Source organism: Streptomyces sp. NPDC046881 (assembly GCF_040645015.1).
Taxonomy (GTDB): domain Bacteria; phylum Actinomycetota; class Actinomycetes; order Streptomycetales; family Streptomycetaceae; genus Streptomyces.
Genome location: NZ_JBEYXJ010000002.1, coordinates 170,477 through 254,511 on the forward strand (window position 1 = coordinate 170,477; position 84,035 = coordinate 254,511).

An 84,035-nucleotide genomic window follows, 5' to 3' on the forward strand; every position below is an offset into this window, starting at 1 on the left:
AGATCCCGCTCGCGCCCGACGTGGACCTGACCCAGGTGGCCCGTGTGACCCCCGGTATGACCGGCGCGGATCTGGCCAATCTCGCCAACGAGGCCGCCCTGCTCGCGGTCAAACGCAAACAGGAGCAGGTGACCGGCGCCCACCTGTCCGAGGCGCTGGAGAAGGTGCAGCTGGGCGCCGAACGCACCCTGATCATGGCGGAGGACGACCGCCGCCGTACCGCGTACCACGAGAGCGGCCACGCCCTGCTCGGCATGCTGCAGCCCGGCGCCGACCCCGTCCGCAAGATCACCATCGTGCCGCGCGGCCGGGCGCTCGGCGTGACCATGTCCACGCCCGAGGTGGAGCGGTACGCGCACTCCGAGGAGTACCTGCGCGGGCGCATCATCGGCGCGCTGGGCGGCATGGCGGCGGAGGAGGTCGTCTACGGGGTCGTTACGACGGGTGCGGAGAACGACCTCGAACAGGTCACCAACATCGCGCGCGGGATGGTGGGCCGCTGGGGCATGAGCGAGCGCGTCGGCCGGCTGTCCGCCCTGCCCAGCGACGCCCAGCAGGCCTACGGGCTGTCCGCCGCCCCACAGACCCTGGACGTCATCGACTCCGAGATGCGGCGCATCGTGGACGAGTGCTACGAGGAGGCGTGCCGCAAGCTCCGCGACCACCGGGGCCGGCTGGACGCGCTGGCGCAGGCGCTCCTGGAGACGGAGACGCTGGAGGAGGCCGACGCCTACCGGATCGCCGGGATCACGCGCCTGACCAAGGACGGCGAGGAGTGAACCCTGTCTAGGGCAGGCGGGCGATCAGGTAGCGGAAGACGTTCGGCATCCACACGGTGCCGTCCGGGCGCCGGTACGGGTGCAGGGCCTCCGTCAGCTCCTTGTCGACCTGCTTGGCGTCGGCCGCGGCGATCGCGGCGTCGAACAGGCCGGTGGACAGCAGCCCGCGGACCGCGCTGTCGAGGTCGGCGTACCCGAACGGGCAGGCGACCCGCCCCGAGCCGTCCGGCTTCAGCCCGGCCTGTCCGGCGACCTCCTCCAGGTCGTCGCGCCGGGTGGCCCGCCGGCTGCGCGTGCCGCCCACCGGATCGGCCAGTTTCGTGGCTACGCGTAACACCGAGGAGGTGGCGCAGCGCTCCGGCGGCCCCCAGCCGGCCAGCACGACGGCGGCCCCGCGGCCGGCCAGCGGCAGTGCGCCGGCGAGCAGGCCGGCGAGCCCCTCGGAGTCGCCCGCGAGACCGCCGATCGGCTCGAAGGCGGTCACGAGCGTGTATCCGGCCGGGTCCGCGCCGGCCGCGTCCGCGGGCGGGCCGTCGACGAGTGCCGCCGCCGTACGCGCGCGCGTGCCGGCGTTGCCGCCGGGTGGCGGGTCCGGCAGCAGGCGCTCGCGTGCCAGGGCGAGCCGTTCGGGGGAGGCCGCGTCGACACCGGTGACCGCGGCGCCCCTGGAGGCCGCCATCAGCAGGGCGAGCCCGGAGCCGCAGCGCAGGCCCAGCAGCCGGGTGGCGGGGCCCACGTCGAGTCGGTCGTACACGGCTTCGTAGAGCGGTACGAGCATCCGCTCCTGGATCTCCGACCAGTCACGCGCGCGTGCGCTCCGGTCCACGCGGGGTGCGGAGTCCGCGTGAGACTGGTGCTGCCGCACGAGCGTAGGTGTCATAGGTATGCGCCCCAATCCGCCGACAGTTCGCCGCTGCGCCCGGTTGCGTGGCCCCCGTGCCGTGCGCGCGCACTTCCCACGTATGCCAGGTAACTCCCGGCTCGCGGTGCCGTCCAGGGGTCGTGGGCCCCGGCTTGGGCTGCGGACGCGGGTGTGGCGAGATTTCACATCCCGGCAACCTGGACGGCCCCGCGGTGTCCGGTTCGCGGGAGGGCCGGGGAGAGGCCGGGGACAGGCCGGTGACCGGGGGTGCGGGGACAGCGAGTAACGTCACGGGCGCCCGGGACGCTGTCCGGAGTGGGGGCCGGTACGGGAAGCGGCCGAAACACCTCTTGCGCTGCGGCCGGCCGTCGTCGCACCGGGGCTCCCGGGCGGTGCGTAGCGCGGACTACGCACCAGCTTGGTACGAGCTGTGACGCTTCTCCGCAGATCAGCGCACCCGCCCTCGTCACGACGCATCAGCGGCAACTGACGGGTACGTGCAAATTATTTGGGATGCCCCGGAATAGGAACACAGCGGCACCCCCGCTCGTTGTCATTACGTGAGCACGACACAGACACCACCTGTTCTCGCCGCAGAGCTGGCGCAGGCGTGGGCCGACATTCAGCGGTACCACCCCGAGCTGCCGGACCTTGCCGCGCCAGAATCCCTGATCGGGGAGTCGTCGTCCGCGTGCGGTCACGAACTCTCCTTCGAGCGGCTCCTCCACGAGGCAGTCCACGGCATCGCCGCCGCCCGCGGTATCCGTGACACCTCCCGGGCGGGCCGCTACCACAACCGTCGTTTCCTCGCGATCGCCGAGGAGCTGGGCCTGGACCACCCCGAGGAGCCGCACCCGAGCAGCGGTTTCTCGCTGGTCACGCTCAACGCCGAGGCGAAGCGGCGCTACCGCCCGACCATCGAGCGGCTGCAGCGCGCGCTGAAGGCCCACACCGCGGCCACCTCGGCCGACACCACCCGCACCTTCCGCGGCCCGGCCGCCCGGCACGGCTCCTCCGGCGGCGGCGTCCGGGTCAAGGCGGTGTGCGACTGCGGGCGCAACGTCCGGGTGGTGCCCTCGGTCCTGGCCCAGGCCCCCATCGTCTGCGGCGGCTGCGGCAAGCCGTTCCGGATCCCGGAGGTCGTGGGAGCGGCATAGGCGCACGGCTGCTCGTGGCAGCCGTGAGCCGCGGCCGGTCCCCGCACCGGGCGGCGCACCCGACGTGACCTCACCTCCGCGCCGGGTGCCGCTCCGGCGTGCCCGGGTTCGGCTCAGCCACCCTCGGCCCGGAGCGGCCCGCGGGGTGTGGCAGAATGGCTAGCTGTACTCGACAGCCGCACAGGACCCCTCTCTCCTCCGGCTGACGCGTCCATCGGGCACTCGGGTACCGCAACCCCACGCGGCGTCTCGCCGTGCCCAACCACGTCAAATCCAGGAGAATCCACTCCCGTGGCAGTCAAGATCAAGCTGAAGCGTCTGGGCAAGATCCGTTCGCCTCACTACCGCATCGTCGTCGCCGACTCCCGTACCCGCCGTGACGGCCGGGCCATCGAGGAGATCGGCAAGTACCACCCGACCTACAACCCGTCGGTCATCGAGGTGGACGCCGAGCGTGTGGCGTACTGGCTCGGCGTCGGCGCCCAGCCGACCGAGCCCGTGCTCGCCATCCTGAAGAAGACCGGCGACTGGCAGAAGTTCAAGGGCGAGCCGGCTCCCGCGCCGCTGCTCGTCGCCGAGCCCAAGCCGGCCCGTCCGTCGTTCGAGGCCTTCACCGGTGAGGACGAGGGCAAGGGTGAGGCCATCACCCAGAAGAAGAAGGCTGAGAAGAAGGACGAGGCGGCTGCCGAGTCCCAGTCGACCGAGGCCTGAGCAGCATGCTCGAAGAGGCGCTTGAGCACCTCGTGAAGGGCATCGTCGACAACCCTGACGATGTGCAGGTCGCCTCGCGCAACCTGCGCCGCGGGCGCGTGCTCGAGGTCCGGGTGCATCCGGACGACCTCGGCAAGGTGATCGGCCGCAACGGCCGCACCGCGCGCGCCCTGCGCACCGTCGTGGGCGCCATCGGCGGTCGCGGTGTCCGCGTCGACCTGGTCGACGTGGACCACGTCCGCTGACGCTTCATCGCAACCGGCTCGGGCCGGGGAGGGCCACTGGCCGTCCCCGGCCCGCAGTCGTATGAGCAGGACGCGAGCAGCAGATGACAGGAGAATTGGACACGTGCAGCTGGTAGTCGCACGGATCGGCCGTGCCCATGGCATCAAGGGCGAGGTCACCGTCGAGGTACGCACCGACGAGCCGGAGCTCCGGCTCGCGCCCGGCGCCGTACTCGCCACGGACCCCGCCTCCGCGGGACCGCTGACCATCGAGACGGGACGCGTCCACAGCGGTCGCCTCCTGCTGCGCTTCGAGGGCGTCACCGACCGCAACGCCGCCGAGGCGCTGCGCAACACCCTGCTGATCGCCGAGGTGGACCCGGAGGAGCTGCCGGAGGGCGAGGACGAGTTCTACGACCACCAGCTGATCGACCTCGACGTGGTCACCGAGGACGGCACGGAGGTCGGCCGGATCACCGAGATCTCGCACCTGCCCACGCAGGACCTGTTCATCGTGGAGCGCCCGGACGGCAGCGAGGTGATGATCCCCTTCGTGGAGGAGATCGTCACCGACATCGACCTCGAGGAGCAGAAGGCGGTCATCGCCCCGCCGCCGGGCCTGATCGACGACCGCGCGGAGATCGCCTCGCCGAGGGACGACAGCGCATGAGGCTCGACGTCGTCACGATCTTCCCCGAGTACCTGGAGCCCCTGAACGTCTCCCTCGTCGGCAAAGCACGCGCGCGCGGGCAACTGAACGTCCATGTGCACGACCTGCGGGACTGGACGTACGACCGGCACAACACGGTCGACGACACGCCCTACGGCGGTGGCCCCGGCATGGTCATGAAGACCGACCCCTGGGGCGACGCCCTGGACACGGTCCTCGCCGACGGCTACGAGACCGGCGCCCAGGCCCCCGCGCTCATCGTCCCGACCCCGAGCGGCCGCCCCTTCACCCAGGAACTGGCCGTCGAACTGTCCGAGCGGCCCTGGCTGATCTTCACCCCGGCCCGCTACGAGGGCATCGACCGGCGCGTGACGGACGAGTACGCGACCCGGATGCCGGTCTACGAGGTCTCCATCGGCGACTACGTCCTCGCCGGCGGCGAGGCGGCCGTGCTCGTCGTCACCGAGGCCGTCGCCCGGCTGCTGCCGGGGGTCCTCGGCAACGCGGAGTCCCACCGCGACGACTCCTTCGCGCCCGGCGCCATGGCCAACCTCCTCGAAGGCCCCGTCTACACCAAGCCGCCCGTCTGGCGCGGCCGGGACATCCCCGAGGTGCTGCTGAGCGGCCACCACGGCAGGATCGCCCGCTGGCGCCGCGACGAGGCCCTGAAGCGTACGACCCGCAACCGCCCCGACCTGATCGAGCGCTGCGACCCCAAGGCCTTCGACAAGAAGGACCGCGAGATGCTCTCCATCCTGGGCTGGGAACCGGACCCGGACGGGGAGCCGTACGGGCGATTTTGGCGGCGGGCCGAGGGCGTGGAAGAATAGACCGCTGTTGTGCGCCCGTCCGGCGTGCGCCCCTGCCACAGGGGGACACGACGCCCGCCCCGACCCGCACGGCAGACCTCTTGGAACCCCTAGTTTCCGTTGATGACCTGTGGCATCAGCGAGGAAAGCAGACGAAATGTCTCACCTGCTCGACTCCGTCGACTCCGCGTCGCTGCGCAGCGACATCCCGGCCTTCCGTCCGGGTGACACCGTCAACGTCCACGTCCGCGTCATCGAGGGCAACCGCTCCCGTGTGCAGCAGTTCAAGGGCGTTGTGATCCGCCGCCAGGGCTCCGGTGTCCGCGAGACCTTCACGGTCCGCAAGGTCTCGTTCTCCGTCGGCGTCGAGCGCACCTTCCCGGTGCACACCCCGATCGTCGAGAAGATCGAGCTGGTCACCCGTGGTGACGTGCGCCGCGCCAAGCTGTACTACCTCCGTGACCTGCGCGGCAAGGCCGCGAAGATCAAGGAGAAGCGCGAGAGCTGAGCGCTTTCCCGGGGTCACAGCGGGGCCGGATAGCATCTGGCTCCGATGGACACCGAAGCACAGCAGACGGAACGCGACCGCTCCTCCCCTCCCGGTACTCCGGGGGCGGAGGGCCGGTCGCGTTTCGCGTTGGTGTCGCGGGCCGCCGACTGGCTCCCGGGCGGCCGGATCACCCTCACCGTCCTCGTCGGCCTGGCGTTCCTGCTGCTCCTCAACGCCTTCGTGGCGCAGCCGTTCGAGATTCCGAGCGGATCCATGGAGCGGGGTTTGAGGATCGGGGACCGCGTACTCGTAAACAAGGTCGCGTACCGTTTCGGTGCCCAGCCGCGTCGCGGGGACGTGATTGTGTTCGACGGCACCGGGTATTTCGGGGACGCCGACTACATCAAGCGCGTGGTCGGTGTGGGGGGAGACCATGTGGTGTGCTGCGACAAGAACGGGAGGATCGAGGTGAACGGCCGGCCGGTCGACGAGACGGCGTTCCTCTATCCCGGGGACAGCGCCTCCGGCGTGCCCTTCGACGTCGTCGTGCCCTCGGGCCGCCTGTTCGTGCTCGGCGACCACCGCAGCGATTCCAGCGACTCCCGCGACCACCTCGGCTCGCCCGGCGGCGGCATGATCCCCGTCGGTGACGTCATCGGCCGCGCCGACTGGATCGTGTGGCCGTACGCCCACTGGACGCGCCTGACCCGGCCGTCCGCCTACGCGCGCGTGCCCGCCGCCCCCGCGGGGGACGCCCATGGGTAACCGCGGCAAACCACGCGGCGTGCCCGTCACGCCCGCCGACAACCTGCTGCCCACCGGGTCGCGCCGCATCTCCGCGCCCGGCGGTGGCCGCACGCGCGCGGAGCGCCGCAAACTGCAGCGCAAGGTCAAGCGCAAGCGCAGACGGTCGGCGGTCCGGGAGATCCCCCTGCTGGTCGGGGTCGCCGTCCTCATCGCGCTCGTCCTGAAGACGTTCCTCGTCCAGGCGTTCGTGATCCCGTCCGGGTCCATGGAACAGACCATCCGGATCGGCGACCGGGTGCTGGTCGACAAGTTCACCCCGTGGTTCGGCTCCAAGCCGCAGCGCGGGGACGTCGTCGTCTTCCACGACCCGGGCGGCTGGCTGCAGGACGAGCAGACCACCAAGAAGAAGGACCCCGTCGTCGTCAAGCAGCTCAAAGAGGGCCTCACCTTCATCGGGCTGCTGCCGTCCGACAACGAGAAGGACCTGATCAAACGGGTCATCGGAGTCGGCGGCGACCACGTCAAATGCTGTGACGCGCAAGGCCGCGTCACCGTCAACGGCGTACCGCTCACCGAGGGCGCCTACCTGTACCCGGGGGACGTGCCGTCCACCACGTCCTTCGACATCACCGTTCCCAAGGGCCGGCTGTGGGTGATGGGCGACCACCGGGGCAACTCCGCGGACTCCCGCTCCCACCAGGACACGCCCTACGGCGGCACGGTCTCCGAGGACTCGGTGGTCGGCCGGGCCATGGTCATCGGCTGGCCCGTCGGGCACTGGACGCGCCTGGAGGAACCTAAAACCTTTGCAAGCGTCACCGACTCGGTGTCGGGAACGACCGCTGCTCCCCGGCCGTCGCATAGGGTTGCCTACGAGAATCCGAACGGAATGACCCAGCTCCCGACCCCTGCGGAACTCCCGCTCGTTATGGGAGTGGTGGGCCTGCACCGCGTGCGGGGCAGGCGGCGGCACAGAGTGAGGAGTTGGCGTGGGGGATGTGGCGGTTGGCGCACGGTCGGGACACGACGGCGAGGAGCACCGCGGGCACCCCGTGGAGCCGGACGTTCCCGTACCGGGCAGCGCCATGACCTCCGGGAATGAGCCGTCCGCGGGCGACGACGGCACGCCGGACGACGAGCGGCCCCGCACCGCGGACGCGGACGACGCGGCACGCCGGCCCAGGAAGCCGCGCTCCTTCTGGAAGGAGCTGCCGATCCTGATCGGCATCGCGCTGGTCCTGGCGCTGCTGATCAAGACGTTCCTGGTGCAGGCGTTCTCGATCCCGTCCGACTCGATGCAGAACACCCTCCAGCAGGGTGACCGGGTCCTGGTCGACAAGCTCACCCCGTGGTTCGGCTCCAAGCCCGAGCGCGGCGAGGTCGTCGTCTTCCACGACCCGGACAACTGGCTGGCGGGCGAGCCGACGCCGACCCCGAACGCGGTGCAGAAGGTCCTCAGCTGGATCGGCCTGATGCCGTCGGCGGAGGAGAAGGACCTGATCAAGCGGGTGATCGGAGTCGGCGGCGACACGATCGAGTGCAAGGGCAGCGGCCCGCTGAAGGTCAACGGCAAGGCGCTCAACGAGCCGTTCGTCTACCCGGGCAACACGCCGTGCAGCGTGGACGACCAGGGCGGCCAGTTCAAGGTGAAGGTCCCCAAGGGCTACATCTGGGTGATGGGCGACCACCGCCAGAACTCCCGTGACTCCCGGTACAACCAGTCCGACAGGAACCACGGCATGGTCCCCGTCGACAAGGTCGTCGGCCGCGCCATCGTCAAGGCCTGGCCGATCAACCGCTGGGGCACCCTGCCGGTCCCGGACACCTTCGACCAGCCCGGCCTCGACCCGCAGTCCTCCGCGGCCGCGTCCCTGACGGCGGCCCCGCAGGGCGTCGCCGTCGCGGCGGTCCTCCCGGTGGCGCTGTGGCGGCGCCGGCGCACGGACCGGCCGGAGGCCGCGAACCGCTGACCTCCTTCGGGCCGCGGAAAGAGGGGCTGCCCCTGGTCGGTACCGCCGGGTAGGGTGCGGGTCCATGGGTGGCGAGAGCATGACGCGTACGGCCCCGCAAGGCGGCGGCACCGGCACGGCACCGGCGGGCGGCCGGCTCGGACAGCGGCTGTCCGGACTGGCGGTGGCGCTGGGTCTGGTGCTGTTCCTCGGCGGTTTCGCGTGGGGAGCGCTGGTCTACCGGCCGTACACCGTGCCCACCAGCTCCATGACCCCCACCATCGACGCCGGTGACCGGGTGCTCGCCCAGCGCGTCGACGGCGACGAGGTGCGACGCGGTGACGTGGTCGTCTTCGAGGACAAGACCTGGGTCACCGACGCCAAGGTGGTCAAGCGGGTGGTCGCCGTCGGCGGTGACACCGTCTCCTGCTGCACCGACGGCAAGCTGACCGTCAACGGCAAGCAGATCGACGAGCCGTACCTGCCCGAGGGCAGCCTGGCCGAGATCAAGAACTTCGGCACGGTGACCGTGCCCGAGGGCCGGCTGTTCCTGCTCGGTGACGAACGCCAGGGCTCCCTGGACTCCACCGCCCACCTCACCGACGCGGCCAAGGGCACCGTCGCCCGCACCGCCGTGTCCGCCCGCGTGGACGCCGTCGTCTGGCCCTGGAAGGGCACGCTCAAGCGCCCCAGCGGCTTCGAGACGCTCGGCGCCCTCTCCCAGCCCGGTCCGCTGCGCACGATCGAGCTGCTGGTCGCGGCCGGCGCGGTCCTGGTCCTCGGCGGCGGCGCGTACGGCCCGATCGCCGGGCGCCTGCACCGCTCCCGCGCCCGCACCGCCCGCCCGGAGGCGGCCGGTGCCCGCTGACGCCACGCGGCCGGCGGAGGAGGCGTACGACGCCGGGGGCGGGCTGCGCAAGGTGGCCCGGGTGGTGCTCCTCGACCCCGAGGACCGCATCCTGCTCCTGCACGGCCACGAGCCGGGCGATCCGGCCGACGACTGGTGGTTCACGCCCGGCGGCGGCCTGGAGGGCGCCGAGACGCGCGAGGAGGCCGCGCTGCGGGAACTCGCCGAGGAGACCGGCATCACCGACGTCGCGCTGGGCCCCGTGCTCTGGCGGCGGCGGTGCTCGTTCCCGTTCGCGGGCCGCCGCTGGGACCAGGACGAGTGGTACTACCTGGCCCGTACGACCCAGACGGCGACCGCGGCGACGGGGCTGACGGAGCTGGAGCGGCGCAGCGTCGCCGGAGCGCGCTGGTGGACGTGTCAGGAACTGACCCGGGCACATGAGACGGTGTATCCGACCAGACTCGCCGAGCTGCTGCGCACGCTGCTCGTCGAAGGTCCCCCGGCCACGCCCGTGACCCTCGACACGGAAATCGTCTGAGGGTCACCGGGACTGGCGCACAATGGGGGGATCGCACGGCTGAAGGGGAACATGCCATGAGCGCCGAGGACCTCGAAAAGTACGAGACCGAGATGGAGCTGAAGCTCTACCGGGAGTACCGAGATGTCGTCGGTCTGTTCAAATACGTGATCGAGACCGAGCGACGGTTCTACCTCACCAACGACTACGAGATGCAGGTGCACTCGGTTCAGGGAGAGGTGTTCTTCGAGGTCACCATGGCCGATGCCTGGGTCTGGGACATGTACCGGCCGGCTCGCTTCGTCAAGCAGGTACGGGTGCTCACATTCAAGGACGTGAACATCGAGGAGCTGAACAAGAGCGACCTGGAGCTGCCGGGCGGGTGATGTCCGCCCTTCCGGGTGAGGGAGTTTTCCACAACCGCCGAATAGTCCACCAAGATCAACATCTGGGGACGGGATGCGTGACGGTTGGCGCCTGAGGAGGTGCCGACATGAACGCACGAGAGGCAATCGGCAGGTACGGCGAGGACCTGGCCGCCCGGCGGCTCGCCGAGGCCGGCATGACGATCCTGGAGCGCAACTGGCGCTGCGGACGGTCCGGCGAGATCGACATCGTGGCGCGGGACGGGGACGCGCTCGTCGTCTGCGAGGTGAAGACCCGCACGGCCGGGTATTACGAACACCCGATGGCCGCGGTGACCCCCGAGAAGGCGGCCCGGCTCCGCGAACTGGCCGCGCACTGGATCCAGGCCCACGGAGGAGCCCCGCCGGGCGGCGTCCGCATCGACCTCGTCGGCGTCCTCCTGCCCCGCCGCGGCGCCCCGTCCGTCGAGCACGCGCGGGGGGTGGCCTGAATGGCCTTCGCCCGTACGTGCTCCGTGGCCCTGGTCGGCGTCGAGGGAGTGGTCGTCGAGGTCCAGGCCGACCTCGAACCCGGCGTCGCCGCCTTCACCCTGGTGGGCCTCCCGGACAAGAGCCTGACCGAGAGCCGCGACCGGGTGCGGGCGGCGGTGGTGAACTCGGGCGGCGAGTGGCCGCAGAAGAAGCTCACCGTCGGACTCAGCCCGGCCTCGGTCCCCAAGGCCGGCTCGGGGTTCGACCTCGCCGTCGCCTGCGCGGTGCTCGGTGCCGCCGAGCGGATCGACCCCCGGGTCCTCGCCGACATCGTCATGATCGGAGAGCTGGGCCTGGACGGCCGGGTGCGCCCGGTCCGGGGCATCCTGCCGGCCGTCCTCGCGGCGGCCGACGCGGGATACGAGCAGGTGGTCGTGCCCGAGTGCGCCGCCGCCGAGGCCGCGCTGGTCCCCGGCGTGTCCGTGCTGGGTGTGCGCAGCCTCCGGCAGCTCATCGCGGTGCTGACCGAGGAGCCCGTCCCCGACGAGGCACCGGACGAGCAGGGACGTCCCGACCCGCTCCTGGCCGGGCTGCGGGTACCGGGCGCGGGCGCCGCCACCGGCATGCACAGCCTCGGCGCCGCACAGCACGACCACGATCACGACCTGGCGGACGTCGTGGGGCAGACGTCCGCCCGTACGGCCCTAGAGGTGGCCGCGGCCGGCGGACACCACCTGTTCCTGGAGGGACCGCCCGGCGCGGGCAAGACCATGCTCGCCGAACGCCTGCCCGCCGTCCTTCCCCGGCTCACCCGGGAAGACTCGCTGGAAGTCACGGCAGTGCACTCGGTCGCCGGACTGCTGCCCCCGGGCAAACCGCTCATCGACGTCGCGCCCTACTGCGCCCCGCACCACTCGGCCACGATGCAGTCACTCGTCGGCGGCGGCCCGGGCATCGCCCGGCCCGGGGCGGTGTCCCTCGCCCACCGCGGTGTGCTGTTCCTGGACGAGGCGCCCGAGTTCCACAGCCAGACCCTGGACGCGCTGCGCCAGCCACTGGAGTCGGGGCACGTCGTCATCGCGCGCAGCGCCGGCGTGGTCCGGTTCCCGGCCCGGTTCCTGATGGTCCTGGCCGCCAACCCCTGCCCCTGCGGCCGGTTCTCCCTGCGCGACTCCCTGTGCGAGTGTCCGCCGTCGGCGATCCGCCGGTACCAGTCCCGGCTGTCCGGACCGCTGCTGGACCGGGTGGACCTGCGCGTCGAGGTCGACCCGGTCACCCGGGCCCAGCTGACCGAGCCCGGCGCCCGCGGAGAGTCCACGGCGACCGTGGCCGACCGGATCCGGCAGGCACGGGAGCGGGCGGCGGCCCGTCTCGCCGGCACCCCGTGGCGCACCAACAGCGAGGTGCCGGGCCGGGAACTGCGCAGCCGCTACCACGCCGTCACCGGGGCGATGGACGAGGCCGAACGCAGCCTGGAACGGGGCGTGCTCACCGCCCGCGGCATCGACCGCGTCCTGCGCGTCGCCTGGACGGTCGCCGACCTCGTCGGACACGACCGCCCGGACGCGACCGACGTCGCCCTGGCCCTGCAACTGCGCACCGGTGTCCCCCGAGGGGTGCCGATGGCCATCGGAGCCCTGACGTGACGGGTGAGAAGGACGCCGGTGCCGAGCGGCTCGGGCGGGTGTTTCTCGGGCGGGTGGTCGAGCCGGGGGACGAGGTCGGCGGGCGGTGGGTGCGGGAGTTCGGGGTGGGGGAGGTGGTGCGGCGGCTGCGCTGCGGTGGCGACGCGTTGCCGGGGGTGGGCGGGACCCGGTGGGCCGGGCTCGTCGCGCGGGCCCGGCGGGCCGAGCCGGAGCGGGATCTGGAGGTGGCCCGGGCCGCCGGGGCGCGGTTCGTGTGCCCGGGGGACCCGGAGTGGCCCGCGCAGCTCGACGACCTGGGGGACGGGCGGCCCCTCGGACTGTGGGTACGCGGCCGGCCGCACCTGCGGATGTGGGCGCTGCGCTCCGTGGCCGTCGTGGGCGCCCGCGCCTGCACCGAGTACGGCGCCCACGCGGCGGCCGCCCTCGCCTCCGGCCTCGCCGAACGCGGCTGGGTCGTGGTGTCGGGCGGCGCCTACGGGATCGACGGAGCCGCCCACCGGGGCGCCCTCGCCGCCCGCGGCGCCACCGTCGCCGTCCTGGCCTGCGGCGTCGACCAGCCCTACCCCCGCGGCCACGCCGCCCTGATCGGCCGGATCGCGGACCAGGGGCTGGTGGTGGGCGAGCTGCCGCCGGGCGACCACCCGACCCCCAGCCGGTTCATCCTCCGCAACCGGGTCATCGCCGCGCTGACCAGGGGCACCGTCGTCGTGGAGGCGGCCTGCCGCAGCGGCTCGCTGTCCACCGCGCGGGCCGCCCAGCGCCTGGGCCGGTACACCATGGGCGTCCCCGGCCCGGTCACCAGCGCCCTCTCCGGCGGCGTGCACGAACTGCTGCGCGGTGAGGCCACCCTGGTCACCGACGCCACGGAGGTCGTCGAACTCGTGGGCGAAATGGGTGATCTGGCGCCGCCCCGGCGCGGCCCCGTTCTCCCGCGCGACCTGCTGGAACCGGCCGCGCGGACCGTCCTCGCCGCCCTGCCCGGCAACCGCGCCGCACCCGCCGACGAGATCGCGCTGGACGCGCGCACCACACGTGACGAGGCGATCGCGAGACTGTACGAACTCCGAGCACTTGGTTACGTCGAACGACACGGCGACGGCTGGAAGTTGACACGCCAGGCGATGACCTCGGTCCGGGGTGGCCGGCCGCCGTGCTGACCCACCGTGTTCGGCCGTCCGGGGGAACCCCCGACGCCCTTGGCTTTTCCCGGAGTTGGTGCCCGCGGCCGGTCACGCAGAGCGAACCGTGGCCCGCGGTCACCCTCCCGACGCGCGCGCCCCGCGCACGGGTGGTGCCGCACTGTTCGCGCACCGCGACTCCCCAGTCACGCTACGCTCACGAAGGCGACGGCGCAGATCGCGCCAACCCGGCATCAGACAGTCACCTCACCCAAGCAGCCCACCCTCACCCACCCCGCAGCACTTCACGGCACTTCACGGCAGAACGGCACAAGGCGACGAATGCCCCAGCACACCTCCGGGTCCGACCGGGCGGCGATCCCCCCAGCCGCCCGCGACGGTGGCAGCGTGCGACCGCCCGCACCCTCGACGCTCGACGAGCTGTGGCGGTCGTACAAGGCGACGGGGGACGACCGGCTGCGGGAGCAGCTGATCCTGCACTACTCGCCGCTGGTCAAGTACGTGGCGGGCCGGGTGAGCGTCGGGCTGCCGCCCAACGTGGAGCAGGCCGACTTCGTCTCCTCCGGAGTGTTCGGGCTGATCGACGCGATCGAGAAGTTCGACATCGACCGGGAGATCAAGTTCGAGACGTACGCGATCACCCGGATCCGCGGCGCGATGATCGACGAGCTGCGGGCGCTGGACTGGATCCCGCGCTCGGTCCGGCAGAAGGCGCGGAACGTCGAGCGGGCCTACGCCACCCTGGAGGCGCGGCTGCGGCGGACGCCGACCGAGGGCGAGGTCGCCGGCGAGCTGGGCATGGAGGTCGACGAACTGCACGCCGTGTTCAGCCAGTTGTCGCTGGCCAACGTGGTCGCCCTGGAGGAGCTGCTGCACGTCGGCGGCGAGGGCGGGGACCGGCTGAGCCTGATGGACACGCTGGAGGACACCGCCGCCGACAACCCGGTGGAGGTGGCCGAGGACCGGGAGCTGCGGCGGTTCCTGGCGCGGGCGATCAACACGCTGCCCGAGCGGGAGAAGACCGTGGTCACCCTGTACTACTACGAGGGGCTGACCCTCGCCGAGATCGGCAACGTGCTCGGCGTCACCGAGAGCCGGGTCAGCCAGATCCACACCAAGTCGGTGCTGCAGCTGCGGGCCAAGCTCGCGAGCTTCGGGCGCTGAGTCCTCCCCTCCGGCAGGGCGCGTCCGTAAAGTGGACGCCGTGCCAAGGATTCGAGCGGCCTCCGTGGCCGAACACCGGTCGATGCAGCGAGCCGCCCTGCTGGACGCGGCTCGGTCCCTGCTGTCCGAGGGCGGGACGGACGCACTGACCTTTCCCGCGCTGGCCGAGCGGACGGGGCTGGCCCGGTCGTCCGTGTACGAGTACTTCCGCTCCCGGGCCGCCGTGGTGGAGGAGCTGTGCGAGGCCGACTTCCCGGTGTGGGCGGCGGAGGTCGCGGCGGCGATGGAGCGCGCCGAGTCGGCCGAGGGCAAGGTCGAGGCGTACGTGCGCCAGCAGCTGGCGCTGGTGGGGGACCGGCGGCACCGGGCGGTCGTGGCCATCTCGGCGAGTGAGCTGGACGCCGGGGCCCGGGAGAAGATCCGCGCGGCCCACGGCGGTCTGGTCGCGATGATCGTCGAGGCGCTGGAGGAGCTGGGCCACGGGCAGCCCCGGCTGGCGGCGATGCTGCTGCAGGGAGTGGTGGACGCGGCGGTACGCAGGATCGAACTGGGCGCGGCGGAGGAACCCGAGGCGGTGACGGACGCGGCCGTGTCCATGGCGCTGCGGGGGGTGAAGGGCTGAATCCCGCCGGGGGCGGACGTTCCGCCCCACCCCGCCTCATGGCGTGACCGGCAGCAGTCGCGACGGTCCCCTCGCCAGCAGCCACGGTGGGAGCAGGGACAGGGGGTTCAGGTAGCCCTCGCCGCGCAGCAGGCCCCAGTGGACGCACGGTGCCGGCCCGCAGTGGGAGCCGGTGGCCTCCACCGACCCCACCACGTCGCCCGCCGCCACCTCGTCCCCCTTCGCCACCGACGGGCGCACCGGCTCGTACGTGGTGCGCAGGTCCGTGCCGGTCAGGGCCACCGAGACCACGCCCCGCCCGGCCACCCGGCCCGCGAACAGCACCCGGCCGGCCGCCACCGCCCGCACCGGCGCCCCGGGCGGGGCGGCGAGGTCGACACCCCGGTGCCCGGGGCCGTACACCGTCGCCGGCGGCTCCCAGCCGCGCCGCACCGGTGGCCGTACGCCCACCGGCCAGGCGCGGCCGAGGGCCGGGACCGGCGCCTCCCCGGACGGCGGCGGGGGGTCCGCCCGGGCCGGCGGGGTGAGCAGGGACGCCGCCGACGCCAGCAGCAGAGCCGTCCACACCATCGCGTATCGCATGCCCCACACGGTCGCGCACCCCCGCCGATCAGCGCCGGACCCTGTGGACCACTCGCCGGTTGTGGACAGTGGCGTCACCCGGTACCTCGACGGTCCCGTACACTTCTTCTGGCGATCCGGGTCACCGGGTCGACTTCGCACGCCCCGGTACGGCAGCCGGCAACGGTTCGTACCAAGCGCCCCTCGGTCCCTCGTGGCACGGCGCATCGCGGGCGTCAGGCGCGGCCGCCGTCCGGCGGGCGCGGCACAACCGAGAACACCAAGGAGAAACGGCCATGGCCGTCGTCACGATGCGGGAGCTGCTGGAGAGCGGCGTCCACTTCGGTCACCAGACCCGTCGCTGGAACCCGAAGATGAAGCGCTTCATCTTCACCGAGCGCAACGGCATCTACATCATCGACCTGCTCCAGTCGCTGTCGTACATCGACCGCGCCTACGAGTTCGTCAAGGAGACCGTCGCCCACGGCGGCACGGTCATGTTCGTCGGCACGAAGAAGCAGGCGCAGGAGGCCATCGCCGAGCAGGCCACCCGCGTCGGCATGCCCTACGTCAACCAGCGCTGGCTGGGCGGCATGCTCACCAACTTCTCGACCGTCTACAAGCGTCTGCAGCGCCTCAAGGAGCTCGAGCAGATCGACTTCGAGGACGTCGCCGCGTCCGGTCTGACCAAGAAGGAGCTTCTCGTGCTCTCGCGCGAGAAGGCCAAGCTGGAGAAGACCCTCGGTGGTATCCGCGAGATGCAGAAGGTGCCCAGCGCCGTCTGGATCGTGGACACCAAGAAGGAGCACATCGCCGTTGGTGAGGCCCGGAAGCTGAACATTCCGGTCGTCGCGATCCTCGACACCAACTGCGACCCCGACGAGGTCGACTACAAGATCCCGGGCAACGACGACGCGATCCGCTCCGTCACCCTGCTCACCCGCGTGATCGCCGACGCCGTCGCCGAGGGCCTCATCGCCCGCTCCGGCGTCGCCACCGGCGACAAGGGCGAGAAGGCCGCGGGCGAGCCGCTCGCCGAGTGGGAGCGCGACCTGCTCGAGGGTGAGAAGAAGGACGAGGCTCCGGCCGCCGAGGCCGAGAAGCCGGCCGAGGCCGAGGCCGCTGCCGAGGCTCCGGCTGCCGAGGCTCCGGCCGCCGAGGCCGAGCAGGCCTGACGCCGAACCGTCAGCGTTCGACGGCGGGGGCGGGACATGGCTCCGCCCCCGCTGTTCACCCGTAGGTCGGCACGACGTACGCGTTCCCCGTCACCGTGGGGAACGCAGACGTGCGGATCCAGAAGATCTCCCAGACTTCGAGAAAGACTCACAGACTCATGGCGAACTACACCGCCGCCGACGTCAAGAAGCTCCGTGAGCTGACCGGCGCCGGCATGATGGACTGCAAGAAGGCGCTGGACGAGGCCGAGGGCAACGTCGAGAAGGCCGTCGAGGCGCTGCGCATCAAGGGCCAGAAGGGCGTCGCCAAGCGCGAGGGCCGCTCCGCCGAGAACGGCGCCGTGGTCTCCATCATCGCCGACGACAACTCCTCCGGCGTCCTCGTCGAGCTGAAGTGCGAGACGGACTTCGTCGCCAAGGGCGAGAAGTTCCAGGCCGTGGCCAACGCCATCGCCGAGCACGTCGCCAAGACGAACCCGGCCGACCTCGAGGCCCTGCTCGCCTCCGAGATCGAGTCCGGCAAGACCGTCCAGGCGTTCGTGGACGAGGCCAACGCCAACCTCGGCGAGAAGATCGTCCTGGACCGCTTCGCGCAGTTCGCCGACGGCTACGTCACCGCCTACATGCACCGCACCATGCCCGACCTGCCCCCGCAGATCGGTGTCCTGGTCGAGCTGGACAAGCCGAACGCCGAGGTCGCCAAGGGCGTCGCCCAGCACATCGCCGCCTTCGCGCCGAAGTACCTCTCCAAGGAGGACATCCCGGCCGAGGTCGTCGAGTCCGAGCGCCGCATCGCCGAGGAGACCACCCGCGCCGAGGGCAAGCCCGAGGCCGCGATCGCCAAGATCGTCGAGGGTCGCCTGAACGGCTTCTTCAAGGACGCCACGCTGCTCGGCCAGCCGTACGCCCTGGACAACAAGAAGTCGGTCCAGAAGGTCCTGGACGAGGCCGGTGTCACCCTGAAGCGCTTCTCGCGCATCAAGGTCGGCATCTGAGTCCGTACCGCGATCGACCGCGACCCGGCGAGAGATTCTCGATAGGGTCGAGAGCAGTCGTCCGCGCACACCGCCACACCCCGGCGTGAGGCGGACGGCAGCAGATCTGACGAGGAGGCCATTGCCGCGTATGGGAGCGAAAAGCAACCCCACCGGCAATGGCCTTCTTCGTATGTGCAACACGTGAAAGAGGCGGGATCCCCCATGACGACCAAGGCCCAGAAGAGCGACGACGGCAAAGTACGCGGCCGGTTTCTGCTGAAGCTGTCCGGAGAGGCCTTCTCCGGTGGCGGGGGCCTGGGCGTCGACCCGGACGTGGTGCACAAGATCGCCCGTGAGATCGCGGCCGTCGTGCGCGACGGCGCCCAGATCGCGGTCGTCATCGGCGGCGGCAACTTCTTCCGCGGCGCCGAACTCCAGCAGCGCGGCATGGACCGCGCCCGCTCCGACTACATGGGCATGCTCGGCACCGTGATGAACTGCCTCGCCCTCCAGGACTTCCTGGAGAAGGAGGGCATCCAGTCCCGCGTGCAGACCGCCATCACCATGGGCCAGGTCGCCGAGCCGTACATCCCGCTGCGCGCCGTGCGCCACCTGGAGAAGGGGCGCGTGGTCATCTTCGGCGCCGGTATGGGCATGCCCTACTTCTCCACCGACACCACCGCCGCCCAGCGCGCCCTGGAGATCGACGCCGAGGCGCTGCTCATGGGCAAGAACGGCGTGGACGGGGTCTACGACTCCGACCCCAAGACCAACCCCGACGCCGTCAAGTTCGACGCCCTCGGCTACGGCGAGGTCATCACCCGTGACCTCAAGGTCGCCGACGCCACCGCCATCACGCTGTGCCGCGACAACAAGCTCCCGATCCTGGTCTTCGAGCTTCTCGCGGAGGGCAATATCGCCCGCGCCGTCAAGGGTGAGAAGATCGGCACTCTGGTGGGTGACGAGGGCAGCCGGGACTGACCCGGGATCAACCCGGCCGGCCGGTGCGGCCCTGTGAGGGGGCCGGACCCCGGCCGGGGGATGGACAATGTCCTGCCGGTCGGGAACCGTGCAGGAAGAAGACGCGACGCAGCCGGCCGCCGACCGACTTCAGGAACCGCAGCCGGGCCTTACTCAAGACACGCAGGAGCAAGTGGTGATCGAAGAGACCCTCCTCGAGGCCGAGGAGAAGATGGAGAAGGCCGTCGTGGTCGCCAAGGAGGACTTCGCCGCGATCCGCACCGGGCGTGCGCACCCGGCGATGTTCAACAAGATCGTGGCCGACTACTACGGTGCCCTGACGCCGATCAACCAGCTGGCCTCGTTCTCCGTGCCGGAGCCGCGCATGGCGGTCGTGACCCCGTTCGACAAGAGCGCGCTGCGCAACATCGAGCAGGCGATCCGCGACTCCGACCTGGGCGTCAACCCCAGCAACGACGGCAACATCATCCGGGTGGTGTTCCCCGAGCTGACCGAGGAGCGCCGCCGCGAGTACATCAAGGTCGCCAAGGGCAAGGGCGAGGACGCCAAGGTGTCCATCCGCTCCGTGCGCCGCAAGGCCAAGGACGCCATCGACAAGCTGATCAAGGACGGTGAGGTCGGCGAGGACGAGGGCCGTCGTGCGGAGAAGGAGCTCGACGACACCACGGCGAAGTACGTCGCCCAGGTGGACGAGCTCCTCAAGCACAAGGAAGCGGAGCTGCTCGAAGTCTGATGAGCGACTCTTCCTGGGGAGCGCCGCCAGCGGCGGGCCAGGCCGGGTACTGGGGGACCGCCGGGGGCGGCCCCGCCCAGCCTGTCCCGGGGGCCGTCCCGGCGGGTCCCGCGTACGATGCGCCTGAGGCGCAGCAGACTCGCCCCATGCCCATCGTGCCCGACGTACCCGCGTACGGCGGAGACCAGGACGACGACCGGGGGGCCGCTCGGCTGAGCGGCCCCTTGTTCCGAGACGAGACGTTGCAGGCCCGGGAACTCCCGGCCGAGAACCAGAACCCGGAGCCCATGTCCGACGCCCCGCAGCCGGCGCCAGCGCCGCAGAAGAAGAGCGCGGGCCGTGACCTGAGCGCGGCCATAGGCGTCGGGGTCGGGCTCGGTGTGGTGATCATCGCCTCCCTGTTCATCGTCAAGGCCGTGTTCGTCGGCGTGGTCGCGGTCGCCGTGGTCGTCGGCCTGTGGGAGCTGACCAGCAGGCTCCAGGAGCGCAGGGGCATCAAGGCGCCGCTGGTGCCGCTCGCGCTCGGCGGTGCGGCGATGGTCGTCGCCGGCTACGTGCGCGGTGCCGAGGGCGCGTGGGTCGCCATGGCGCTGACGGCCCTGGCCACGCTGGTCTGGCGCATGACGGAACCACCCGAGGGCTACCTCAAGGACGTCACGGCCGGTGTCTTCGCCGCGTTCTACGTGCCCTTCCTGGCCACGTTCGTCGCGCTGATGCTCACCGCCGCCGACGGCCCGTGGCGGGTGCTCACCTTCCTGCTGCTGACGGTCGTCAGCGACACCGGTGCCTACGCGGTCGGCTGGCGGTTCGGCAGGCACAAGCTCGCGCCGCGCATCAGCCCCGGCAAGACCCGCGAGGGTCTGCTGGGCGCGGTGCTGTTCGCGATGGTCGCGGGCGCGCTGTGCATGCAGTTCCTGATCGACGGCGGCAGCTGGTGGCAGGGTCTGCTGCTGGGCCTCGCGGTGGCGGCCAGCGCCACGCTGGGCGACCTCGGCGAGTCCATGATCAAGCGGGACCTGGGCATCAAGGACATGGGCACCCTGCTCCCCGGGCACGGCGGCATCATGGACCGGCTCGACTCGCTGCTGCCGACGGCTCCGGTGGTGTGGCTGCTCATGGTGGTCTTCGTCGGCTCGGCGTGAGCGGTACGGCGCCACGCGGTACGGCCTTCCGGCCCCCGTCCTGAACGCAGGGCGGGGGCCGTCGTCGTACCCGGGGACAACCCGTACCCGGTCCTGGATCGGCACCCGTACCCGCCCCGGATCCGCACCCGTACCCGCCCCGGATCCGCCCCGGATCCGCCCCGGATCCGCACCCGGATGCCGCAGCACGAATCGGCGGCCGGGACCCGCGCGCGGCAGACTCCCTCACAGGGCGGCGGTACCGCCGCCCTGGCGACGCAGCAGGGAGTGTGCCCCATGCCCCTCGACCCCGCCCCGCCCGACCGCGCCCCCGCCCCCACGCCGCCCGGCAGGGCCGCCGCACCGCCGGTGCGCTTCTGGCCCGTCGAGGACCTGCCCGGACTCCACCCCGACCCCTTCCTGGACGAGCTGCTGCGCGAGGAACCGGTCACCCGGATCAGGCTGCCGTACGGCGAGGGGCACGCCTGGCTGGTCACCCGGTACGAGGACGTCCGCTTCGTCACCTCCGACCCGCGCTTCTCCCGGGAACGGGTCGTCGGCCGCGACGTCACCAGCATGCGCCCGGTGCCGGTGGCCTCCCAGACGGCGGGCCTGCAGTACATCGATCCGCCCCGGCACACGCGGCTGCGCCGGGTCGTGGCCCGCGCGTTCACCGGCCGGAGCATGCAGCGGATGCGGCCGCTCGCCGAGCGCCGGGCCGCCGAACTGCTCGACGGGATGCGGCGCGCCGGCCCGCCCGCCGACCTCGTGGAGCACCTGCACGGCCCGTTCCCGCTCGCCGTGCTCCGCGACTTCCTCGGGGCCGACGAGAAGGACTGGCAGGGCTGGACGGAGGCGGGCGAGGCCCTGCTGTCCGCGGGCGCCGGGGCCGAGGAGCGGGCCCGGGAGGCCGCCCGGGTCACCCGTGCCCGGCTCACCGAGCTGCTCCGGCGCCGTCGTACGGAACCCCGCGACGACCTGGCCGGGGTGCTGGCGCAGGCCGCGGCGACGGGCGAGATCACCGACGACGAGGCCCTCTCCCTCGCCATCGCCGTGCAGGTCAGCGGCGGCCACGCGGTCCGCAGCAACAGCGGTTCGATGATGTACGCGCTGCTCACCCACCCCGAGCAGCTTGACCGGTTGCGCCGGGAGCCGGAGCTGCTGCCCCGGGCGGTGGAGGAGCTGTTCCGCTACGTCCCGCACCGCAACGGCGTCGGCATCCCGCGGATCGCCACCGAGGACGTCGAGGTCGGCGGCCGGCTGATCCGGGCCGGTGACGTGGTCTACAACGCCTACGTCGCCGCCAACCGCGACCCCGCGGTGTTCTCCGACCCCGACGCCCTGGACTTCGACCGCGACGGCCCCGCCCACGTGGCCTTCGGTCACGGCCCGCACCACTGCCTGGCCGCCGTCATGGCCCGCATGGAGGCCGAGGTCATGATCGGCTCGGTCCTCGCCCGCTTCCCCGGCATCCGGCTGGCCGTGCCCCCGCAGAAGGTGCAGTTCCAGCGGCGGGGCCTGATCCGCGGACCGAGGACCCTGCCCGTGACGTGGTGAGGCGGTTCATGACAAGGTACGCGTGAACCAATGGGGGGAACATGATCTTTCTACTGCTCGGCGTCCTGGCCCTCGCCATCGGCGGATGCGTCTGCGTGGTCTGGGCGGAGCGCGGCGGCCCACGCTGGGTCCGCGGCGTCGCGCTCGTCACCCGCACGGCGGGCGAACTGCTGAGCAGCGCGCAGAAGAGCCGGGGCCGCAGGTCCGGCGGGGGCAGCGACGACGACTAGGTGTGAAGGGGCGGGGGGTCTGCGTCGGTCACTCCGTGCGGGACGGCAAGGTCAGCTGTCTCATCCGGTTCCGTGTCCCGGGCGGCGACCCGGTCACGTTCACCACTCCGCGCAGCTCCCAGGCCGACGCGGAGATCAGGCAGCGGGTCGACGTCATCTACGACCCGAGAAAGCCGAAGCGCGCAGTGATCGCTTACACGTTGCCCCAGGACGGAACCCCGGTCCGCCGCTTCCTGACCGGCACGGCGGTGATCTTCCTGCTCGCCCTCGCCATCAGGACGTACCTGGCCCTGTGACGGCGAGCTCGGCCGCGAGCTGCTGCGCGGCGGCCAGCATGCAGTCGCGCGGCACGATGACGGCCAGTTCGTCGGTACCGATGGACGCACCGAGCCGGCGCAGCTCCTCGGGGTCCGGCGCCTGGTCCGCCATGACGGCCTTGCCGATCACGAAGAAGTCGCCGTCCTCCCTCTCGAAGACGTCGGGACAGTTGTTCGCTCCGACCGACCCGCGCTCGGCGGGCGTCGATCCGATGCGGCGCATGAGGCTCCCTACGGTGACAGGATCGGTGTTATGAACACCAATACGGATTGGGTGTACCGGGTGTTCGAGCCGCACGGCTCCGAGGGCTGGCGCCCCTACGGCAGCGACCCCGACCGGTGGCAGGGCGCGATGACCGCCCCCGACTCCGCCGAGGGGGCCAAGCACGTCATCGGCCGCATCGTCGCCGACCTGATGACCGAGTGGGAGAGGACCGGCCTCCACCACGCGATGCACGTGCGGCTCTTCCTCTGGCACGACGAGGAGGGCGACCTGAAGGACGCGGACTTCGTCGTGGAGGTCCGGCCCCGGTCGGACTTCGACGCAGCGTGAGCGACGGCCACCGCCGAACGATCCCCGCGGGGCCGTCCAGGGCCGGAGAACTGATGTGCTCCGGGCACCAAGAAGCCCCCTACCAGCGATGTTCTCGCCAATAGGGGGCTCACTTGTGCCCGCTGGGCCGTCGTTGCTGTTAGGCCATTCCTAAGGGTCGTGCGGTCGCCTCAGTGTGTTCTTCCCAGGCCCGCTCCAGCTCTTGCTTTTGCGAGTTGGTCAGGATGCCGCGATCAAGGCCCAGCTGCAGAGCTTCGGCTACGATGCCGAGCTTCATCTTCGTCATGGCATCGACCATGCGATCTGAGTTGCGGGGGGTGCCGCGGTGCCCCCACTCCAGGTCCTCAGGGCGGAATGTCACAACTTCTCCGTCATGGCTCTCAAATGCGGCCTGCGTAATACGCACCTTTACCCGTGTTCGCCCCAGGCTCTCAACGACGCCATTCACTGCTCATCGTGCGGAGGCGGTGGGATTTGAACCCACGGTGACATCGCTGCCACGACGGTTTTCAAGACCGTGTACGGATCGACGCTCCCAAAGCGTCGAGTGCGCCCACGGCCGCGTGGACATGAGCCGGGCCGCGACGCAACCGTTCTCCTGCGCACCACCAGAACAGTCGCTCCTGTGCGTCCTCCCTTGGATGCATGCCCAGGCCATGCTCGGGGCACAGGGGCCACGCCTGCCACAGAAGCTCCATGACGGTCTCCTGCGCGGCTTCGGCGACGCTCGCCAGTGCAGAGGCAAGGCTGTGCTGTGAGTTCGGGTCCAGGTGATTGCCGTGCCACTCGCCGTTGGCCATGGCGACGTAGACGTTCTCTGGCTCATCCGCATCGTAGGACGGAAGGGCCAGCAGTTGCAGGGGTTCCAGCTGGGGAAGCGTCACCGCCAGGTCCCGGTTCAGAAGGGCGAGAGCCTGGTCCCACACCAGGTACTCGCCCGGCGAGACGCGGCGAGGCTCAGGAGGGTCGAAAAGAGCGCACATGAGCACCATCCGATGTCGACAGCCCCCGTGATCGACCTGATGAGGATGAGTGTAGGCCTCAAAGCCTTGGTGTCGTACAACCTTGTATCCGATACGACAGACCGATGCCTTTTGGGTGCGGCGTGCACTCATCGCGGCCATGTAATGGATCCGGCTGGTATTCGCGCCCTGTGTAAAAATGCCGATGCCGTTGTCCTGCCGCACCAGCTGGACTGCAAGAAGAACGTCGTGGTGAATCTCGATCTGTGATTCGCAGGCAGTGCGGGTTAGGTCGATTCCCTGGAACTTGCGCAGGGTGGGCTTGACAGCCTTCAGGACTTCTTTGCTCAGGCCGGTCGGGAAGCCACCACTTAATGCTTATCGACCCGTCCGAGTTCACGTTTCCCCCTCGCGCCCCGCTCGCGGCGTGACGAGTCACACCAGGGCATCATGCTGCGCCGATGGACGAGTACGCGTGAGTCCACGAGCCCTGCAGTGCCGGCCGCGGACTTGGATGAGGAGAGCTGGGCGGCAACCGTCGCGGCCCTGCCTGTCGGGGCTCGGATCGCCGAAGAGGACATCCGTTGCCAGCCCCGCTGGCAGCGATCACGGCCATGCCGCAGGGATGGGCCTCCCGGCTTTTGGGAACCTTCGTGAGCGGCGCGGTCCTCTGGCAGCCCACGACCACCAGCTCAGGGTCCGCCTCGACGAGTAGCGGGCGGCCCACGAGTGATCACCCCTGGGCCGTCCCTGGGCCGTCCGAGATCGCTCAACAGCGACCGGCGACGACCACTACCGACAGTCGTAGCGATCGACAGCCGCAGGTCACCCAAGTGGATCTGCGACACTGGTACAGCCATGCCTAAGCCCGGAGAACTCACATTCGTCGCGCCGCGCGGAGCCAAGAAGCCGCCGCGGCATCTCGCCGACCTCACGCCCGCTGAGCGCAAGGACGCGGTGGCCGGGATCGGTGAGAAGCCGTTCCGTGCCAAGCAGCTCTCGCAGCACTACTTCGCGCGGTACGCGCACGACCCGGAGCAGTGGACCGACATCCCCGCGGGGTCGCGTGCCAAGCTCCAGGAAGCGCTGTTCCCGGAGCTGATGACGGTCGTCCGGCACCTGTCCACCGACGAGGGGACCACGCGCAAGACGCTGTGGCGGCTGTTCGACGGGACGCTGGTCGAGTCTGTGCTGATGCGGTACCCGGACCGGGTCACCATGTGCATCAGCTCGCAGGCGGGCTGCGGGATGAACTGCCCGTTCTGCGCGACCGGCCAGGCGGGTCTGGACCGGAACCTGTCCACCGCCGAGATCGTGCACCAGATCGTCGACGGGATGCGGGCGCTGCGGGACGGCGAGGTGCCCGGCGGGCCCGCGCGGCTGTCCAACATCGTCTTCATGGGCATGGGGGAGCCGCTCGCCAACTACAAGCGAGTGGTGGGTGCCATCCGCGCGCTCACCGATCCCGCCCCGGACGGGCTCGGGCTGTCGCAGCGCGGGATCACCGTGTCCACGGTCGGGCTGGTGCCGGCCATCCACCGGTTCGCCGACGAGGGCTTCAAGTGCCGGCTGGCGATCTCCCTGCACGCGCCCGACGACGAGCTGCGCGACACCCTCGTCCCCGTGAACACGCGGTGGAAGGTGCGCGAGGTGCTGGACGCCGGGTTCGAGTACGTCGAGAAGTCGGGCCGCCGGCTGTCCATCGAGTACGCGCTCATCCGGGACATCAACGACCAGGCCTGGCGCGGTGACCGGCTCGGACGGCTGCTCAGGGGCAAGCCCGTGCACGTCAACCTCATCCCGCTGAACCCGACCCCGGGGTCGAAGTGGACCGCGTCCCGGCCCGAGGACGAGAAGGCGTTCGTCGAGGCCATCGCCGCCCACGGGGTGCCCGTGACCATCCGGGACACCCGCGGTCAGGAGATCGACGGGGCCTGCGGACAGCTCGCGGCCACCGAACGGTAATCTGACCCGGTCGGCACAACTTCATATCGGCCAACATCTGCATATTCCGACAGGGGAGCGCCACAGCGCTGAGAGTGCGGCAACCGGCCGCAGACCCTCTGAACCTCGCCCAGGTCATTCTGGGTAGGAAGTTCGGTCATCACTCAAGCTGTTGCGCCCTGCCCGGGCCTCCCTCGAAGGAGCCCGGGCAGGGCCGCGTCTCTTCCTGGCCAACCCCAGGAGGACATCCAGTGCACAACAAGACCCTCGTGGCCGTCGCGGTCGGGCTCGGCCTGACCACACTGTCCGCATGCGGCTCGACGGACACCGGCAGCCACACGGACTCCAAGACCGTCACCCTGGTCAGCCACAACTCGTGGGCCGTCTCCAAGAAGGTCCTCAAGGACTTCGAGAAGCGGTCCGGGTACAAGGTCCGGGTCCTCAAGGACGGCGACGCCGGGCAGGCCGTCAACAAGGCGATCCTGACCAAGGACAACCCGCAGGGCGACGTCTTCTTCGGCGTCGACAACACCCTGCTCTCCCGCGCCCTCGACAACGGCCTCTTCCAGCCGTACACCGCCAAGGGCCTGGACAAGGTCGGCGCCGCCTACCAGCTCGACAAGGACAAGCACCGGGTCACGCCGATCGACCACGGCGACATCTGCGTCAACTACGACAAGGCGTACTTCAGCGAGCACAGGCTGACCCCGCCGCGGTCCTTCGCCGACCTGGCCAAGCCGCAGTACAAGAACCTCCTCGTCACGGAGAACGCCGCCACCTCCTCGCCCGGCCTCGGCTTCCTGCTCGGCAGCGCCGCGCAGTTCGGCGACGACGGATGGCAGGACTACTGGAAGAAGCTCAAGGCGAACGGCGTCAAGGTCGTCGACGGCTGGGACCAGGCCTACTACCAGGAGTTCTCGGGATCGTCGGAGGGGAAGAAGGCCGGCGGCGACCGGCCGCTCGTCGTGTCGTACGCCTCCTCGCCGCCCGCCGAGGTGATCTACGCCAAGAAGCGGCCCAGCACCGCCCCGACCGGCGTCGCGACCGGCACCTGCTTCCGGCAGATCGAGTTCGCCGGGCTGCTGGGCAACGCGAAGAACCCCAAGGGTGCCAAGGCCTTCATCGACTTCCTGGTCTCCAAGGAGTTCCAGGAGGACATGCCGCTGAAGATGTTCGTGTACCCGGTGCGGCAGGGTGCCGAGGTCCCGGCCGACTTCACCCGGTACGGGCCGGCCGCCGAGGACCCCGCGACCATGGCCCCCGGCAGGATCGCCGCCAACCGTGATCAGTGGGTCAAGTCGTGGACCTCGCTCGTACTGAAGTAGCGACCCGCAAGCGTCGCAGGGGGAACGCGGCGCGGCTCGGCCTCATGGCCGTGCCCGTCGCGTTCTTCGCGCTGTTCTTCGCCTGGCCCGTCGCCGCGATCATCGCGCGCGGGCTGAAGACGGACGGCACCTGGCGGTTCGGGCGGATCGCGGACGTCGTCACGCAGCCGGACATCCGGCACGTGCTGTGGTTCACCACCTGGCAGGCGCTCGCCTCCACCGCGCTCACCCTGCTGCTCGCCCTGCCCGCCGCCTATGTCCTCGCCCGCCTGGACTTCCCGGGCCGGCAGTTGCTGCGGGCCGTCGTCACCGTCCCGTTCGTGCTGCCGACCGTCGTCGCCGGCAGCGCCTTCCTCGCGCTGGTCGGCCGCCACGGTCTGCTCGACCAGCTGTGGGGCGTACGGCTGGACACCACGGTGTGGGCGATCCTGCTGGCCCACGTCTTCTTCAACTACGCGGTCGTCGTCCGCACGGTCGGCGGGCTGTGGGCCCAGCTCGACCCCCGGCAGGAGGAGGCCGCCCGGATGCTGGGCGCCTCGCCGTCGGCGGCCTGGCGGAAGGTCACCCTGCCCGCGCTCGCGCCCGCCGTGGCCGCCGCCGCCCTGATGGTCTTCCTGTTCACCTTCACCTCCTTCGGCGTGGTGCAGATCCTCGGCGGTCCCACCTTCTCCACCGTCGAAGTGGAGATCTACCGGCAGACCTCCGAGGTGTTCGACCTGTCCACGGCCGCCGTCCTCACCCTCGTCCAGTTCGCGGCCGTCGGCGCGATCCTCGTCGTGCACGCCTGGACGGTACGGCGCCGGGAGACGGCCCTGCGGCTGGTGGACCCGAACACGACCGTCCGGCGCCCGCGCGGCGCCGGCCAGTGGGCGCTGCTCGCCGGCGTCCTCGCCACCATCGCCCTGCTGCTGGTCCTGCCGCTCGCCGTCCTCGTCCGCCGCTCCCTCGACGCGCCCGGCCTCGGCTACTACCGGGCGCTGACCGACGCCGACGGCGGTACGTTCCTGGTGGCGCCCGTGCACGCGGTGTGGACCTCGCTGGAGTACGCCGTCGCCGCTACCGCCATCGCCGTGGTGATCGGAGGTCTCGCCGCCGCCGCGCTGGCCCGCCGGGACGCCGGACGGCTGGTGCGGGGCTTCGACGCGCTGCTGATGCTGCCGCTCGGGGTGTCCGCCGTGACCGTCGGCTTCGGCTTCCTGATCGCGCTCGACAAGCCGCCGCTGGACCTGCGCCAGTCCTGGATCCTGGTGCCGCTCGCCCAAGCGCTGGTCGGCGCCCCCTTCGTCGTACGGACCATGCTGCCGGTGCTGCGCGCGGTGGACGTACGGCTCCGGGAGGCGGCGACGGTGCTCGGGGCCTCGCCCTGGCGGGTGTGGCGGGAGGTGGACCTGCCGCTGGTGCGGCGGGCGCTGCTGGTCGCTGCCGGGTTCGCGTTCGCCGTGTCGCTGGGCGAGTTCGGGGCGACCGTGTTCATCGCCCGGCCCGACAACCCCACGCTCCCGGTCGCCGTGGCCCGGCTGCTGAGCCGCCCCGGTGACCTCAACTACGGCCAGGCGATGGCCCTTTCGACGATTCTGATGGTGGTGTGCGCGGCCGCGCTGCTGATCCTGGAGCGGCTGCGCACCGACCGGACGGGGGAGTTCTAGATGCTGCTGAGGCTGGATGGCGCGACCGTGCGCTTCGGCGGGCGGGCCGTGCTCGACGGCGTCGGCCTGGAGGTCGCCGAGCACGAGGTGGTGTGCGTCCTCGGGCCGAGCGGCAGCGGGAAGTCGACCCTGCTGCGGGTGGTGGCGGGGCTGCAACCCCTGCACTCCGGACGGGTGTCGCTGGACGGCCGCGACCAGGCGGGGGTGCCCGCGCACCGGCGCGGGGTCGGGCTGATGTTCCAGGACCACCAGCTCTTCCCGCAGCGGGACGTCGGCGCGAACGTGGCGTTCGGGCTGCGCATGCACGGCGTCGCCAAGGGCGAACGGGACGCCGAGGTCGGCCAGTTGCTGGAGCTGGTCGGGCTGCCGGGGGCCGCCCGGCGGGCCGTGGCCTCCCTGTCCGGCGGCGAGCAGCAGCGGGTGGCCCTCGCCCGGGCGCTCGCGCCCCGGCCCCGGCTGCTCATGCTGGACGAGCCGCTCGGCCAGCTCGACCGCTCGCTGCGGGAGCGGCTGGTGGTCGAACTGCGGGAGTTGTTCGGCCGGTTGGGCACCACCGTGCTCGCCGTCACCCACGACCAGGGCGAGGCGTTCGCGCTGGCCGACCGGGTGGTGGTGATGCGCGACGGGCGGATCGCGCAGACCGGGACGCCGCTGGAGGTGTGGCAGCGGCCCGCCGACGCGTTCGTGGCCCGCTTCCTCGGCTTCGAGAACGTGGTCCCGGCGACCGTCGCCGGGACGGCCGCCGACAGCCCGTGGGGCAAGCTGCCGGTGCCGGACGGCTCCGCGCAGGGCAGCCGTACGGTCCTCGTCCGGCCGGCCGGGGTCCGGCTGGTGCCGGCCGACCAGGGCCTGCCCTGCACGGTGACGGCCCGTACCTTCAAGGGCACGCATGTGGCCGTCCACCTCCAGCCGGCGGACGGCCCGCGACTGGAGGCGGCCTGCGCGCTGCGGGACGCGCCCGAGCCCGGCGCCCCGGTCGGCGTGGAGTTCGACGTGGCCGAAACCCTCGTACTGGACTGATCGCCCGACCGTAGGGTGAGGTCATGCCTCTGCTCGCACATGACCGTTACTGCGACGAAATCGCCGACCAGGTCGACCGGTTGAGGGCCGTGGTGACCTCCGGCGCCGATCTGTCCGCGACCGTGCCGACCTGCCCGGACTGGTCGCTGGAGGACCTCGTACGGCACATGGGAGGCGCCCTGCGCTGGGTGGACGCCCTGGTGCGCAGCCGGGCGCAGGAGAACGTCCCGGAGGAGCAGGTGCCGCTGGGCCGCGGGCCGCAGGAGCGCGGTGACGCGGCGGCCCTGGACAAGTGGCTCGCGCAGAGCGGTGAGCTGGTCGTCGGCGCGCTGCGCGAGGCCGGTCCCGACGCGGCGGTGTGGGCGTGGGCCGGGACGCTGAACTCCGGCTTCTGGGCCCGTCGTATGGCCCACGAGATCACCGTGCACCGGGCCGACGCCACGCTCGCCGCCGGGCTGCCCTACGAGGTGGCGCCGGACATCGCCGCCGACGCGCTGGACGAGTGGCTGCAGATCGTCGAGTGGGCGCAGCGGAACCTGCCGCACGACCCGGCGAAGGACCTGCGCCGCCCGGGGACCGCCATCCATCTGCACGCCACCGACGCCGGCCCGGAGCTGAACGCCGAGTGGCTGGTCGAGCTGGGCGCGGACGGGGTGAGCTGGCGGCGCGGGCACGAGAAGGCCACCGTCGCCCTGCGCGGCCCGCTCACCTCGGTGCTGCTGGCCTTCTACCGCCGGCTGCCGCTGGACGCACCCGGCCTCGAAGTGCTCGGCGAGCGTGAGGTGCTGGAGTTCTGGCTGGAGCGGGCCACCTTCGGCTGACGCGACCGGCCCGCCCCCTGGGGACAGCGGGGCGGGCCGGGGTACGGCGGTGCGGGTCAGCCGTGACGGCTCGCGCCGCGCCGGCGCATGCCGAACCAGACCGCGCCACCGCCGACGGCGACCAGGGCCGCGGCGATGCCGGCGATCAGGCCGGTGTGGGAGTCGGCACCGGTCTCGGCCAGGTTGGAGTCACCGACCGCCGGGGACGGCGCGTTCTCGGAGGTGCCGGCCGGGGCGGAGCTGGACTCGGAGGCCGACGGGGCCGGGGTCGCGGGCTGCGCCGGGGCGGACTTGGACGGGGACGGGGACGAGGAGCGGGTCGGCGACGTGCTGGCCGTCGGCTTCGCGGTCTCGCTCTCCTCGGCCTTGCAGGCGGTGGACGGGGTCACCAGGTCGGGCTTGATGTCCTGGTCGACGTTGGCGGCCTTGATGTGGACCCGGTAGGTGGCGCTGGGCTTCCAGTTCTCGGGGAAGGAGACCTCGACGCCCTTCTTCGACCCCTTGACCGGCTGCTCGCCGACCTTCGTCTCGACCCCGCCGTCCCCCTGGAGGAAGACGCTGACCGTGCCTTCGGCGGCGGAGGGGTCGGTGTCGGTGACGACGATGAGGCCCTTGGCGCCGTCGCACCTGGCTTCGGCGGAGAAGTCCTTGATGTTGCATGCGAGGGCGGAGCCGGACAGGCCCAGCACCAGCGCCGCCGACCCGGAGGCGACACCCAGCACGCGCACGGAACGACGTACGCTACGGCGAGTCATGGACAACGTTTGTCCTTTACAGAGAGCAATTGCGGGGGGTGGCGGGGGATTTGGGACGACGGATGAGGCGACGTCCCAGGATCCCCGGCAGGCTCACAGGTTTATAAGCGCTTCATAAGCAGTGTCAACGCGTCCACCGTCAACGGGTGTTGACTTTGCCGTCTTATTAACCACCCCGACGTTTGACCGCCTTCCGCGTCAGCCCTGGACGGCCGCCGGGTCCATCCACATGACCTCCCAGGTGTGGCCGTCGAGGTCGTCGAAGGCCCGGCCGTACATGAAGCCGTGGTCCTGGGTCCGGCCGCTCGCCGTGCCGCCCGCCGCGATGGCCCTGTCGACCAGCTCGTCCACCTTCTCGCGGCTCTCGGCGCTCAGGCAGATCAGCACCTCGCTGGTCGTCGTCGCGTCGGCGATCTCCTTCTTGGTGAAAGTGGCGTAGAACGGCTTGGTCAGCAGCATCGCCACGATGGTGTCGCTGATCACCACCGACGCCGCGTCCTCGTTGCTGAACTGGGGGTTGATCGAGTAGCCGAGTTCGGTGAAGAACCTCTTCGAGGCGTCGAGGTCGTTCACGGGCAGGTTCACGAAGATCATCTGCTGGTACATGCGGTGTCTCCCGTCCGGGTGGTGCGCGGTCCGTCGCGTTCGGTGGGTAGACCGGCGGTCCGCACCGAACTCATCGGCGCCCGCCCGTTTTTTCGTCAGCGGCTCAGGGGCAGGGCCGACAGCACGGCGATCCCCAGGGTGAGCGGGCCGAACAGGGCCAGCAGGGCGGCCGCGCGCAGGGCGGCGGCCCCGCGCAGCATGGCGGCGGGGGCGCCGAGGCGGAGCAGCGCGGCGGTGGTGCCGGCGCGGCACTGGCGGGCCTCGACGGCCGCGGTGAGCAGGGTGGCGACCGTGGAGCCGGCGACGACGAGCGCGCCGAGGGCGGACAGCGGGCCGAAGGCGGCGGCCGGGCCGCCGTGCAGGGCGGTCAGGGCGCAACCGGCGGACGCCACCGCGCAGACCACGCCGAGGGGCCGGCCGAGCCGGGCGGCCTCCGTCATCAGGACCCGGCCGGAGAGCAGCCGCAGGGCGCCGGGGCGGCTGCACTGCAGGAGCCGGCCGCACAGGTGGGTCAGGCCGGGGGAGGCCAGCACGAGGCCGGTGGCGGTGAGCAGCCAGCCGAGGAGTACGGCGAGGGAGGGAGCGGGGGTGGAACGGCCGGCGTAGGCCTGCGCGGCCAGTCCGGCGGTGACGAGTGCGACGCCCCAGGGGAAGCCGGCGGGACTGTCGGCGGTGGGCGCCTCCACGGCGTCCGGGGCGGCGGACTCGGGGTCGGCCGCGGGGCCCGGCACCGCGAGGGTGTCGCCCACCTGCCCCCACGCCCGGCTCCGCTCGCGCACGGGCAGCCCCATCACCTCGACGGCACGCCCGCGGCCCGCGGCCCGCGGACCGCCCGCGGCGGGCGCGCCGCCGGGACACGGATCGACTCCGGCCGGTTCGCCACGCGCGGCTTCTGCGCCGCCCGTCGTCGCGGTCTGTGCGCCGCTCCCGGTGAGCGGACCGCCCTTGGACCCTCCGCCGCCGCCCGTCGTCGCGGTCGGTGCGCCGGCCGCGGAACGCGGACCGCCCTTGGCGCCCCCGCCTCCGCCCGCCGTCGCGCTCGGTGCGCCGCTCCCGGTGAGTGGACCTCCCTTGGCCCCTTCGCCGTCTGCCGTCGCGCTCGGTGCGCCGGCTGCGGAACGCGGACCACCCTCGGCCCCTCCGCCGCCGTCCGCCGCCGCGGTCGGTGCGCCGCCCCCGGAACGGGGACCGGCCGCGGCCACACCGCGGCCCGCTGCTCCGGCGCTCGGCCCCGTGGCCCCTCCGCCGCCCGCCGTCGCGCGCGGTGCGCCACCCCCGGAACGCTGACCGCCCTCAGCCCCACCGCCGCCCGTCCCCTCGGCCCCAACGGCGTCCGTCCCCTCGGCCCCTCCGCCGCCCGCCGGCCGGAGGCCGAAGCGGGCGCCGAATCTTCCGTACGCCCCGAAGGTGTCCCGGCTCGTCGGGTCGCCGTACGCGCCGAAGCGGCCGAAGCGGCGGGTGGTCCGCTGCGGGGGGCGGGGGTCTTTGGGGCGGAGGGTCAGGGCGACCGTCGTGGTGGCCGTGGCGGGGAGCAGCAAGAGGAGGGTCAGGGTGGCCGGGACGGGCAGGGCGCGGCCGGCGGCCAGGAAGTCCGCCGCCGCGCCGTCGAACGGCAGGCCCGCGAGGTCGCCGCGCAGGTGCAGGAAGACCAGCAGGGCGAGCATCGAGCCCAGCGTGCAGGACAGGGCCGTCGTCAGCGCGGAGAGCGCCATGAGGCGGGCCGGGCCCAGGCCCACGGCGGACAGGCCGGCCCGCGGCCGGGTGCCGGGGTCGGTGCGGGCGACCGCGACCGCGAGGTACACCGTGGCGGCGAGCGGCAGCACGCACCAGGCCAGGTGCAGCGCGGCGGCGTCCGCGGCCTCGGGGCGGTCGAGGGCGTGGCCGAGGCAGGACAGCAGGAGGAACCCGGTGCCCGCGGAGGCCGCGGCCACGAGCAGGCGGCGCAGCTGGACGGCGGGCCGGGCGGCGCGGGTCAGACGGACAGCGAGCACGCGGCCCGGCCTTCCGTGTCGGGGGTGTCCGGCAGGTGCACGGTGTGCACGCGCCGCCCGTCCAGCAGGTGCACCGTCCGGTCGGCGAGGGCGGCGGTGTCGGGGTCGTGCGTGGCGAGGACGACCGTGATGCCGTGCGAGCGGGCCGCCGCGGTCAGCGTGCGCAGGACGTGGGCGCGGTCCGCGCGGTGCAGCGGGGCGGTGGGCTCGTCGGCGAAGAGCACCGAGGGCCCGGGGGCGAGCGCGCGGGCGATGGCGACCCGCTGGCGTTCGGCGTGCTGCAGGGCGTGCGGGCGGCTGCGGGCCCTGTCGCCGACGTCCAGGCGTTCCAGCCACTCCAGCGCGGCCACCTTGGCCCTGCGGCGGCCGGCGCCGCGCAGCATCAGCGGGAGCGCGGCGTTCTCCCAGACGTTCAGCTCGGGGATCAGGACCGGCTCGGGGTCGATCCAGCCGAAGCGGTCCCGGCGCAGCCGCTCGCGGGCCATCGGGCCGAGCGTGTGCACGGGGGAGCTGTTGAACCAGACCTCGCCGGAGCGTACCGGCACCTGGCCGGACAGACAGCGCAGCAGGGTGGTCTTGCCGCTGCCGCGCGGGCCGCTGACGGCGAGGATCTCGCCCTCCCGTACACCGAGCGAGATGCCGGTGAGTCCGGGGGAGCCGTCGCGGTGCATGAAGTGCAGGGAGCGTGCCCAGAGCACGTCGTTGTCCGGCGGGGCCTCCATGGCGTACACCTCGGTTCTGATCCGTTTTCCCTCTGTCCGTTCCCCCGTCCGGGGGAACGAGAGCTGGGCCGATCGGTCACTGGAACGCTAGGCAGCCGCTGCCGGGAGGCCGGACAGCACACGGCCCCGGGCCGCCGTTCTCACTCGAACGGAGGGCGCCGGGGCCGGGTCGGGTCATCCCGTCGGATGATCAGAGCTTCGTCCACGCCTCCGTGAGGGTGGCGCGCAGGATCTGCTCGATCTCGTCGAACGTCTCCTGGTTGGAGATCAGCGGCGGGGCGAGCTGGATCACCGGGTCGCCGCGGTCGTCGGCACGGCAGTACAGGCCGTTGTCGAACAGCGCCTTGGAGAGGAAGCCGTAGAGAACGCGCTCGGTCTCCTCCTCGTTGAAGGACTCCTTGGTGTTCTTGTCCTTCACCAGCTCGATGCCGTAGAAGAAGCCGTTGCCGCGGACGTCGCCGACGATCGGCAGGTCGTGCAGCTTCTGCAGCGTGGAGAGGAAGGCGCCCTCGTTGTCGAGGACGTGCTGGTTCAGCTTCTCCTTCTCGAACAGGTCGAGGTTGGCGAGCCCGACCGCCGCGGAGACCGGGTGGCCGCCGAAGGTGTAGCCGTGCAGGAAGGTGTTGTCGCCCTTGTAGAACGGCTCGGCGATCCGGTCGGAGACGATGCACGCGCCGATCGGGGAGTAGCCCGAGGTCATGCCCTTGGCGCAGGTGATCATGTCCGGGACGTAGCCGAACTTGTCGCAGGCGAACGTCGTGCCGAGGCGGCCGAAGGCGCAGATGACCTCGTCCGACACGAGCAGGACGTCGTACTGGTCGCAGATCTCGCGCACGCGCTGGAAGTAGCCGGGGGGCGGCGGGAAGCAGCCGCCGGCGTTCTGCACCGGCTCCAGGAAGACCGCGGCCACGGTCTCCGGGCCCTCGAAGAGGATCTGCTGCTCGATCTGGTCGGCGGCCCAGCGGCCGAAGGCCTCCGGGTCGTCGCCGTGGATCGGGGCGCGGTAGATGTTGGTGTTCGGGACCTTGTGCGCGCCCGGCACCAGCGGCTCGAAGGGGGCCTTCAGTGCCGGGAGGCCGGTGATCGACAGGGCGCCCTGCGGGGTGCCGTGGTAGGCGACCGCACGGGAGATGACCTTGTACTTGGTCGGCTTGCCCCGGAGCTTGAAGTACTGCTTGGCCAGCTTCCAGGCGGTCTCGACGGCCTCGCCGCCGCCGGTGGTGAAGAAGACCTTGTTCAGGTCGCCCGGGGCGTGGTCGGCGAGCCGCTCGGCCAGCTCGACGGCCTTCGGGTGGGCGTAGGACCACACCGGGAAGAAGGCCAGCTCCTGGGCCTGCTTGGCGGCGGTCTCGGCGAGTTCCGTACGGCCGTGACCGGCCTGGACCACGAACAGACCCGCGAGACCGTCGAGGTAGCGCTTGCCCTTGTCGTCGTAGATGTAGGTGCCCTCACCCCGGACGATGGTCGGCACGGGTGAGTTCTCGTACGAGGACATGCGGGTGAAGTGCATCCACAGGTGGTCGTACGCGGTGCGGCTGAGGTCCTTGGTGCTCACGGTTATCGGGTCCTCACGGTTATCGGGTTCCCCACATGTAGGTCTGCTTCTTGAGCTTCAGGTAGACGAAGCTCTCGGTGGAGCGCACTCCGGGCAGGGACCGGATGCGTTTGTTGATGACGTCCAGCAGGTGGTCGTCGTCCTCGCAGACGATCTCGGCGAGGATGTCGAACGAGCCCGCGGTCATCACCACGTACTCGACTTCCGACATGTCGGTCAGCGCGTCAGCGATCTTCTCGACATCGCCCTCGGCGTTGATCCCGACCATCGCCTGCCGGCGGAAGCCCACGGTGAGCGGGTCCGTGACGGCGACGATCTGCATCACGCCCTGGTCCAGCAGCTTCTGCACGCGCTGGCGCACGGCCGCCTCGGACAGGCCGACGGCCTTGCCGATCGCGGCGTACGGCCGGCGGCCGTCCTCCTGGAGCTGCTGGATGATGGCGAGGGAGACGGCGTCCAGCTGGGGACTGCCGCCGTTCCTCGACTCGCGGGACGAGTCCCTCTGGTCTGCGCTTCGACTGGCCACGAGCTCACTCTGCACGACGTCTCGACAGTTTCGCAAGGCCCCGGCGATGAAATTCGTTGTTTGCGAGACCGGAGTTTGCGGATTTCGCAGAACTGGTGCCGGTGGGGGTGTTGAAAACGTGGGTGCGCCGACTAGGGTGGGTGTCTCAGTGATTGGACAGCTTGAACCAGATCAGGAGGCCGGCAGTGAGCACCGAGCTGCGTCGTCTGCGCAACTACATCGACGGTGAGTTCCGGGACGCCGCCGACGGACGGACCACCGAGGTGGTCAACCCCGCGACGGGCGAGGCGTACGCGACCGCGCCGCTGTCCGGGCAGGCGGACGTGGACGCCGCCATGGAGGCCGCGGCCCGCGCCTTCCCGGGCTGGCGCGACACCACGCCGGCCGAGCGGCAGAAGGCCCTCCTGAAGATCGCGGACGCGTTCGAGGAGCGCGCCGAGGAGCTGATCGCGGCCGAGGTGGAGAACACCGGCAAGCCGGTCGGGCTCACCCGCTCCGAGGAGATCCCGCCGATGGTCGACCAGATCCGCTTCTTCGCGGGTGCGGCCCGGATGCTGGAGGGCCGCTCGGCCGGCGAGTACATGGACGGGATGACCTCGATCATCCGCCGCGAGCCGGTCGGCGTCTGCGCCCAGGTCGCGCCGTGGAACTACCCGATGATGATGGCCGTGTGGAAGTTCGCCCCGGCCATCGCCGCGGGCAACACGGTCGTCCTGAAGCCGTCGGACACCACCCCGGCCTCGACCGTCCTGATCGCCGACATCATCGGCTCGATCCTGCCCAAGGGCGTCTTCAACGTCATCTGCGGCGACCGCGACACCGGCCGCATGATGGTCGAGCACGAGGTCCCGGCGATGGCCTCCATCACCGGCTCCGTACGCGCCGGCATGTCCGTCGCCGAGTCCGCCTCCAAGGACCTCAAGCGGGTCCACCTGGAGCTGGGCGGCAAGGCCCCGGTCGTCGTCTTCGAGGACACCGACATCGCCAAGGCCGTCGAGGACATCTCGGTGGCGGGCTTCTTCAACGCCGGCCAGGACTGTACGGCCGCGACCCGTGTCCTCGTCCAGGAGTCCATCCACGACGAGTTCGTGGCCGCGCTCGCCAAGGCCGCGTCCGAGACGAAGACGGGTCAGCCGGACGACGAGGACGTGCTCTTCGGCCCGCTGAACAACCCCAACCAGCTGAAGCAGGTCGCCGGCTTCATCGACCGCCTGCCGGCCCACGCCAAGGTCGAGGCCGGCGGCCAGCAGGTCGGTGACAAGGGCTACTTCTACGCCCCGACCGTCGTCTCCGGCCTGAAGCAGGACGACGAGATCGTCCAGAACGAGGTCTTCGGCCCGGTCATCACCGTCCAGTCCTTCACCGACGAGGACCAGGCCGTCGAGTGGGCCAACGGCGTCGAGTACGCCCTCGCCTCCTCGGTGTGGACCAAGGACCACGCCCGCGCGATGCGCATGTCCAAGAAGCTCGACTTCGGCTGCGTGTGGATCAACACCCACATCCCGCTGGTCGCCGAGATGCCGCACGGCGGCTTCAAGAAGTCCGGCTACGGCAAGGACCTGTCGGCGTACGGCTTCGAGGACTACACGCGCATCAAGCACGTGATGACCTCGCTGGACGGCTGACGGTCCCCGCGTCCGGCCGTCGCCCGGCCCGGGGCGCGGAGGAGCCGGTCGCCCGGTTCCCCGCGCCCCTCCGGGCGGTTGATCGACAAGGTGCCGGATCCGCGACGGCCCGCTCGACGCAGCGTCGATTGTCTCCGCGCCCGGCGGAGCGGCATCCTGCCGGGGTGCCCCTGACTTCCTCCCGTACGCCCCTGCCGTCCCGCCGTTCCCTCCTCGCCGCCCTCGGCGGCACCGCCGCGCTCGGTGCCCTCGCCGGCTGCGGGGTGCCCGCCGCCTATGTGGCGCCCGGTGACCGGGCCGTCGCCGACCGGTCCGCGGGCGAGAAGAGGCTGACCTGGGCCAACTGGCCGCTCTACATCGACACCGACGACGACGACCCCGGCCGGCGGCCCACGCTGGAGGCCTTCGAGAAGCGCACCGGCGTCTCCGTCGACTACGTCGAGGAGATCAACGACAACGACGAGTTCTTCGGCAAGATCAGCCCCGCGCTGATGAACCGCCGCTCCACCGGCCGCGACCTGATCGTCATCAGCGACTGGATGTGCGCCCGGTACGTCCGGCTGGGCTGGGTGCAGGAGATGGACCGCGCCCGCCAGCCGAACGTGGCCCGCCACCTCGACCCGCTGCTGCGCTCGCCCGCCTTCGACAAGGGCCGCCGCTTCACCGTGCCGTGGCAGTCCGGCATCACCGGCGTCGCCTACAACCGCCGCAAGCTCGGCCGCGAGATACGCGCTGTCGCCGACCTGTGGGCGCCGGACCTCAAGGGCCGGGTGACCCTGCTGTCCGGTCTGGACGAGGCGTTCGCGCTGCTCATGCAGGGCAACGGCGTCGACGTCACCCGCTGGACCAGGGACGACTTCCACCGGGTCTGCGAACAGGTGGAGCGCGAGGTCCGACGCGGCCAGATCCGCCGGTTCACCGGCAACGACTACACCAAGGACCTGGTCAGCGGGGACGTCCTCGCCTGCCAGGCGTACTCCGGCGACGTCATCCAGCTCCAGGCGGACAACCCCGACATCCGCTTCGTCGTCCCCGAGGAGGGCGCCGAGCTGTGGGCGGACTCCCTGATGATCCCGAACCGGGCCGGCCACAAGGCCAACGCCGAGCGCCTGATCGACTTCTACTACGACCCCGAGGTCGCCGCGGAGCTGGCCGCCTGGGTCACCTACGTCTGCCCGGTGCCGGCCGCCCGGGCGATCCTGGCCGCAGCCGAGGACCGGGACACCGCGGCCCTCGCCGACAACCCGCTGATCTTCCCCGACGCCGACCCGACTCTGCGCGGGCGGCTCGCCGTCGCCCGGGACATCACGCCCGCGGAACGCGTCGAGTTCGCCGGGCGCTGGAACAGGATCGTGGGACTCTAGCCGCTCACTTCAGACCGCTGAGCATGACACCCCGGATGTAGTGCTTCTGCAGCAGCAGGAAGAGCAGCAGGACCGGCAGGATGCTCAGCACGAGGCCGGCCATGACGACGGGCATGGTGCGGGCCGGGTCGACGTGGTCCTGCAGGAGCTGGATGCCGACCGGCAGCGTCATCACGTCCGGGTTCGCGGTCGAGACCAGCAGTGCCCAGATGTACTCGTTCCAGGCGTCGACGAAGGTCAGCAGTCCGAGCGTCACCAGGACCGGCTTGGTCTGCGGGACCACGATCCGCCACCACACGGTGAACTCGCCGGCCCCGTCGATGCGCGCGGCCTCCAGGACCTCGTCCGGGATCGCCACCATGAACTGGCGCATCAGGAAGATCCCGAAGCCGTTGACGAGGAACGGCACGGCGAGCGCCACGATGCTGACGGTCAGGCCGGCGCCGCCGCGTCCGAGCAGGTCGTTGCCGCCCGCCAGCGGCCAGTGCACCAGGATCAGGAAGCGCGGGACGAAGAACAGGAACGGCGGGAACATCATCGTGGCCAGCACCAGGCGGAAGACGAGGTCCCGGCCGGGAAAGCGGAGTTTGGCGAGCGCATAGCCGGCCAGCGACGACGTGAGCAGGACCGAGCCGGTGATCACGGCGGTGGCGACGACGCTGTTGCGGAAGAGCACCGGTAGGTCCAACTGGTCGACCGCGGCCCGGTAGTTGGACAGGTCGAACGCCTTCGGCAGGAACCGGTACGGCAGCGTCCCGGCCTCGCCGGGGCCCTTGAAGGACGTCATCACCATGTCGAGGAACGGCACCACCGTGAGCACGGCGCCGGTCACCACCACCAGGTACGACAGCCACGGGAAACGACGGCGGCTCATGCGTCCTCCCCCTTCCGCCGGAAGATCCACAACTGGGCCAGGGTGACCGCGAGGACCACCAGGAACAGCACGAAGGCGGCGGCGCTCGCGGTGCCCCAGTCGCCGTAGGAGAAGGCCTGCCGGTACATCTCCAGCGCGGCCACGTCGGTCGCGTCGCCCGGGCCGCCCTTGGTCATCACGGTGATCAGCGCGAACGACTGCAGACCGGTCAGGAACTGGGTGACGCACACGAACAGCAGGGCCGGCCGCAGCAGCGGCAGGGTGATCCGGAAGAAGACGGTGACCGCTCCGGCGCCGTCGAGCGCGGCGGCCTCGTAGTACGACTCGGGGACGGCCTTCAGCCCGGCGGTCAGCACGAGGATCGCCGAGCCCAGCGAGGCCCAGGCCTGGACGACCACGACCGAGGGCAGCGCGGTGCCGGGGTCCGCGAGGAACGCCACCGAGCCGGCGCCGAGGGCGTTGAGGACGCCGTTGACCAGGCCGCCCGGCTCGTACATGTACTTCCACACGTTGCCGACGGCGACGACGGTCGTGACGATCGGCAGGAAGTACAGCGTGCGCCACACCCCCTGGAACCGCAGCCGGTCGATGCAGGTGGCGACGAGCAGGGAGCCGGCGAGGGCGAGCGCCACGGTGCCGAGGGCGAACAGCAGGGTGTTGGTGAGGACCGGGGTCAGGAACGTCGATCCGGCCGCGAACAGGGCGGTGAAGTTGTCCGGGCCGACCGGGTCGATGCCGCCCAGGTCGAAACCGGTCCAGCGGGACAGCGACAGCAGCAGCGCGAAGCCGAGCGGCAGGACGAGGAAGACCGCGAAGAACAGCAGGGCCGGCGCCAGGAACAGGTAGGCGACGACGCTCTGGCGGCGCCGGCGCCGGGTACGGCCGCCGGTGCCGGGGGCCGCCGGCCGCGCGCCGGGCTCCGCCCGCCCGGTCGGCTCCGGCGCCAGGACGTTCACCACGCGCGCGACACCTCCTGGTCGACCTGGCGGCGGATGGTGCGCAGGGCCTGGTCGACCGACTGCTGTCCCGTCCACATCGCCTCGATGCTCGTGCGCAGCAGCGACTTGGCCCGCTGCGCGCCCGGCACGTTCGGCTCCGGCACCGCGTACCCCAGCGCGTCCAGGAACGGGCGCAGGTTAGGATCCCGGCCGGTGCCGCCCGCGCCGAGCAGCGTCCGCATGTCGCCGGCGCGGCCGGTCAGCGAGCCGACCGACACCTGGAGGGCGCTCATCCGGGTCGCCGTCACGCCCTTCACCGTCACTGTCCCGGTGTTCAGCCAGCGCAGGAACTCCCAGGCCTCGCGCGGGTGCCGGCTGGCCGTGTTGACCCCGAGCATGAAGCCGGTGCAGAGCGTGGCAGGCCGGTCGCCGGCCCGGGGGACCGGCACGGGCGCGACCCCGACGTCCCGGTAGTCCCGGCCCATCAGAGCCTTCAGGCTGCCCGACCACCAGCCGGCGCTCACCACCATGGCGACCTGCCCGGACGCGAACGCCCGGTAGACGTTGACGCCGGGATCGCTCGCCCCCTCGGCCACCAGGCGGTGCTCCAGACCGAACACGGCCCGCCCGGCCGGCGAGTCGATGGCGGTGCTCCGGCCGTCCTCGGACACGAACGTTCCGCCGGCCGCGTTGAGCAGGGCGAGGGTCTGGCCGACGGTGGTGGAGTCGTCGTACGTCGACAGCCCGAACCCCTGGACCAGCGTGTTGCCGTACCGGTCCCGCCGGGTGGTGCGGTACGCCGTGTCCTCCAGCTCCCGCCAGGTGCGCGGCGGGCCGTCGACGCCGGCCGCGCGCAGCAGCCGCTTGTTGTAGTACAGGGCGTACGTCTGCACCTCGGTCGGATAGCCGTAGACCGTGCCGCCCACCGAGGCCGCGCCGACCGCCGCCTCGCCGTAGCCGCGCCGGATCTCCGCGGCGTGCTCGGGCGGGGCGGGCCGCAGGACGCCGGCCCGCACCAGCTGGCCGTTCCACAGGCAGTACGGGTGGAGGATGTCGGCGCCCTGCCCGGCGGCCTGCCGGACCATGAACGTGGTCAGCAGGTCGGAGAACTCCACGGCGGTCGTCTCCACCTTGACCCGGTCGTGCGTGGCGTTCCACTCGTCGACCGGGCCGCGCAGCGCCTCCTTCAGTTCCCCGCTCGCGTAGTGGGAGAGCAGGGTGAGGACGATCGGATCCCCGGGCCGCCCGGTGCCCCGGTGCGGTGCGGCGCACCCGGAGGCGAGCAGCGCCGAGGGGAGCGCCAGCGCGAAGTGACGGCGGCTCAGACCGCCGCCGCGGTGGGACGGACTCACCGGGCGGCCTCCCGGCGCAGCACACGGAACACCCGGGTCGTGCGGAAGCCGGCCGTGCGGTACAGGTGGGCCGCGGGGGAGCGCTCGCCGGTCCACAGGAACCACGCGGAGTGCGCGCCGCGCGCCCGCATCCGCTCCAGGACCAGGTGCAGCAGGACCTTGCCGAGCCCGGTGCCGCGCATCTCCTCCAGCACGCCGAACGGACCGAACCGCTCGTCCGCCGACTCGTACGCGCCGTGCATCGCCCACCCGGCCAGCCGGCCCGCGGGGTCCCGGACCACCACGATCCGGTCGAGCGGTGTGCCCGCGGCGAGACACTCCCGGATCGCCCGCGCCCAGTCGGCGGTGAAGTGCTTCCCGGCGAGCGCCACGAGGTCCACCAGGTCGTCGTCGCAGGGGGTGGCGAACCGGTGGCCCCGCGCCGTCAGTTCGTCCCGGCGGCGCGCCGCGTCGTCCGGGAGGCGGTAGCCGACCAGGGAGCGGTCCATCGCCGCCGCCTCGTACAGCGTGCGGAAGCCCAGGGACGCGAGGAGCCCGGCCGCCTCCGGGTACGCCTCCGCGTCCAGGCCGGGCAGGACGTAGTTCGGGGTGTACGCGGAGAAGTCCACCCGGGTGCGGCCGTGGCCGTGCAGCCAGTCGAGGGCCTCGGTCAGCAGCCGGCGGCCGAGGCCGCGCCCGCGGGCGGCCGGGTCCACGAAGAAGAACGGGATCCAGCCCTGCTCCGGCTCCAGGTCGGTGCCGGTCATCGGGGTCAGCCGGCGCACCGCGTAGGCGGCGCCGACGACACGGTCCCCGTCGACGGCGACGCGCAGCCCCTCGGGGTCGAAGTTGGCGTCGAGCAGCACCAGGGAGCGGAAGCGGTCCGCGGTGACGGGGTCGGCCGGCGCGCTCCGGCGCCACGCCTCCACCAGCCGCGGGCCGTCGCCCACGCGGAAGCCGCGGATCCCGGCCTGGGTTGTCGTCGTGCGAGCGGTCATCGACGGGGGTCCTTTTCCGGTCTCAGGGGTAGAGCAGCGCGTCGTCGCCGGCCCACCGGCCCGGCGGTGCCGGCGGATCGCACAGCGGCAGCGGGTCCTCGCCCGCGTCGATCGCGCGCCGCAGCCGGTCGGACCCCCACAGCAGGTCGATGAAGTGCCGCTCGCCGGCCTCGGCGGGGGGCCGCCAGGCGAAGTCGTCCGGGTACAGCCGGCGCAGCGTGGCGAGCATCGCGACGGCGGTGCGGACCGGGGCGAAGGCGGTGCGGTCGGTGAGGTGGAGCTGGACCCCGCGCAGCGGCCGTCCGGCGTGCCGGTGGAAGGCCGGTACGAACCGCAGCTCACGGAAGCGCACTCCGGGAAGGGCCAGTTCGGCGAGCGCGGGCGCGAACCGGGCGTCGACGTACGGGGCCCCGACGATCTCGAAGGGCTGCGTGGTGCCCCTGCCTTCGGAGAGATCGGTCCCCTCGAACAGACAGGTGCCGGGGTAGACGGCGGCCGTGGCGGGCCTCGGCATGTTCGGCGAGGGCGCGACCCACGGCAGACCGGTGGCCTCCGCGGTCGTGGCGCGCCGCCAGCCGGCCGCCTCGATCACCGTCAGGTCGGCTGCGCGGCCGGCCGCCCGGGGCACGGCGGAGGCGTTGAGCCACCGGGCCAGTTCACCGCAGGTGAGGCCGTGCCGGACGGGGATCGGCGCCCGCCCGACGAAGCTCGCCCACGCGGGGTCGAGCGGCGGGCCCTCGCTGACGAGTCCGCCCAGGGGGTTGGGCCGGTCGGCGACCACGAACCGCACGCCCGTACGGGCCGCCGAGACCATCAGGTCGTACATCGTCCACACGTAGGTGTAGAACCTCGCCCCGATGTCCTGCAGGTCGTACACCAGGGCGTCGACGCCGCTGTCGGTCAGCAGCTTGTCGAGGCGTTCGCCCTCGCACCGGTAGGTGTCGTGGACCGGCAGCCCGGTGCCGGGGTCCGTCCGGGCGGCCTCGCTCTCGCCGGCCTGGCCGGTGCCGTGCAGCCCGTGTTCGGGGCCGAACAGGGCGACCAGCCGCGCGCCGGCCTCCAGCAGCGCGGGCGCGGCCGGGCGCAGGTCGGGCAGGACACCGGTGTGGTTGGTCACCAGCCCGAGCCGGCCGGGCCCGGCGAGCGAGGGCGCCGCGTGCAGTCGTGCGATCCCGGGCGTCACCGCGACGCGGCCGTCCGTGCCCATGCCCTGCCCCCGTCTGCCGGTGACCTCTCGAAGCGGTGGGGGGAATGTACTTGCATGTCCGGTAATTCCGCAATGACGACGTGCCGTTCCACGGTTTTGAACATGTTCAATTCCAAGCGTAGGCTCCTGCCATGAGCGACAGAGCCGCCCTGCTCAAGGGCATCCGTGTCTGGCTGGCCCTCTTCGTCGTGTGCCTCGTCCTGAGCGGGGCCACCGCCTTCCCGCTGGTCCACGAACTGCGCTGGACCGAGGAGGCGTTGCGGGCGCTGTCCGTCCCGGAGCACCTGCCCGGCCTGGCGGCGTGGATCTCCCGGGTGCGGGAGGGGCTGGACACGGTCGACGCCGAGTACCCCTTCGTCCTGTACGGCACCGACTGGCTGGCCTTCGCCCACCTCGTCATCGCGGTCGCGTTCTACGGCCCGTACCGCGACCCCGTCCGCAACATCTGGGTGGTCGAGTTCGGGATGATCGCCTGCGCCGGCATCATCCCGCTCGCCCTCGTGTGCGGACCCCTCCGCGGGATCCCCTTCTGGTGGAGCGTGATCGACATGTCCTTCGGGGTCTTCGGGATCGTCCCGCTGTACGTCGTACGGAAGAAGACCAGGCGACTGGAGGCGCTCGGCGCACCGGCCGTCAGCGGTTGAAGGCGGGGTACGCGAAGCGCTGGGCGACGGCCAGGCCGTCGCCCTTCGCGTCCGTGGCGTTGACCGAGTAGACCAGGGTGCGGGACAGGTCCGGGGTCGCCGCGATCACCGTCGCGTACCCCGGCCGGGAACCGGTCTTGCCCCAGATCACCCTGCCGTTCGCCTCGAACCGCTCCAGCGCCGCGCCGTACCGCGCCCCGGGCACGTCCGGCAGCGTGAACATCTCCCGCAGCTGCGGCTCGGGCACCACCCGGCCGCGGAACAGCCCCACCAGCAGCCGCTCCAGATCGGCGGTGGTCGAGATCAGGTCACCGGCCGCCCAGCGGTCGGACATGTTCCAGTCGGTCACGTCGACCAGCCTGCCGTCGATCCAGTCGTACCCCCGGTTGTGCGGCCCGTGGATCCGGGGGTCCGTGCCGGCCGGGAACGAGCTGTGCCGCATGCCGAGCGGCCGGAAGACGCGCACCGCGGCCTGGTGCGCGTACGAGTCGCCGGTCACCTTCTCGACGAGCATCCCGAGCACGGTGTAGTGGATGTTGCCGTAGCTCTGCCGCGTGCCCGGCGCGTACGCCGGGCCCTCCGCCACGGAAGCCGCCACGACCTGCCGGGGCGTCAGGGTCTCGAAGCGGTGCGGATAGCCGTCCTCCACGGTGTCGCCGAGGGACGGGCCCGGGCGCAGGCCGCTGGTGTAGTTCAGCAACTGCCGTACGGTGATCGGCGCGAACTCCTCGGTGAGCAGGCCCGGCAGATACCGCTGCACGGTGCCGTCCAGGTCGATCCGGCCCTCCGCGGCCAGTTGCAGCACGATCGACGCCGTCACCACCTTCGTCACCGAACCGGCCCGGAACCGCGCGTTCTCCAGGGCCGGCGCCCCGCTGCGGACGTCGTGAACGCCGGCCGTCCCGCGCCAGGTCCCCTCGCCGCCGACGCGGAGCAGCGCCGCGGTGGCGTCGTGGTCGGGCAGCCCGGCGATCGCGGCGGCGAGGGCCTCCGAGTCCGGGCCCGCCGTGGCCCGGGCGGACACCGGGGGCGCGGGCGCGGCGAACGCGGGGGCGGCCAGCGGTCCGGCGGCCAGCGCGGTGACGACGGCGGCGGTCAGGAGAACGGAACGGCGGGTGGGGCGCATACAGGGCTCCTTGGACGACGTTGCGGCGCCGGAAGACGCTTCGTGATCATCTTCCGGGGCCGGGAGCGCGATGCGGATCCTCACCGAGGAGGGCGTACGACCCTTGCCCGGCCCTGACCAACCAGCCCCCGACCTCGGGGAGTTGTCCGGGACAGCCCCTACGGGTGGGGCCGGCCGGGCCCGTTGGCCGCGGCCCGGCCGTCGCGGGTGCGGTGGGAGCACTCCGGGGGCTAGACGGGGCCGCGGTCTGCGGTGCGCAGGGCCTGCAGGACGCCGATCCGGTTCGTCGTGATCGAGTCGACGCCCAGGTCCAGCAGGCGGCTCATCGAGCGGCGGGTGTCCGGGGTCCACACCGACAGCAGCAGGCCGTCGTGGTGGACGCGGGCCGCCAGCTCCCGGCTCACCAGGGAGAAACGGTAGTTGAGCCAGCGCGGGCGGATCGCGGCCAGCAGCGCGGGCCGGGGCGGGGCCAGGGTCGTCCAGGTCAGGGCGATCTCGGCGGCCGGGTCGGCGGCGCGGACGGCCAGCATCGCCTCGGCGTGCGCGCTGTAGTAGACGCGGTCCCGGGCCCCGCTCTGCCGGACCGCGTCCAGGGTCCGCTCCACCGTACGGCGGCCGACCGGCCCGCACAGGTCCACCATCACCCTGCTGTCCCCGGTCGCGGCCAGCGCCTCCGCCAGCGTCGGCACCCCGCCCGCCGTGAGCCCGCGCAGCTCGTCGGCGGACAGCGCGCCCAGCGGACGGTCGACCTCCCACAGCCGCCGCAGCGTGTCGTCGTGCAGCAGCACGGGCACGCCGTCGCGGGTGAGCCGGACGTCGACCTCGACGGCGTCCGCGCCCCGGTCGAGCGCGGACCGCAGTGAGTCGAGCGTGTTCTCGCGGAAACGGTAGGGGTCGCCGCGGTGTGCCACGGCGGTCACGGTCTGCATGGCCCCCATTGTGGTGGGTGTCAGGAGGCCGGCCAGGCGGCGGTGTAGGTGTCGATCTCCGCGATGATCCGCGCCTTGCCCGCCGGGTCCAGGAAGGAGGCCTCGACCGCGTTCCTGGCGAGGTCCGCCAGGCCCCGCTCGTCCAGGTCCAGCAGCCGGGCGGCCACCGCGTACTCGTTGTTCAGGTCGGTGCCGAACATCGGCGGGTCGTCGGAGTTGATCGTGACCGGCACCCCGGCCCGGGCGAACTCCCTGATCGGGTGCTCCTCCAGGGTGCGGACCGCGCGGGTGGCGATGTTGGAGGTCGGGCACACCTCCAGCGGGATGCGGTGCTCGGCGAGGTGGGCGAGCAGCCTGGGGTCCCGGGCGGAACTGGTGCCGTGCCCGATGCGCTCGGCACGCAGGTCGGTCAGCGCGTCCCACACCGTCTCCGGGCCGGTCGTCTCCCCGGCGTGCGGGACGGAGCGCAGACCGGCGGCGATGGCCCGGTCGAAGTACGGCTTGAACTGCGGCCGGGGCACGCCGATCTCCGGGCCGCCGAGCCCGAACGACACCAGGCCCTCCGGGCGGACCCGGTCCTCGGTGGCCAGCCGCGTGGTCTCCTCGGCCGCCTCCAGGCCCGCCTCGCCGGGGATGTCGAAGCACCAGCGCAGTACGGTCCCGAACTCGGCCTCGGCCGCCTTCCGGGCGTCCTCGATCGCGTCCATGAACGCGCGCTCGTCGATGCCGCGCCGGGTGGAGGAGAAGGGGGTGATGGTCAGCTCGGCGTACCGCACCTGCTGCCGGGCCATGTCACGGGCCACCTCGTAGGTGAGCAGCCGGACGTCCTCCGGGGTGCGGATGAGGTCCACCACCGACAGGTACACCTCGATGAAGTGCGCGAAGTCGGTGAACGTGAAGTAGTCGGCCAAGGCCTCGGGGTCGGTGGGGACCTTGGAGTCGGGGTGGCGGGCGGCCAGTTCCGAGACGATGCGGGGGGAGGCGGAGCCGACGTGGTGGACGTGCAGTTCGGCCTTGGGCAGTCCGGCGATGAAGGCGTGCAGATCGCGGTCGGCGGTGCCGGTGGCGGGTACGGAGCTGTCGGTCAAGGGGGCCTCCCCGGGACGGGCGCCCGCGGTGGGGACGGTGCCCCGTCCGTGGTGCGGGCGCGGTGATCGGCTGATCGGTGACGCGGGATCATCGTAGGCCCCGGGCCACCGCGCCCCGCCCTGCCCGTAGCATGACGGGACGTCCAGCGAGGGGGTCCTTCCACCATGTCCGACGAGGCGCGGCAGCCCATACCCGACCAACAGCCGACCGGACCCCACCAGGAGCCGGCCCGCCTGTCCCTGTCGAAGGAACAGGAACGGACGGGGGCGGAGCCGGTAGCTGGGGGTCAGTGGGAGCCGGTGCCGGTGGCGGATTCGGCGGCGGCGGAGACGGACCGGTGGGCGTCGGCGGATGTCCGGGAGCCGGCGTCGGATGGCCGGCGCGCGCCCGTGGCGGACCGGACGGTGCCGGGAGCGGACCGGGAACCCGTCCAGGACGCCGTTCCAGGCCTCGGCTCCGCCGCCGGTCGGGACCAGGCGACCGTCCACGACGCCGTCCCGGGTTCCGGCTCCGTCACCGGTCGGGACCAGGCAGCCGTCCACGGCGCCGTTCCGGGCCTCGGATCCTTCCCCGGCCAGAACCAGGCGGCCGTCCCGGCCCCCGGCTCCGTCCACGATCAGCAGACGCTGACCTCCTTGCCGACGGCCGCGCCCGCCGACGACGGTCGTGCGGCCTGGGCCAGTCCGGCCGGCGGATTCGCACCCCCGGCTTCCGGGTCGACCGCCCAGCCGGCGAACCCCTTCGCACCCCCGGCTCCCGGCCCGTCCGCGCAGCAGCCGAACCCCTTCGCACCGCCCGCGGCCGAGCAGCAGCCCAACCCCTTCGCGCCGCCCGCCCCCGTACCGCAGCCGAACCCCTTCGCGCCCCCGGCGAACCCCTTTCCTCCGCACGCGGGCGCGGACCCGGTGCCTCCGCCGCCCATCGCGCCGGACGGCCCCGGCCAGGTGCCGTACGGCTACCCGGGCACCATGCCGGCGTACGGTTACCCGGGCCCGCAGCAGACCCCGTACACGCCCTATCCCGCCGGCACCGGGTACGGCTGGCCCGGCATGCAGATGCCCCCGAGCAACGGCATGGGGACCGCCTCGCTGGTGCTGGGCATCATCTCGGCGGTCGGTTTCCTCATGTGGCCGGTCGCCCTCGTGCTGGGCATCCTGGCCCTGATCTTCGGCGGGATCGGCCGGGGCAAGGCCGGCCGCGGCGAGGCGACGAACCCGGGCGTGGCCCTGGCCGGCATCATCTGCGGCGCCGCGGGGATCGTCCTGGTGCTGGGCCTGTTCGCCCTGATCATCGCGGCACGCGGCTGACGCGACACGACACCGAGCGGACCGGCGTCGGCAGCCCCGAGGGGAACCGGCAGCCGGCCCCGCAACCCCGAGGGCGACGGACCACTCCTCCCGGCCCAGCCCCGCAGGGCTGCGCGCCGGATCCGCAACGCCGACGGCGTCGAACTGTTCCCTCCGACTTGGCCTCGCGGCGAACCGCCAGCCGGCCCCGCAACTCCGAGGACGTTGAACCGCTCTCCGCGGCCCAGCCCCGCAGAGCTACGCGCTGCCCCCCCCGCAACTCCGACGGCGTCGAACTGATCCACTCGGCCTAGCCCCGCAGGGCAACCGGCAGCCGGCCCCGCAACTCCGAGGACGTTGAGCCGCTCCCCGTGGCCCAGCCCCACAGGGCTGCGCGCCGGATCCGCAACGCCGACGGCGTCGAACTGTTCCCTCCGACTTGGCCTCGCGGCGAACCGGCAGCCGGCCCCGCAACTCCGAGGGCGTTGAACCGCTCTCCGCGGCCCAGCCCCGCAGAGCTACGCGCTGCCCCCCCGCAACTCCGACGGCGTCAACGCACTCCCCCCCGGCCCAGCCCCGCAGGCAACCCCCGCCCTCCCCGCAACCCCAACGGCGACAACCCCCTCCCCCCCGCCCAGCCCCGCAGGGCTACGCGCCGCCCCCCGCCAGGCGTTCCCGCGTCTCCATCAGGGCGAAGCCGAGCAGGTTCTGGCCCCGCCAGCGTTCCGGATCCGCGGCCGCCTCGTCGTTCGCTGCCAGGCCGATGCCCCAGATCCGGTCCAGGGGGCTCGCCTCCACCAGGACGCGGTCGCCGGTGCCCAGCAGGAACAGTCCGAGGTCGTCGTGGGCGGCGAACTTGTGCAGGCTGCCCTCGACCACCAGCCGGAACCGCTCCCGCTCCCAGGTCTCCTCGTCGAAGCCCCGCACCAGCCGCCCCGCCTTCTTCGCCTCGGCGGGATGCTCCGCGGCCAGCACCTTCCGCTCCGCCTCCGCGTCCCCGAAGAGGCGGGCCTTGCCGGCCATCATCCAGTGCTCGGCCGTCGCGTACCGCACCCCGTCCACCACGAACGGTGCGGGCCACCACTGGCTGAGACAGCTCGCGCCGACCCGGCCGTCCGGCCGCGGCCGGTGCCCCCAGAAGTAGAGGTACTTGATCCGGGACCCCGCCCGGACCTCCCTGATCAGGGATGCCATCCCGTCGATCTTTCCCATGCACGCGAGTGTGGCACGCACCACTGACACTCCGTCCGCCCTTTTCCGCCCCGACTCGACACCTGGTCGACAGATTCCGTCGCGTAACCAAAAGGCAACAACGGAATCACTTGTTCGGGTCCTATGGCTCTGTCAGGATCGGCACTCAAATCGAGCTGGAGCTACGCCACCCGCCCCCCAGGACGGGGTGCACGGCGGAGGAGAGCGACATGCACAACCCGGGCACCGCCACCCCGGAACGATTTCCCGCGCAGGACCGTTTCGCGGACGGCGCGCAGTTCATCGCCGGCCGGCCGGCCAGGGGCACCTCGGGCCGCCATCACACCGTGATCGACCCCGCCACCGGCGAGGAGGTGTACACCTACGAGCTGGCCGGCACCGACGACGTCGACGCGGCCGTCGCCGCCGCGCGCGCGGCCTTCCCGGACTGGGCCGCCACCACCCCGGGCGAGCGCTCGGACGCCCTGCACCGGTTCGCCGCCGTGCTCGCCGACCGCGCCGAGGAGTTCGCCCGCGCGGAGTCCCTCCAGTGCGGCAAGCCGCTGAAGCTCACCCGCGAGTTCGACGTGCCGGGCACCATCGACAACACCGCCTTCTTCGCGGGTGCCGCCCGGCACCTGCAGGGGCAGTCGGCCGGTGAGTACTCGGGCGACCACACGTCCTACGTCCGGCGCGAGCCCATCGGTGTCGTCGGCTCCATCGCGCCCTGGAACTACCCCCTCCAGATGGCCGCCTGGAAGATCCTCCCGGCGGTCGCCGCGGGCAACACCGTCGTGCTGAAGCCCGCCGAGACGACCCCGCTGACCTCGCTGCTGTTCGCGCAGGCCGCCACGGACGCGGGCATCCCGGACGGGGTGATCAACATCGTCACCGGCACCGGGAAGGAGGCCGGTGAGCACCTCGTGGGGCACCCCGACGTCGCCATGACCTCCTTCACCGGGTCCACCGCGGTCGGCAGGCGCGTCGCCGAGATCGCCACCGCGACCGTCAAGCGACTGCACCTGGAGCTGGGCGGCAAGGCGCCCTTCGTCGTCTTCGACGACGCCGACCTGACGGCCGCCGTGCACGGCGCGGTCGCGGGCGCGCTCATCAACACCGGGCAGGACTGCACGGCCGCCACGCGCGCGTACGTGCAGCGCCCGCTGTACGACGCGTTCGTGGAGCGGACGGCCGCCCTGATGGAGACGGTCCGGCTCGGCGACCCGTTCGCGCCCGGCACCGACCTCGGTCCGCTGATCTCGCACGTCCAGCGCGACCGGGTCGCCGCCTTCGTGGACCGGGCGCGCGCCTACGCGCGCGTGGTCACCGGCGGCGAGGCCCCGCAGGGCGACCTGAAGGACGGCGCCTACTACCGGCCCACGCTGATCGCCGACGCCGCCCAGGACAGCGAGATCGTCCAGGCGGAGATCTTCGGTCCCGTACTGGTCGTACTGCCGTTCGACGACGATGATGAGGGAATCCGGCTGGCCAACGACACCCCCTACGGCCTCGCCGCCTCCGCGTGGAGCACGAACGTCTACCGCGCCAACCGCGCCACCCGCGAGATCAAGGCGGGCTGCGTCTGGGTCAACGACCACATCCCGATCATCAGCGAGATGCCGCACGGCGGCTACAAGGCCTCGGGCTTCGGCAAGGACATGTCGGCGTACTCCTTCGAGGAGTACACGCAGGTCAAACACGTAATGTTCGACAACACCGCGGTGGCCGAGAAGGACTGGCACCGCACCGTCTTCGGGGACCGCTAGAGACCGACCCGGCCACCGACCAGGCCGATCCCTCCCGAAAGGGCACCACGCGCATGGAGCAGTACGAGCCCGACCGCCTGACCCCGCCCCAAGTGGCCGCCATGCGGCGCAGCCTGCGCAACGGCAGGGCCGCCCTGACCCGCCGGTCGCTGCTGCGGGCCTCCGCGAGCGGCGCGCTCGCGGCCGGCGGCCTCGGGGCGCTGAGCGGCTGCGGCATCCCCGCGGCGGGCAAGAGCCAGGGCGGCACCTCCGCCCAGGACCACTCGGCCCGCGAGAAGACCGTGAACTTTTCCAACTGGACCGAGTACATCGACGTCGACGACAGCGGCAAGCACCACCCGACGCTCGACACCTTCCGCCGGCGGACCGGGATCACGGTCAACTACACCGAGGACATCAACGACAACAACGAGTTCTTCGGCAAGATCAAGCCGCAGCTCGCCGCGGGCCAGGACACCGGCCGCGACATCATCGTCCTCACCGACTGGCTGGCCGCCCGGCTGATCCGCCTCGGCTGGGTGCAGAAGCTCGACCCGTCGAACCTGCCGCACGCGTACAGCAACCTCTCGGCCCAGTTCCGCAACCCCGACTGGGATCCCGGGCGGGCCTACTCGTACCCCTGGCAGGGCATCTCCACCGTCATCGCCTACAACAGGAAGGCGCTCGACGGCATCGAGGTGAAGTCGGTCTCCGACCTGCTCGACAACCCCAGGCTCAAGGGGCGCGTCGGCTTCCTGTCGGAGATGCGGGACTCCGTCGGCATGACCCTGCTCGACATGGGCAAGGACCCGGCGAAGTTCACCGACGACGACTTCGACGCGGCGATCGCCCGCCTCCAGAAGGCCGTCGACAAGGGCCAGATCCGCCGCTTCACCGGCAACGACTACACCTCCGACCTGACCAAGGGCGACTTCGCGGCCTGCGTCGCCTGGGCGGGTGACGTGGTCCAGCTCAAGGCGGACAGCCCGGACGTCGACTTCGTCATCCCGGACAGCGGCTACATGACGTCGACCGACAACATGTGCGTCCCCAACAAGGCACGGCACAAGACGAACGCCGAGCGGCTCATGGACTTCTACTACGAGCCCGAGCAGGCCGCCGCGCTCGCCGCGTACATCAACTACGTGACGCCGGTCGACGGCGTGCAGCCCTACCTTGCGAAGATCGACAAGGACGTGGCGGAGAACCCGCTGATCGTCCCCGACAAGGCCATGCAGGCGAAGTCCCATGCCTTCCGCTCCCTGAGCCAGAAGGAAGAGACGGCCTACGAAGGAAAGTTCGCGAAGCTCACAGGGGCGTGACGACGATGAAGACGACACCAGACAACAGCGGCGACGTCCGCCTCTCCGGCATCTCCAAGACCTACGGCTCCTTCACCGCCGTACACCCGCTGGACCTGACCGTGCCCGAGGGCTCCTTCTTCGCCCTGCTCGGCGCCTCCGGCTGCGGCAAGACCACCACCCTGCGCATGATCGCCGGCCTGGAGGAACCTTCCTCCGGGACCGTGCGCCTCGGCGACCAGGACGTCACGCACCTGCCGCCGTACAAACGGCCGGTCAACACGGTCTTCCAGTCCTACGCCCTCTTCCCGCACCTCGACATCTTCGAGAACGTCGCCTTCGGCCTGCGCCGGCGCGGCATCAAGAGCGTCAAGAAGCAGGTCGAGGAGATGCTGGAGCTGGTCCAACTGGGCGAGCAGGCACGCAAGAAGCCGCACCAGCTCTCCGGTGGCCAGCAGCAGCGGGTCGCGGTGGCCCGCGCACTGATCAACCACCCCAAGGTGCTCCTGCTCGACGAGCCGCTCGGCGCCCTCGACCTCAAGCTGCGCCGCCAGATGCAGCTGGAGCTCAAGCGCATCCAGACCGAGGTCGGCATCACCTTCGTGCACGTCACGCACGACCAGGAGGAGGCCATGACCATGGCCGACACGGTCGCCGTGATGAACGCGGGCCGGGTGGAGCAGCTCGGCTCGCCGGCCGACCTGTACGAGAACCCGCAGAGCACCTTCGTCGCGAACTTCCTCGGCACCTCCAACCTCATCGAGGCCGAGGTCGACACGAAGAACGGCGACGACCTCGTGCTCAAGGCGGGCGGCGGCAAACTGGTGCTGCCCGAGGCGCGATGTTCCGCCCCGACGACGGCCGGCGGCAAGGTCCTAGTTGGCATCCGCCCGGAGAAGATCTCCCTCACGCACGCCGACGACGCGGGGGACATCCCGGCGGGCCGCAACCGCCTCACCGGCAAGATCGCCGACGCCAGCTTCATCGGCGTCTCCACGCAGTACGTCATCGACAGCCCCGTCTGCGACGAACTCGCGGTGTACGTCCAGAACGTCGAGCGGGACGGCCGGCTCGTCCCCGGCGCCGACGTCGTCCTGCACTGGAGCCCGGCCCACACCTTCGGGCTGGACGCCACCCAGGACATCGACGCGGGCACCGAGGAAGAGGTCGCCGCCTGATGTCCACACTCTCCGAGGCGCCCCCGCCCCTCGCCCCCGCGGAACCCGCGCGCAAGGCCCCGCGCAGACGCGGCCGGTTCACGCCGTACTGGCTGCTGCTGCCCGGCATGCTGTGGCTGATCGTCTTCTTCGCGCTGCCGATGCTCTACCAGGCCTCCACCTCCGTGCAGCAGGGCTCCCTGGAGGAGGGCTACAAGGTCACCTGGCACTTCGCGACCTACTGGGACGCGCTGTCCGCGTACTGGCCGCAGTTCCTGCGGTCCGTGTTCTACGCCGCCGCCGCGACCGTGCTGTGCCTGCTGCTCGGCTATCCGCTGGCCTACCTCATCGCCTTCCGCGCCGGCCGCTGGCGCAACCTGATCATGATCCTGGTGATCGCGCCGTTCTTCACCAGCTTCCTGATCCGCACCCTGGCCTGGAAGACGATCCTCGCCGACAACGGCGTGGTCGTGCACACGCTGAACTCGCTGCACGTCCTGGACCTCACCAACTGGCTCGGCTGGACGGCCGGCGACCGTGTCCTCGCCACCCCGCTCGCGGTGGTGTGCGGCCTGACGTACAACTTCCTGCCGTTCATGATCCTGCCGCTGTACACCTCGCTGGAGCGGATAGACGGACGGCTGCACGAGGCGGCCGGCGACCTCTACGCCCGGCCGTGGACCACCTTCCGCAAGGTCACCTTCCCGCTGTCCATGCCGGGCGTGGTCTCCGGGACCCTGCTGACCTTCATCCCCGCGGCCGGTGACTACGTCAACGCCGAACTCCTCGGCTCCACCGACACCCGCATGATCGGCAACGTCATCCAGACGCAGTTCCTGCGCATTCTGGACTATCCGACGGCCGCGGCCCTCTCCTTCATCCTCATGGCCGCGATCCTGGCCATGGTCACGCTCTACATCCGCCGGTCCGGGACGGAGGACCTGGTCTGATGCCCTTCGTCAACTGGCTCAAGCGCCGTCTCGTCGTCATCGCCGGACTGCTGACGCTCGCCTATCTCCTGCTGCCCAACGTCATCGTCACGGTGTTCTCCTTCAACAAACCGAAGGGGCGCTTCAACTACGAATGGCAGCGGTTCTCCACGGACGCCTGGAGGGACCCGTGCGGCGTCGCCGACATGTGCGGCTCGCTGTCCCTCAGCCTCCAGATCGCCGTGTGGGCCACGGTCGGCGCCACCGTCCTCGGCACGATGATCTCCTTCGCGCTGGTCCGCTACCGCTTCCGCGCGCGCGGCGCCGTCAACTCGCTGATCTTCCTGCCGATGGCGATGCCCGAGGTCGTCATGGCCGCCTCGCTGCTCACCCTGTTCCTCAACATGGGCGCCCAGCTGGGCTTCTGGACGATCCTGATCGCCCACATCATGTTCTGCCTGAGCTTCGTCGTCACCGCCGTCAAGGCGCGCGTGATGTCGATGGACCCGCGCCTCGAAGAGGCCGCCCGGGACCTGTACGCCGGTCCCGTGCAGACCTTCCTGCGGGTCACCCTGCCCATCGCGGCACCCGGAATCGCCGCGGGCGCGCTGCTCTCCTTCGCGCTCTCCTTCGACGATTTCATCATCACCAACTTCAACGCCGGCTCGACCGTCACCTTCCCCATGTTCGTCTGGGGATCGGCGCAGCGCGGAACGCCCGTGCAGATCAACGTGATCGGTACGGCCATGTTCCTCGTCGCCGTGCTGTTCGTCCTGACCTCGATGATCGTCACCAACCGCCGGAACAAGCAAAAGGCATAGAGGCCTTTTCGGGAATTCCTCTGTAGGGAGTTGAAATCATGGCCCCAAGCGCCATGAGCCGTGGTAAAGACAACTGGATCGCCTCTCTCTCCGAAGCCCAGCCGGTCCCGTACTGGCTGGAAGACCCCGGAAAGCCGCACGCCGAGCCCGCCCTCACCGGCACCGAGACCTGCGACCTGCTGGTCGTCGGCGGCGGCTACAGCGGACTGTGGACCGCGCTCAACGCCAAGGAGCGCGACCCGCAACGCGATGTGGTGCTGCTGGAAGGCCGCGAGGTGGGCTGGGCCGCCTCGGGCCGCAACGGCGGCTTCTGCGCCGCCTCCCTCACGCACGGCCTGCCCAACGGGCTGGCCCGCTGGCCCGACGAGATCCACGCGCTGGAGGAGCTGGGCCGGCGCAACCTCGACGAGATCGAGGCCGCGATCGCCCGGCACGGCATCGACTGCGACTTCGAACGCACCGGCGAGATCGACGTCGCCACCGAGACCTACCAGGCCTGGGAACTGCGCGATTGGCACCGGCAACTGCAGGACAAGGGGCTCGCGGACGGCATCGAGTTCCTGGACGCCGACGCCGTGCGCGAGCAGGTGAACTCGCCCACCTTCGAAGCGGGCCTGTGGGACCGCCGGGGCGTGGCCATGCTGCACCCGGCCAAGCTGGCCTGGGGCCTGAAGAAGGCCTGCCTGAAGCTCGGGGTGCGGGTGTACGAGCACACCCCCGCGCTGACCCTGAAGAGCTACGGCGCCGGGATGGCCGTACGCACCCCGTACGGTGCCGTGCGCGCCCGCCGGGTCGCCCTCGGCACCAACGTCTTCCCGAGCCTGCTGCGCCGCGTGCGCTCGTACACCGTCCCGGTCTACGACTACGCGCTGATGAGCGAGCCGCTCACCGCCGACCAGCTCGCCGCGATCGGCTGGAAGAACAGACAGGGCCTCGGGGATTCGGCCAACCAGTTCCACTACTTCCGGCTGTCCGCCGACAACCGCATCCTGTGGGGCGGCTACGACGCGATCTACCCCTACGGCGGCCGGCTCCGCGCCGAGTACGATGACCGGCCCGAGACCTACGCCAAGCTCGCGGGCCACTTCTTCACCTGCTTCCCGCAGCTGGAGGGCGTCCGCTTCACCCACGCCTGGGGCGGCGCGATCGACACCTGCTCCCGCTTCTCGGCGTTCTTCGGCACCGCCCACCAGGGCCGGGTGGCCTACGCGGCGGGTTACACGGGCCTCGGCGTCGGTGCGAGCCGGTTCGGCGCGGACGTGATGTTGGACCTGCTGGACGGGGAGCGCACCGAGCGGACGGAGCTGGAGATGGTCCGCAAGAAGCCGCTGCCGTTCCCGCCGGAGCCGTTCGCCTGGACCGGCATCGCCCTCACCAAGTGGTCCCTGGCCCGCGCGGACGCCCACGGGGGCCGGCGGAACCTGTGGCTGCGGACGATGGACCGGCTCGGGCTGGGCTTCGACAGCTGAGGGGGCTTGTACGCGCCTCTCAGGGTGCCGTCAAGTCACGTGATTCCGGAGCGTGACCCTGCTGACCGGTTCGGGCGTACTGGAAGCACGGCCTCACCGCGAGGCACCGACTTCCGTACCGGATCAGCAGGAGCCCTCATGACCCGCGTGACTCGCAAGCACGACGTAGCCCGTTCCCGGCGCAGGCTGGGCCTGGGCGCCGCGGCGGCCTCGGCCGCCTTCGTCACCGGCGGTGTCATCCTGCCGGCCGCGACCGCGACGGCGGCGCCGATGCCGCAGGCGCCGGGCACGGCTGCGCAGCACACCCGGCACGTCAAGCTCTACTGCTGGGAGAAGCACAAGTCGTCCCACTGGAAGAAGCACAAGAAGTTCTACTGCTGGGTGGAGAAGCGGAAGTACTACTGGGACGACGATCACGAGTGCTTCTACATCGTGATCAAGCAGTACCGGTACTACTTCTGGGACTCGCACCGCGACTTCCACTACTTCTGGCACCACGAGCACAAGGACAGCTGGAAGGAACGGGACCACGACGACGACCACTGGAAACAGACCCCGAACAAGCCGGACACCGACAAGCAGGACCCGGAGAAGCCGGACCCCGACGCGCAGGATCAGGGCAAGGGGACCCAGGAGGACCAGCAGGACCAGCAGGGCCAGGAGCAGGACCAGCAGGACCAGCAGCAGGACCAGCAGGGCCAGGAGCAGGACCAGCAGAATCAGGAGCAGACCGAGCAGGACCAGTCGCAGACCACGCAGACGCAGGATGACCAGCAGTCGCAGGACGACCAGCAGGCGCCTCAGGAGCAGCCGGTGCAGGATCCCGCTGCTGACGTCACGCCCGCCGACGCCGGCTGACGTCCCGGACCGGGTGTGTGGGGCAGGTCACCCGAAAGGGCGCCCGGAACCCGCGTAATGCCGGCCGCGAGCCTCCCTCTCCCTCGTGACGCAACCCGCGTCCACGAGCGAGAGGGAGGCTTCTCCATGACTGGGGCGAAGACGGCGGTCGAATGGCTGGCATCCGTCGCACCGGACCCCGAGGCCTGTCGCTGGGAGTGGGAACGCAACCCCCTCGGGGTCGCCCTGCTGCCCGCGGGCAAGGCGTGGGACGTCCTGATCCTGCCGGGTGGCCTCGGCTACCCGACCCTGGACGTGCTCACCCGCGTCCTCGACCGACCCGGCCCGGTGCTCGTCGACTTCGGCGACAGCCGGGTCGGGTTCTTCGTGCCCCCGGGCACCGCGGCCCGCTGGCTCGGCACCGGCATCCGCACCGCGGGGGCCGGCACCTGGATCGTCGTGCCGTACCCGGGCCGGGCGACCCGCGGTGTGCGCTGGCTGGTGCCGCCGGACGGCTCCGGCACGCTGACCGACCCGGCGCTGCTGGAACTGGCGATGCACGAGGCGGCCGCGCGGCTGGCCAGGCGGGGGGACGGGGACGGGTAGCGCCCGGACGTCTTGACAAGAGGATTGGTCTGGACCAAGTTGTGTGCGCTCCGCCCCGCCAACTCCCCAGATCCCGGAGGCCCTTGTGGACCGCGCCCGACGTCCCAGATCCGTCCTCGCCGCGCTCACGGCCGCGCTGCTGGCCGTACCCGGTGTCACCGCGCTCTCGTCGGCCGCCCGTGCGGCCGACGCGGACGTCGCGGTCAACGGCGGCTTCGAGTCCGGCCTGACCGGCTGGACCTGCACGGCCGGTACGACGGTCGACTCGCCGGTGCACAGCGGACGTTCCGCGTTGCAGGCCACCCCGGCGGGCGGCGACAACGCCCAGTGCTCCCAGACGGTGACCGTCCAGCCCGACGCGCAGTACACCCTGTCCGGCTACGTCCGCGGCTCCTACGTCTACCTCGGCGCGACCGGCACCGGCACCACCGACGTCTCCGCCTGGACCCAGTCCGCCCCCGACTGGCAGAAACTGAGCACCACCTTCCGCACCGGGGCCGCCACCACCAAGGTCACCCTCTACACCCACGGGTGGTACGGCACCGGCGCCTACCAGGCCGACGACATCACCCTGGTCGGCCCCGGCGGCAGCGGCACCGGCCAGCCGCCCGCCGCTCCGGCCGGCCTCAGGACCACCACCGTGACCGCGTCCTCCGTCGGCCTGTCCTGGTCGGCGGTGACCGGCGCGACCGGCTACGCCGTCTACCGCGACGGGACCAGGGTCCAGACGGTGACCGGCACGTCGGCGACCGTGTCCGGTCTCGCGGCCTCGACGGCGTACAGCTTCCAGGTGGCCGCGGTCAACGCCGCCGGCGAGTCCGCGAAGTCCGCGGCCGTCACCGCCACCACCGGCGCCGGTACCGGCGGCGGCCCGTCCGACCTGCCCGCCCACGCCCTCGTCGGCTACCTCCACGCCGGCTTCGCCAACGGCTCCGGCTACACGCGCCTCGCCGACGTCCCCGACAGCTGGGACGTCATCGACCTGGCCTTCGGCGAGCCCACCTCGGTCACCTCCGGGGACATCCGCTTCAACCGCTGCCCGGTCACCGAGTGCCCGGGCGTGGAGAGCGACGCCGACTTCAAGGCCGCGATCAAGGCCAAGCAGGCCGCCGGCAAGAAGGTGCTGATCTCGATCGGCGGCCAGAACGGCCAGGTCCAGCTGACGACGACGGCCGCCAGGGACGCCTTCGTCTCCTCCGTCTCGAAGATCATCGACACCTGGGGCCTGGACGGCCTGGACGTCGACTTCGAGGGCCACTCCCTGTCCCTGAACGCGAACGACACCGACTTCAGGAACCCCACCACGCCCGTGGTCGTGAACCTGATCTCGGCCCTGAAGAGCCTGAAGGCCAAGTACGGCGCGAGGTTCGTGCTGACCATGGCGCCGGAGACCTTCTTCGTGCAGAACGGCTACCAGTACTACGGCACCGGCAAGTGGGGCGGCCAGGACCCCCGCTGCGGCGCGTACCTCCCGGTGATCCACGCCCTGCGCGACGACCTGACCCTGCTGCACGTCCAGGACTACAACTCGGGCCCGATCATGGGCCTGGACAACCAGTACCACTCCATGGGCGGTGCCGACTTCCACATCGCCATGACCGACATGCTGCTCACCGGCTTCCCGGTCGCCGGCGACCCGGACCACGTCTTCCCGCCGCTGCGCCCCGACCAGGTCGCGATCGGCATGCCGGCGTCGACGAACGCGGGCAACGGCTACGTCTCCCCGTCCGAGGTCACCAGGACCCTGGACTGCCTGACGAAGAAGTCGAACTGCGGCTCGTACGCCACCCACGGGACCTGGCCCGCGCTGCGGGGTCTGATGACGTGGTCGGTGAACTGGGACCGCTTCGCGAACTGGGAGTTCCAGAAGACCTTCGACGGCTACTTCGGCTGACGCCCGGCACGAGGGACAGGGCGGTCAGCAGCACGGTGCACAGGCACCAGCTGGCCACCACGTCCAGCGGCCAGTGATAGCCGTGCCGGACCAGCCCGTAGGACACCCCGAGGACCAGCACCGCACAGCCGGCCACCAGCAGGCGGCGGGCGGCGGGGGAGCGGATCCAGGGCAGCAGGAGCAGGGCCGCCGAGCCGTAGGCGACCGCCGCCGTGGCCGTGTGACCGGACGGGAAGTAGCCGACGGCCGGGGGCATCACCGGTGTCCCCGGCCGCGCGGTCCAGTCCTTCAGCGGTACGACGACCGCCGGGACCAGCGCCATCAGCACGGCCGCGGCGAACGGCGGCAGCCACCACCGCCCGACCCCGGCGGCCCGGCCCCGCCACAGGACGTGGACGAGCACGAGCACGAGGACCGGGACGGCGACCTGGACGTTCCCCAGGTCGGACAGGATCTCGGCGAACCGGTCCGGACGGACCAGGGCCCGGCTCAGGCGGGCGTCCAGGCGCAGCAGCGGGCCGTGCGCCACGACCTGCCAGGTGATCAGCGCGAACAGGACGGCCGGGAGGCCGAGAAGGGGGGCGCGGCGGACTACGGTCGACACGGCGCCCAGCTTGGCAGATGAACCCGCGGAGACGCGGGAGGAGGTCGGCCGCCCCGGAACAGGGGGGGTGGTTCCGAGGCGGCCGTCCGGACCGGAACGTCGCGCGCCCCGGGGGGTTTGGGGCGGCGACCGTCCGATCGGTGAGGAGATCCCGGAGCCGTCAGGCGCCGGTTGTGTGCGCGAGGGCACGACCAGGTCGAAGCTGGGGAGGCCCCGGCCCGGTGTCCGTCCACAGTCCCCTGTGGGCGGGTGTATCTCTCATCTGGAGAGAACCTACGGCAGGCCGGGGCGGTTGGGCAGACGGAATCGGCTCCCGTCATCCACCCCGCACACGTTCTTCACACGGCCTGCCGCAGGCGCCCTTCAGAGGTGCGAGCCCGCTGCTCAGATGCGCGCGAAGGCCTGCTCGATGATGTCGAGGCCCTCGCCGAGGAGGTCCTCGCCGATGACCAGCGGGGGCAGGAAGCGGAGCACGTTGCCGTAGGTGCCGCAGGTGAGGACCAGCAGGCCCTCGGCGTGGCAGGCCTTGGCGAGCGCGGCGGTGGCCTCCGGGTTCGGCTCCTTGGTGGCGCGGTCCTTGACCAGCTCGATCGCGATCATGGCGCCGCGTCCGCGCACGTCGCCGATGATGTCGAACTTCTCGGCCATGGCGGTGAGGCGACCCTTCATGATCTCCTCGATGCGCTTGGCCTTGCCGTTGAGGTCCAGCTCCTTCATCGTCTCGATGGCGCCGAGCGCACCGGCGCAGGCGACGGGGTTGCCGCCGTACGTACCACCGAGGCCGCCGGCGTGCGCGGCGTCCATGATCTCGGCGCGGCCGGTCACGGCGGCGAGCGGCAGACCGCCGGCGATGCCCTTGGCGGTGGTGATCAGGTCCGGGACGATGCCCTCGTCCTCACAGGCGAACCACTGCCCGGTCCGGCAGAAGCCGCTCTGGATCTCGTCGGCGACGAAGACGATCCCGTTGTCGGCGGCGAACTGGCGGATGGCCGGCAGGAAGCCCTTCGCGGGCTCGATGAAGCCACCCTCACCCAGCACCGGCTCGATGATGATCGCGGCGACGTTGTCCGGGCCGACCTGCTTGGTGATCTGGTCGATGGCCTGCTTGGCGGCCTCGGGGCCGGCGTTCTCCGGGCCGGTGGGCCAGCGGTACGCGTAGGCGACCGGCACGCGGTACACCTCGGGCGCGAACGGGCCGAAGCCGTGCTTGTACGGCATGTTCTTCGCCGTCAGCGCCATGGTGAGGTTGGTCCGGCCGTGGTAACCGTGGTCGAACACGACCACGGCCTGCCGCTTGGTGTACGCACGCGCGATCTTGACGGCGTTCTCGACGGCCTCGGCGCCGGAGTTGAACAGCGCGGACTTCTTGGCGTGGTCGCCCGGGGTCAGCTCGGCCAGCGCCTCCGCGACCTCCACGTAGCCCTCGTACGGGGTGACCATGAAACAGGTGTGGGTGAAGTCGGCGAGCTGGGCGGAGGCCCGGCGCACGACGGCCTCGGCGGAGGCGCCGACGCTCGTCACCGCGATACCGGAGCCGAAGTCGATGAGCCGGTTGCCGTCGACGTCCTCGATGATGCCGCCGCCCGCGCGCGCGGTGAACACGGGCAGCACGGAGCCCACGCCCTGCGCGACCACGGCGGTACGGCGGGCCTGAAGCTCCTGCGACTTCGGGCCGGGGATGGCGGTGACGACGCGGCGCTCCTGCGGAAGTGCGGTCATGGGGGGCTCCCTGATGATCTTGCGTACCGGGCGGTCCCGGGCGGTTCCGGGCGGTGCGTTTTCGGACGCATACCTTCTTTTCTCGCAGGCTAAGACCGGTTCCGGGGGGTGGGCATGCTCCATGTGGGCGTTGTCGGCGGCTTCCGTTGTCCGCCGTGGACATAGCCCACCCGGGCGGGCCCGGCCCCTTACGGCCACGTAAGCGGTGAACTCCCCTTGCCGGGGCGTTAGATTGGCTCGCTGATGACGGACGGAACGGCGGACGGACGCGCTGGTCAGGGGGCAAGGTCGATGGACGGCGACAGCACGCGGATGCCACGCGGCACGCACACGAACCCTGTACCACGCCCGACGTCGCCGACCGACGAGCCCGCGGCCCCCCGGGGCGGCCCGCCGACGCCGAACCCCGACCCGGCCGTGCCGCCGAGGCCGACGCGGGCTCCGGACACGCCGGCCGCGGCCGCCCCGCCCTCGTACGCCCCGCCCTCGTACGCCCCGCCCTCGTACGCCCCGCCCCCCCGCTCACCCGTCGCCGACTGGGTCGACGAGCCGCGCCCGGCGGTCGGGCTCGGCATCTGGCGCTTCGGCTACCGCCCGCCCAAGGCCGCGCAAGAGGGGCAGCGCCTGGCCCCCGTCACCATCGTCGGCTTCCTCGTTCCTCTGGTCGCTGGCCTTTTCCTGTGGTCACTGTGGCGTCACGGCAGCGTCCCCTATCAGTGGGCCGTCCTGCAGCTGCTCACCCCGGACGACTGGTGGTGGGCCGGGACCACGTCACCGAAGGGCTACCAAGGCGCGGAGGCCGTCACGGTCGCCGACGGCGTGGTCTTCGCGATCCTCGTCGTCGCCATGGCGCGCCTCGGCAGCTGGCCCGACATCATCCGGCATGTCGTCACCCGCCGCGCACAACCCGCTCGCGCCCTGATGGCGGCCGTGGGCGCCCTCATCGCGCTGGCCTTCGTCTTCCCGAGCGCCTTCGGTCTGGGTTGGAACGCCCTGCCCGTCCAGGATCCGCTGTTCTCCCTCATCGTCCTGATCACCGGCGATTACACGGTGTTCGCGTCGGAGCTGCTCACGGACGGGCTGTATGCGCTCATCACGGTGCTGGTCCTGTGGCCGTTCGCCCGGATCGGCGGCTGGTGGCCCCTCGCGAAGGAGACGCTCGCTGCGCGCAGGCGGGCGAAGGCGGTCCCAGTCGCCGAACCGGCCGTCGACCGGCGGCCGTCGCAGTGGCCCCAGCTGCGGGAAGGCGGCCAGCACCAGGCCGCGGACGTGCTCACCGCCGAACTGCACGCCGGCCGCATGAACGACGTGGACTGCGCGAGGGTCGGCCACATGTGGACCGTGGCCCGGGCCCGGGCACGGCTCTCCTCGTTCACCGAGACGGTGCTCCGCGACGGTGCCGCCGCCTGGACCCACCCGTCCGGGGACCGCGATCTGGCGGGCCGGTCCGCCCGGCACGATCTGCTGGCCCGGCAGGTGCGCATCGGGCGGTGGGCGCCCGGGGACCGCACCCCGCCGGCCTACGGCGGAGCCGGAGTGGCGCTGGGACCCGACACCCTCGGTACCTCACTGCTGGCCGTGGGCCCCTCCGGTTCGGGCAAGACGGGCCACCTGATCCGGCCCGTCGTCGAGTCCCTCGGCCTGCAGGCCCTCGCCGGACAGTGCGCGGTCGTCGCCGTCTGCGCGACCGGCACCCCCCTGGGCCCCGACTCCGCCTACGACGTCGTCGTACGGCTCGGAGACCCCGCGTCCGTCTACGACCTCGACCCGTACGCGGAGTCCGACGACCCGGACGAGGCGGCGGCCTTCCTGGCGGAGGGGCTGGCCGGTGATCTGGACACGGTCGGCGGACAGCGGGCGGTCACCGCGCTGGCCCAGCTCCTCGGCCCGTACCGGGCGGCGTACGGACGCTTCCCCACCCTGCCCCAGCTCCGCGAGCTGCTGGAGGGCGAGCGCTCGGCCCTGACCGCGCTGCGTGCGGCGCTGGCGGGGGAGGAGCACGCCGTGATGCGCCGCGAACTCGACGCGCGCGCCCGGCAGTCGGGCAGCGTGGGCGATCCGGGCCCGGCCCTGGCCGACCGCCTGGCCATGCTGGACCGGCCGGTGTTCGCCGAGTTCTTCGGCGCGGCACAGGGCGAAGCCCGGCCGTTCTCGCTGCGCGCCGTCGCCCACCACCCGCTGCGGGTCCGGATCGACCTTCCCGACCGCGGGCACGACGAAGCGTCCCGGCTGATCACCCGGCTGCTGCTCGCCCAGTTCGGTGCCGTGGCGACGGCCGGCGAACGGAGCCACTTCGCCTGCCTGGTCCTAGACGACGCCACCGGCGCCGTGACGGCCGAGTCGGTCCGGCGTATCCAACGGTTGCGCTCCCGCAACGCGGGCGTGGTGCTGGCCCTGCGCACCGTCGGCGACGTCCCCGAGGCGCTGCACGGGCCGCTGTACGCGGCCGTGGGCTGCCGCATGGCCTTCTCCGGGGTCACCACCTGGGACGGCAGCCGGTTCGCGGAGGCCTGGGGCACGCAGTGGGTGGAGACCCGGGACGTGGCCCGGCACACGGTCTTCGCGGACCAGCCGATGACCCGCGCGATCCACGCCCTGCGCAAGCTGGTCACCGGCAAGGCGGTGACGACGGAGGCCGTCACCGTGCGGCAGGTCGAGCGGGAGCGGTGGTCGGCTTCCGAGTTGGCTCACGGGGTGCCGCCGGGGCATGCCGTGTTGTCGTTGACCACCGTGCAGGGCGAGCACGCGCCGCCGTTGCTGGTGGATCTACGGGGGTGAGGAGCCAGCGCGGGATCGTACGGTGAGGCAGAATCGGGGTGGGCCGTTCATACACGGCGGCCAAAAGATCACCGGGATCGACGGATCTCCCTCACCGTGAAGGCCCCATGCCCCCGACTCTCGCCTCGCTCGTCCACCACTCCGCGCTCAAGCTGACCGTGCGTGCGGGCGAGGACCGCCTGGACGTGCCCGTCCGCTGGGCGCACGTCAGCGAGCTGGCCGACCCCGTGCCCTACATGGAGGGCGGCGAGCTGCTCCTGATCACCGCGCTCAAGCTGGACGCGGAGAACCCGGAGGCCATGCGGCGGTACGTGCGGCGGCTCGTCGGCGCGGGGGTGGTCGGGCTCGGGTTCGCCGTCGGGGTCAACTACGAGGAGATCCCCGAGGCCCTCGTCGACGCCTGCGCCCAGGAGGGGCTGCCGCTGCTGGAGGTCCCCCGCCGCACCCCCTTCCTCGCCATCAGCAAGGCCGTCTCCGCGGCGATCGCCGCCGACCAGTACCGGGCGGTCACGGCAGGCTTCGCCGCCCAGCGCGAGCTGACCAGGCAGGCCCTGAACGCCGGCCCCGAGGGCGTGCTCACCGTGCTCGCCGCCCAGGTCGACGGCTGGGCCGCGCTGTACGACGCCTCGGGCGCCGTCGTCGCCGCCGCGCCCGAGTGGGCCGGCCGCCGCGCCGCCCGGCTCACCGCCGAGGTGGAACGGCTGCGGGAGCGGCCCGCCCCCGCGTCCTCCGTCGTCGGCGGCCCCGAACACGAGGACCGCGTGGAGCTGCACAGCCTCGGCACCGGCCGGCGCCCGCGCGCCGCGCTCGCCGTGGGGACGGCCGCCGCCCTCGGTACCGCCGAGCGGTACGCCGTCCACTCCGCCATCGCCCTGCTGACCCTCACCACCGAACGCTCCCGCTCCCTGCACGCGGCCGAACAGCGCGTCGGCACGGCGGTGCTGCGCATGCTCCTCGCCGGGGAACCCGACCACGCCCGGGCGGTCGCCGGGGACCTGTACGGCGGACTGCTGGACGCCCCGTTCCGGATGATCGTCGCCGAGTCGGGCTCGGGTACGGCGGGCGAGCCGCTGAGCGGACTCGCGGAGGCCGTGGAGTCCGCGGCGGCGCGCGCCGGGGAGGCCGTCCTGGTCGTGCCGGAGGGGGAGCGGCTGGTGGTGCTGGCCGCGGACGAGGGCGCGGCGGTGGCCGCGTGCGCCGCGTACGCGGCGGCGCGGGAGGCCGAGCGCGCGGTGGCCGAGCAGGGCCGGGTGGAGGAGGAGGTGCCGGTCGTCGGCCTGTCGGCGCCCGCCGGGCCGATCGCGGCGGCAGCGGCGTACAAGCAGGCCGAGCAGGCGCTGTCGGTGGCCCGGCGGCGGGGCCGGGTGTTCGTGGAGCACGAGCAGCTGGCCGCCGGGTCCGTGCTGCCGCTGCTGGCCGACGACGCGGTGAAGGCGTTCGCCGACGGGCTGCTGCGGGCACTGCACGAGCACGACGCGACCGGCCGCGGGGACCTGGTCGCCTCGCTGCGGGCGTGGCTGTCGCGGCACGGGCAGTGGGATGCCGCCGCGGCCGACCTGGGGGTCCACCGGCACACCCTGCGCTACCGGATGCGGCGCGTCGAGGAGATCCTGGGGCGCAGCCTGGACGACCCGGACGTGCGGATGGAGCTGTGGCTGGCCCTGAAGGCGACCTCCACGGAGTAGTGCGGAGCGCCGAGTAGTCCAAACAGTAGTGCCGGGCCCGTGTACTGCTACGACTCGGACAAGCGACCCCCGGCCGCCCCCGTCCTACCGTGGACCACGCAAGGCAAGCAGCACACCCCCCAACGCGGAAGGGCCGGGACTCGTACATGACTTCCACCCATGCCTTCTGGCTCGCCGGCCGCCAGGTCACCGGCGAGGACACCTTCGACGTCACCTCCCCGTGGGACGGCCGGGTCGTCGGCAAGGTCAGCGTGCCGACCGACGCCCAGGTCGAGGAGGCCGTGGCCGCCGCGTACGCCGTCCGCGAGGACTTCGCCGCCACCCCGGCGCACGTCCGCGCCGCCGCGCTCGACCACGTCAGCAAGCGGCTGGCCGAGCGCACCGAGGAGATCGCCCAGCTGATCTCCGCCGAGAACGGCAAGCCGATCAAGTGGGCCCGCGGCGAGGTCGGCCGCGCCGTCTCGGTGTTCCGGTTCGCCGCCGAGGAGGCCCGCCGGTTCAACGGCGGCGAGGCCCAGCGGCTCGACACGGACGCCGGCGGCCAGGGCCGGCTCGCGCTCACCCGCCGCTTCCCGAAGGGCGTCGTGCTCGGCATCGCGCCGTTCAACTTCCCGCTGAACCTGTGTGCCCACAAGGTCGCCCCGGCGATCGCCGCCGGCGCCCCGATCGTCCTGAAGCCGGCCCCGGCCACCCCGCTGTCCGGCCTGATCCTCGGCGACCTGCTCGCCGAGACCGACCTGCCGGCCGGGTCGTGGAGCATCCTCCCGGTGCCGAACGACAAGATGCCCGCCCTCGTCCAGGACGAGCGGCTGCCGGTCATCTCCTTCACGGGTTCCGAGAAGGTCGGCTACGCGATCATGGACTCGGTGCCGCGCAAGCACTGCACGCTGGAGCTGGGCGGCAACGGCGCCGCGGTCGTCCTCGGCGACTTCGCCTCCGACGCCGACCTGGACTGGGCCGCGACCCGCATCGCGACCTTCTCCAACTACCAGGGCGGCCAGTCCTGCATCTCGGTGCAGCGCGTCATCGCCGACGCCTCCGTGTACGACCGGCTGCTGCCGCGCATCGTGGCCGCCGTCGAGGCGCAGGTCACCGGTGACCCGTCCGACGACAAGACCGACGTCGGCCCGCTGGTCAGCGAGGACGCCGCCAAGCGCGTCGAGTCCTGGGTGAAGGAGGCCGTCGAGGCCGGCGCCACCCTGCTCACCGGCGGCGACCGGGACGGTGCCTCCTACGCGCCGACCGTGCTCGCCGACGTACCGGCGGACACCACCCTCGCCTGCGAGGAGGTCTTCGGACCGGTCCTCACCGTACAGAAGGTGGACGGCGAGGCCGAGGCGTTCGCCGCGGTCAACGACTCCAAGTACGGCCTCCAGGCGGGCGTGTTCACCCACGACCTGCAGGTCGCCTTCCGTGCCCACCGCGCCCTGGAGGTCGGCGGTGTGGTGATCGGCGACGTCCCGTCCTACCGCGCCGACCAGATGCCGTACGGCGGCGCCAAGCAGTCCGGCGTGGGCCGCGAGGGCGTGCGGTTCGCGATGGAGGACTACACCTACGAGCGCGTGCTGGTTCTCACCGGTCTCGCGCTCTGACCTGCCACGGACAGGTCGGGAACGGAACGGCCGCAGCCCACTGTGCGGGGGCTGCGGCCGTTTCCGTTCTCCTCTCGCCGAGGCAATCCGGAAAGGCTCCGCGGACGTAAGGAAAGTAGGGGCGCACCCTGAGGGAAGAAGGAGGGCCATCATGCGAGCATCACGCGCGAGGCGCCTCTTCGCGGCGTCCGCGGCCGGCCTGCTGATGGCCGGCGGCGCCGCGATCGGTGCAGCAGGCACGGCCTCGGCGGCAGCCCCTGCCGCGCCCACCCAGGTCACCGACGACTGGTGCTGGGGTCACCACGGCTGGCGCTGCTTCGATCACCGCTTCGATCATCGCTTCGATCATCGCTTCGACCACCGGTTCGATCACCGCTTCGACCACCGCTTCGACAACGGATCCGTCGTGATCATCCTGGTCCGCTAGCGGTGACGGGGCACGTCTGCCTCCACCGGGCCCGGCACCGGTGCCTTCCGGTGCCGGGCCCCTCATGGTCTCGTGCCTCCCCGGACCCTCAACCGGAGAAGCCGACGTGCGCGAGCCGCAGCGGGCCGCGCAGTCTGAGGCGGACGTCGTGGACGCCCTCGGTGACCAGGCCGGCGGCCAGGGTGGTGTACGTGTAGGCGTCGGCCGTGGGGGTCTCCAGGCCGAGGGCCGCCAGCACGGGGCCGCCGTCCAGGGCGAGTTCGAGGGTGCCCTCGCCCGCCACCCGTGCGGTCACCTCGCGCACCCCCGCGCCGAAGTCGCAGTCCCGGTAGACCAGTTCGGCCGTGCCGTCGTGGGCCGGGGTCACCGCGTCGCCCGCCGTCCGCGTCCGGTCCACGATCGCGATGCCGGACTGCTCGTCGAAGCCGGCGCCGGGCAGGCCCCGGTCACGCACCGCGCGGGGAGCCGGGGCGGCCCCGTCGAGGTGCACGGTCGTCCGCAGGCGCACCTCCTCGCTGGAGGCGCCCACCAGCAGCTCGTACGGGCCCCGCTCCAGGCGCCAGCCGCCCTGCCGCACGTCCCAGAACTCCAGGGCGGACAGCGGGACCTCGAAGGAGACGGCGGCCGTCTCGCCGGGGGCGAGCGTGATCCGGCGGTGCTCCAGCAGCTCGCGGCGCGGCCGGGGCACCGACGGGTCCACCGCCCGGCCGTAGAGCTGGACCACCTCGTCCGCCGTCCGCCCGCCGGTGTTGGTGACGGTGCAGCTCACCAGTACCGAGTCGGTCTCCACCCGGACCGCCAGGCCGGCGTAGCCGAAGGACGCGTACGACAGTCCGTGGCCGAAGGGGAAGAGCGGGGTGCCCTCGAAGTAGAGGTAGGTCTGTCGGCTGCCGATCACGTCGTAGTCGAGCAGGTCGGGCGCGCAGGTCGTACTCGTGCAGCACCCGGGGGTGTACGGACGCCGACGAGGTGGCCCGGTCGGTCTCGTTGTTGTGCGCCAGCCAGTGCTTGAGCACGGGTGCGGTACGCCAGTACCGGGGATGGTCGCCGCGCAGGCCGTGCGTGTACGCCGTGGCGATGGCCGAGGTCAGCTTCGGGTCCTCCGCGTAGCCCTCCTCGTTGCGGCCCCACAACGGGTGGCGCAGCAGGTTGACCGTCGGCGACCAGACGTTGAGGCCGACCCGGTCGTCCCGGGTGCGCAGCTCGCAGGGCACGGTCGCCCTCGGCGGGCTGGACTTCACCACCGACAACCTGACCGTCAGCAGCAGCTGACCACGGGCGCTGGCTCCCTCGCGAGGGCCGGCCCCTCCGGGCGGGGCGGGAGCGGCGGGACGTCAGGAGACGGTCGGCGCCGGACCCGAACTCGCCCGCTCCGTCAGCCGGGGCGCGAGCAGCACGACCTCGTCGCCGCCCCGCCCGTCCAGCTTGGCCACCAGGTGCTCCACGGCCTGCCGGCCCATCTCCTGGGCGGGGATGGCGGCCGAGGTCAGCCGCACCGAGGCCTGGACGGCGACCTGGTCCGGGCAGATCGCGACCACGGACACGTCCTCGGGCACGGCCCGGCCCTGCTGCCGCAGCAGCGCGAGCAGCGGCTCCACCGCCGACTCGTTCTGCACGACGAACCCGGTCGTGCCCGGGCGCTCGTCGAAGATCCGGGCCAGGGTGAGGGCCATCGCGTCGTACCCGCCCTCGCACGGCCGGTGCAGCAGCCGAAGACCCCGCTCGCGGGCCCGGGTGCGCAGTCCGTCGAGGGTGCGCTCGGCGAAGCCGGTGTGCCGCTCGTAGACGGCCGGGGCCTCCCCGATGACGGCGACGTCCCGGTGACCGAGCTGCGCGAGGTGCTCCACGCACAGCGCGCCGGTCGCGTTCCAGTCCAGGTCCACGCAGGTCAGGCCGGTGGTGTCGGCGGGCAGACCGATGAGCACGGAGGGCTGGTCGTCCCCCGGTCCCGACTTCGCCCGACCGGGGGCACCCCCGCCCCGCAGCAGCGGCAGCCGCTCGTCCTCCAGCTCGACGTCCATCAGGATCATCGCGTCGGCCAGCCCGCTGCCGGTGACCCGGCGCACCGCGTCGGGGCCCTCCTCGCCGGTGAGCAGCAGGACGTCGTAGCCGTGCGTGCGGGCCGTGGTGGCCACCGCGATGGCGATCTCCATCATCACCGGCACGTACATGTCGGTGCGCAGCGGGATCATCAGCGCGATGATGTTCGACCGTTTGCCGGCCAGGGCGCGGGCGCCCGCGTTCGGGTGGTAGCCGAGTTCCCGGATGCTCTGCTCGACCCGCTGCCGGGTGGTGGCGGAGATGGACCGCTTGCCGCTGAGGACGTAGCTCACCGTGCTCGCCGAGACTCCGGCGTGCTGGGCGACCTCGGCAAGGGTGACCATCCCGCTCTCCAAGCTTTGTGAAGCGCTCCGACGCTGCGCGCATCCGACAGGGTGTGTCAGGGTGTGAATGACCCTAACTCCAGGGTCCCAGGGGTGTCCATAGGTGTCGAAGCGCTTCGACAGCTACCTCTGTGGCGCAGCCCCTGCGCCCTCCGGCGCCGGAGCCGTCCCGCGACGTCACCGAACCACCCGTTCGGCCCAAGTCTCCGCCATGGGGGCCGGCGGCGGGGACTTCCCGGGCCGCGGGCGCCCCGCCACCGCCTCCCGCGCGGCCGGGACCGGCCCGGGGGACGCGCGAGGGGTGGTGAGGTCGGCCCGTTTCGGGTACCAACGATCCAGTAGCACTGGTCGGTAACGAACGGTCCCAGTCGTCCCTCTTTGCGGCGAGGTGAGCCTCCCATGACCGCCACCACCCCACGCACCACCGTCACCGAGCGCGAGGCCCGCAGGGTGGCGGAGGCCGCCCGGGAACAGGACTGGCGCAAGCCAAGCTTCGCCAAGGAACTGTTCCTCGGGCGCTTCCGGCTCGACCTCATCCACCCCCACCCGCTCCCCGACGAGGAATCCGTCCGGCGCGGCGAGGAGTTCCTGGCGAAACTGCGCGCCTTCTGCGAGACGGAGATCGACTCCGCCCGCATCGAGCGCGAGGCCCGCATCCCCGACGAGGTCGTCGCCGGCCTGAAGGAACTCGGCGCCCTCGGCATGAAGATCGACCCCAAGTACGGCGGTCTCGGCCTCACCCAGCTCTACTACAACAAGGCCCTCGCCCTGGTCGGCTCCGTCAGCCCCGCCGTCGGCGCGCTGCTCTCCGCCCACCAGTCGATCGGCGTCCCGCAGCCGCTGAAGCTGTTCGGCACCCAGGAGCAGAAGGACGCCTTCCTGCCCCGCTGCGCCCGCACCGACATCTCCGCGTTCCTGCTCACCGAGCCGGACGTGGGCTCCGACCCGGCCCGCCTGGCCACCACGGCCGTACCCGACGGCGACCACTACGTCCTCGACGGCGTGAAGCTGTGGACCACCAACGGGGTGGTCGCCGACCTGCTCGTGGTCATGGCGCGGGTGCCGAAGTCCGAGGGGCACAAGGGCGGCATCACCGCCTTCGTCGTGGAGGGCACCGCCCAGGGCGTCACCGTCGAGAACCGCAACGCCTTCATGGGGCTGCGGGGCATCGAGAACGGCGTCACCCGCTTCCACCGGGTCCGGGTCCCGGCCGCCCACCGGATCGGCCCCGAGGGCGCGGGCCTGAAGATCGCGCTGACGACGCTGAACACCGGGCGGCTGTCGCTGCCCGCGATGTGCGCGGGCGCCGGCAAGTGGTGCCTGAAGATCGCCCGTGAGTGGTCGGCGGAGCGCGAGCAGTGGGGCAAGCCGGTCGCGCTGCACGAGGCCGTCGGCTCCAAGATCAGCTTCATCGCGGCCACCACCTTCGCGCTGGAGGCCGTGCTCGACCTGTCCTCGCAGATGGCCGACGAGGACCGCAACGACATCCGCATCGAGGCCGCCCTCGCGAAGCTCTACGGCTCCGAGATGGCCTGGAAGATGGCCGACGAGCTGGTCCAGATCCGCGGCGGGCGCGGCTACGAGACGGCCGAGTCGCTGCGGGCGCGCGGCGAACGCCCGGTCCCGGCCGAGCAGATCCTGCGCGACCTGCGCATCAACCGCATCTTCGAGGGCTCCACGGAGATCATGCACCTGCTGATCGCCCGCGAGGCCGTCGACGCCCACCTGTCGGTCGCCGGCGACCTCATCGACCCTGACAAGCCGCTGTCCGCCAAGGCCAGGGCGGGCGCGAACGCGGGCGTCTTCTACGCCAAGTGGCTGCCGAAGCTGGTCGCCGGACCGGGTCAGCTGCCGACGGCGTACGGCGAGTTCAAGCACGGCATCGACCTCTCCGGGCACCTGCGCTACGTCGAGCGCACGGCCCGCAAGCTGGCCCGGTCCACCTTCTACGCCATGTCCCGCTGGCAGGGCCGGATGGAGACCAAGCAGGGCTTCCTCGGCCGGATCGTGGACATCGGCGCCGAGCTGTTCGCGATGAGCGCGGCCTGCGTCCGCGCCGAGCGGCTGTGGCGCGAGGGCGAGCACGGCCGCGAGGCCTACCAGCTCGCCGACGCCTTCTGCCGCCAGGCCCGCATCCGGGTGGACGAACTCTTCGGCCGGCTGTGGAGCAACACCGACGACCTGGACCGCAAGGTGGTCAGGGCCGTCCTCGCCGGCGCCTACACCTGGCTGGAGGAGGGCGTCCTCGACCCGTCGGGCGAGGGACCGTGGATCGCGGACGCGACCCCCGGACCCGCCACGCGCGAGAACGCCCGCCGTCCGTTCGGCGGTTAGCAGTACGTGTCGCTCGGGTCCCGCGTCGTCCAGGAGCAGGTGTCGACCTTGCTGCCGCTCGCCTTGGTCAGGGTCGCCGTGTCCTTGTCGTTGTTCCAGACGTAGGCACGGCGGTCCTGGTACTTGTCCGACGCGGTGTCCGAGCCGCTGCCGGTGTGGACCTTCAGGTACTTGCCGGCGCCGATCCTGACGTTGCCGAAGACGTACTTGTGGTTGGAGGCGTCCTTCAGCACCCAGCCCTTGAGCGAGACCGCCGAACCGCTGGTGTTCCTGAGCTGCACCCACTCGGCGTTCAGGCTCTTGTTGGAGCGGTTGTCGCTGCCGGGGCTGTCGAACCACACGTGGTGGATCCGCACGCCCCCGGCGGCCTCGGCCGGGGTGCTGAGCAGGGTGCCGGTGAGCAGGGCCGCGCCGGCGAGAGCGGGCAGGGCCGCGCGTATGCGCACAGTACGCATGGAGAGATCCCCCCAGGATGTCGTCCGCGAATCATGTGGAACGAAGTGTTATCACATGATCTTCACGATGACTCCACAAAGCCCGGAGGAGGCACCCGGCCGAGGGACGCGCTGTCCGGGCCGTCACCGGTTGCGGCCACAATGGGGGGATGACCGACAGTCCCGCCCGTCCGGCACCCCTCGCCGACCCCCACCTCGTCTACGACCCCGCCCCCGGGGACGGCCCCAAGGACGTGGTGATCCTCGGCTCCACCGGATCCATCGGCACCCAGGCCATCGACCTCGTGCTGCGCAACCGCGACCGCTTCCGGGTCACCGCCCTCTCCGCGAACGGCGGCCGGGTGGCGCTCCTCGCCGAGCAGGCGCACCGGCTGCGGGTGCGGACCGTCGCGGTCGCCCGCGAGGACGTCGTACCCGCGCTGCGCGAGGCGCTCGCCGCCGAGTACGGCAGCGGGGAGCCGCTGCCCGAGATCCTCGCCGGACCCGACGCGGCCACCCAGGTCGCCGCCTCCCCCTGCCACACCGTGCTCAACGGCATCACCGGCTCCATCGGGCTCGCCCCGACCCTCGCCGCCCTGGAGGCGGGCCGCACCCTCGCGCTCGCCAACAAGGAGTCGCTGATCGTCGGCGGCCCGCTGGTCACGGCGCTCGCCAAGCCCGGCCAGATCATCCCGGTCGACTCCGAGCACGCGGCCCTCTTCCAGGCGCTCGCCGCCGGCACCCGGGCCGACGTGCGCAAGCTCGTCGTCACCGCCTCCGGCGGCCCGTTCCGCGGCCGGACCAGGGACGAGCTGGCCCACGTCACCGTCGCCGACGCCCTCGCCCACCCCACCTGGGCGATGGGCCCGGTGATCACGGTCAACTCCGCGACCCTCGTCAACAAGGGACTGGAGGTCATCGAGGCACACCTGCTCTACGACATTCCCTTCGACCGCATTGAGGTGGTCGTGCACCCGCAGTCGTATGTCCACTCGATGGTCGAGTTCACCGACGGATCCACGATCGCCCAGGCGACGCCCCCGGACATGCGCGGGCCCATCGCCATCGGTCTGGGCTGGCCCGAACGCGTCCCCGACGCGGCGCCCGCCTTCGACTGGAGCAAGGCCTCCAGCTGGGAGTTCTTCCCGCTGGACGACGAGGCCTTCCCCTCGGTGAACCTCGCCCGGCACGTGGGGCGGCTCGCGGGCACGGCCCCGGCGGTGTTCAATGCCGCCAACGAGGAGTGCGTCGCTGCCTTCCTGAGCGGCGCCCTGCCCTTCAACGGGATCATGGAGACCGTCACCCGGGTGGTCGAGGAGCACGGCACCCCGGTCACGGGAACCTCGCTCACCGTGTCGGACGTCCTCGAAGCGGAGACCTGGGCGCGGGCCCGGGCCCGCGAACTCACAGCCACGACGGCGACCGCGGAGGCGCGTGCATGACGACCTTGATGTTCATCCTCGGCATAGTGGTCTTCGCGGTGGGCCTGCTCGTCTCGATCGCGTGGCACGAGCTGGGGCACCTGTCCACGGCCAAGCTCTTCGGCATCCGCGTCCCGCAGTACATGGTCGGCTTCGGCCCGACCATCTGGTCGCGGAGGAAGGGCGAGACCGAGTACGGCATCAAGGCGGTTCCGCTCGGCGGCTACATCCGCATGATCGGGATGTTCCCGCCCGACGACTCCGGCCGGGTCACCGCCCGCTCCACCTCCCCGTGGCGCGGCATGATCGAGGACGCCCGCTCGGCGGCCTTCGAGGAACTCGAGCCGGGTGACGAGACGCGCATGTTCTACACGCGCAAGCCGTGGAAGCGGGTCATCGTCATGTTCGCGGGCCCCTTCATGAACCTGGTGCTCGCCATCGGCCTGTTCCTCACCGTGCTGATGGGCTTCGGCATCCAGCAGCAGACCACCACCGTCTCCTCCGTCTCGCCCTGCGTCATCGCGCAGAGCGAGCACCGCGACAGCTGCAAGAAGTCCGACCCGGCCTCCCCGGCCGCGGCCGCCGGCATCAGGAAGCGCGACGAGATCGTCTCCTTCGACGGCAAGCCGACCAAGGACTGGAACACCCTGTCGGACCTCATCCGGGTCAGCGCGGGCAAGACCGTGCCGATCGTCGTCGAGCGGGACGGCAAGCAGCTCACCCTGCACGCGAAGATCGCCACCAACATGGTCGCCAAGAAGGACTCCGGCGGCGGGTACGTCGAGGGCCAGTACGTGAAGGCCGGCTTCCTCGGCTTCAGCGCCGCCACCGGCGTCGTCAAGCAGGACTTCGGCGAGTCCGTGACCTGGATGACCGACCGGGTCGGCGACGCCGTCGACTCCCTCGTCGCCCTGCCCGGAAAGATCCCGGCCCTGTGGGACGCCGCCTTCGGCGACGGCCCGCGCGAACCGGACTCCCCGATGGGCATCGTCGGCGCGGCCCGGGTCACCGGCGAGATCGCCACCCTGGACATCCCCGCCTCGCAGCAGCTGGCGATGTTCGTCTTCGTCCTGGCCGGTTTCAACCTCTCCCTGTTCCTGTTCAACATGCTCCCGCTGCTCCCGCTCGACGGCGGGCACATCGCGGGCGCCCTGTGGGAGTCGCTGCGGCGGAACCTGGCCCGGGTGCTGCGCCGGCCCGACCCCGGTCCGTTCGACGTCGCCAGGCTGATGCCGGTGGCGTACGTGGTGGCCGGGATCTTCGTCTGCTTCACCGTCCTGGTGCTGATCGCCGACGTGGTCAACCCGGTGAAAATCTCCTAGCCACCCCTCGTTCACGGCGGCCCGGGACCCGGTGGTTCCGGGCCGCCTCCCAATGGGTGGCTTTGCGGGAGGGATGTGCTGACGCCCGGGCCGGTGCCGTAATCTCGAAGCCTGGAGCCCGCCGTTTCACGGGACCGGACCTTGATCCACGACTTGGGGTTGCACAGCAGATGACTGCGATTTCTCTCGGCATGCCGTCCGTTCCGACCAAGCTCGCCGAGCGCCGCAAGAGCCGGCAGATCCAGGTCGGAAGCGTGCCGGTCGGCGGGGACGCGCCGGTCTCGGTCCAGTCGATGACCACGACCCGTACGTCCGACATCGGCGCCACCCTCCAGCAGATCGCCGAGCTGACCGCGTCCGGGTGCCAGATCGTCCGGGTGGCCTGCCCCACCCAGGACGACGCCGACGCCCTCGCCACCATCGCGAGGAAGTCCCAGATCCCGGTGATCGCGGACATCCACTTCCAGCCCAAGTACGTCTTCGCCGCCATCGAGGCCGGCTGCGCCGCGGTCCGCGTCAACCCCGGCAACATCAAGCAGTTCGACGACAAGGTCAAGGAGATCGCGCGGGCCGCCAAGGAACACGGCACCCCGATCCGCATCGGCGTCAACGCCGGCTCCCTGGACCGGCGCCTGCTCCAGAAGTACGGCAAGGCCACCCCCGAGGCCCTGGTCGAATCGGCCCTCTGGGAGGCGTCCCTCTTCGAGGAGCACGACTTCCGCGACATCAAGATCTCGGTCAAGCACAACGACCCGGTCGTCATGATCGAGGCCTACCGCCAGCTCGCCGAGAGCTGCGACTACCCCCTCCACCTCGGCGTCACCGAGGCCGGCCCCGCCTTCCAGGGCACGATCAAGTCGGCCGTGGCCTTCGGCGCCCTCCTCTCCCAGGGCATCGGCGACACCATCCGCGTCTCCCTGTCGGCCCCGCCCGTCGAGGAGGTCAAGGTCGGCCTCCAGATCCTGCAGTCGCTCGGCCTGCGCCAGCGCGGCCTGGAGATCGTCTCCTGCCCGTCCTGCGGCCGCGCCCAGGTCGACGTCTACAAGCTGGCCGAAGAGGTCACCGCCGGCCTCACCGGCATGGAGGTCCCCCTCCGCGTCGCCGTCATGGGCTGCGTCGTCAACGGCCCCGGCGAGGCCCGCGAGGCCGACCTCGGCGTCGCCTCCGGCAACGGCAAGGGCCAGATCTTCGTCAAGGGCGAGGTCATCAAGACCGTCCCCGAGTCGAAGATCGTGGAGACCCTGATCGAGGAGGCCATGAAGCTGGCCGAGCAGATGGAGAAGGACGGCGTCACCTCCGGCGAGCCGTCGGTGTCGGTGGCGGGCTGACCCCCGGGCGGGGAGGTCGCCTGCCGGCCCCGCACCCGTCGGACCGGGGGCGGCGCGGGGGAATTCCGGCAGGTACAGTGCGTGGATCAGGCAATGTCCGACCGTGAGGCCCCGCACGTGCTGACCCAGACCACCTCCCGGGTCCTGGAACCGAGTGACCTGGACGCCGCGCTCGCCGTCCTCGACCGCGAGCCGGTCGCCAACGCCTTCGTGACCTCCCGGGTCCAGGTCGCGGGCCTCGACCCCTGGCGGCTCGGCGGTGAGATGTGGGGCTGGTACGAGGACGGCATGCTCACGTCGCTGTGCTACGCGGGCGCCAACCTCGTCCCCATCTGCGCCACCCCGCGCGCGGTCCGCGCCTTCGCCGACCGCGCCCGGCGGGCCGGCCGCCGCTGCTCCTCCATCGTCGGCCCCGCCGAGGCCACCGCCCAGCTGTGGCGGCTGCTGGAACCGCACTGGGGCCCGGCCCGCGAGGTCCGCGCCCGCCAGCCGCTGATGGTCACCGACCGGATGCCGGCCGGCATCGCCCCGGACCCGTACGTCCGCCGCGTCCGCAAGGACGAGATGGAAACGATCATGCCGGCGTGCGTCGCGATGTTCACCGAGGAGGTCGGCGTGTCGCCGCTCGCCGGCGACGGCGGGCTGCTGTACCAGGCCCGGGTCGCCGAACTCGTCGGCTCCGGCCGCTCCTTCGCCCGCGTCGACGACCGGGGCCGGGTCGTGTTCAAGGCGGAGATCGGCGCCGCGACCCCCCACGCCTGCCAGATCCAGGGCGTCTGGGTGGCCCCCGAGTACCGGGGACAGGGCCTCGCGGCCCCCGGCATGGCGGCGGTCCTGCGCTATGCCCTCGCGGACTTCGCCCCCGTGGTCAGCCTGTACGTGAACGACTTCAACACGGCGGCGCGCAGGACGTACCGCAGGGTGGGGTTCCACGAGGTGGGAGCCTTCATGAGCATTCTGTTCTGACTGCCCTGTACGCTCCCGGCATGGACCTCGTGATCGGCCCCCTGGACCTCACTGCCCACGTGGACGAGGCCCTGGCCGTCCAGGCCGTCGCCTTCGGGCTCGGACCGGACGAAGTCGCCGTACGCCGGCAGATCGTCCAGCGCCACATGCAGTACCACGGCGCACGGGCCCTCGGCGCCACCAGCCGCGGACGGCTGATCGGATTCGTCTACGGCATGCCCAACAGCCGCACCCACTGGTGGTCCACCGTCGTGGAGCCCTACCTCCGCGCCAACGGCAACGACTTCTGGCTGGACGACTCCTTCGTCATCACCGAACTGCACGTCCACCCCGACCACCAGAACCGCGGCATCGGCCGGCGGCTGATCACCACCATCACCGACACCGCCGCCGAACCCCGCTCGATCCTCTCCGCGATCGACACCGACAGCCCCGCCCGCGGCCTGTACCACGCCCTCGGCTACGTCGACCTCGCCCGCCGGGTGCACTTCCCGAGCGCACCGCGACCGTACGCCGTGATGGGCGCCCCGCTGCCGCTGCGCAGGCGTTAACCGATTTCCACCGGCACGGGCGGCCCGGCTAACCTCCATGCCATCACCTTTACCCGGCAGGAGTACGAGAACCATGGCCAACGCACCGGTCCAGCGCATGTCCCAGTTGATGGCGAAGACGCTGCGCGACGACCCGGCGGACGCCGAGGTCCTCAGCCACAAGCTCCTCGTCCGCGCCGGCTACGTCCGCCGCACGGCCGCCGGCATCTGGAGCTGGCTGCCCCTCGGCAAGAAGGTCCTCGCCAACGTCGAGCGCGTGGTGCGCGAGGAGATGGACGCCATCGGCGCCCAGGAGGTCTCGCTGCCCGCCCTGCTGCCGCGTGAGCCCTACGAGGCCACCGGCCGCTGGGACGAGTACGGCCAGGAGCTGTTCCGGCTCAAGGACCGCAAGGGCGGCGACTACCTCCTCGGCCCCACCCACGAGGAGATCTTCACCCTCCTGGTCAAGGACCAGTGCACGTCCTACAAGGACCTGCCGGTGATCCTGTACCAGATCCAGACCAAGTTCCGCGACGAGGCCCGCCCCCGCGCCGGCATCCTGCGCGGCCGTGAGTTCCTGATGAAGGACTCGTACTCCTTCGACACGGAGGACGAGGGCCTCGCCCGGTCCTACGCCCTGCACCGCGAGGCCTACCAGCGCGTCTTCGCGCGCCTCGGCCTCGACTACCGCATCGTCGCGGCCACCGCCGGCGCCATGGGCGGCTCCCAGTCCGAGGAGTTCCTCGCCCCGGCCGAGGCCGGCGAGGACACCTTCGTGGACTGCCCGAACTGCGACTTCGCCGCCAACACGGAGGCGGTCACGTACGCGCTGAAGCCGGTCGACGGCTCGGCCGTGCCCGCGCTGGAGGAGATCCCGACCCCCGACACGCCCACCATCGAGACGCTGGCCGCCTCGCTCGGCGTCCCGGCCTCCGCCACGCTGAAGAACCTCCTGGTCAAGGTGGACGGCGAGATCGTCGCCGTGGGCGTGCCCGGCGACCGCGAGGTGGACATGGACAAGGTCGAGGCGCACTTCGCCCCGGCCGCCGTCGAGATGGTCACCGAGGCCGACTTCGCCGGGCGCTCCGACCTGGTCCGCGGCTACGTCGGACCGCAGGGCCTGGGCGAGAAGATCACGTACATCGCCGACCCGCGCGTGGCCCCCGGCACCTCCTGGATCACCGGTGCCAACAAGGAGCACACGCACGCGAAGAACGTCGTCGCCGGCCGGGACTTCGAGGTCGACGCGTACGTGGACGTCGTGGTTGTGCAGGACGGCGACCCCTGCCCGAAGTGCGGCACCGGTCTGCAGCTGGACCGCGCCATCGAGATCGGCCACATCTTCCAGCTGGGCCGCAAGTACGCCGACGCCCTCAAGCTGGACGTCCTCGGCCAGAACGGCAAGCCGGTCCGTGTCACCATGGGCTCCTACGGCATCGGCGTCTCCCGTGCCGTCGCCGCGCTCGCCGAGCAGACCGCCGACGAGCACGGCCTGGTCTGGCCCAAGGAGGTCGCCCCGGCCGACGTGCACGTCGTCGCCGCCGGCAAGGCCCTGCAGACCGAGCTGGCCCTCGACGTCGCCGAGAAGCTCGCCGCCGCGGGCGTCCGCGTCCTGGTGGACGACCGGGCCGGGGTCTCCCCGGGCGTGAAGTTCACCGACGCCGAGCTGATCGGCGTACCCCAGATCCTGGTCGCCGGCCGCCGCTCCGGCGAAGGCGTCCTGGAGCTGAAGGACCGCAGGACCGGCGAGCGCGAGGAGCTCTCGGTCGAGGACGCGATCGCCCGCCTCACGGCCTGACGACGCGGACGGGGGGGGGCCGCCCCGGGGGGGCCCCCCCCCCGCCCCGGGGCGCGGGCGGCTGGGTTTTTGAAACCGCTGATATAAAATCACGAGCAAGAG

General features: G+C 71.8%; 79 protein-coding genes, 1 tRNA gene, 5 pseudogenes and 1 riboswitch (1 of these 86 cut by a window edge). Of the genes and pseudogenes, 57 read left to right on the forward strand and 28 right to left on the reverse strand.

Annotation, left to right across the window (positions count from 1 at the left end; translation table 11 throughout):
* Nucleotides 1–779, forward strand: the end of a protein-coding gene (gene ftsH / locus ABZ923_RS02230) for an ATP-dependent zinc metalloprotease FtsH (RefSeq protein WP_361465599.1). 1,156 nt of this gene lie to the left of the window's left edge; the window shows 779 of its 1,935 coding nt (coding positions 1,157–1,935); the start codon falls outside the window, past its left edge; the stop codon is at nt 777–779.
* 7 nt (nt 780–786) lie between these two features.
* Here the strand turns inward: ftsH and ABZ923_RS02235 are convergent, their stop codons facing one another.
* A complete protein-coding gene (locus tag ABZ923_RS02235; RefSeq protein WP_361465601.1) occupies nt 787–1,659 on the reverse strand; it encodes a class I SAM-dependent methyltransferase in 873 nt (290 codons plus the stop codon).
* 542 nt (nt 1,660–2,201) lie between these two features.
* Here ABZ923_RS02235 and ABZ923_RS02240 point away from each other — a divergent pair.
* From ABZ923_RS02240 to ABZ923_RS02320, 17 genes are all read left to right on the forward strand, one after another.
* Nucleotides 2,202–2,798, forward strand: a complete 597-nt coding sequence (locus ABZ923_RS02240; RefSeq protein ID WP_361465604.1) for a hypothetical protein — start codon at nt 2,202–2,204, stop codon at nt 2,796–2,798.
* A 291-nt stretch (nt 2,799–3,089) separates the two neighbouring features.
* Complete coding sequence (gene rpsP, locus ABZ923_RS02245; protein ID WP_189304261.1) at nt 3,090–3,509, forward strand: 30S ribosomal protein S16; 420 nt, start codon at nt 3,090–3,092, stop codon at nt 3,507–3,509.
* Between the two features lie 5 nt (nt 3,510–3,514).
* On the forward strand, nt 3,515–3,754 hold the full coding sequence (locus tag ABZ923_RS02250) for an RNA-binding protein (RefSeq protein ID WP_003973401.1): 240 nt from the start codon (nt 3,515–3,517) through the stop codon (nt 3,752–3,754).
* 103 nt (nt 3,755–3,857) lie between these two features.
* Complete coding sequence (rimM, locus tag ABZ923_RS02255) at nt 3,858–4,403, forward strand: ribosome maturation factor RimM (protein WP_361465607.1); 546 nt, start codon at nt 3,858–3,860, stop codon at nt 4,401–4,403.
* Entirely contained in the window at nt 4,400–5,233 is an 834-nt protein-coding gene (trmD, locus tag ABZ923_RS02260; protein WP_361465609.1) for a tRNA (guanosine(37)-N1)-methyltransferase TrmD, read from the forward strand. The genes rimM and trmD overlap by 4 nt, the downstream gene beginning before the upstream one ends.
* Before the next feature lie 136 nt (nt 5,234–5,369).
* Nucleotides 5,370–5,720 (forward strand): 50S ribosomal protein L19, encoded by a 351-nt coding sequence (rplS, locus tag ABZ923_RS02265; protein WP_069778487.1) that lies wholly within the window; start codon nt 5,370–5,372, stop codon nt 5,718–5,720.
* A 45-nt stretch (nt 5,721–5,765) separates the two neighbouring features.
* A complete protein-coding gene (lepB, locus tag ABZ923_RS02270; protein ID WP_361465612.1) occupies nt 5,766–6,467 on the forward strand; it encodes a signal peptidase I in 702 nt (233 codons plus the stop codon).
* Complete coding sequence (gene lepB / locus ABZ923_RS02275; RefSeq protein WP_361465615.1) at nt 6,460–7,551, forward strand: signal peptidase I; 1,092 nt, start codon at nt 6,460–6,462, stop codon at nt 7,549–7,551. The genes lepB (ABZ923_RS02270) and lepB (ABZ923_RS02275) overlap by 8 nt, the downstream gene beginning before the upstream one ends.
* Nucleotides 7,439–8,419: a signal peptidase I gene (gene lepB / locus ABZ923_RS02280; RefSeq protein ID WP_361465617.1), complete on the forward strand. Its 981-nt coding sequence runs from the start codon at nt 7,439–7,441 to the stop codon at nt 8,417–8,419. Before lepB (ABZ923_RS02275) ends, lepB (ABZ923_RS02280) begins: the two co-directional genes overlap by 113 nt.
* 64 nt (nt 8,420–8,483) lie before the next feature.
* Entirely contained in the window at nt 8,484–9,266 is a 783-nt protein-coding gene (lepB, locus tag ABZ923_RS02285) for a signal peptidase I (RefSeq protein WP_361465620.1), read from the forward strand.
* Entirely contained in the window at nt 9,256–9,786 is a 531-nt protein-coding gene (locus ABZ923_RS02290) for an NUDIX hydrolase (RefSeq protein ID WP_361465623.1), read from the forward strand. Before lepB (ABZ923_RS02285) ends, ABZ923_RS02290 begins: the two co-directional genes overlap by 11 nt.
* A gap of 56 nt (nt 9,787–9,842) precedes the next feature.
* Nucleotides 9,843–10,151 (forward strand): DUF2469 domain-containing protein, encoded by a 309-nt coding sequence (locus ABZ923_RS02295; RefSeq protein ID WP_014675276.1) that lies wholly within the window; start codon nt 9,843–9,845, stop codon nt 10,149–10,151.
* A 107-nt stretch (nt 10,152–10,258) separates the two neighbouring features.
* Nucleotides 10,259–10,621 (forward strand): YraN family protein, encoded by a 363-nt coding sequence (locus ABZ923_RS02300; RefSeq protein ID WP_361465625.1) that lies wholly within the window; start codon nt 10,259–10,261, stop codon nt 10,619–10,621.
* Nucleotides 10,622–12,247, forward strand: a complete 1,626-nt coding sequence (locus ABZ923_RS02305; protein ID WP_361465628.1) for a YifB family Mg chelatase-like AAA ATPase — start codon at nt 10,622–10,624, stop codon at nt 12,245–12,247.
* A complete protein-coding gene (gene dprA / locus ABZ923_RS02310) occupies nt 12,244–13,404 on the forward strand; it encodes a DNA-processing protein DprA (RefSeq protein WP_361465631.1) in 1,161 nt (386 codons plus the stop codon). Before ABZ923_RS02305 ends, dprA begins: the two co-directional genes overlap by 4 nt.
* 303 nt (nt 13,405–13,707) lie before the next feature.
* On the forward strand, nt 13,708–14,550 hold the full coding sequence (gene whiG, locus ABZ923_RS02315) for an RNA polymerase sigma factor WhiG (RefSeq protein WP_100828489.1): 843 nt from the start codon (nt 13,708–13,710) through the stop codon (nt 14,548–14,550).
* A gap of 64 nt (nt 14,551–14,614) precedes the next feature.
* Entirely contained in the window at nt 14,615–15,172 is a 558-nt protein-coding gene (locus ABZ923_RS02320) for a helix-turn-helix domain-containing protein (RefSeq protein ID WP_361465796.1), read from the forward strand.
* Between the two features lie 36 nt (nt 15,173–15,208).
* Here ABZ923_RS02320 and ABZ923_RS02325 read toward each other — a convergent pair whose 3' ends face one another.
* Nucleotides 15,209–15,754: a M23 family metallopeptidase gene (locus ABZ923_RS02325; RefSeq protein WP_361465634.1), complete on the reverse strand. Its 546-nt coding sequence runs from the start codon at nt 15,752–15,754 to the stop codon at nt 15,209–15,211.
* A 275-nt stretch (nt 15,755–16,029) separates the two neighbouring features.
* On the opposite strand from ABZ923_RS02325, the gene rpsB reads away from it, so the two are divergent.
* The 8 genes from rpsB (at nt 16,030) to ABZ923_RS02365 (ending at nt 22,803) form a co-directional block, all read left to right on the forward strand.
* Nucleotides 16,030–16,908, forward strand: a complete 879-nt coding sequence (gene rpsB, locus ABZ923_RS02330) for a 30S ribosomal protein S2 (RefSeq protein WP_361465636.1) — start codon at nt 16,030–16,032, stop codon at nt 16,906–16,908.
* Nucleotides 16,909–17,066: 158 nt separating this feature from the next.
* Complete coding sequence (gene tsf, locus ABZ923_RS02335; protein ID WP_361465639.1) at nt 17,067–17,903, forward strand: translation elongation factor Ts; 837 nt, start codon at nt 17,067–17,069, stop codon at nt 17,901–17,903.
* Nucleotides 17,904–18,107: 204 nt separating this feature from the next.
* On the forward strand, nt 18,108–18,866 hold the full coding sequence (gene pyrH / locus ABZ923_RS02340) for a UMP kinase (RefSeq protein WP_059252851.1): 759 nt from the start codon (nt 18,108–18,110) through the stop codon (nt 18,864–18,866).
* Between the two features lie 175 nt (nt 18,867–19,041).
* On the forward strand, nt 19,042–19,599 hold the full coding sequence (gene frr / locus ABZ923_RS02345) for a ribosome recycling factor (RefSeq protein ID WP_189981158.1): 558 nt from the start codon (nt 19,042–19,044) through the stop codon (nt 19,597–19,599).
* Entirely contained in the window at nt 19,599–20,741 is a 1,143-nt protein-coding gene (locus ABZ923_RS02350) for a phosphatidate cytidylyltransferase (RefSeq protein WP_361465643.1), read from the forward strand. The genes frr and ABZ923_RS02350 overlap by 1 nt, the downstream gene beginning before the upstream one ends.
* A gap of 276 nt (nt 20,742–21,017) precedes the next feature.
* The gene (locus tag ABZ923_RS02355) at nt 21,018–22,277 is read left to right on the forward strand and encodes a cytochrome P450 (RefSeq protein WP_361465645.1); all 1,260 of its coding nucleotides are present in this window, start codon (nt 21,018–21,020) and stop codon (nt 22,275–22,277) included.
* 41 nt (nt 22,278–22,318) lie between these two features.
* Entirely contained in the window at nt 22,319–22,507 is a 189-nt protein-coding gene (locus ABZ923_RS02360) for a hypothetical protein (protein ID WP_361465647.1), read from the forward strand.
* 2 nt (nt 22,508–22,509) lie between these two features.
* Nucleotides 22,510–22,803, forward strand: coding sequence for a DUF3592 domain-containing protein (locus ABZ923_RS02365; protein WP_361465649.1), 294 nt, complete (start codon nt 22,510–22,512; stop codon nt 22,801–22,803).
* On the opposite strand, the gene ABZ923_RS02370 is transcribed toward ABZ923_RS02365, so the two are convergent.
* Nucleotides 22,781–23,047, reverse strand: coding sequence for a hypothetical protein (locus ABZ923_RS02370; RefSeq protein WP_361465652.1), 267 nt, complete (start codon nt 23,045–23,047; stop codon nt 22,781–22,783). The two genes, ABZ923_RS02365 and ABZ923_RS02370, sit on opposite strands and share 23 nt — an antisense overlap.
* 30 nt (nt 23,048–23,077) lie before the next feature.
* On the opposite strand from ABZ923_RS02370, the gene ABZ923_RS02375 reads away from it, so the two are divergent.
* Nucleotides 23,078–23,377, forward strand: coding sequence for a hypothetical protein (locus tag ABZ923_RS02375; RefSeq protein ID WP_361465654.1), 300 nt, complete (start codon nt 23,078–23,080; stop codon nt 23,375–23,377).
* 139 nt (nt 23,378–23,516) lie between these two features.
* On the opposite strand, the gene ABZ923_RS02380 is transcribed toward ABZ923_RS02375, so the two are convergent.
* The 3 genes from ABZ923_RS02380 to ABZ923_RS02390 all read right to left on the reverse strand — a co-directional run bounded on the left by ABZ923_RS02380 (nt 23,517) and on the right by ABZ923_RS02390 (nt 24,564).
* Nucleotides 23,517–23,663 carry a hypothetical protein gene (locus ABZ923_RS02380; protein WP_361465657.1) on the reverse strand — a complete coding sequence of 49 codons (147 nt, stop codon included), beginning with the start codon at nt 23,661–23,663 and terminating at the stop codon, nt 23,517–23,519.
* A gap of 173 nt (nt 23,664–23,836) precedes the next feature.
* Nucleotides 23,837–23,914, reverse strand: a tRNA-OTHER gene (locus tag ABZ923_RS02385).
* A complete protein-coding gene (locus ABZ923_RS02390) occupies nt 23,887–24,564 on the reverse strand; it encodes a hypothetical protein (protein WP_361465659.1) in 678 nt (225 codons plus the stop codon). The genes ABZ923_RS02385 and ABZ923_RS02390 overlap by 28 nt, the downstream gene beginning before the upstream one ends.
* A 633-nt stretch (nt 24,565–25,197) precedes the next feature.
* Between ABZ923_RS02390 and rlmN the strand changes: the two genes are divergently transcribed.
* From rlmN to ABZ923_RS02415, 5 genes are all read left to right on the forward strand, one after another.
* Nucleotides 25,198–26,304: a 23S rRNA (adenine(2503)-C(2))-methyltransferase RlmN gene (rlmN, locus tag ABZ923_RS02395; protein ID WP_361465661.1), complete on the forward strand. Its 1,107-nt coding sequence runs from the start codon at nt 25,198–25,200 to the stop codon at nt 26,302–26,304.
* A gap of 41 nt (nt 26,305–26,345) precedes the next feature.
* Nucleotides 26,346–26,452: riboswitch (TPP riboswitch) on the forward strand.
* Between the two features lie 82 nt (nt 26,453–26,534).
* Nucleotides 26,535–27,608: a thiamine ABC transporter substrate-binding protein gene (locus ABZ923_RS02400; RefSeq protein ID WP_361465664.1), complete on the forward strand. Its 1,074-nt coding sequence runs from the start codon at nt 26,535–26,537 to the stop codon at nt 27,606–27,608.
* 44 nt (nt 27,609–27,652) lie between these two features.
* The gene (locus tag ABZ923_RS02405; protein ID WP_361465667.1) at nt 27,653–29,254 is read left to right on the forward strand and encodes an iron ABC transporter permease; all 1,602 of its coding nucleotides are present in this window, start codon (nt 27,653–27,655) and stop codon (nt 29,252–29,254) included.
* The gene (locus ABZ923_RS02410; protein ID WP_361465669.1) at nt 29,255–30,274 is read left to right on the forward strand and encodes an ABC transporter ATP-binding protein; all 1,020 of its coding nucleotides are present in this window, start codon (nt 29,255–29,257) and stop codon (nt 30,272–30,274) included. It abuts the gene before it with no gap.
* Nucleotides 30,275–30,297: 23 nt separating this feature from the next.
* Nucleotides 30,298–31,095: a maleylpyruvate isomerase family mycothiol-dependent enzyme gene (locus ABZ923_RS02415; RefSeq protein WP_361465672.1), complete on the forward strand. Its 798-nt coding sequence runs from the start codon at nt 30,298–30,300 to the stop codon at nt 31,093–31,095.
* A gap of 56 nt (nt 31,096–31,151) precedes the next feature.
* On the opposite strand, the gene ABZ923_RS02420 is transcribed toward ABZ923_RS02415, so the two are convergent.
* From ABZ923_RS02420 to ABZ923_RS02450, 7 genes and pseudogenes are all read right to left on the reverse strand, one after another.
* Nucleotides 31,152–31,850, reverse strand: coding sequence for an LAETG motif-containing sortase-dependent surface protein (locus ABZ923_RS02420; RefSeq protein ID WP_361465675.1), 699 nt, complete (start codon nt 31,848–31,850; stop codon nt 31,152–31,154).
* Between the two features lie 198 nt (nt 31,851–32,048).
* Nucleotides 32,049–32,456 carry a VOC family protein gene (locus ABZ923_RS02425; protein WP_361465678.1) on the reverse strand — a complete coding sequence of 136 codons (408 nt, stop codon included), beginning with the start codon at nt 32,454–32,456 and terminating at the stop codon, nt 32,049–32,051.
* 95 nt (nt 32,457–32,551) lie between these two features.
* Nucleotides 32,552–33,121 (reverse strand): annotated as a pseudogene (locus tag ABZ923_RS02430) (hypothetical protein); the annotation flags it as partial.
* 711 nt (nt 33,122–33,832) lie between these two features.
* Nucleotides 33,833–34,447, reverse strand: a pseudogene (locus tag ABZ923_RS02435) (hypothetical protein); the annotation flags it as partial.
* On the reverse strand, nt 34,429–35,169 hold the full coding sequence (locus ABZ923_RS02440; RefSeq protein WP_361465681.1) for an ATP-binding cassette domain-containing protein: 741 nt from the start codon (nt 35,167–35,169) through the stop codon (nt 34,429–34,431). The gene ABZ923_RS02440 and the pseudogene ABZ923_RS02435, both read right to left, overlap by 19 nt.
* 190 nt (nt 35,170–35,359) lie before the next feature.
* The gene (locus ABZ923_RS02445; protein ID WP_361465684.1) at nt 35,360–36,724 is read right to left on the reverse strand and encodes an aspartate aminotransferase family protein; all 1,365 of its coding nucleotides are present in this window, start codon (nt 36,722–36,724) and stop codon (nt 35,360–35,362) included.
* 19 nt (nt 36,725–36,743) lie between these two features.
* A complete protein-coding gene (locus tag ABZ923_RS02450; RefSeq protein WP_361465687.1) occupies nt 36,744–37,265 on the reverse strand; it encodes an Lrp/AsnC family transcriptional regulator in 522 nt (173 codons plus the stop codon).
* Nucleotides 37,266–37,435: 170 nt separating this feature from the next.
* Between ABZ923_RS02450 and ABZ923_RS02455 the strand changes: the two genes are divergently transcribed.
* The gene (locus tag ABZ923_RS02455) at nt 37,436–38,875 is read left to right on the forward strand and encodes a gamma-aminobutyraldehyde dehydrogenase (protein ID WP_361465689.1); all 1,440 of its coding nucleotides are present in this window, start codon (nt 37,436–37,438) and stop codon (nt 38,873–38,875) included.
* A gap of 164 nt (nt 38,876–39,039) precedes the next feature.
* On the forward strand, nt 39,040–40,239 hold the full coding sequence (locus ABZ923_RS02460) for a spermidine/putrescine ABC transporter substrate-binding protein (protein ID WP_361465692.1): 1,200 nt from the start codon (nt 39,040–39,042) through the stop codon (nt 40,237–40,239).
* A 4-nt stretch (nt 40,240–40,243) separates the two neighbouring features.
* On the opposite strand, the gene ABZ923_RS02465 is transcribed toward ABZ923_RS02460, so the two are convergent.
* From ABZ923_RS02465 to ABZ923_RS02485, 5 genes are read right to left on the reverse strand one after another with little or no spacing between them, the layout of a single operon-like run.
* A complete protein-coding gene (locus ABZ923_RS02465; RefSeq protein WP_361465695.1) occupies nt 40,244–41,113 on the reverse strand; it encodes a carbohydrate ABC transporter permease in 870 nt (289 codons plus the stop codon).
* Nucleotides 41,110–42,072, reverse strand: coding sequence for a sugar ABC transporter permease (locus tag ABZ923_RS02470; RefSeq protein WP_361465698.1), 963 nt, complete (start codon nt 42,070–42,072; stop codon nt 41,110–41,112). Before ABZ923_RS02470 ends, ABZ923_RS02465 begins: the two co-directional genes overlap by 4 nt.
* Nucleotides 42,066–43,403 carry an ABC transporter substrate-binding protein gene (locus ABZ923_RS02475; protein ID WP_361465701.1) on the reverse strand — a complete coding sequence of 446 codons (1,338 nt, stop codon included), beginning with the start codon at nt 43,401–43,403 and terminating at the stop codon, nt 42,066–42,068. Before ABZ923_RS02475 ends, ABZ923_RS02470 begins: the two co-directional genes overlap by 7 nt.
* Entirely contained in the window at nt 43,400–44,380 is a 981-nt protein-coding gene (locus ABZ923_RS02480) for a GNAT family N-acetyltransferase (protein ID WP_361465703.1), read from the reverse strand. The genes ABZ923_RS02475 and ABZ923_RS02480 overlap by 4 nt, the downstream gene beginning before the upstream one ends.
* A 22-nt stretch (nt 44,381–44,402) precedes the next feature.
* Nucleotides 44,403–45,587: a DUF1343 domain-containing protein gene (locus ABZ923_RS02485; protein ID WP_361465705.1), complete on the reverse strand. Its 1,185-nt coding sequence runs from the start codon at nt 45,585–45,587 to the stop codon at nt 44,403–44,405.
* A gap of 131 nt (nt 45,588–45,718) precedes the next feature.
* Between ABZ923_RS02485 and ABZ923_RS02490 the strand changes: the two genes are divergently transcribed.
* Complete coding sequence (locus tag ABZ923_RS02490) at nt 45,719–46,231, forward strand: hypothetical protein (RefSeq protein WP_361465708.1); 513 nt, start codon at nt 45,719–45,721, stop codon at nt 46,229–46,231.
* Here the strand turns inward: ABZ923_RS02490 and ABZ923_RS02495 are convergent.
* The 3 genes from ABZ923_RS02495 to ABZ923_RS02505 form a co-directional block, all read right to left on the reverse strand.
* Nucleotides 46,221–47,357, reverse strand: coding sequence for a serine hydrolase domain-containing protein (locus ABZ923_RS02495; protein WP_361465710.1), 1,137 nt, complete (start codon nt 47,355–47,357; stop codon nt 46,221–46,223). The two genes, ABZ923_RS02490 and ABZ923_RS02495, sit on opposite strands and share 11 nt — an antisense overlap.
* A 230-nt stretch (nt 47,358–47,587) precedes the next feature.
* Entirely contained in the window at nt 47,588–48,286 is a 699-nt protein-coding gene (locus ABZ923_RS02500; protein WP_361465713.1) for a glycerophosphodiester phosphodiesterase, read from the reverse strand.
* Nucleotides 48,287–48,306: 20 nt separating this feature from the next.
* Nucleotides 48,307–49,521 carry an adenosine deaminase gene (locus ABZ923_RS02505; RefSeq protein ID WP_361465799.1) on the reverse strand — a complete coding sequence of 405 codons (1,215 nt, stop codon included), beginning with the start codon at nt 49,519–49,521 and terminating at the stop codon, nt 48,307–48,309.
* An 18-nt stretch (nt 49,522–49,539) separates the two neighbouring features.
* Here ABZ923_RS02505 and ABZ923_RS02510 point away from each other — a divergent pair, with 18 nt between their 5' ends.
* Nucleotides 49,540–50,682 carry a hypothetical protein gene (locus ABZ923_RS02510; RefSeq protein ID WP_361465716.1) on the forward strand — a complete coding sequence of 381 codons (1,143 nt, stop codon included), beginning with the start codon at nt 49,540–49,542 and terminating at the stop codon, nt 50,680–50,682.
* A 627-nt stretch (nt 50,683–51,309) separates the two neighbouring features.
* On the opposite strand, the gene ABZ923_RS02515 is transcribed toward ABZ923_RS02510, so the two are convergent.
* A complete protein-coding gene (locus tag ABZ923_RS02515; protein WP_361465719.1) occupies nt 51,310–51,873 on the reverse strand; it encodes an NADAR family protein in 564 nt (187 codons plus the stop codon).
* A 209-nt stretch (nt 51,874–52,082) separates the two neighbouring features.
* Here ABZ923_RS02515 and ABZ923_RS02520 point away from each other — a divergent pair, with 209 nt between their 5' ends.
* The 9 genes from ABZ923_RS02520 (at nt 52,083) to ABZ923_RS02560 (ending at nt 62,611) form a co-directional block, all read left to right on the forward strand.
* Nucleotides 52,083–53,618 carry a gamma-aminobutyraldehyde dehydrogenase gene (locus ABZ923_RS02520; RefSeq protein ID WP_361465721.1) on the forward strand — a complete coding sequence of 512 codons (1,536 nt, stop codon included), beginning with the start codon at nt 52,083–52,085 and terminating at the stop codon, nt 53,616–53,618.
* 53 nt (nt 53,619–53,671) lie between these two features.
* Nucleotides 53,672–54,919 carry a spermidine/putrescine ABC transporter substrate-binding protein gene (locus ABZ923_RS02525; protein ID WP_361465724.1) on the forward strand — a complete coding sequence of 416 codons (1,248 nt, stop codon included), beginning with the start codon at nt 53,672–53,674 and terminating at the stop codon, nt 54,917–54,919.
* Nucleotides 54,916–56,076, forward strand: coding sequence for an ABC transporter ATP-binding protein (locus ABZ923_RS02530; protein ID WP_030346381.1), 1,161 nt, complete (start codon nt 54,916–54,918; stop codon nt 56,074–56,076). Before ABZ923_RS02525 ends, ABZ923_RS02530 begins: the two co-directional genes overlap by 4 nt.
* Nucleotides 56,076–57,005: an ABC transporter permease gene (locus ABZ923_RS02535; RefSeq protein WP_361465728.1), complete on the forward strand. Its 930-nt coding sequence runs from the start codon at nt 56,076–56,078 to the stop codon at nt 57,003–57,005. The genes ABZ923_RS02530 and ABZ923_RS02535 overlap by 1 nt, the downstream gene beginning before the upstream one ends.
* On the forward strand, nt 57,005–57,805 hold the full coding sequence (locus tag ABZ923_RS02540; RefSeq protein ID WP_361465731.1) for an ABC transporter permease: 801 nt from the start codon (nt 57,005–57,007) through the stop codon (nt 57,803–57,805). Before ABZ923_RS02535 ends, ABZ923_RS02540 begins: the two co-directional genes overlap by 1 nt.
* 38 nt (nt 57,806–57,843) lie before the next feature.
* The gene (locus ABZ923_RS02545; protein ID WP_361465734.1) at nt 57,844–59,274 is read left to right on the forward strand and encodes an FAD-dependent oxidoreductase; all 1,431 of its coding nucleotides are present in this window, start codon (nt 57,844–57,846) and stop codon (nt 59,272–59,274) included.
* 138 nt (nt 59,275–59,412) lie between these two features.
* Nucleotides 59,413–60,132 (forward strand): hypothetical protein, encoded by a 720-nt coding sequence (locus tag ABZ923_RS02550; RefSeq protein ID WP_361465736.1) that lies wholly within the window; start codon nt 59,413–59,415, stop codon nt 60,130–60,132.
* 126 nt (nt 60,133–60,258) lie between these two features.
* Entirely contained in the window at nt 60,259–60,717 is a 459-nt protein-coding gene (locus ABZ923_RS02555; RefSeq protein WP_361465738.1) for a hypothetical protein, read from the forward strand.
* 85 nt (nt 60,718–60,802) lie between these two features.
* Entirely contained in the window at nt 60,803–62,611 is a 1,809-nt protein-coding gene (locus ABZ923_RS02560) for a glycoside hydrolase family 18 protein (RefSeq protein ID WP_361465741.1), read from the forward strand.
* Here ABZ923_RS02560 and ABZ923_RS02565 read toward each other — a convergent pair.
* Nucleotides 62,553–63,215 (reverse strand): annotated as a pseudogene (locus ABZ923_RS02565) (phosphatase PAP2 family protein); the annotation flags it as partial. The gene ABZ923_RS02560 and the pseudogene ABZ923_RS02565 overlap by 59 nt on opposite strands.
* Before the next feature lie 384 nt (nt 63,216–63,599).
* Nucleotides 63,600–64,934: a 4-aminobutyrate--2-oxoglutarate transaminase gene (gene gabT / locus ABZ923_RS02570; RefSeq protein ID WP_361465743.1), complete on the reverse strand. Its 1,335-nt coding sequence runs from the start codon at nt 64,932–64,934 to the stop codon at nt 63,600–63,602.
* A 291-nt stretch (nt 64,935–65,225) separates the two neighbouring features.
* Here gabT and ABZ923_RS02575 point away from each other — a divergent pair, with 291 nt between their 5' ends.
* The 4 genes from ABZ923_RS02575 (at nt 65,226) to ABZ923_RS02590 (ending at nt 71,416) form a co-directional block, all read left to right on the forward strand.
* Nucleotides 65,226–67,712 (forward strand): ATP/GTP-binding protein, encoded by a 2,487-nt coding sequence (locus tag ABZ923_RS02575; protein WP_361465746.1) that lies wholly within the window; start codon nt 65,226–65,228, stop codon nt 67,710–67,712.
* Nucleotides 67,713–67,819: 107 nt separating this feature from the next.
* Entirely contained in the window at nt 67,820–69,397 is a 1,578-nt protein-coding gene (locus ABZ923_RS02580) for a PucR family transcriptional regulator (RefSeq protein ID WP_361465748.1), read from the forward strand.
* Between the two features lie 146 nt (nt 69,398–69,543).
* The gene (locus ABZ923_RS02585; RefSeq protein ID WP_361465751.1) at nt 69,544–70,989 is read left to right on the forward strand and encodes an aldehyde dehydrogenase family protein; all 1,446 of its coding nucleotides are present in this window, start codon (nt 69,544–69,546) and stop codon (nt 70,987–70,989) included.
* Nucleotides 70,990–71,140: 151 nt separating this feature from the next.
* Complete coding sequence (locus ABZ923_RS02590; protein WP_361465753.1) at nt 71,141–71,416, forward strand: hypothetical protein; 276 nt, start codon at nt 71,141–71,143, stop codon at nt 71,414–71,416.
* 88 nt (nt 71,417–71,504) lie between these two features.
* Here ABZ923_RS02590 and ABZ923_RS02595 read toward each other — a convergent pair.
* A pseudogene (locus tag ABZ923_RS02595) lies at nt 71,505–72,335 on the reverse strand (fibronectin type III-like domain-contianing protein); the annotation flags it as partial.
* Between the two features lie 106 nt (nt 72,336–72,441).
* Nucleotides 72,442–72,549: pseudogene (locus ABZ923_RS02600) on the reverse strand (hypothetical protein); the annotation flags it as partial.
* Between the two features lie 16 nt (nt 72,550–72,565).
* Between ABZ923_RS02600 and ABZ923_RS02605 the strand changes: the two are divergent.
* Nucleotides 72,566–72,688 carry a hypothetical protein gene (locus ABZ923_RS02605; protein WP_361465756.1) on the forward strand — a complete coding sequence of 41 codons (123 nt, stop codon included), beginning with the start codon at nt 72,566–72,568 and terminating at the stop codon, nt 72,686–72,688.
* Nucleotides 72,689–72,750: 62 nt separating this feature from the next.
* On the opposite strand, the gene ABZ923_RS02610 is transcribed toward ABZ923_RS02605, so the two are convergent.
* Complete coding sequence (locus ABZ923_RS02610) at nt 72,751–73,800, reverse strand: LacI family DNA-binding transcriptional regulator (RefSeq protein ID WP_361465758.1); 1,050 nt, start codon at nt 73,798–73,800, stop codon at nt 72,751–72,753.
* Between the two features lie 399 nt (nt 73,801–74,199).
* Here ABZ923_RS02610 and ABZ923_RS02615 point away from each other — a divergent pair, with 399 nt between their 5' ends.
* The gene (locus tag ABZ923_RS02615; RefSeq protein ID WP_361465761.1) at nt 74,200–76,134 is read left to right on the forward strand and encodes an acyl-CoA dehydrogenase family protein; all 1,935 of its coding nucleotides are present in this window, start codon (nt 74,200–74,202) and stop codon (nt 76,132–76,134) included.
* Here the strand turns inward: ABZ923_RS02615 and ABZ923_RS02620 are convergent.
* Complete coding sequence (locus ABZ923_RS02620; RefSeq protein WP_361465764.1) at nt 76,131–76,589, reverse strand: lamin tail domain-containing protein; 459 nt, start codon at nt 76,587–76,589, stop codon at nt 76,131–76,133. The genes ABZ923_RS02615 and ABZ923_RS02620 overlap by 4 nt on opposite strands.
* Before the next feature lie 149 nt (nt 76,590–76,738).
* Between ABZ923_RS02620 and dxr the strand changes: the two genes are divergently transcribed.
* The 6 genes from dxr to ABZ923_RS02650 all read left to right on the forward strand — a co-directional run bounded on the left by dxr (nt 76,739) and on the right by ABZ923_RS02650 (nt 83,933).
* Entirely contained in the window at nt 76,739–78,010 is a 1,272-nt protein-coding gene (gene dxr / locus ABZ923_RS02625; protein ID WP_361465767.1) for a 1-deoxy-D-xylulose-5-phosphate reductoisomerase, read from the forward strand.
* The gene (locus ABZ923_RS02630) at nt 78,007–79,311 is read left to right on the forward strand and encodes a site-2 protease family protein (RefSeq protein WP_361465770.1); all 1,305 of its coding nucleotides are present in this window, start codon (nt 78,007–78,009) and stop codon (nt 79,309–79,311) included. The genes dxr and ABZ923_RS02630 overlap by 4 nt, the downstream gene beginning before the upstream one ends.
* Nucleotides 79,312–79,481: 170 nt before the next feature.
* Nucleotides 79,482–80,639 carry a flavodoxin-dependent (E)-4-hydroxy-3-methylbut-2-enyl-diphosphate synthase gene (ispG, locus tag ABZ923_RS02635; RefSeq protein ID WP_361465773.1) on the forward strand — a complete coding sequence of 386 codons (1,158 nt, stop codon included), beginning with the start codon at nt 79,482–79,484 and terminating at the stop codon, nt 80,637–80,639.
* A 117-nt stretch (nt 80,640–80,756) separates the two neighbouring features.
* A complete protein-coding gene (locus ABZ923_RS02640) occupies nt 80,757–81,605 on the forward strand; it encodes a GNAT family N-acetyltransferase (RefSeq protein ID WP_361465801.1) in 849 nt (282 codons plus the stop codon).
* A gap of 20 nt (nt 81,606–81,625) precedes the next feature.
* Entirely contained in the window at nt 81,626–82,156 is a 531-nt protein-coding gene (locus tag ABZ923_RS02645; protein WP_361465776.1) for a GNAT family N-acetyltransferase, read from the forward strand.
* Nucleotides 82,157–82,229: 73 nt separating this feature from the next.
* Nucleotides 82,230–83,933, forward strand: a complete 1,704-nt coding sequence (locus ABZ923_RS02650; protein WP_361465779.1) for a proline--tRNA ligase — start codon at nt 82,230–82,232, stop codon at nt 83,931–83,933.
* The last annotated feature ends 102 nt before the right edge of the window (nt 83,934–84,035 follow it).

What these genes read in the sequence shown, in the direction of transcription:
- ABZ923_RS02620 (WP_361465764.1), bottom strand. Translation starts at nt 76,589, where the DNA reads ATGCGTACTGTGCGCATACGCGCGGCCCTGCCCGCTCTCGCCGGCGCG.
- ABZ923_RS02425 (WP_361465678.1), bottom strand. Translation starts at nt 32,456, where the DNA reads ATGTACCAGCAGATGATCTTCGTGAACCTGCCCGTGAACGACCTCGAC.
- ABZ923_RS02350 (WP_361465643.1), top strand. Translation starts at nt 19,599, where the DNA reads ATGAGCGACTCTTCCTGGGGAGCGCCGCCAGCGGCGGGCCAGGCCGGG.
- tsf (WP_361465639.1), top strand. Translation starts at nt 17,067, where the DNA reads ATGGCGAACTACACCGCCGCCGACGTCAAGAAGCTCCGTGAGCTGACC.
- ABZ923_RS02525 (WP_361465724.1), top strand. Translation starts at nt 53,672, where the DNA reads ATGGAGCAGTACGAGCCCGACCGCCTGACCCCGCCCCAAGTGGCCGCC.
- lepB (WP_361465620.1), top strand. Translation starts at nt 8,484, where the DNA reads ATGGGTGGCGAGAGCATGACGCGTACGGCCCCGCAAGGCGGCGGCACC.
- ABZ923_RS02555 (WP_361465738.1), top strand. Translation starts at nt 60,259, where the DNA reads ATGACTGGGGCGAAGACGGCGGTCGAATGGCTGGCATCCGTCGCACCG.
- ABZ923_RS02465 (WP_361465695.1), bottom strand. Translation starts at nt 41,113, where the DNA reads ATGAGCCGCCGTCGTTTCCCGTGGCTGTCGTACCTGGTGGTGGTGACC.
- rlmN (WP_361465661.1), top strand. Translation starts at nt 25,198, where the DNA reads ATGCCTAAGCCCGGAGAACTCACATTCGTCGCGCCGCGCGGAGCCAAG.
- ABZ923_RS02300 (WP_361465625.1), top strand. Translation starts at nt 10,259, where the DNA reads ATGAACGCACGAGAGGCAATCGGCAGGTACGGCGAGGACCTGGCCGCC.
- ABZ923_RS02535 (WP_361465728.1), top strand. Translation starts at nt 56,076, where the DNA reads ATGTCCACACTCTCCGAGGCGCCCCCGCCCCTCGCCCCCGCGGAACCC.
- ABZ923_RS02515 (WP_361465719.1), bottom strand. Translation starts at nt 51,873, where the DNA reads ATGGGAAAGATCGACGGGATGGCATCCCTGATCAGGGAGGTCCGGGCG.
- ABZ923_RS02495 (WP_361465710.1), bottom strand. Translation starts at nt 47,357, where the DNA reads ATGCGCCCCACCCGCCGTTCCGTTCTCCTGACCGCCGCCGTCGTCACC.
- ABZ923_RS02415 (WP_361465672.1), top strand. Translation starts at nt 30,298, where the DNA reads ATGCCTCTGCTCGCACATGACCGTTACTGCGACGAAATCGCCGACCAG.
- ispG (WP_361465773.1), top strand. Translation starts at nt 79,482, where the DNA reads ATGACTGCGATTTCTCTCGGCATGCCGTCCGTTCCGACCAAGCTCGCC.
- trmD (WP_361465609.1), top strand. Translation starts at nt 4,400, where the DNA reads ATGAGGCTCGACGTCGTCACGATCTTCCCCGAGTACCTGGAGCCCCTG.
- ABZ923_RS02590 (WP_361465753.1), top strand. Translation starts at nt 71,141, where the DNA reads ATGCGAGCATCACGCGCGAGGCGCCTCTTCGCGGCGTCCGCGGCCGGC.
- ABZ923_RS02585 (WP_361465751.1), top strand. Translation starts at nt 69,544, where the DNA reads ATGACTTCCACCCATGCCTTCTGGCTCGCCGGCCGCCAGGTCACCGGC.
- ABZ923_RS02650 (WP_361465779.1), top strand. Translation starts at nt 82,230, where the DNA reads ATGGCCAACGCACCGGTCCAGCGCATGTCCCAGTTGATGGCGAAGACG.
- ABZ923_RS02250 (WP_003973401.1), top strand. Translation starts at nt 3,515, where the DNA reads ATGCTCGAAGAGGCGCTTGAGCACCTCGTGAAGGGCATCGTCGACAAC.
- ABZ923_RS02500 (WP_361465713.1), bottom strand. Translation starts at nt 48,286, where the DNA reads ATGCAGACCGTGACCGCCGTGGCACACCGCGGCGACCCCTACCGTTTC.
- ABZ923_RS02645 (WP_361465776.1), top strand. Translation starts at nt 81,626, where the DNA reads ATGGACCTCGTGATCGGCCCCCTGGACCTCACTGCCCACGTGGACGAG.
- ABZ923_RS02630 (WP_361465770.1), top strand. Translation starts at nt 78,007, where the DNA reads ATGACGACCTTGATGTTCATCCTCGGCATAGTGGTCTTCGCGGTGGGC.
- ABZ923_RS02490 (WP_361465708.1), top strand. Translation starts at nt 45,719, where the DNA reads ATGAGCGACAGAGCCGCCCTGCTCAAGGGCATCCGTGTCTGGCTGGCC.
- ABZ923_RS02235 (WP_361465601.1), bottom strand. Translation starts at nt 1,659, where the DNA reads ATGACACCTACGCTCGTGCGGCAGCACCAGTCTCACGCGGACTCCGCA.
- ABZ923_RS02610 (WP_361465758.1), bottom strand. Translation starts at nt 73,800, where the DNA reads ATGGTCACCCTTGCCGAGGTCGCCCAGCACGCCGGAGTCTCGGCGAGC.
- rplS (WP_069778487.1), top strand. Translation starts at nt 5,370, where the DNA reads ATGTCTCACCTGCTCGACTCCGTCGACTCCGCGTCGCTGCGCAGCGAC.
- ABZ923_RS02545 (WP_361465734.1), top strand. Translation starts at nt 57,844, where the DNA reads ATGGCCCCAAGCGCCATGAGCCGTGGTAAAGACAACTGGATCGCCTCT.
- ABZ923_RS02375 (WP_361465654.1), top strand. Translation starts at nt 23,078, where the DNA reads ATGAACACCAATACGGATTGGGTGTACCGGGTGTTCGAGCCGCACGGC.
- ABZ923_RS02510 (WP_361465716.1), top strand. Translation starts at nt 49,540, where the DNA reads ATGTCCGACGAGGCGCGGCAGCCCATACCCGACCAACAGCCGACCGGA.
- ABZ923_RS02370 (WP_361465652.1), bottom strand. Translation starts at nt 23,047, where the DNA reads ATGCGCCGCATCGGATCGACGCCCGCCGAGCGCGGGTCGGTCGGAGCG.
- ABZ923_RS02420 (WP_361465675.1), bottom strand. Translation starts at nt 31,850, where the DNA reads ATGACTCGCCGTAGCGTACGTCGTTCCGTGCGCGTGCTGGGTGTCGCC.
- ABZ923_RS02575 (WP_361465746.1), top strand. Translation starts at nt 65,226, where the DNA reads ATGGACGGCGACAGCACGCGGATGCCACGCGGCACGCACACGAACCCT.
- ABZ923_RS02405 (WP_361465667.1), top strand. Translation starts at nt 27,653, where the DNA reads ATGGCCGTGCCCGTCGCGTTCTTCGCGCTGTTCTTCGCCTGGCCCGTC.
- lepB (WP_361465615.1), top strand. Translation starts at nt 6,460, where the DNA reads ATGGGTAACCGCGGCAAACCACGCGGCGTGCCCGTCACGCCCGCCGAC.
- ABZ923_RS02580 (WP_361465748.1), top strand. Translation starts at nt 67,820, where the DNA reads ATGCCCCCGACTCTCGCCTCGCTCGTCCACCACTCCGCGCTCAAGCTG.
- ABZ923_RS02305 (WP_361465628.1), top strand. Translation starts at nt 10,622, where the DNA reads ATGGCCTTCGCCCGTACGTGCTCCGTGGCCCTGGTCGGCGTCGAGGGA.
- ABZ923_RS02550 (WP_361465736.1), top strand. Translation starts at nt 59,413, where the DNA reads ATGACCCGCGTGACTCGCAAGCACGACGTAGCCCGTTCCCGGCGCAGG.
- ABZ923_RS02440 (WP_361465681.1), bottom strand. Translation starts at nt 35,169, where the DNA reads ATGGAGGCCCCGCCGGACAACGACGTGCTCTGGGCACGCTCCCTGCAC.
- ABZ923_RS02355 (WP_361465645.1), top strand. Translation starts at nt 21,018, where the DNA reads ATGCCCCTCGACCCCGCCCCGCCCGACCGCGCCCCCGCCCCCACGCCG.
- ABZ923_RS02480 (WP_361465703.1), bottom strand. Translation starts at nt 44,380, where the DNA reads ATGACCGCTCGCACGACGACAACCCAGGCCGGGATCCGCGGCTTCCGC.
- ABZ923_RS02360 (WP_361465647.1), top strand. Translation starts at nt 22,319, where the DNA reads ATGATCTTTCTACTGCTCGGCGTCCTGGCCCTCGCCATCGGCGGATGC.
- pyrH (WP_059252851.1), top strand. Translation starts at nt 18,108, where the DNA reads ATGACGACCAAGGCCCAGAAGAGCGACGACGGCAAAGTACGCGGCCGG.
- dxr (WP_361465767.1), top strand. Translation starts at nt 76,739, where the DNA reads ATGACCGACAGTCCCGCCCGTCCGGCACCCCTCGCCGACCCCCACCTC.
- ABZ923_RS02410 (WP_361465669.1), top strand. Translation starts at nt 29,255, where the DNA reads ATGCTGCTGAGGCTGGATGGCGCGACCGTGCGCTTCGGCGGGCGGGCC.
- ABZ923_RS02325 (WP_361465634.1), bottom strand. Translation starts at nt 15,754, where the DNA reads ATGCGATACGCGATGGTGTGGACGGCTCTGCTGCTGGCGTCGGCGGCG.
- ABZ923_RS02295 (WP_014675276.1), top strand. Translation starts at nt 9,843, where the DNA reads ATGAGCGCCGAGGACCTCGAAAAGTACGAGACCGAGATGGAGCTGAAG.
- ABZ923_RS02615 (WP_361465761.1), top strand. Translation starts at nt 74,200, where the DNA reads ATGACCGCCACCACCCCACGCACCACCGTCACCGAGCGCGAGGCCCGC.
- whiG (WP_100828489.1), top strand. Translation starts at nt 13,708, where the DNA reads ATGCCCCAGCACACCTCCGGGTCCGACCGGGCGGCGATCCCCCCAGCC.
- ABZ923_RS02520 (WP_361465721.1), top strand. Translation starts at nt 52,083, where the DNA reads ATGCACAACCCGGGCACCGCCACCCCGGAACGATTTCCCGCGCAGGAC.
- rpsB (WP_361465636.1), top strand. Translation starts at nt 16,030, where the DNA reads ATGGCCGTCGTCACGATGCGGGAGCTGCTGGAGAGCGGCGTCCACTTC.
- gabT (WP_361465743.1), bottom strand. Translation starts at nt 64,934, where the DNA reads ATGACCGCACTTCCGCAGGAGCGCCGCGTCGTCACCGCCATCCCCGGC.
- ABZ923_RS02540 (WP_361465731.1), top strand. Translation starts at nt 57,005, where the DNA reads ATGCCCTTCGTCAACTGGCTCAAGCGCCGTCTCGTCGTCATCGCCGGA.
- ABZ923_RS02485 (WP_361465705.1), bottom strand. Translation starts at nt 45,587, where the DNA reads ATGGGCACGGACGGCCGCGTCGCGGTGACGCCCGGGATCGCACGACTG.
- lepB (WP_361465612.1), top strand. Translation starts at nt 5,766, where the DNA reads ATGGACACCGAAGCACAGCAGACGGAACGCGACCGCTCCTCCCCTCCC.
- ABZ923_RS02380 (WP_361465657.1), bottom strand. Translation starts at nt 23,663, where the DNA reads ATGACGAAGATGAAGCTCGGCATCGTAGCCGAAGCTCTGCAGCTGGGC.